The sequence below is a fragment of the Paraburkholderia sp. GAS82 genome, from assembly GCF_050436285.1.
Lineage (GTDB): Bacteria > Pseudomonadota > Gammaproteobacteria > Burkholderiales > Burkholderiaceae > Paraburkholderia > Paraburkholderia phenazinium_B.
Genome location: NZ_JBNDLX010000010.1, coordinates 1 through 115,343 on the forward strand (window position 1 = coordinate 1; position 115,343 = coordinate 115,343).

Sequence of the window (115,343 nt, forward strand, 5' to 3'; positions counted from 1 at the left end):
CTTCTGCACGAACCACGGCAGGGTTATCACCGCGCTCCGCGTGCACGACAGCGCGATGGGTACGGTAATCGGTGGTTGCTGGGTCATGGTCAGGCGTCCGTATCAAGCAGTTCGTCATAGTCGGTGCGGTGTCGCGCGCGATCAACCGCGCCAGCATTCGTACCGCTTTGCCCCTCGTAGAAGTGAAAGCCTCCATTGGCGAGCGCACCGTTATCCGCGTTGCCCCGATATTGATCGGCCACGGGAATCGTGTAGCTCGCGCCATTGGCAAGCTTGAGCGTGTATTGCTGAGTGGTGGGGTGGTGTTCGACCTGAAGCAGACCGGTTTCGTCCATGACGCTCTGCTTGACCAGCGTACCGCCCGCGAACAGGCTGTAGGGCATGTTCGCGGGAATCGCCGCGCGAGAGGCCGGCGACGCCCCCGCGTAGAACGTCAATGGCGTGGTCGGCATGCCGGCGAGCGCCGGGTGGTTCAGGTCCAGCGGCATGTTCAGTGTCGCCTTACCCTGCTTCTGCACCGTGATCGTCTTGATGAACAGGTCGAACGGGCCACCGAGCGTGATGCTGCCGTCCTTCATCTGGATGAACGCGCCACCCGACTCAAGCGTCAGTTCCTTCTTCGCACAGATGCGCACCGTGCCATTGACGCTCGACACCGTCAGATCCTGGTCCGCGATCAGCGACATGGCATCGGTCTGCGCCTGAATTTCGACCGGACCTTTGGCTGCAAAAATCCTGATGCCAAGTTTCTGCGCGAACAGAGACAGCTTTTCGCCCGCCGCCACCGTAAAGCGTTTGAGCACGCTCCAGTCGACGTTCTTCCCGGCAACCGCCGAGATGTCGCCCTGCGCCGCAAACTGCACGTCCTGGGCCGCCACGAGCGCCGCCGAAGCGGGTGTACTCATGAGCAGCCCCGGTTTCTTCAGGCCATCCAGATCCTCTTTCATCTGCTGCTGCACATCAGTATCGGCAGGCTCGGCCTTGGCGCTGCTGGCCGATGCCGCCAACGCCTTCGCCGTCGCCAGTGCGCTCTCAAGCTGGGCGATGGTCTCCTGCATGTCGAGCTGCCTGCCGGTCGCGCCGGGGCGGTCGTAGGTCGTGACCATCACCCCCTTGCCCGCGCGAAGCGCCCCCCAGCCCGCAGTCCTCAGCTCGTAGCCTTCACCCCGGTACTCCAGCCTGCTGTTGACGAGATAGCCGAGATTCAGTTGCGACTTGCCCGAGTGTTCCGTGCTGACCTTGATGCCTTCCTGGCCTGCCCAGTCCTCCATACGCAACTTGTTATTCGATTGCGTGCGAATCATGTTGCGCGAGAGCCATCGACGGTCGTTCGTGACGAGGTCGCGCGCCTGGCTGTGGTGATGGAAGGCGACGATTTCGGGCTTGTCCGGGTCGCCGTCACGACAAACGATCACGGCTTCGGCATCGTCCAGCGCGGGGAAGTGGAATCCAGTCTGCAACTTTCCGGCGAACGGCTTCGCCAGGCGTAGCGGTACGCTCTCGCCGCCATTGGGCCACGTTTCGAAGTCCGCATCGAAGCGAACCGTATAGTGTCCGCTGGCGGTTATGTAGGCATATTTGTACGAATCCGGGCTGGTGACGCGCGCTGAAAGGGTGCCGGTCACTTTGGACCAGGTTTCCGGTTCGAGTCTGAGACGGAAACGGCGGTCGGCAGGAATCGCCTTGTAGCTATTCGCATAGGGCTTGTCGCGTGCGCCGCTGTGCGTCACCTCGACAATCACCTGGCCTTTCGGCGCATCGGGCAAGGTGGTGTCCATTTCAAGCACGCTCGCGCACTGCAAAGCCAGCACGTTGCTCTCGCCCTCATACACGACCTGCCAGGCAATGGCGGCTTCGTGCCGAAGCTGCGCCTCCCACTTCGCGCCCGCCTGGTCGAGGTGGTGCGTGCCGTAGACATACGTCTGGCCGTAGGTGGTTTCGTCTTGCGGCGCGACGTTGGCTTCATCCCTGAATCGCTCCCAGGCCTGGGCCGGGTTGTAATCCGCTACGACGAACGATTGCGGCACCGTCTCGGTATGGGTTTTGATCGCCGTCACTGCCTCGACGCCGCCCGCTTCAAGTCCCGCCGCCTCGCGGTACGGCACAATCCGTTGCGGCTCGTCGTAAATGTAATGGTCTACGTCGTCTCCAAAGACCACCTGATCGCCGTATTCCGTCTCCACAATGAAGTAGTAGATTCCGGCCTTTTCCGCCAGCATGTGGATATAGGCACTGTCGCTCATCTGGTGCTGCATGCGAAACAGATGCTTGCGGTATTGCCCGCGCAACCGGAATGAAAACTGGTGCTCCCTGAGCCCATGGCTGCGCAGGATCGCCGCGACAATGTCGGGCGTGCTGGCATGCTGGAAGACTTTCCTGCGGGTCACGGCCTCCAGCCGCGCCAGATGCGACTTCAGCACGACCTCGTACTTGACATGGTCCTTCGTGGTCTGGATCGTGGAGAAGCGCGCGATGAAGCCCGAGAATTTGCGTGGCGGCCCATCGTCAGGCACGATAGAGAACCTCGCATCGAGGTTCAGGTAATCAGCGCGCGCGAGCTGCAACGGATGGGTCAGCACAATGCGCACCTCGCTCGGTGCGCCCATCTTTTCGGTCGCTTCGAACGAGACGACCGAGAGCGCCGCTGCGCTGTCCGTGCCAGGTACATCCAGGAAATACGCCTGCCGTCCTGTTAGCAGGTTTGCAACCGGATCGAATTCCGCCATACACGAGTCCCTGTTTTCTTGTTGTTGTTCCGCGCTGCGCCGGCCGCTGCACACCCGGCGATCGGACTCATCTGGAAACCGCCCATGCCAGTAAGTGCCAATGCGATCTTTAGCGCGTTCTGAAAATCAAACGCGCTAATATTCGACAAAACGGGGCCTCGGAAAGACACCCTTCCGGATAAATGTGTGGCGAACGACGAGCAACGTCCGGCATGGTAAAACGGTTTGTCATCCTAAAAAAGAGAGGAAAGCCGGGGAATGAAACGAGGGGGACTCAAGCTCGAAAAAATGCTTCGGCTTCGAAGACAAAGCGGGGGGGTCATCAGCATGACCGATACGCGCCGGTGGCCCGGCTTCCTGAGTCTGTTGCCAGAACGGGTCTCTGTGCCTACAACCAGGTCGCCAAACTCAAACAGACCGGATGCCTGCTCGACTGCCATACCTTCAGAAAAACTTGTCCACAGAAACCGTTCATAAGGCTGTGGACAACCCGTCTGAACGCGTCGCAAGTATCTGACGCATAACACTTAACGCTCTGCGTCCTCCGCGCGGGCAGAACGCTCGCTAAGCAGCGGCGGCGGGAAAAAAACCGAGATATTCAAAGGCCTCAGGACGATCGGCGTCAACCCAGGCACTGAGCGCCCCCACCGACTCAAGCGTGTTCACGGTTGCCCGGCGATTCGACACAAATCGCCAACTCGGCAACGCGCCAGACTCCGACTCAGCAGCAACCGCCTCCACGCCCTGTGCAACCTCCAAACCATCCGCCTGCGCCCCAACCCGCTCAAGCGCCGCAAGCAACGCCTCACGCTTCGGCGTATGCACCACAAACCCCTCATTAGCCAACGCAGCCACATCGACACCAAGCAACGCACACAGCCTTTGCTTCGCCACCGCATCCCGAGCATCGGCCGCCCGCGATTTCTGAATCAGTTCAACCGTCGTCGCATCCACCAGTTGCCCCCCGCGCATCAGCGGCGCGAGCCCAGGCGTCCACGCCTCCGGCGGACAGCCCTTGGCCGCCGGCTCCAACTGGATAAACGGATTGATTTCAGCCGGATAGATGCGGCAGACCAACGGCCGCTCCTCATAGATACCGCAGCGCATATCAGCCTGCAGGTTCGGACACGGCCCGGCAAACGCGCCAGTCAGGATCACCACGATCCGTGTGGGCAAGCTGCCGCTCATCGCCGCAAACGAACGACGGCGCTTATGAGCCGCCTGCAGATTGTCCGCGGCGGGCTCTTCGGGCCAGGGCAAAGCCTCGCAGAGAATCTGCACTTCGTTACCGCGCCCAAGCCAGGCGAGTGCTTCTGCGACTGTCAACGGCAAACGCAGATCGTGGCAGCACTTCCCGCACATCGTGCATTCGAAATCGATATCCATGCTCATGCTCAATCAGCGTTCCATCGCGCGTTGCGGGGCCGGCCGGCGGCAGGCTGGCCGCACTCTATCACGCGCCGGCTTCGAGCGAGTAGCGCCGGCAGTGTTCAAGATAGCCCGCCTCGTGACCGCTCATCAGTTCCACAATACTCTTCCAGAGCCACGGCGGCGCGTCGATGGTTTTGCTGCGGCTGCGCCGCAGTTCACCCAGCCACGCCTTGCGCTCCGTGTCGTCCATCTGGCTCGCATGGGCCTTGCCGACAACAAGCGCGAGAAAGCGCGCCGCCTTCATCGCTTCATCGCGCGTCAGTTGTTCAATCGTAAGCTTCATGTCTTGCGGCAACAGTTCACGAATCACCACCGCGCGCTCGGCGAGACGAGCAGCGCGCATCCGGTCGCCAAGAAACGGCGCGAGATGGCGTGCGCCCTCCACCACCCGCTGCGCATTGTCACGTGGCATGCGTGCACCGGCGTAGCGCGGCGCCGCCGCTTGCGTCGCCTCCTTGATGTCGATCAGGCAAAGATCGTCACCGTCGATCGAGGCGCCGTCTACATCGAGCAGCACGGCATAGCGCAGGCGCCCCAATGAACTGCAGCCCTTGACCCAATAGGCCGCATCGAGCACGGTGACTTTCGCCGCTTCGTTCTCCGAACGTAACTCTGTGGCCAGACGCGCAAGCGTGCGCTTTTCGAACAGCGCCGCAATCTCGCTGCGCTCGCTTTTCGACAGCGGCCAGAAACGCTTGCCGAGTGGAATTTCCGGCTCGACATCTTCGATGCGCTCTTCGGCGAGGTGCTGCCACGAGCGACGCAGCGCTTCCCTCATGACCACCCGCACCGCCTCGGGTTTTTCGGCCTGGATGTCCGTGTGATCCGAGGCGTCGTCGAAGGCGCGTTCGTAACCGTCCGCGAGCGCTTCCATCATGCGCACGGTGATGACGCCGGACAGATCCGAGCCGCGTGCTGCCGTTGCGAGCGACAAGCCGAGCCGGATCAGATCGTGCGCCGGATTGCCGATCACCGTCTGATCCAGATCGCGAATCTGGATTTCCACACGGCCCTGCGCATTCGCCACCGGCCCGATATTGCCGGCGTGGCAATCGCCGCAGATCCACACGGCAGGGCCTTGAGGCAACGCGTCACTTTCCATGCCGTCGAGCCACTCGTAAAACTTGCTGGTGCTGCCTCGCACATAGGCGTCGGCTGAACGCGCCATTTTGGCGTTGCGGCGGGCGGCCAGCAGTTCCATTCGGGCATCGGGCTTGGGAAGCGCAGCGCGGGCGGGATTTTTCTTTGGCATTGTGGAGACATCCAGAGGCTGTCGATCGATTTGTCAGTTGTCCACCATGCCACAGCGCGACCGCGCGAACAACCCGACGAGGTGCTCCTGTCAGGGCTGCCGCTTCACGCAGCCTTTCGGGAACATTTCGGGAACGCGGATTGCTACCCGCATTCTGGATGCACTCGTCTGGCAAGTGCCCCGATCCAGTCCGCCGAACCCGCGACGCGGCACCTGCTGGTGTGAACGCGCGCATCTATGTGACAACTGTGGAGCAGAACAATGCCACTCACGGCAGACGACCATGGCTGCCCCGGCTGGAAAGGGGAAATGGCCGAACGGATCCGCGGATTCGACTGGACGGCAACCGAACTGGGTCCCATCGACCAGTGGCAGCAAAGTCTGGTCGCTGCCGTGCAATTTGTACTTGGATCGCCGTTGCCGATCGTGATGCTATGGGGCAAGCAGGGCTACATGGTCTACAACGATGCCTACGCGGTGTTCGCCGGCGGTCGTCATCCCTCTACCTGCTCGGCTGTCCCGTCGAGCTGGGCTGGCCGGAAGTGGCGTCGTTCAACCGCAATGTGATGGACACCTGTCTCGCGGGCGGCACGCTGTCGTACGTGGACAAGGAACTCGTGCTGCTACGCAACGGCCAGCCCGAAGACGTATGGATGGATCTGTACTACAGCCCGGTGGCCGACGACAGCGGTGCGCCGGCGGGCGTGATCGCCGTGGTCGTCGAAACAACGGGGCGCGTGCTCACCGAACGCTCGCGGCAGCACGCCGAAACTGCACTGCGCCTGCTCACCGAGACGCTCGAGCAACGCGTCACCGACGCTGTCGCCGCGCGAGCGCTGGCCGAAGAGCAATTGCGCCAGGCTCAGAAAATGGAGGCAATCGGCAGCCTCACGGGCGGCGTCGCGCACGACTTCAACAACGTGCTGCAAGTGATCAACGGCAACCTGCAGATGCTGGCCGCCGACGCGAGCGACCATCCGGCCAGCCAGCGCCGCATCGCCGCCGCCACGCAAGCCGTCAAACGAGGCGCACAACTGGCCGCTCATCTGCTTGCCTTCGCACGCCGCCAGCCACTCTCCCCCGCAGTACTGAATCCGCGGCGGCTGCTCGACGGCATGAGCGAGATGCTGCACCGCGCGCTCGGCGAAACGATCCGGGTCGACACCGTGCTCGGCCCCGATCTGTGGAACGTGCTGGCCGATCGCAACCAGCTTGAAAACGCCCTGCTCAATCTGTCGATCAACAGCCGCGATGCCATGCATGGCGAAGGCACGCTCACGATCCGCGCCGAGAATCTCGTCGTCGCCGAGCGCGACGATCCAGGCTACGCCGATCTGACTGCTGGGGAGTACCTGGTATTTTCGATCGCCGACACCGGCATCGGCATGCCCGCCGAAGTGCTCGCGCGTGCAGTCGAACCGTTTTTCACAACCAAGCCCAATGGGCACGGCACCGGTCTGGGCCTCAGCATGGTGTTCGGCTTCGTCAAGCAAAGCGGCGGCCACACCGTGATCGACAGCGTGGTCGGCAAAGGCACCACGGTGCAGCTCTTTTTCCCGCGCTGCCGCGAAGCCGAGACCGCCGAGATCGCAGAGCAGAACGAAGCGCCGGTCGGCGGGCGCGAGACGATTCTCGTGGTCGAAGACGACGCCGAGGTGCGCCTGACCGCGGTCGAAATGCTGATGCAACTCGGCTACAAGGTATTGACCGCCGCAGACGGCGACGCGGCGCTCGAATTCGTCGATAGCGACCTGCAGATCGATCTGCTCTTTACCGACGTAGTGATGCCCGGCGCCGTCAAAAGCGTCGAACTGGCGCAGCGCGCCGCGTTGCGCTCGCCTGCCATTCCGGTACTCTTCACCTCCGGCTACACGCGCGACGAAATCTTTCACCACGGCAAGCTCGACGCCGGCGTGACGCTGCTGAGCAAGCCGTATCGGCGCGACGACCTTGCCAGCAAGGTGCGCGGCGTGCTGAATGCGCACCGCGCGAAGCTTGCAAATGCCGTGACAGATACACCGCATGCTGTGGCGTCGCCCTGTGTACTACTGGTCGAAGACGATCTGCCTTCGCGTGAAGCGATGGGTGAGCTGCTCGAATCGTTCGGACTGCAATACACTGCGGTGGCCAATGCCGAAGAAGCCCTCAAGCTTGCATCGACGCAACGATACGATATCCTGTTGAGCGACATCAGCCTGCCGGGACTATCCGGGGACACGCTGGCGCGAGCGCTGCGAAGCGCGCAGCCGGACCTGCGGATTCTGCTAATGTCGGGCTACGGCGAAAGTGCTGAAATCGGTCAGGCGATACCCGGCGCACGAATGCTCGCCAAGCCCGTAGATATCGAACTGTTGCGGCATGAACTGGCTGCGTGCACCGCGCACGCCGAGCCGGCAGCGTAGGAAGACTGCGCTCCTGCGCGGCGCAGCAAATCAAAGCGAAGCAACCGGGGCGGCCCGGGCAAAGCACTCAAAGCGACAGAATGGAGACCATGAACATCCAATGCGGCACCGCCGGCTGGACCGACAAAACACTGATCACCTGCAAGCGTTTCTATCCGCGCGGCTGCAGTACGGCCGAAGCGCGGCTGCGTTTTTACGCAAGCCAGTTTCCCCTCGTCGAAGTCGACTCCGCGTACTACGGGATGCCGTCGGCGTCCAATTCGCAGCTGTGGGCCGAACGCACCCCCGACGGCTTTACCTTCAACTTCAAGGCTTTCCGTATCTTCACGGGACACCAGACCTCGCCCGACGTGCTGCCGAAGGACATCGCGATGGCCTTGAGCACACCCGCCCTAAGCGCGCGCAAGAAAAATCTTTACTACCGCGACTTACCGCCGGAGATTCGCGACGAGCTGTGGCGGCGCTACCTCGAAGCGCTAGAACCGCTACGGCAAACACAACGGCTCGGCGCGGTGCTGTTCCAGTTCGCGCCATGGATCACGAGCGCGCCGCAGGACATCGCCCACGTCGATGAATGCGCCGCTCGCATGGCCGGTTATACGATGGCGGTCGAGTTTCGCAACCAGTCCTGGCTGGACGAAAACCACGCGCCCAACACGCTCGCGTTTCTACGTGAGCGGGCCCTCGTGCACGTGATCGTCGATGCGCCCCCGGATGTGAAAAACCGCGTGCATACCGTGTGGGACGTCACGAATCCGCAACTTGCGATGGTACGTATGCATGGCCGCAACACGGAGAGCTGGAGCCCCGGCGCCGGCGCGTCGGCGTCGGACCGTTTCAACTACGACTACAACGACGCCGAGCTGGGCGAGCTGGCCGCTTCGATTCGGGCGATTTCCACGCGGGCCGCGAAAACCCACGTGATTTTCAATAACTGCTTCGAAGACCAAGGGCAGCGCAACGCGCTGACCATGACCGCAATACTCGTCAACGCATAGAAAGACGTCGAAAGGCGGCACCCGTACAAGCCCCAGCGCTGTTTCGCCCGTCACGTATAAAGTTTTTGCGCCCAGCGGCCGATAACGACAATAGGACCGGACTCCTCGTCCGGACGTCAAATCTGCTGGAGCCCCCTCCTCGTCATGTTTTCCCGACTCTCGATCAAACTCCGTATCTGGGCGACGGTGGGATGCCTTGTCGTACTTTTGCTGCTCCTCGGCCTGGTGGGCCAATTCAGCACCGGATCCGGCCAGACCGCCTTGCGTGAGACCTACTCCGTGCAACTTGCTTCCGCGGTGGCGATGGGCGACAGCAAATACAACCTCGCCATTGCCCGCGTGACCATGGACCGTGCGATCCTGCACCCCGAATCGCCCGATCTGCCGACGCTGATCGGCAAGACGCACGGCTATCTCAACACCTCGAAGCAGGCGCTCGCCCGCTACCTCGCCCAGCCGCACGACGCCGATGAGCAACGCCTCGCCGATGTCGTCTCGGGCAACTTCGACAAGCTGCTCAACGAAGCGATCGAACCGGCATTGCAGGCACTGCAGCACGGCGATGCAAAGAGCGCCGACAAGATCGTGATGACGACGATGCCGGTCCTCTCGCTCGCGCTGACCAAAAGCACCGATCAGTTGAACGCCTACCTGCTCAAACGCGGCGCCGACAACTACGACGGCTTTCAGCAGACGCTCAAAACCATGAGCATAGTGTCGGCCGCGCTGATGCTGCTGGGTATCGCCATCGCCGCACTGTGCGCGATGGGCTTGCAAAAAGCGATTTCGCGGCCGCTTGCGAACGCATTGCGCGCCTGCTCGGCCATCTCGAAGGGGGATCTTACCGACCCGATTGAAGTGGGCGGACACGATGAAATGGGCAAACTGATTGGCGCACTCTCGGCGATGCGCGACGGCCTGTCAGGCACCGTCTCGTCGGTACGTGACGGCAGCGCGACCATGGCGACCGCCACCCAGGAAATTGCCGCCGGCAATGCAGACCTGTCGCGGCGCACCGAATCGCAAGCTGCGGCCCTCCAGCAGACCGCCGCCAGCATGGAGCAACTCACAGCAACCGTGCGGCAGAACAACGCCAACGCGAGCCATGCGAGCCAGCTCGCGAAAGAGGCCTCCGAGATCGCAGCGAACGGCGGCGGTGTGATGGACCGCGTCGTGGGCACGATGGCCGATATCAACGAGCAATCGGAAAAGATGTCGGCGATCATCGGCGCCATCGAAAGCATTGCATTCCAGACCAACATCCTTGCCCTGAACGCCGCAGTCGAAGCCGCGCGGGCCGGCGAAGAAGGCCGGGGCTTTGCCGTGGTCGCGGGCGAAGTGCGCACCCTGGCGCAACGATCGGCCGCGGCAGCGAAGGAGATCAAGGGATTGATCCAGACCGCGGCGAGCCGCGTCGGCGATGGCACGGGTCTGGTCCAGACCGCAGGCAACACGATGGCGCAGATCGTGGAATCGATCCGGCGTGTCAGCGAGATCATGACCGAAGTCGCCGCGGCATCCGGCGAGCAGAGCGATGGCATCGAACAGGTAAACCGGGCCGTGGCGCAAATGGACGAGGTCACGCAGCAAAATGCGGCACTCGTCGAACAGACGACGGCCGCGGCGCTGTCGCTCGACGAACAGGCGAAGGCCTTGCAACTCGCGGTATCGCGGTTCAGGGTTTAACGGAAGTCTTGCCGCGCGAACGGCGCTCCCCCGCCTAGGCGCTCGCCTGCGCCATGTAGAATCGCTGGAAGGACAAGGCGCCTGCCCGCCGGTCGCCTTGTCCACCAGAAGCAAAACTCAAGCTCCAGCGCCGCGTTTCTGCCCGACCTCCCCTTCCGGGGCTACGTCAGCCCTGCCTGGTCGCATCCTCCAAAAACATTCAACGCACTGATCGATGCCGAATCAAACCCTGCTCCAACTTCTCAACGCGCGTGTACAGGATGCCCTCGCGGCCGCAGGCTGCGCGGATGCCAGTGCCAACGTCCAACCTGCCGGCCGTCCCGAGCATGGGGACTATCAGGCGAACGGGATCATGGCGGCAGCGAAATCGCGCAAACTCAATCCGCGCCAGTTGGCCCAGACGGTGGTGGAGCACCTTGATCTCGAAGGCATTGTCAGCCAAGTCGAGATCGCCGGACCCGGCTTTATCAACATGACGATCGCACCGGAGTATCTCGCGCGCTGGGTGACGCAGGCGCTAAACGACAACGGTGGCCTCGCAGCGCCGCGCATGACCGGGGATGCCGTGCAATGTGTCGTGATCGACTACTCGTCGCCGAATCTCGCCAAGGAAATGCACGTGGGCCATCTGCGCTCTACCGTGATCGGCGACGCGTTGGCGCGGGTTTTGCGTTTCGTCGGTCACAAGGTGGTCGCGCAGAATCACGTCGGCGATTGGGGCACGCAATTCGGCATGCTGACCGCATCCATGGACGAAGCCGGCACAGATGACGCTTCGAACGTCGCCCTTGCCGATCTCGAAGTGTTCTATCGGAATGCGAAGAAACGCTTCGACGAGGATCCGGCATTCGCCAATCGGGCGCGCGACTACGTGGTCAAACTGCAAGGCGGCGACCCGCGCGTGCTCGAACTTTGGAAGCGCTTTCTCGATGTTTCGATGAACCATTGCGAGGAGATTTATCGTCAGCTGAACGTGGGCCTGACACGGGCCGATGTGCACGGCGAAAGTGCCTATAACGACGACTTGCCGGTGGTCGTCGCCGACCTTCAGGCAAAGGGCCTCGCCGTCACGAGTGACGGTGCACAGGTGGTCTTTCTCAGCGAATTCAGCGGCAAGGACGGCGAGCCCGCGGCCTATATCGTGCAAAAACAGGACGGCGGCTATCTCTACTCCACCACCGATCTCGCCGCGACCCGCTACCGCGTCGGCACGCTAAAGGCGGACCGTGCGCTCTACGTGGTCGACGCCCGGCAGAAGCTGCATTTCCAGCAGGTGTTTTCCGTGGCGCGCCAGGCCGGTTACGTACCGCCCGAGGTCCAGCTGGAACACGTTGGATTCGGCGTGGTGCTCGGCGACGACGGCAAGCCGTTCAAAACGCGCAGCGGCGACACGGTCAAACTCGCGGAGCTGCTGGCGGAAGCGACGCAACGGGCCTTCAATCTGGTCAGCGAAAAAAGTCCCGAGTTGCCGGAAGCCGACCGGCGTGCGATTGCGCAGGTCGTCGGCATTGGCGCCATCAAGTACTTCGACCTGGCCAGGAACCGCAGCACGGATTACGTTTTCGATTGGGCCAGCATGCTGTCCTTCGAAGGCAACACTGCGCCGTACCTTCAATATGCCTACACGCGTGTCCAGAGCGTGTTGCGCCGCGCAAATGCATCGGACGTGGACGCCACCGTGAGCCTCGTGGAACCGGCCGAGCGGCAACTTGCGCTGCAGCTGGCGCGCTTTTCCGATGCCGTGCTGGCCGTGGCGCAAGACGCGTTGCCGAATTATCTGTGCGCCTACCTGTACGATCTGGCTGCAGTCCTGATGCGCTTTTACGAAGCGTGCCCGGTGCTCAGCGCAACCGGCGAGACACGAACCAACCGTCTGCAGTTATGCCGTTTGACTGCCGACACGCTGCGCACAGGCCTCGGGCTACTCGGGATCGATGTGCTTGAGGCGATGTGAAAAAGCCAACTCGCGGAGCGGCACGCCACCGGCACACTCCGGCAGCGGGCCGCAACGGTCCGCACAATTACAAATCGTAATTTCACAGATCGAGCGCTCGGGGGTCGGCGTGCGCCGCACGCTCGACGGCGCTTCAGAACGATTCAGTCGCGCCTCAGGCGTAAGCACTTCCGACCGGCTAAGGGCACTCGCCTGGCGACGGCGAGCGGGTCGGCCACGATTAGACGAAGCACTCTAGACGCCCCGGCTGGGCGTGCAGACCGGCACAGCAAACAAATCGGCGAGAAAACAACAAGATTTATTTGTATCAAACTAATTTTGACTAGGCGATTGTGTCTTGGTAGTGTTTTGCAACCGTTCGTAAGACATGTGTCAACACAGCCCGTCGACCGGTAAAAATGGCCTTGGCAACACCTTGCGAATGCAAGCAACAGGCCCGCTTTGAGTTCTCGACAAGTGAGATGTGAAACGCATTAACCAGCGATCATGTAAAGCATTTAGTAAGGAATGCATAAGGTTAATGTGTGCTTGATTTAAAGATGAGAGTGTCAGCAGCAGGAAATCAGAGGAGCTGACCGACACCCGCCTGGCAAGACAAAAACGCTGCGCAATCCGGCAATAGAACATTAGTGCTACTAAATACAAAGTAGCCCCCCACCGGTTTGGCCGTGCCTCGTGCATGGCAAGTCGTGGTGCGTGATGACACACGTGGGGCGGCTTGTGACGGAATACGGCGAATCTTTGCCGTGCAGAGGGTGGAGAGGTCCAAAAGGCCTCTCTTCGCACAACAGCGTCTGGCCTTACTGACAAGTGTGAGGGGAATGATGAAACAAAGGGCATTAGCAATCGCCATCAGAAGAATAATCTGGGCTGAGCTGGCATTCTCAGCCGCGATCGCCGTTCCGGCGCTTGCGCAAAGCCAGCCGGCTGCGACGGGGGCAACACCCGCAACACCTATAACAACAGCACAAAACGATGCGACGCCGGGCACGACGCCAGCGCCAGCTCCGGCACCCAGCGGCACATCAGGGACCACCGGCACGGGCAGCGGCCAGGTGAAGCAGTTGCAAACCTTCCAGGTGACCGGTTCGCTGATCCGCAGTTCGGACAAGGTCGGTTTCAACCAGGTTCAGACGGTTACCCAGAAAGACATCCAGGACAGCGGGGCGACGACCGTTTCCGACTTCCTGCGGCAGACGTCGGCGAACTCGGCCGATAGCTGGAGCGAAGGCCAAACCTCGAATTTCGCTGCGGGCGCCGCCGGTATTGCCCTGCGTGGTCTCAGCGAAAAATACACCCTCGTCCTGCTCGACGGCCAGCGTGTCGCGCCGTTTGCGTTCTTTTCGAACAGCGTCGACTCGTTCTTCGACCTGAACTCGCTTCCGCTGAACGACATCGACCGCATCGAAATCGTGAAGACCGGGGCCGTTTCGCAATACGGCTCGGACGCCGTCGCCGGCGTGGTCAACATCATCACGAAGCACGACTTTCAGGGCCTGCAACTCGACGGCAGCCTGGGCACTTCGGTGAGCAACAGCGCGGGCAATGGTACGTACAAGTTTGGCGTGCTGGCTGGCTTTGGCGATCTGAATTCGGACCGCTTCAACGTCACCGTAGCGGCGAGCGCTTACAAGGACAACGGTTCCACGCTGGCCGACCGCGACTCGACGCGTAACCAGGACTTCACCGGTCAGCCGGGCGGTTATTCGTTGCTCGCGCCGTCATACTGGAACATGGCCGATGGCAGCGCGCAGGCTGTGGGCGGATGCCTCGGCGGCGGCACAACCCATCCGGCGTCCACCAACTCGCTGAGCGCGGGCTCGGCAGGAACGGTTTGCAGTTTCAACACGGCGAACGACACGTCCATCGCGCCGATGATGGAGCGTTACAACGCCAAGATTCACGCTGACTTCAAGATCAACGACACCACGACGGCGTACGCGGACTTGCTGGAAAGCTACAACCAGACCACGCAGAATGACGGTGTGCCGGTTGTCGGGAATCCGCAGGCCCCTACGCTGATCTGGAATCCGGCGACGAAGCTGCTCACGCCATTCAACTTCACGGTGCCGGCGAGCAACCCCTATAACCCGTTTGGAGTGGACACGCCGCTTACGTACGCTTTCCCGAGGGCTGTAGCGGAAACAACGGATGCCAACTATTACCGCGCATCGACAGGCATCAAGGGTTCGTTCAGCCTGCCGTACGGTGACTGGGACTGGGCAACGTCGATCAGCCATTCGCAAAGCACGGTGTCGAACACGTATAGCAACCAGTTGAACGCGAGCGCGCTGGCCAACATCTACCAGAACGGCGTGTTCAACTTCGGCAATCCCGCGTCAACGCCGAACGGACTGAACGGTCTGTTCCAGAACGCGAACAATCTGGGTATCTCGAAGCTCGATACGGTTGACGCGACGATTTCGACGCCAAACCTGTTCCATTTGCCTGCGGGCGACGTGGGTGTGGGTTTCGGTGCGCAGTTTACGCACCAGAGCGAAACCCTCACGCCGGGTTACGAGTATGAGCAGGGCATCGTCACCAGTCCAGACCTCCAGACGGTGGATGGCCAGCGTAACGTGGCGGCCGTGTACTACCAGATCGACATTCCGATCGTGAAGAACCTGACGTTCAGCCAGTCGGGACGTTACGACCACTACAGCGATGTCGGCGGCGCGTTCTCGCCACGCTTTGCCTTGCGTTATCAACCGGTGCAGGCACTGACGATGTATACGTCGTACAGCCGCGGCTTCCGTGCACCGACGTTCGTTGAAAACAGCGCATCGCAAACGCTGGGGCTTCAGGTGAATCAGGCGACCGGCCAGAACTACACCTCGATTACAGAGGGCAATCCGAATCTGGCGCCTGAGCATACGAAGAACTTCAACATCGGCTTCGAACTGTCGCCAACGCGGACCACCGACGTCGGCCTCGACTGGTACAAGATTCGCGTCGACAACGTGATCGGCCAGGGTGCGCCTTCGCAGGTTGTTACCGACGCCAACGGCAACCTCCTGTACGAAGTCATCCCCTATCAGAACCTGGGCTACCTCGACACGAACGGCTTTGAAGGCACGCTGCGTCAGGCGCTGCCGACGAAGGTCGGTACCTTCACTCTCGCGGCTGACTGGGCTTACGTGAACAGCTTCAAGCTCGGCACCCCAGGTCAGGCGCCGATCAATGGTGCAGGCAACAACTACACCATCACGCAACCGTTCGGCGGCAGCTTCCCGCGCTGGAAGGGCAACACCTCGATCGACTGGAATTACCAGAAGTGGGACGCTCAGTTGACGTGGGAGTTTACGGGCCCGTACGCGCAGAATCTCTTGCCGGCTCCCGCTCCGGGCAAGGTTGGTTCGTATAGCCAGTTCAACCTGATGGTGCAGTACACGGGTTTCAAACACTGGACGCTCTACGGCGGCGTCGACAACATCTTCAACCGCACGCCTCCGTACGATCCGATCTTTGCGAACGGCACGCTGGACCAGAGCGGTTACGACACGTCGATTTATAACTACCTTGGCGTATTCGCGCAGATCGGCGCAACGTACAAGTTCTAAGGACGTAGCGCGACCAGTAGTAGCTCTTCAGACCGCTCCGGCTCTCCTTGCGAGAACCGGAGCGCCAGTATCGGCAGGACACCTGATCTCTTTTTTGGTTACCCACACTAACGCTCAGATTTCGTCCGCGAATTCGTCGAGAAAGCGCTGCAGGCGTTCATGGTGAAGCTGTGCCAAACGGGCGCCCGTTTCCGTCTGGAAACCCGATGCGAGTTTGAGAAGCTTCGCGCGGAAATGATCGAGCGCGAATCTTCGGTCATCCAGAGGCCGCTCCGATGCATGCGGATCGACCGGGTCATACAGCGCGCTGCCCATGCGGCCGGCGACATAAAAACACCGCGCCACGCCGAGCATGCCGATTGCATCCAAACGATCCGCGTCTTGCAGCGTCTTCGCCTCAACCGTCAGCGGCGCAACGCCAGCTGAAAAACTGTGTGCAGCGACGGCGTGCGCGACGGCTTCAACCTTGGCGGGTGGCCAGTCGAGCGCGAGCAGCACATGTGCGGCCTTGTCGGCGGAAAGACGCGACGCCTGACTGCGCAGCGGCGAGTCTTTCTCGGTCGGGACACAGTCGTGCAGCAGCGTCGCGGCGAACAGCACTTGCGCATCGCCGCCTTCCTTCGCCTGAATCGCCGCCGCATTTTTCCACACACGCTGCAAATGCGAGGTGTCATGCGAGCCGTCGCCGCCCGTGTCGCCCGTGTGCGGCAGCAAGGTGTTGGCCAGATCCTGGAAGGGGAAAAATGCAGGGTGCGTCATGAGGGTGATGGCAATCGCCAGTTGGGTAAGCCGGCGATTATCGCCTGGGACACCCTGACCCGCGGACTATTCAGTTCGCCTCGACCATCGACCGCAGCGCTGCATCGCGGATCTCCAGCACCTCGAAGATCCCTAAAGCCCGCAGTGCCGGCAGTGCGTCGACGATATCGCGCTCTGCATCAGCCCTTCCCTGCGCAGACGAACGTCGGTCGGTCCAGATTCTCGCGTTGGCGAGAAACGCACCCACGGTTCCCTTGCGCACGACGACGCCGTTGACATCAGCCTGATTCAGATGGTCGGGTAACAGATCTTGTGCTTTCATCTTTAGCTTCCTTCATTGGTGATTTGAACCGGCCGCAGGTAGGCCACGCATCCGCCCATCAAGCCACGCCGCCGGAAAGATGCCACTGTAGATGGACGAGTCCAGCACGTCTCCGGTATAAAGGCCATTCAATACGTCGTTCCGGCCATGTCAGATCCTTTGATTTCCGTGCACGAGGCGGACTCCGCCACCGGGCCTTTCCTGATCGCTGTCGAACGCAGCGGCGCTGAAACGCGCATCACGCCCACGCATCAGCATGCCCGCGGCCAGCTGCTCGGCGCGTTGCACGGCCTGCTGTCGGTCGGGGTCGCTAACCAGCAGTGGGTCGTGCCCGCCGTGCATGCGGTCTGGATTCCACCGCATCGGACGCATTCGCTGCGCTCGCACGGTGCGTATTCTGGCTGGAGCGTCTATATCGACGAAGCGGCGTGTGCACAGCTGCCCGCCGAACCCTGCACGATCAGGATGTCGGCGCTGCTGCGGGAAGCCGTCAAGCGTGCTGCGAGCTGGCGCACGGAGGTGCTCGATACGGCGCAGTTGCGCGTGGCAGGCGTGATCGTCGACGAAATCCAGAGCTTGCCGCGCGAGCGTCTGGGCTTGCCGATGCCCCTCGACAACCGCTTGCAGCGCGTCGCCCATGCGCTCACCGAGGACCTCGCGGACAACCGCCGGCTGGAACAGTGGGCCGAGTGGGCGGCGATGTCGCCGCGTACCTTGAGCCGCCGCTTTGTCGACGAGACCGGTTTCAGCTTTGCCGAATGGCGGCAACAAGCGCGCCTCTTGCGCGCACTCGAAATGCTGGCCACGCAGACGCCGGTCACGAGCGTGGCGCTCGAGCTCGGCTACGACAACGTGAGCGCTTTCATTGCGATGTTCAAGCGCGCCATGGGCACCACGCCAAGCCGCTATTTCCATTCATACGACGGAATTTCCGCGCGAGCGCCCTCTTCGGCAGGCAGCGAAGAAGAAGATGCCACGTAGCGCTCGCGATTGCCGTTGGCCTGGCACCGCGAGGCTGGCGCGACTAAGGGCTTCTCACCGGTGGGCACAGTTAAAGTGCAGTGGTACGTGTTGAAAGGTATGATGGTTCCCCGCGCGCCCTGCCACGCCGGCAGCGCGCGACCCGCGGTTGCGGCGAAGCCTGGCCGGCGTCGCAACCGCGCGCACGAAGTACGTGCCCGAAACCGAATCTAACCACGGAGTGAACGATATGGCTTTGCACAAGGCAGTTTTGGTAGCAGTGGCACTCGCAGCATGTATCGACGCGCACGCACAGGTCGCCGGCACGCAGCCTCTGAGCGTCACGGTCGAGCAATCGCAGGCGCTTCTGCAAGGCTGGAGCGTGAAGAAGAGCGTGCTGGGCAAATCGGTCTATAACGACCAGAACGAAAAAATCGGCTCGGTCAAAGACCTGATCGTGGCACCGGACGGTTCCGTTTCGGCGGCTATCCTCGCAGCAGGCGGATTCCTCGGCGTCGCCACGCATGACGTCGCGGTGCCCATCGCCGCGCTCGACATTCGCGGCGGCAATCTGTATCTGCCGGGCGCCACCAAGGACGCCCTGAAGGCAACGCCTGAGTTCCAGTACGCAAAGGTGCAAACACCGCCCAAGCCCAAGAAGGTTCAGGCGCAGTGACCCTGCAGTAGACCGCAGTGATCTGTTATCAGCAGTCCTGAGCTGAGGTTGTTGCGGCTGGCAGGGTCAGCCGCAACTCAACCGCAAGCGCAGCGCACCGGTTCGAGCCTTGCACTCAAATGAAAAGGATTCTCGCGATCGGCAAAGCTGTCGTGGTGGATCCACGCGAAATGCGCGACGTCGATAAAGCCTTCTGTCTGGCGTCCCGCTGGGTCACGATGCCTGCGTGCATCGCTACTTTGCCGCGGCACGCCCCCACGCGAGTTCGACGAACACCCGGCACAACGCCTCCATTCCCCTGGCGTCCTCGTCGTCGAAGCGCGCAATCAGCGGACTGTCGACGTCCCAGACGCCGATCAACGAGCCGTCGGCGGCGATCAGCGGTACGACGATTTCCGACTGCGATGCCGAATCGCAGGCGATATGCCCGGGAAACTCATGAACGTCACGCACGACCTGGGTCGCACGGGTCTGCGCCGCAGTCCCGCACACGCCCTTGCCGAGCGCGATACGCACACAGGCCGGCTTGCCCTGAAACGGCCCGACCACCAGTTCGACGCCGTCGAAGAAATAAAACCCCGCCCAGTTCAAGCCTTCGAGGGAGTTGAACACGAGCGACGAGAAATTCGCCGCGTTGGCGATACGATCGGTCTCGTCGGCGAGCAGCGAGCGCGCCTGGGCGACCAGCTCTTCATACTGGGCAGCCCTGGAAAGTTCGGTTGAAGCGGTAGAAACCTGAAACATGATGCCGTCCGTAGCGGATACCAAAGAAGCGGAGCGGCCACCGGCCTTGCGCGCCGGCCAGGCCGCTCCTGCGTTATGCGAACGCGTATCTTACGCCCGTCACGTCGGCTCGGCATGGGTGCCGGCATCGGTGGCCGGGTTCGTGTCGTCATGACAGCACGACCCAGCCCGGCCGGCGACCGCCGCCGGCGCGTCGTACTCCAGCTTCGGGTACCAGTCCTTGCCACGGCCAGCCGGCGTCATGTCGAGCAAGGTCCAAAGCGGCATGATATCGGGGGCGCCGCGCGGATCCTGACCGGGATCGGCGGTCTGCGGTCCCATCTCCTCGCCCCAGAAATGCCGCAGCACGCCCCCGGTGCGCGTGAAGACGTTGAACGCCGGGGTGTCGTCGCCGTCCGGGTCTTCATTGGCGTAATCGCGATTGAAGCTGTTGCCGCCCGACGAATACAGCCTCAGGTGGCGCCAGCCCCGCTCGTTTTTGAACGCTACCAACCGCTCGATAGGTGATCGCGCAACCACCGCGAACGCCACCCGTTGCAGAATATCGGGCATCTGGCCGTCGAGGGCGCTCAGACACGACGTGCACATCGGACATGAGCGTGCAGTCTTCGGACCGTACATCCAGTTGTAGACGATCAGGGTGTCGTGGGTACCGAACATCTCCGCGAGCGTCACCGGCCCGTGTTCGCCGTCGAAGCGGTACTCCTGCGGCACCTTCCCGCCTGCCGGCAGCGCGCGACGCAGGGCGGCCACCCGCTCGATATGGCGACGCAGTTCGATTTCTTCCGCCAGCAGCGCATTGCGGGCCTCGCGATAGCGCGCGTCTTCGCCCGGAAATCGCCGCGGCGACTGCGCCAGCACCCGGGCGGGCTTCAGGCCTTGGGCAAATCCATCCGTGTAAATCATCCGTTACCTCCTGCCTGGTTTCGAGGAAATAAGGGCGCAAAAAACGGTCTGATGCGCGGCCTGGCTTTGCCGCATGACCGTCGATACCGCCCTACCTGCACGACGAACGGGAGATCGAAGAATCGACAGCATCACCTCACAAACCCCTGGCGCCGCAACGTAATCGCGCATTACGGGTTGCCGGCCGCTACGCGCAGGGATATTGTCCATATAATCTAAAAAATGCACCGCAACGGTCGGCAATGGTGGGGGACAAGGTTTTCGCCATGGCGACCGCAGACTGAAAACTGACTCCGGGGTCAAACCGTGCGCCGTCCGCCGAAGCTGACATACCTCGCGCTGATCGCCGTTTCGCTCGTGTGCCTGCACGTCATATGTCTACTGGCGTTTCGTGCGCAGGCAACGGTCGTCACCTACCCGTTCATGGTGCTGGCGCCCTCGCTTGCCTGCGCCAGTTGCTGCTGGCGGGCCGCGACCGAGCTTCCCGCGTCGCGTTCGCCCTGGATTCTGCTGAGCGCCGGGATGTTTTTGTGGACGTGCGGCATCTTCCTGAGTGCCTGGGAAGATATTTTCCAGCACATTCCACAAAGCGCCGCGTGGTTCTCCGATTTCTCGTTCTTCCTGTATGGCGTGCCGGTTCTGCTCGCCGTTTCGTCGGTATCGGACAAGCAACGCATTCCCTTCTTCATCTGGATGGACGCGGCCCAGGCGCTGCTGACCGGCTTTCTCCTGTACGTGAGCATTTTCTCCGTGGTGCCGTTTTCCGACGCCCCGCTCGAACCCGTCTCGGCTACGACCCTGGTTCTGACCTACAACGCCGAGAACGTCATTCTCGCGATCGCCGCGAGCCTGCGTCTGCTTGCCCAGCCGCGTGGACAGGAGCGCAGATTCTATGCGCTGCTGTTCTGCTTCCTGTGGATCTACGCCGTCGCGGCCTACGTCTATAACAACTGGGCCGCCTCGACCGATGGGCACGCGCCGATGGACATCCTCGTCGATCTGCCGTTCCTGTTCCTCGCCGTGGCAGCGGTGGCGTCGCGGCCGTCGCGCCCGCTGCTCGAGGAGGTGAAGCACAAGCAGGCACTCGCGCTGTTCATCGAGAACGTCAGCCCGATCTTCTATACGGTGGCCCTGCTCGCGCTCAGCATCTCACTGATACACGAGCATTTTTATGCAGGAACGGTGGGGATTTTCACGGCTCTCGTGGTCTATGCCACGCGCTCGACCACGCTGCAGGCCCGGTATATCCGCGTGCAACGCGAGCTGCACGAGGCACGCGACCGGCTCGAACAGATGGCGCTCACCGATGCGCTGACCAATACCGCCAATCGCCGGCGTTTCGACGACGCGCTGACGCTCGAGTGGAATCGCGCCGTGCGCAACCGGCATCCGCTCGCGCTGCTGCTGATCGATATCGACTACTTCAAGATGCTCAACGACCGCTATGGTCATCCTGCGGGAGACAGGTGTCTCGTATCCGTCGCGCTCGCGCTGCAGTCGGCGTTGCCGCGCAGCGGCGATCTGCTCGCGCGCTACGGTGGCGAGGAGTTTGCGGCCATTCTGCCCTCAACCGATGAAGCCGGCGCACGCCTGGTAGCCCTAACGATGCAGGACGCAATCCGCGCACTGAAGATCCGCAACGAAACCTCCACGGGACTCTTTGTCACCGTCAGCGTCGGCATTGCGGTGTTCGAATCGGCACATGCCGGCACCGCTGAAATCATCGAGGCCGCCGATCAGGCACTCTACCGGGCCAAGCAGCTTGGCCGCAATCGCATAGAAGCGACTGCGCAGCACGATTTTCTGCGCAATGGCACGCAGTAGGCTTGCGATCGGCACGCGGCAAGTCGTGGCTCGAAGCGCCCTCGCCGCGCCAGTTCAGCTTCGGCCTCATCAAAGCGATTCAGCCTGAATGTCCACCTCTTCGAACCGCTTCCACCGGTAGATAGCCGCCGAAAGCAGCCAGCTGACGATAAACACGCCGACGATCCCATAGCCAATCAGGCCGAAATTGTCGTTCAGGCTGCCGATGAAACCCCAGAACGCGCCCGACAGATGCAGCTGGTCGGCGAGCAACCCAAGCCCTTCGATCCCACCCACCAGCAGCGCCACGACGACCGAGATCGTGGTGATGGTGATGTTGTAGTAGAGCTTGCGGATCGGCTTGACGAAGGCCCAGCCATAGGCGCCCAGCATCAGGATGCTGTCGGTCGAATCGATCAGCGTCATGCCCGCAGTGAACAGCACCGGAAACACCAGGATCGACCAGATCGGCAGCCCCTGCGCCGCGCTCGCCGCGGAAATGCCCAGCAAACCGACCTCGGTTGCAGTATCGAAGCCAAGCCCGAACAGAAAACCCAGCAGGTACATATGCCAGCTTTTCGTGATCAGACGGAACAGCGGGCGGAAAATGCGTGCAAGAAAACCGCGGTTGTTCAGCAGCAGATCGAAGTCTTCGTCGTTGTAGGGCTCCCCGTTGCGCACGCGGCGAAACGCGCGGATCACCGAGCGCAGGATCACCAGGTTCATCAGCGCAATCGCGAACAGGAACAGTGTCGAGACGATCGTGCCGATCACCGCACCGATTTCCTTGAGCCCATCCATCCGGCTTTGCAGCGCCAGGGCCGTGGCGGCGATGCCGGCCGAGGCCAGCACCACGATCGTGGAATGCCCGAGCGAAAACATCAGCCCGATGCTGACCGGCCGCTTGCCGGCCTGCATCAGCTTGCGCGTCACGTTGTCGATGGCCGCGATGTGATCGGCATCCACCGCATGCCGCAAGCCGAACGAATAGGCCAGCAGGCTCGTACCCATCAGCAGCGGATAGTGGTGAAACGCGATGAACGCCCATAGCCAGGCGGCGATGTTGAACACCACCAGGAAGCCGTATAGCCCGACGATTTTCCGCCTCAATTGACCGCCGCCGCCCAACAACGCTTTCATCAGATCCGTCACTGCCTGCCTCCCTGCATGCCCGGGTCGACAGCCTGCCGCCATGGCTCACTGTCGCGCTCTTGAAGTTGTCCGCCACAATAGTACTTTTTTCAAAAAAGATCATATCGATCCTGTTCCGTTTAGCATGCGGGACGGCCACTAACCGCCCAGCGAGCGCGGCACGCGCGGCGAGTGCGATAATCGAGGGCTACGACCGTGCCTTCAGGAGAGCATTTTGAGCAGCATCGACAATCCTTTACATGACCGCGAAGTCGGTGTGGCCGACCCGACCCAGGACACGACCCGTATCGACGACGTGCGGATCGGCGCGGTACGCCCGCTCATTTCACCGGCACTGCTGCAGGACGAGCTGCCGGTACCGCTGGGCGTGCAAACGCTCGTCGAGCAAAGCCGCGTGGCCATTGCCGACATCCTGCACGGTCGCGACGACCGGCTGGTGGTAGTGGTCGGCCCGTGTTCGATCCACGACCACGACCAGGCGCTCGACTACGCGCGCCGCCTCAAGCACGCCGCGGATGCGCTGAGCGAAGACCTGCTGATCGTGATGCGCGTGTACTTCGAAAAACCGCGCACCACGGTGGGCTGGAAAGGCTATATCAACGACCCGCGTCTCGACGGCAGTTTCCGCATCAACGAGGGGCTGCGCCGGGCGCGTCAGCTGCTGCTGGAAATCAGCGAACTCGGTTTGCCCACCGCCACCGAATTCCTCGACCTGCTGAGCCCGCAATACATCGCCGATCTCGTGGCGTGGGGCGCAATTGGCGCACGCACTACCGAGAGCCCGAGCCACCGTCAGCTTGCTTCGGGCATGAGCTGCCCGATCGGCTTCAAGAACGGCACCGATGGCGGCGTGCAGATCGCCGCAGACGCGATCGTGGCGGCACGAGCCAGCCACGCGTTCATGGGCATGACCAAAATGGGCATGGCGGCGATCTTCGAAACGCGCGGCAACGACGACGCGCACGTGATTCTGCGTGGCGGCAAGAAAGGGCCGAACTACGACAGCGCCTCAGTGGAAGAGAGTTGCGCGGCGCTCAGAAAGGCGGGCTTGCGCGAGCAGGTCATGATCGACTGCTCGCATGCCAATTCGGGCAAGTCGCATCTGCGACAGATCGAAGTGGCGCAAGACCTGGCGCAGCAGCTCAGGCAAGGCGAAAAGCGCATCATCGGCGTGATGATCGAGAGCAATCTGGAGGAAGGCCGCCAGGATCTGAAGCCGGGCGTGCCGCTGCGCTGCGGCGTGTCGATCACCGATGCGTGTCTGAGCTGGGTGCAGACCGAGCCCGTACTGGACACTCTGGCCAAGGCGGCACGCGAGCGCCGCGCACGCTGAAGCCAGCGCGCTGGTGTTTCCAGTGATGGCCATGGTGGCGCTGGTTGCCGTGAAGGCCTTGCCGCGAATCGAAAAGCCATAGCGCACGCTGGCGCGGCCGACAACTCAGGGCCTGACGCTATCGCGCAGGCCTGTTCATCCGAGTCACCTGCCGCCTGTCAACGCCCAGCCGGGGCCGGCTCAGGCGTCACGCCGTGACCGCTCACGACGTTGTTGCGCTCGACGGTCATAACGGGTTCGCGTACCGTTTGCACTTCCTGCTCCGACTGTACGTCGACCCACGGCGCATCGACTGAAAACGCGAACATGTTGACGCCGTTCGCGCTCTCGACCGACACCTTGCCGCGGTGCATCTCGGCGATCGCCTTGACGATCGCAAGACCGAGGCCGTGATTCTCGCGGCTATTCGTGCGCGACTCTTCCGCCCGGTAGAAGCGGTCGAACAGATGATCCAGTCTCGACGGATCGATCGCCTGACCTGGATTCGCCACCGCGATGCGCACCTGACCGTCCTGGCGCGAAATCGTCACCGTGACCGTGTCGCCGGGCGCGCAGTGCTGGATCGCATTCATCAGCAGATTGGTACAGGCGCGGCCGAACAGCGAACGGTTGACCGGCGCAAACGCATCGCCGCGCGACACGGCGCGCACCTGTGCCTCGTCGAACGGAATCTCGAGAAACTCCAGCGTGCGCGCCACTTCCGCGGCGAGCGACACTTCGACGAGCCCCGTGGCGCGCTCGCCCTGATCGGCCCGCGCAAGAAACAGCATGTCGTTGATGATCCCGCGCATGCGTTCGAACTCTTCCAGATTCGACTGCAGCGTGTGACGCAGATCTTCCACGGAACGGTTGCGTGTCAACGCAACCTCGGTTTGACCGATCAGAATCGTCACCGGCGTGCGCAGTTCATGGGCCACGTCGGCATTGAACGACTCGAGCCGCCCGTAAGCGCCGTCGAGCCGCTCCAGTGCGCCGTTAAAGGAGTGAGCCAGATCGTTCAGTTCATGCGGCAGCGCCGCCGTATTCAGGCGCTGCGAACGATTGTTTGGACTGACCTCGGAGGCGTCCTTGGTCAGACGCCTGAGCGGCGCGAGACCGATACGCGTGACCGAATAACTGAGGAGCAGCACCGCAAGACTGCCCAAGGTAGACAGCGCGGTCAGCGCGGCACCGAAGGCCCGCATGGTGCGCACATTCGGCTGACAACTTGCCGCCACCTGCAGTTGCACCGCTGGCCGCACGCCCGCTGGCGGCACCACCAGCGTGCGCGTCAGCATGGCCGGCCCGCCCGCCACGGGCTCGACCCGCGTGTAACCGCCTGCCCAGCTATCGGTGACGCGCCCCTGAACCGGCGCACCGTAGTGGAAATCCGGATCGTCGCTAGAAACCGAGTACATCGTCGCACCGTCGCGCGGCGACATATCGGTCAGCTTCTCGCGCGCCATCCGCCATTTATCCAGCGTAACCGAGTGGTACACGATGATCTTCGCGATCTCCATGCGGTCGTCGAGCGACTCGCGCAAATGGTGATCCAGCTGCGAACGCATCACGAGAAACAGGCCCGAGCCGACCAGCGTGAACACCGACAATGCGACGAGGGCAAACATCATCGCAAGGCGGCGCGCAATCGAGCGGTTAATTGAGCGGGTCATAGCAATTCTGCCTCCTCCCGTACCTCGAGCACATAACCCATGCCGCGCACCGTATGCAGAAGCTTGGTGCGAAATGGACCGTCCAGTTTGGCGCGCAGGCGCTTGATGGCGGTTTCGACAACGTTCGTATGACTATCGAAGTTGACGTCCCAGACCAGTTCGGTAATCGCCGTCTTCGACAGGATATCCCCCTGGCGGCGTGCCAGCACGCTCAGCAGCTGGAATTCCTTGGCGGTGAGGTCGAGGCGCACGCCGTCGCGCGTGGCGCGCCGGCCAATCAGATCGACAAACAGATCGCCGACCGAAATCAGCGTCGATTCCTGCGAACGGGTGCGGCGCGCGAGAGCATGCAGGCGCTCCACGAGTTCGAGAAACGAAAACGGTTTGGTCAGATAGTCGTCCGCTCCTTCGCGCAGACCGCGCACGCGGTCGTTGATATGATCGCGTGCGGTCAGCATGATGACCGGTGTGGACTTGCGCATACGCAGCGCCTTGAGCACGCTGAAGCCGTCGCGCTTGGGCAGCATCACATCGAGGACGATCACGTCGTAGTCGAACTCGGTGGCCAGATGCATGCCCTCTTCGCCATCGAGCGCAATGTCGACCACCCAGCCCTGCTCGGTCAAACCCGAGCGCAGGTAGTCCACCACCTTGTGTTCATCTTCGACGATGAGCAGTTTCATTCACGCCCCCTAATTCCTTACATTATACGAAACGCCCCGTTTTCCCGTGCGCGAGACGGGCACTCCCCCCTTTTTCCTGGTCATGCCCGGTCCATGCCGGGTACGTACCTGGCAATTGTCAGTTCGGATGGTTGTTCATTGCCTGCTTGTCCGTGACTGGCTGGCTGACATCCCAGCCGCCGCCCAATGCCTTTACCAGCGAGACCGACATGGTCATCTGCTGGCCGTGAATCTGCACATCCTGACGCTCGCTCGTCAGCAGCGACTGCTGCGCGGTGATGACGTCCAGATAGGCGACGAGGCCGCCCGAATAGCGGTCGTTGGCGAGCGACAGCAGGCTCTGCGCATCGACCACGGCCTGATGCGACTGTCTGGACGCGCCATCCAGCACCGACAGGCCGGTCACCCCATCCTGCACCTGCTGGAACGCGGTCAACACGGTCTGACGGTAATTCGCCTCGGCCTGCTGATAGCCTTCGCTCGCGAACTTGACGTTCGCCGAGCGGCGCCCGCCGTCGAATACCACCTGCGAAACAGCCGCGCCGAGCGTCCACATCAGACTGGGCGCGCTCAGCAGATCGGCGAAATTAGTACTCTGCCAGCCGATACTCGGCGTGAGCGTCAGCGTCGGGAAAAACGCCGCCTTGGCGACGCCGATCTGCGCATTCGCCGCAGCCATCGCACGCTCCGCCGAGGCCACGTCCGGGCGCCGTTGCAGCACATCGCTTGGCACACCTAGCGGAATTTCGGGCACCTTCGTCTCGATCACCTTGGGCTCGATCGAGAATTGCGGCGCCGGCACGCCGACCAGCGCGGCAATCGCATGCTCGAACTGCGCCCGTTGCACGAGCAGCAGTTGCGCCTGCACCTGGGTTGAATCCAGCTCCGACTTCTGCTGCAGCACGTCGAGCCCGGACACCGAGCCCAGATCGTGTTCCGCAGTCACGTAGTCGAGCGCTTTCTGCTGCAGGACCACGGAGCGGTTCAACACGTCGATCTCGGCGTCGAGTTCGCGCAACGAGTAGTAGTCGCTGGCGAGATCAGTCGTCAGCACGAGTCGCGCATTGGCGAGATCGTCGGCTGACTGCTCGGCGGAGGCCTTGGCCCCTTCCACCTCGCGACGGATCCGGCCGAACAGGTCCGTGTCGTAGTCGATTTGCGGTCCGACAATCAGGCCGTTCTGCACAGTCGACTGGTTCGGCGTCGAATAGGTAGTGACCGGACGGTTCTTCGAGATCTTCAACCGCTCCGCCTGGCCGCCGAGATCGACCTCGGGTATTTCCTGCGCCGCGGTATTCGCGAGCGTCGCCTTGGCTTGCTCGTAATGCGCGACCGCAGCGGCGAGTGTCTGGTTCTGGTCGAGCGCCTGGCCTTCCAGCGTATTGAGCGCGGTGTCGTTAAAGCTCATCCACCAGGTCAGATCCATCGGCGCGTGCGACGGCTCCGCCACGTGCCAGTACGAGTCGGTGCGCCACTCAGGCGGCGCATCGGCATGCGGCTGATGATAATCGGGGCCCACTGTGCAGGCTGCCAGCAGCGCAGCCCCCACAGCCGCAGCCATCATGCGCAGCGGCGGCACGGCGATCGGGCACCCGCGCATCACGCCGCCCCCTTGTTGGTGGCCGACGGCTGCTGGACTTGCACGTGATCGCCATCGGCAATCGAATCGCTCGGGTTGATGATGATCTTGTCGGTCGGCTCGATGCCGCTCTCGATTTCGAGCGTGTTGCCGAGATCCTGCGCAATCACGACCTTGCGCAGATGCACGATACCGTTACTGTCGACGACGGCCATCTGCGTACCTTGTGCGCGGAACAGCAACGCATTGCCCGGCACGAGGATATTGGCATGCGTCGTCGACGGCACAGCGACCTGCACATAGGCGCCCGGGCGCAGCGCGCCGTCCGCATTCGGCAGACGCACTTCGATCTGCAACGAACGGGTCGGCACGTCGATCGCACCGGCGATGTGCGTGATGGTGCCGTGGAACTGCTTACCCGGCAATTCGGCCTGGGTCACCACGACCTCCTGGCCGACTTTCACGTTCTGCGAGTAAGCCTGCGGCATCTGCACATAGACGCGCAGCGGATCGGACTGTGCCAGCGCGAACAATGCGCGGCTCGTGCCGCTGCCGGCATCGATCAGGTCGCCGACATCCACGTTACGCTGCGTCACCACGCCGTCGAACGGCGCCACGATCCGCTTGAACGATTCGAGCTGGTTCAGGCGCCGCACGTTGGCGTCTGCCGCGGCGAGATTCGCCACGTCCTGCGTATAAGTGCTCTGCCGCTCGTCCAGTTCCTGTTGCGAGACCGCATCGCGCGTGCGCAGCTGCTGCCAGCGCTCGTATGAACTCTTGGCGAGGCCAAGGCTCGAGTTGATCTGATCGCGCTGTGCCTTGGCCTGCTGCAGTTCCTGGTCGATTTCCGGCGTGTCGAGATCGGCCAGCAACTGCCCCGCCTTCACGTGCGCGCCGATATCGACGTACCAGTGCAGCAGATAACCGGTGGCGCGCGCGAAGATCGGCGATTCGACATAGCCGCGCAGCGTACCCGGCAGCAGCGTATTACCGCTGCCGTCGGCCTGCTTGGGCGTCACCACGTTCACGTATTGCAACGCGTTCTGCTGGGTCGTTTCGGCCACCGAACGGTTTTGCAGAATGTCCGCCACCACGGTGCGCAAGGCACCGAGCGCAAGCAGCACGAGCACGATCCAGATCGCGATCTTGGCGCGTTTCCATTCCTGGTGGCGGGGCGGCAAAGCGTGCCCATCCTCAGTGTCCCGCGCGGGGATTGCTAGCGAAGCATGAGTTTTTTCGGTCATCTCAGTCAGCCGTCATTTAACGTTACGCGTGCTTGCCATCGCCGGCGCTAGCGCCGTCGTCGGGGCCCTGCTCGCCATGCGCGCCACCGTTACGGCGAGCGAGGCGCGTATGGATCGCCGCAAAAACCAGCGGCACAAAAAAGAGCGTTGAAATCGTTGCAAACAGCAGGCCGCCGATCACCGCACGGCCAAGCGGCGCATTCTGCTCCGCCCCTTCGCCGAGACCCAGCGCCATCGGAATCATGCCGATAATCATGGCGAAGGCCGTCATCAGCACCGGGCGGATCCGGCTCGCCCCTGCCTCGAGCGCCGCGGTCAGCGGCGGCGCGCCGGCGTGCAGGCGCTGCCGCGCGAACGACACCATCAGAATACTGTTCGCAGTCGCCACGCCCATGGTCATGATGGCGCCGGTCAACGCCGGCACGCTCAGGTGCGTGCCGGTGAGGAACAGCATCCACATGATCCCCGCCAAAGCCGCCGGCAACGCGCTAATGATGATCAGCGGATCGACCCACGACTGGAAGTTCACGACGATCAGCAGATACACCAGCACGATGGCCATCGCAACGCCCACGCCCAAACCGAAGAACGACGTGCGCATGGTCTGCACCTGGCCGCGCACCACGATCTGGCTGCCGCGAGGCAGCGTCGCACGGGCCTGCTCCACCAGCTTGTTCACCTGCGCCGCGACGCTGCCAAGGTCGCGTTTTTCGACACTCACATACAGGTCGATCACCGGCCGGATGTTGTAGTGCGACACGAGTGCGAACTGCGTTTGCGGCCCGACCCGCACCAGGTTGCCGAGCAGTTGCGTCGGCCCGTTGGCCGTCGCCGACACCGGCGTGCGCAACAACTGATCGATCGACGAGATGTCGTACTGCGGCGTCTGTATCGCCACGCTGTACTCGACGCCGTTCTTGTTGTTGAACCAGAAGCTCGGCGATGTCTGCGTGCTGCCCGACAATGAGATGAGCACGTTCTGCGCCACATTGTTGGCGTTGAGGTTCAACTGCTGCAAGCGGGTGCGATCCATGTCCAGATTGATCACCGGCTCGTCGACCAGTTGCTGGATGTGCGTGTCCACCGTGCCGGGAATCAGCCTCACCTGCTTGTAGAGCTTACGCGCCACGTCGAAGTTGCCTTGCTGGTCGTTGCCGACAACCTGCACATCGATGGCGGCAGGCAACCCGAAGTTCAGGATCTGCGTCACGATGTCGGCCGGCTGGAAGAAAAATTCCACGCCCGGAAAGCGCTGCGGCAGGATCTGGCGCAGCTTGTCGACATAGGTCTGGGTAGGCTTGTGGTCCTTGTTAAGCGCCACCTGAATCTCGCCGTCCAGCGTGCCGATCGTGCCGGAATTGCTATAGGATAGGTTGATACCGCTATACGGCAACCCCAGGTTGTCGAGAATCGTCACCAGTTCTTTCTGCGGCACCACTTCACGTACAACCTTTTCCACTTCATCGGCAAGACGCGCGGTTTCTTCAATCCGCGTGCCGGTCGGTGCGCGCATGTGCAGACGGATATCGCCGGCATCGACCGCCGGGAAGAAATCTTCGCCGAGCACGAACACCAGGCCCATCGAAACTATGCAGAAACCGAGGAAGATGGTGCCGAACCTGCCGCGACGTACCAGCACGGTACTCAGGATGACGATATAAGCTGCACGCATGCGCTCGAAGCCGGCGTCGAAGCGATGGTAGAGCCGCATGAACAGATTCGGCTTGCTGCCCGCTTTCGGCGCGTGCGCGTGACCCATCAGCAGCATGGCGAGCGTCGGCACGAGCGTACGCGAGAGGATGTACGACGCGATCATCGCGAACACCACGGCTTCGGCAAGCGGCACGAACAGGTATTTCGCCACGCCCGTCAGGAAGAACATCGGCACGAACACGATACAGATACACAGCGTGGAGACGAGCGCAGGCACCGCGATTTCGCCGGCACCTTCGAGAATCGCCTCGTGCAGATCCGTGCCCATATGCAGGTGCCGTTCGATGTTCTCGATTGTCACCGTGGCGTCGTCCACCAGAATCCCGACCGCCAACGCAAGGCCGCCCAGCGTCATGATGTTGATCGTCTGGCCTAACGCATGCAGGACGATTAGCGAGGTGAGAATCGACAGAGGAATTGACACCGCAATAATGCAGGTGCTTCGCCAGTTGCCGAGAAACAGCAGGATCATCGCTGCGGTCAGCGCGGCCGCAACGAGCGCTTCGCGGATCACGCCCTGCACCGCCGCCTTCACGAACACCGACTGGTCGAACAGCGCCTTGACGTCAAGGTCAGGCGGCAAGGCGGCGCGCGCGGTGGGCAGCAGCGCCTTCAACGAATCGACGATCGCCAGTGTCGAGGCACTGCCGGTCTTGAGCACCGACATCAGCACGCCGCGATGGCCATCCTGGCGCACGATATTGGTCTGAGGAGAGTAGCCGTCGCGCACATGCGCGACCTCTCGCAGATAGGTGGTCGCGCCATTGAGCGTGCGCACCGGCATGTCGTTGAGGCCCGCGATCGTGGCGGGCGACCCGTTCATGTTGACGGTGTATTCCTTGGGCCCGATCTTGGCCGTGCCGGTCGGCAAAATCAGGTTCTGCGCGTTAAAGGCATTCACCACATCGGAAGGCGTCATGCCTTTTGCGAGCAAGGCGCGCGTGTCCAGGTCGACTGAAACGAGCCGTGTTTTACCGCCGTAGGGGTAAGGCACGGCTGCCCCTGGGATCGTCACGAGTTGCGGACGCAGGAAGTTGAGCGCGACGTCGTTGAGATCCTGCTCCGACTCTTTCGGACTCGACAGGCCGAGCTGGATCACCGGAATACTCGAGGCCGAATAGCTGATCACCAGCGGCGGCGTGGCGCCCGGCGGCATCTGCTTCAACTGCGCCTGTTCGACCGCAACCGTCTGGGCGATGGCGGTTTGAATGTTGGCGTTCGGCTGCAGGAACAGCTTGATGATCGTGATGCCGGCGAGCGATTGCGACTCGATGTGCTCGATGTCGTTCACCGTCGTCGTCAGACTCCGCTCATTGACGGAGGTGATCCGGTTGGCCATGTCTTCGGCCGACAGACCCGTGTAGCTCCAGATGATGCTGACGACCGGAATATTGATTTCCGGCAACACGTCGACTGGCGTCGTCAACAGCACGAACGGCGTCGCCAGCAGGATCAGAATAGCCATCACGATGAACGTGTATGGCCGCTTTAGCGCAACGTTGACAATCCACATTGAAACGCGCCCGAAAGAATTCTGGAAAGGATGAGAAGTCGCCGTGACCTGAACGTACGCGTCGTACGCGTTACGTTCACGCCGGATCAACGGTGACGTGCACGCATGACATCCGGGCGAATCACAAACGGATGAACGCCGCGTGCCGCAACGCTAGCGGACGCAATGCCAAACCGGTCGCCCCCGCTGACCGGCGAAGCCACACATGTCCCACGGTAAATCTGAGCCTATGCTAGTTGGTTGGCACCAACGTCTGCATGGCGCCAAAATGGCAAATCTGTCAGGAAGGAGAACGTAAGCTGACGGGTGTCGACGGCTGATTCTGCCGGCCTGACGGGCGAGCAAAAACGTGGTCAGCATAGCCTGTCCGTGTGACGACGAGCATCGGGTGTGCTCCCACCCGGGCGGTCTGCGCGGGGTTGCGAACGGTGTGCATCGTGGTGGCTGTGATTTCCTCTATGGCTTCGAAACTTGCCTTGTATTATTGAACGTTCAGTCATAATATTGGGACCAGTGTTGGGCCGATGGGCTTATTGGTGCATGCGGTTCAGAACGTGGCCGCTTGCGGGGTTTTCTAAGTAAAACGCCACGAAATAACAGCGTTCAGATAAGACGTATGGACACGGACAGTTCCACGGCGAAGACGCCACGGCGGCTCGTCTTTATCTATTTTTGACCATTCATTCATGAATAAAGCACTCGAACCGTCCGTCGCCGTGAATCATGAATCCAGCGCTGCAGCCGCGCCAGGCCCACTCGTCGCCGCATATGGCAGCTATGCGAAAGGCCTGTTTTGCTGTCTCGTCGCAACGGTGTCCTTCGGACTGATGTTCCCGGTGATGACGAGTGCGCTCACTCGCATCGATCCGTTCTCCTTCACGTCGCTGCGCTATCTGGTTGCGGGAGCAGCGTTTCTGATGCTGCTGCACCGCAAGGAAGGCAGCGCCGCTTTTCGTCTGCAAGGCGAGCCGGTCGTGCTCGCGTGGCTGCTTGGTTCGATCGGTTTCGCGGGTTTTGGCGCATTCGTCTTTCTCGGCCAGCAACTGGCAGGACGCGATGGCGCGCTCACCGCGTCGATCATGATGGCCACCCAGCCCATGCTCGGGCTGCTCGTCAATTCGGTAGTCCGGCGCGTGTTGCCGCCGGTCTATTCCTTTCTGTTCATTCTGCTGTCGTTTTGCGGTGTCGCACTGGTGGTGACCAAGGGGGATATCGGCGGGCTGCTGCACGAACCACAGCATTACGCGGCCGACGCACTCATCGTGGCCGGCGCGCTCTGCTGGGTGATCTACACGTTCGGTGCGACGTTTTTCAAGCAGTGGTCGCCGCTCAGATACACGACGCTGACGATCTGGCTTGGCCTCACCACGATCATCGCACTCAACCTCGCGCTCTTTGCCGTGCACGCGATCGCGGTGCCGCGGCTCGCGGCGGTGGGCGCGATCACACCGCATCTGCTGTATATGGGACTTGGCGCGGGCTTTATCGGCATCCTCAGCTGGAATCTCGGCAACCGGATCTTGACGCCATTGAACGGGGTGCTTTTCATGGACGTCGTGCCGCTCACGACGTTTATCGTCTCGGCGTTGACCGGCGTGATCGCCACGCCGGTGCAGATTGCCGGTGCCTGCATGACCGGCGCCGCGCTGGTTCTCAACAATCTGTATTTGCGGCGCCGGGCGCGGCGGGTTACGGCTCTGGGATAATCCGGGGCAACTCGACCGCAAATACAAAGTCCCCGGAGGCACGAACGCACTCCGGGGACGAATCTCGTATCGCTCTCGTCAGACGATAGACACTTCCAGTCGCTTGCCCAGCTTGTTAAACGCCGCTTCAATGGCGTCGAGTTTGGACGAGTGACGCGGATCGAGTAACCGATCGACCTGCGGCATGTGTACGTCCAGACGACGTGCAAGTTCCGATTTCCTGATCCCTTGGCGCATCATCTCGTTGGCAAGCAAAACCTTGGAGACGACGAGTGCCGGCAACGTCACAACTGCTTGTCCTTTCTTCGGCTTTGAGGGAGCAGGAATTTCCCGCTTCTCATCGAAGTAAATCTCGATGGCGCTTTCCAGTGCGTCCAGCGCGTTAAGCAGCGCCTCGTCTTTATCGTCTCCGACCGATACAGCTTCGGGGATATCCGGGAAGGTCACCAGGTACGTGTCGTTCGTATCCAGCTCCAGTTTCACAGGATAAGACAGCATGGCGATTTGATTCTCCTGGTTATCACATCCATTGATAGAAGTGTGAGTCACACATCTATGCATACAACAACCTTTTGGCCCACCTCACGGAACAGTTGTGAAAAAAACCTTCGCCGGGGCCGTCACCTCACTTGATACCAAGTTGCTTCTTGATCTGCTCAACTAACCCAGTTCCTATTTCCTTCTTGCCATGGTCCGGAAAAATCGTGGTCTTGCCATTGAGCGTTACCCGGAAGTGGCTACCTTTGGCGGGTTCGAATTCGGCACCTAGTTTTTTAGCCACCGCCTGAACTCGCTATAACTCATAAACCTCCTCTCGTTTACAAGTTACGGCAATAATACAACATTTGTGTTGTGTTAAACAAGAACGGCACAACAGATCTGTTGTGCCGTTCTTTTCGTCTCTCCGGAAAGGCAGCTAGACAGGCCGCGGGGGCCGACGCGATTGCCAGCGCAGTTCAGCCCGCACCGGGCGCCTACTTCACCACACTCCACTTCCCATACTTCGCCACCGCCTTTTCATCGAAGTCGAAGCCTAGCCCAGGCGTCTGATGCAAGATGATCCTGCCGTTCTTGTGCTCGAGTTGCCGGTCGATCAAACGACGGAAGTTAAGCACCTGATCGTCCCAGAAGTACTCCACGTACCGGGCATTCGGCGTGGCCGCCACAAGCGGCGCATGCGCATCGTGGAACCAGTGAGGGCACATCACAACCCCATAGCTCGCCGCAGTCGCCGCGATGCGACGCCACTCGGTAATGCCGCCGCACACCAGCGCATCCGACTGCAGGATCGCCGCACCGCCCTTGTCGAGCAGTTCCTTGTGGTACCAGCGGCCGTAACCGATCTCGCCAGTGGCAACCGGCACGCGCGTGAGCCTGGCGAGACGCGCATGATTGTCGATGTCGTCCGGTGAAAACGGCTCTTCAATAAAGTACGGATCGAACTGCTCGATGCGACGCACGTGCTGCAGCGCTTGCGTGACATCCGCCCAGCCATTGTTGATGTCGATCATCAGTTCGACGTCCGGACCAACCGCCTCGCGTGCCGCCCTCACCCGCGCCTCCTCTTCGCGCGGCGAGAGACGTCCGCCCTTCATCTTGACGGCCTTGAAGCCCAGTTCGACGTAGCCCGCCATCTCCTCACCGAGCATTTCCGGCGTCTTGCCCTCCAGATAATAGCCACCGCTCGCGTAGGCCGGCACAGTTTCGAGTTCGTTGGCGCCGAGGTATTTGTGCAGCGGCACGCCGTGCGTGCGCGCATTCAGATCCCACAGCGCCGTATCGAGAATACTGATGGCACGCATTACCGTCCCGGCGCGCCCCTGCAGCAGCGCCTCCTGGTACATCGCCTGCCACAGGCCCTCCACTGCATAAGAGTCCTTACCGATCAGTACCGGTGCCAGCAACTGCTCCACCGCGATACGCAGCAGCTCACCGCCCGCACTGCCCACGTAGCAAAAGCCAATGCCCTCGACGCCGTCGCTCGAACGCACCTTCACGAGGCCATAGTGGCGGGTGGACACAGTACGGGTGGCAAACGATGTGACGCGATCGAGCGGGACGCCGGCTGCGCAGACCGACACTGATTCAATTCTGGGCATTTCAACACTCCTCCATTTTTTGGGTACCGGTCCACGTGTTGCGCGGATCTGGCATGAACGCAGTGTGATAGCCGTGAGGCATCAAAAACAGTATGCTTTGGCTTCTTCAAAAGATAAAAGTTTTATTCGATGGACTCGCGCTATCTGCAAAGCTTTGTCTACGTGGTCGAGTTGGGCTCGATTGCGGAAGCCGCCCGCAGGCTCGATCTGACGCCTGCCGCGGTGGCGCAACGCGTCAAGATGCTCGAAGAAGAGCTGGGGGCCAAACTCGTGCGCCGTTCGGGCCGCACGGTCGGAACGACCGAAGCCGGCGAGCGCATTCTCGAGCGGGCGCGCGCCGTCCTGCACGACATCCGCGATCTGAAGTCGGATCTGAACGACGCTTCGGAGCTGGCCGGCGAACTCCGCCTGGGCGGCACGCCCACCATGATGACGAGCCTGATCCCTGATGTGCTCGGCAAACTGCTCGCGCGGCATCCGCAGATGGATATCTATCTGGAGCCGGGCACCTCGGTCGATCTGTACCGCAAGGTCGTCAATGGCGATCTGGATGCCGCAGTGCTGGTTCAGCCGCTCTTCGATCTGCCCAAAAGCTGCGACTGGCATACGTTTCGTGAAGAACCGCTGGTGTTGCTCACGCCAGCTTCGATGCAGGTGAGCGATGTGCACGAAGCACTGCGCAGCCAGCCATTCCTGCGCTACGACCGCAACGTGGTAGGCGGTCAGCTCGCCGACGGCTACTTGCATCAGCATGGCATCAAGCCGCATCAACGCTGCGAACTGGACGGGCTCGATGCGATTGCGGTGATGGTCGACCGGGGCCTTGGCGTGTCGCTGGTGCCGGACTGGCTGATGACCCGTTTTGGCGGCCTGGCGCTCGCCAAGTGGCCGCTGCCGCATGCGTTCCCGAAACGCGTGGTGGGTCTGCTGTGGGGACGTTCGTCGGCGCGCATGCGGCTGGTGCAGGCGTTCCTGCAGACGGCGATGGATCTGGGGCTCGAAGCACCGGGGGCGCCGGCCGCGAGCCAACCCAAGGCTTAGGCCACGCCGGGGGCCGTATCCGGCCGTTTACGGCGAACACATAAGCCAGAACACGAAAAAACGAAGGCAAACACAAAAATAATTAACGTTTGAAGCAACCGCGCCACTCTTCTTCGTCGTTTGCGGGCACGCAATACTGCATTGGCACCTGAATGCCCGGCATGGGTGCCACAGCCAGCCTGTCGCAGCCCGGCCCATCACGGGCCTATCGCGCCGAGACAAACGAGGTCCGGCCAGGCAGGCCGGCCAAACGGAAACCGAAGGAGACACGTCCCATGAGCATCCCCACTGATGTCCTGCCAGCCACGCAAACGCCGCCGGCCACCCAGGGCCAGGCTTCGCATGGCGCAGGCCTGCGTGGCGTCCTGGCGCCGGTCCTGACACCGTTCAACGCGGACGGCTCAGCCTCGGTGGGACGCTTCGTCAAACACTGCCGCGCGCTGCTCAGTCAGGGCCTGGGGCTGGCCGCATTCGGCACGAACTCGGAAGCCAACTCGCTCAGCGTGCCGGAAAAGCGCCAGTTGCTCGACGCCCTGCTCGACGCCGGCTTGCCGGCAGCGCGCATGATGCCGGGCACCGGCGCCTGCGCGCTGCCCGACACCATCGAACTGACGCGCCATGCAGTGGAAAGCGGCTGCGCCGGGGTGCTGATGCTGCCGCCCTTCTACTACAAAGGCGTGAGCGACGAAGGCCTGTTTCGCAGCTTCGCTCAGGTGATCGATACGGTGGCCGATGCGCGCTTGCGGGTCTACCTGTATCACATCCCACAGGTCTCTCAGGTGGGGCTCAGCTTCGGCCTGATCGAGCGCCTGCTCAAGCGTTATCCGGGCGTAGTGGCGGGCATAAAGGACAGTTCGGGCGACTGGAACAACACCGCCGGCATGCTGAGCGAATTCCAGCCGGAAGGCTTCGACGTGTTCGCCGGCAGCGAGACCTTCCTGCTCGCCACGCTGAAAGGCGGCGGCGCGGGCTGCATCACGGCGACCGGCAACGTCAATTCCACGGCAATCGCACACCTCGCCTCCCACTGGCGCGACGCCGACGCTCCGCAGCAACAGCAACGACTCGACACCACACGCGCCGTGTTTCAGCGCTTTCCGATGATCGCCGCCATGAAGGCCGCGATTGCGTGGCAATCGGGCGACGAAGGATGGGCCGCGATGCGGCCGCCGCTCGTCGAACTCGACGCCGGGCAGCGCCACGACCTGCAGACGGGGCTGTCGCAGATAGGCTTTGAGATCCCCGGCGCGGCCTCGCTCGCCGAGCGTTAAAAGCCGGGAGACCGCTGCGCCGGACAGCGAACGGTGCTGCGCAGATTGGCGCTGCGCCACACAATAATTCGCCCGCACGCTCACTAAAACAACCCGCGTGACGGGTCAGGAGACACGCTTTGTTCACCCGTACCTCGCTTTCCCCCGCGCTCGAGGCCGACCCGGCCGATCTGCTGTTCCGGCGCGTCGCCTTCCGCTTCATGCCGCTGCTGTTTATCGGCTACGTGGTTGCTTATCTGGACCGCGTCAACGTCGGCTTTGCGAAGCTGCAGATGCTCAACGGCCTGCATCTGAGCGAGGCAGCGTACGGACTCGGCGCCGGCCTCTTCTTCATTGGCTATTTTCTGTTCGAAGTGCCAAGCAATTTGTTGCTGCACAAGCTCGGCGCGAGACGCTGGATTGCCCGCATCATGGTCACGTGGGCGCTGCTGTCGATGGCCAACGCATGGGTCAGCACACCGCTTGAATTCTACGTGGTGCGCTTCTTTCTGGGCGTGGCCGAAGCAGGCTTCTTCCCCGGCATGGTGCTCTATCTGACCTACTGGTTCCCGTCGCACCGCCGCGGCAAGATGGTTGCGCTGCTGATGGCCGGCAATCCGGTATCGGGGCTGCTAGGCGGTCCGTTGTCTGGCTATCTGATGCACGCGTTGCAAGGCACGTGGGGACTGGATGGCTGGCAATGGCTCTTCGTTGTCGAAGCGCTGCCTTCGATTGTCCTTGGCATCGTCATCCTTCGCTACCTTGACGATCGCGTCGCGGATGCGACATGGCTCAGCGCCGCCGAGAAGAGCCAGATCCAGAGCGAAATCGACGCCGATGCGGCCGTCCGCACGCATGGCTCGGTGCGCGCGGTGTTCACCTCGGCGCGCGTCTGGCTGCTCTGCCTGATCCTGTTCGGCGTCGTGATGGGCTCGTACGCACTGGGCTTCTGGCAACCCACTATCATTCGCGCCACAGGCGTCAGCGACCCGCTCACGATCGGCCTTCTGACGACGATTCCCTATTCCGTTGCCCTGATCTCGATGATCGCGGTTGGCCGCAACGCCGACCGCACCCGCGAGCGGCGCTGGCATATCGTGCTGCCTGCGCTGATCGCTGCCACCGGCTTCTGCATCTGCGCGACGAACGGCGATAGCTCCGCGCTCTCCATGCTCGGACTCACGCTCGCCGCAGCGGGCGTGGTGACCGCGCTGCCGATGTTCTGGGCGCTGCCCACCGCATTTCTGGGCGGAACCGGCGCCGCCGCGGGGATCGCCTTGATCAACTGCACCGGCAATCTCGCTGGGTTCATCAGCCCGGCCGTGATCGGCTGGCTGAAGACGCTCACCCACACGTTGTCTTCGGGACTGTTCGTCGTGGCCGGTACGCTGACACTGTCCGCAGTATTGATTCTGGCGTTTATCCCCGCGCGGCTCGTCAACCGGTAGACAGGGGACAGGCGCGGCCGGCTTGCCAGTGATGGCCCCAGACTGATTGTGCTGCTCGCGCCGGCCCCAACTGTATCTGTGAGAACAGCGGCGGCGTCGTGCAGAATAGCCAGGCATACTGACCGGCCACGTGGAGGACTAATCCGTCCAGGCTAGCCACACCGCGTCGCCGCCGCGAACCTATCCCTGAATAACCGTCCCATGACTGCCAACGCCTTCCTGTCGGCCAATGTCCTGCTCGCCTACGCCGCCTACTTTGTCGGCACCGCGAGCCCCGGCCCGAGCAACCTCGCCATCATGTCGCTCGCCATGGGTTCAGGCCGCAAGTCGGCTTTCGCCTTCGCGCTTGGCGTCATGTCGGGTTCGTTCTCGTGGGCGCTGCTGGCGTCGCTGGGCCTGTCTGCGGTCCTTGCCACCTACTCGCAACTGCTGGTAGCAATCCGCGTCGTGGGCGGCGTGTACCTGCTCTGGCTCGCGTGGAAATCGGCCCGCTCGGCCCTCACGCCGCAGGTGCCGATCACCCGCACTACGCGTGCGCCCGAATCTTCACGACGGCTCTACGTGCGCGGCCTGTTGCTGCATCTCACCAACCCCAAGGCGATTCTGGTCTGGCTGTCGATTGTCTCGCTCGCCGTTCCTGCAGCAGGCGGCGCTGGCCGCACGGCTCCCGTCGTACTCGGTTGCATGGCGATTGGCGTGTTTGTATTCAGCAGTTACGCCGTGCTGTTTTCAACTGAAACCGCACGCCGCGTGTATGGTTCGATCCGGCGCTGGCTAGACGGCTCACTCGCCGTCGTGTTTAGCGTGGCTGGTCTCAAACTTCTGACTTCGCGCAGCTAGACGAACGAAGCGCGGCCTGCGCGTGCAACGCGTGTTAGCCTTGCGCTACTGTGGCGGATGCCACATGAGCGCAGCGCTACGGACATGAGATGAGCAGTCGGCAAACACAGGACGGGCAGAACACAGCGCAACAGCACACGCCGTTGCAGATTCGTCTTTATGTGGCAAGTGCGGTCATTCTTGTGGTGGGCCTGATCGGTGCCGCCATCATTTATGTCGCGGCCCCAGCCAGGGACAGCGCAGAACTGATCTACGGCGTCGCCAACAACCAGCAATATCTGCTCGAACTGCAGCGCATCGGGGGCACGGCCGAGGTGGCGGTGGCTGAGTTTCATCAATGGTTCGACAGCCTGTGGCATGGCAAGCCGCTTGCGTATACGGTGGCGTTTTTATGTGTTGTGCTTGCTGGCGCCTGTATTCTGGCGGCCCGTAGCCGGTTCTTCGAACCGGCATATGAAGAGACTGACGATCAGGACTAGTCCAGCCGGATCGCGAGAACATGGCTGGTCATGCAGGCTGGGAGCGCAACGCATGGACGGCACGTCCCTCGTGCGCACCGTCACCTGAGTCGATCGCTAGATCACGCGGTGGTTGCCGATCCGCTCCACCTCGCCCAGTCCGTTGATCACACACGCCTGACCGATCAGTTCCTCCCAGCTCAGTCCGGCATCTCCAAGTTGTTGCGCCGTCAAACTACCGCTGGCCACACCGATAAACACCCAGTACTGCAGCGGCCGGCTGCCAACGCCGAGCCCACCGGCATCCACGACCACGCCGAAATGCTTCTGCGCCCGATAGTGTTCGGGCCTGGCGTTCTTGTCGTCATCCGACTTCCATTCCTCGATAAAGCTGTCGTAGCGATTCGCGCGCAACGCCACGAAATCATAGGTCCACGCGTCGTTGAACACCGATTCGAGGAATGCCCGCCGCGCGCCCTCTGCACCCATCGCTTTGCACATCACGCCTAGCAACCCGCTATTGAGGTTCGATGTCGCATCGTTGAAGTGGGGCGGCAGGCCTACGACGGTCCAGCTTGCGACTGCGTCTGCATACCCGGTGACCGGTTGATCGAACTCCATGCGAATGCCGCGTGCGTCCCAATCCAGGAACTCCCGCATCAGGCATTCGACGTCATCCGCAAACACCCATTCATCGAGCTCGGCCCGGGCCCCGCCTGGATCGTCGCCTCCGCAACTGATGGCAAAGCGCGGTCGGCCGATCGCGTTGACGTATTCTTCGAATTGGGCACCACTTGTAATGACGGATCTAAAGACCGTGGTAGCGTGCGATGCGACTTTCATTGAAGATCTCCCGGGGGAACGTTCCTGGTGACAGACAGCACCGGAAAGAAAGTCCACGATACTCAATTTTTTATGCGCAGGGAAGCGATTAAATATAAATAAGTTTTACTAACCATTTTTTCCGGTTTCGACAACCGAATTAATTTAATCAATATTTTCATTCGACGAAACGCCACGCCACGCAAGCCTCTCCGCCAAATGAATATGAAAGAAAGTCGTAAACTTAAACAAGACTTTTAAAATCTTCGTCCGAATAAATTTATCTTTTATCGAGTCTTTTTCCAGCCAGCCGTGAAAATTTGAACTAGACTTGTCACACAGTCCGTTAGCATTCCTTGATGGTTCCCCGCACGTTACGACCATCTCTCGGTCGTGGCCGATGAAACGCCCGCACGTTGCGGGCGTCTTTTTTAAAGGAATGCGACTTAACTCAAGAACATGTCGACGATCACCCCTTTCGTCTGGGTCGAAGGCAGCATCGGCCAGCCGCGTCTGGGTGCAGCGGGTCATCTGCCGCTGCCCTTCGGCGGCGAATGGACTTTGCTTGTTCCGGAAGGCGGCTTGCGTGCCGGTCTGAGGGCATTGCTGCGAACCTTCTGTCTACGCGAAGAGACCATCTGGTCAATGTGTCACTGGGCATCGACGCGGCCTGGGCAGCCGTCTGCCGCCCCGGCCGCGTCAGGGCAACTCTGCGTGACGGCGCTTGATGAGCGTGTGCCAGCGGCCTCGTCTGCGGTACGCGTGGCGGCGGATCTTCCCGCGGTACATCAGTCGTTTGCAAACCGTTCCGCCACGCGCGCAGCCAGCTTGTGCGCGATCGGGGGTGCAGCGATTCTGGCGTGCATCGGCATCGCCTATCTGTCGCATCAACATGCGAAACGGGACACTGCAGCGATGCCGCAACCCGGGCTCGCCAAAGGCGGTCGCATATCCGCACCCCTGCAAGTACCACGACATGGCGACACCAGCCAGGCCACCGCACAAAAACTCGTGCCAACGGCTTCGCAACCGCGCCTGGAAGAAACAGACCACACACGTCACGGCTTGCGCGAAACGAAACACGCACGACGGCATATCGCTCATACATCCGCTACGCGGGCTGTGAAAAACAGGCAGCATGCCGGTCACGCAGTATCGTCGGGCACGTCACATCGACTCACCCATGCAAGCCACACGCACCGGTCGTTGGCGCGGGCATCGGCAGCCGGCAACTACTCGCCATTCGCGCCCGCCAGACTGGGCCACGATGAATATGCCACCATCACGATGCCAACGGATGCGCGTGCGAGCCATGAAACACTCGCACCGCCGCCAGCGCGTCGCGACAACGTGAGCGACACGGAATGGATGAACCACATTTCGCAGCGGCGCGTCACCGAAGTACCCGACGAATTCTCGAAGTAGCGCTCGCACATCGAGAACCGACGTCAAACACACGCTGCGGCCAAACCCGAACCAGCGCTATATCACTCCCGGCGTCGACACCTGTGGCGTCACGCCCACCGCAGCCAGTGCCTCATGCATCGTGCTGAAGACGCACGATGCCTTGACCGCTTCCGTAATGCCATGCCGGTCCATGTCCGAGCGCAGATAGCGGTTCACGCGCGCGAACACCACCTCGACATTCTGCTGCTTCAGGAGGTCGAGCAGATCGTTCAACGAGCGTGCTGCCGAATAATCGAGGTCCGTGATCGCACTCGCGTCCACGACGAACCAGCGCACCTTGCTCGGTGCCTGGCCGATCAGCGCGCGCACATCTTCGACGAAGAAATGGTCGTTGGCATAGAACAGGTCCGCACCGAAGCGATAGACGATCAACCCCGGCGCGGTCTGCGTGCCCGGCCTCGCCGGCACCGGTTGCCAGCGTCCACCAGCGCCGGGTGCCAGCATCATCGTATGCGGCCTGTAGCTGTGCCGCACGTGTCGCAGCAACGAAAGCACGACCGCCAACAGAATCCCATGCTCGACACCGAGCACCACCACAGCAAGCGCCGTGATCACGGCCAGCGTGAACTCCCCTGGCGTTTCGCGGCGGATCGCCCTCAGGCTTTGCACATTGATGAGCCCGATCGCAATCGTGAACACGATGCTGGCGAGGATGCAGTGCGGCAGATATTGCAGATACCGGCTGAAAAACAGCAGCACCACGACGACCACGCCCGCAAACGCCAGTTGTCCGAACTGACTGCGCGTGCCGGCACGCTCGGCCATGGCGGTCTGGGTCGGGCTGCCGTTCACCACGAATGCGCCGGAAAAAGCAGCCACGGTATTGGCCGCCGCCAGCCCGAGAATGTCGGCATTCAGATCGACTTCCTCATGATAGCGCTGCGCAAACACGCGCCCGGCGGCCGCGCTCTGGGCGACGATCATCACGAAGCAGGAGGCCGCCACCGGCAGCAGCTCGACCATCTGGTGCCAGCTCGCAACCGGCAGCCGGAACGGCGGAAGACCACCAGCGACTGGGCCGAGAATCGAAATCCCGTGTCCGGCGAAGTCGTAGAGGTCGCTGGCGGCGATGCCACCCACCACCGCCAGCAAAGGCACCGGCAAACGCGGCGAGAAGCGCTTCGCTAACAGAATGCAGACGACCACGCCTGCTGAAACCGCGAGGGTCGGAAAGCTGACCTGCCCCAGATGACTCGCGATCTGCGCTAACTGGGCCGTACTGTGCGACGACGTGAAGGCGATGCCGAGCATATCGCCCAGCATCGCGATGCCCACCTGCACGCCTACGCCCGCGAGAAAGCCGACCAGTACGGTACGCGACAGAAAGTCGGCGAGAAAGCCGAGTTTAAAGATCCGGGCCACCAGCAACAGCACGGCAGTCAGCAACGCAACCATGCCGGCCAATGCAACGTATTGGGCGCTCGCGAGCGGCGCCATGGTGGAGAGCTGGCTGGAGAAAATGGTCGCAGTCGCCGAGTCTGCAGCAACCACCAGGTGCCGTGACGCGCCGAAGAACGCGAATGCCACCAGCGGCAGGAACACGGTATAGAGGCCAGTCACAGCCGGCATGCCGGCGATGCGCGCGTACCCGAGTACCTGGGGAATATCCATCGACGCCAGCGTGATGCCGGCAAAAGCGTCGCGCAACGCAGACGCACGATCAAGAGGGAGGATGCCTTTTAGCAGGCCAAAGCGCCTGGCCAGTTTTTCTGGGGTCTCTTGCATGCAGGAATGGGGTCTTAATCAGGTGGCAATCCCGCATCGTGCCGCGAGTGGGCACTTCAACGCAAGACTCGATTGCCAATCCATCACGACAGCGGCCAGTCCCGGCTAGCGCCTGAGCTGCCCGGTACGCGGGTCGACGATCCTGGCAAAGCCGAACAGTGCCGCGATCAGGAGCGGACATGCAATGAGGAAAGTGACCAGCATCTTTCACCCCGTAACAAATAATTTTCCGCGAGTGTAAAGGATCGACCGTGCTTTTAAATCAGGTAAACCCCGCAAAACAAGGGGTCCAGGCAACATTCGGCCCACATTTGGCACACGCCCTCTACCTGACGCGACCGAAAGTTCTCTTTACCGCCATCAACAGGACGCCTACGAATCTTACGGTGCCGAAAGCCATGACTTGGCACTCGAATAGCAGCCAGACAGACCCACCAGGCAATGCGCAAGATGTCTCGGACGAACAGCCACGCAACCCCAGTCAAACGTCGTTATGCCCCATGAATTCTGCCGATTGCCCGGTACACCTTATAATCGGGCATGACTTTATCTCCGCTCCAAGCCCCCTTTTCACAGGCGGCCATGCTTACCCGCCCCGCCGTCCTCCGTCGCGCCGCCGTTGCCGTCCCGTGCACAGTGCAGGCGGTGGCCGCATGAAAACACCCAAACGCCTGCTCCCGCTCGTTGAAGAAGGCCTGATCGACGAAGTCATCAGCCAGTTGATGAGCGGCAAGGAAGCCACCGTCTACGTCGTACGCAGTGGCGATTCGACCCGTTGCGCGAAGGTCTACAAGGACGCAAAACAGCGCAGTTTCCGCCAGGCCGCCTCGTATCGCGAGGGCCGCAAGGTCAAGAACAGCCGTGAAGCGCGCGCCATTGAAAAAGGCAGCCGTTACGGCCGCGAAGTGCAGGAACAGCACTGGCAGAACGCCGAGGTCGACGCGCTGTTCCGTTTAGCCAACGCCGGCGTGCGCGTGCCGCAGCCGTATATCTGCACAGACGGCGTCCTGTTGATGGAACTGGTGACCGACGAAGACGGCAACGTCGCGCCGCGTCTGAACGATGTGGAAATGAGCGAAACGCGTGCGGTCGAACTGCACACGCGGCTGCTCAACGAAGTGGTGCGCATGTTATGCGCCGGTCTGATTCACGGCGACCTGTCCGAGTACAACATCCTGCTCGCCGCGGACGGCCCGGTGATCATCGACCTGCCGCAGGCCGTCGACGCCGCCGGCAATCTCGAAGCGCCCGCCATGCTCGAGCGCGACGTGGACAACCTCGCGACGTACTTTGGCCGCTTCGCGCCGCATCTGCTAACTGCGAAGTACGGCAAGGAGATCTGGGCGCTATTCGAAGGCGGCGGCCTGCACCCTGAGGTGCAATTGACCGGGCGTGTCGAACTCGACACCACGCCGGTCGACCTCGATGCGGTGCTGCAGGAACTCGAAGACACGCGTCTCGAGGAAGAAGCTCGCGTGCGGCACGAGCAATCGCTGCGCGAGGGCAGCTAAGCGCACCTACCGGGCCACCACGCGCTGCCGTGGCGCGCCCACCGAGGCGCGCATCGTCACCGTCACGGGAAACTCGCGGAAGATTTCCCACGAGGTTCCATAGCATTGATTCACCAGCCAGCGTACCGCGTTCTGCGTCAGGTCCGCAGTCGGAATATGCACTGAGGTCAGCGCGGGCGCTGCATACGCTGCCGAGTAGTCGTCGTCGTAGCCGATCACGGAGACGTCGTTCGGCACCGAAACACCTGCCTGCTGAAAGCGCGCCAATACGCTGATCGCCATGGTGTCGTTGGCGACGAACACCGCGGTAAAGGACCGCTTCGAGTCGAGCAGCGTTTGCGCGGCTGCATAGCCGCCCTCCGGCGAGAAGTCCGATTCGATCAAGGTCACGTCCGCCCGTTCGATGCCGTGGCGCGCCAGTTCCGCAAAGAAACCGTCGACACGCGCCTGATTGTCCGAAGCACTAAAGGGCCCCGAGATCACCGCAAGCTCGCGATGCCCATGCTCGAGCAAGGTGCGTGCGGCCAGTTCGCCGCCGCGCCTATGATCCGCGCAGAACGACGCCTCCGGCAGCTGACCGAAAGAGCGATTGAGAAACACCATCTTTGGGTGCATGCGATGCAGACGGTTGAGGTCGTCGTCATGCAGGTCATGGCTGATCACGATCACGCCATCGCAGTCGCGGCCAATCAGAAACTCCACTGCTTCGAGCGCCTGCTCGCGCGGCGACGACTCGCCGCAACCGGTCGCGACAACGACGTGCCGGTGCACCGCGCGCAACTCGGTATCGGTCTGCTTGAGGATCGTGCCGTAGTACGAACCAAAGAAAGTCGGCACGAACAGGCCGATCATGCCGAGCGACTGCGTCGCCATGGCGCGGCCGATCGAGGATGGCCGGAAATTCAGCGCCTCGATGGCGGCCCTGACGCGGCGCTCGGCGTCGGCCGAGACCGGTCCTTTGCCGGAAATCACCCGCGATGCCGTCGACATGCCGACTCCGGCTAACTCCGCCACGTCTTTCAGGGTTGCCACACGCGCTCCATCAAACCGTGCCGTTCACAGACGGGCGCCACCAGCCTCGTCGAACAGCGAAATATGTGCGCTGTCGAGCGAAAAGGCGCGCGCCTCCCCTACCTCGATGGGCGCTTTGTCCTGATCGATCGACGCGATCTGGGCGCCATGATAATCGAGCCAAATAACCCGGTGGTTGCCCATCGGTTCGATCAGCGAAACGGTGCCGCGCTCTGTAAAGTCGCCGCCGACTCGCACATCCTCGGGGCGCACGCCCAGCATGCAGGGCCGCGTCGTATCGGGGAGCGCCTTGAACGGATAGCGCGACACGTCGAGATCAAGATGGTCTGTGCGAAAGCGCATGCCCTCCTCGCGCCGCTCCAGCCGTCCTTGCAGCATATTCATCGCGGGCGCGCCGAGAAAGCCCGCCACGAACAGATTATCCGGCCGCGCATAGACTTCGGCTGGCGTGCCGATCTGCTGGATCACGCCACCCCGCATCACAGCCATGCGGGTAGCGAGCGTCATCGCCTCCACCTGGTCGTGCGTGACGTAGATCATCGTCGCGCCGAGCCGTTGATGCAGCTGTTTCAATTCGCGGCGCAACTCGGTGCGCAGCTTGGCGTCGAGATTCGAGAGCGGCTCGTCGAACAGGAACACATCCGCTTCGCGTACGATTGCGCGGCCAATCGCCACGCGTTGACGCTGGCCGCCGGACAGTTGTGCCGGCTTGCGTTTGAGCAGCGGCCCGAGTTGCAGCATCTCCGACGCACGCATCACGCGCCGTTCGATCTCCGCCTTCGGCGTGCCGTTGATACGCAGTGCAAATGACAGATTGCGTTCGACGCTCATGGTCGGATACAGCGCATACGACTGGAACACCAGCGAGATGCGGCGATCTTTCGGATCGGCCCAGGTCATATCCTCGCCGCCTATTTCGATGCTGCCGTCGGTGACATCGATCAGGCCTGCAATGCTATGCAGCAAGGTGGACTTGCCGCAGCCCGACGGCCCGAGCAGCACGACGAATTCGCCGGCATTCACATCGAGATCGAGCGACTCGATGACCGTGTTCGCGCCCAGCTCGATGCGCAGATTGCGGACCGATACATTCGATACGTTGGTCATGCCCCTATCCCTTGGCCTACCCTTTGACTGCGCCCGAAGCGATGCCGCGCACAAACCAGCGGCCTGAAATGAAGTAGATCGCGAGCGGCACCATCGAAGTGAGGATGGTCGCCGCCATGTTGACGTTGTAGAGACGCTCGCCCGTAGTGGTATTGATGATGTTGTTTAGCTGCACTGTCATCGGCAGGTTCCTGGTTCCCGCGAACACCAGCCCGAGAATGAAGTCGTTCCAGATGCCGGTGACCTGCATGATCACCGCAACCACGATGATCGGCGTGGACATCGGCAACATCAACTGCAGGAAGATGCGCCAGAAACCGCCGCCGTCGACACGGGCCGCCTTGAACAGTTCAAGCGGGATCGATGCGTAGTAGTTGCGAAACAGCAGCGTCATGATCGGCATACCGAAGATTGTATGGATCACCACGATGCCTGGCAGCGAACTGAACAGGTGCACGCTCGCCAGCACGCGCACAAGCGGATAGACCATCACCTGCACGGGGATAAAGGCACCCATCAGCAGAACGGCGAACAGGATCCCTGCGCCGCGTGGCCGCCAGAACGACAGCGCATAGCCATTCACCGCGCCGATCGCGATAGAGAGAATGGTGCTGGGCACCACAATGCGCACGGAGTTCCAGAAACCGACCTGAATCCCGTTACAGTCGAGGCCCGTGCAGGCCGATGCCCACGCATCACGCCACGGCGCGAGCGTGAAATGCAGCGGCAGCGCCAGAATGTTGCCTACGCGGATCTCGCTCATCGGCTTGACCGAGGTGACGAGCATCACATATAGCGGCAACAGGAAGAACAAGGCCGCGGTAATCAGGAATGCGTAAATGCCGAAACGCGCGGGCGTGAAGCGCGGGCGGCGTTTCGGCCGAGGTTTGGGCGTAGTTGCGATTGCGGGCTTGCCAACTGAAGTTACACCGGAAGGGAGCGTATTCATCAAACGTCCTTTCGGAAAGCGGCGCGACTGCGCACATAGAAGAACGGCGCGAGAATTGCCAGCACGGTGGTCAACAATACGACCGACGCCGCAGAGGCAAGTCCGATATTGGCGCGGCCAAACAGGTAATCCATGATGAACTTGGCCGGCACTTCGCTCGCCGTGCCAGGGCCACCCAGGGTCATCGCCACCACTGCGTCGTATAGCTTCACCACCATCACGAACAGCAGCACGAATGCGGTGGACATCGAGGTCTTGAGCATCGGCACCACGATACTCGCATAGACCCGCCAGCGTGGAATGCCGTCGATGCGTGCCGCCTTCCAGATCTCGTCGTCGATGCCGCGCAGGCCAGCCAGCAACAACGCCATCACGAGCCCGGAAGCCTGCCAGACCGTGGCGATCACGAGCGTATAGATCACCCAGTCCTGATCGACGATCCAGTCGAAGCGTGCGTGCGCAAAGCCGATGCGATGCAATACCTCCTGTATGCCCAGTTGGGGATTGAGAATCCACTGCCAGACGAGACCGGTGGCGACAAACGACATCGCATACGGATACAGAAATACCGTACGCAATGCGCCCTCTGCCACCACTCTCTGATCGATAAAGATCGCCAGCAGCAAACCGATCACCATGCACGCGATGATAAACAACACGCCATAGATCACGATGTGCTGTAGCGACACCATCCAGCGATCGTTCTGAAACAGCCGCACGTATTGCGACACCCCGGCGAAGCGATCGGACGGAAACGTGCGCGACAAGGTAAACGATACCTTAGCCGTCCATAGCATCGTGCCAAGGTAGGCAAAAACGACCGTCACCACCATCGGCAACAGCGCAATCCAGGCGGCGAGCGGCCAGCGCCGCCCAAGCGGCTTCGACCGCCTCGCCGGTCGTCGAGATGCCGAGGCCAGGCCGAGTGCGCGCATCGCGGTGCTCAGCTCTTCAGCGCGCTGGCAAACGCCTTTTGCGCATCTTCAGCCGACTCGTTCTTGTTCCAGAAGTTGGTGATGACGTCGGTCAGCGCACCCTGCACGTCCGGCGAAATCAGCATTTCCGGATTCGGCAACTGGCGCGACTTGTCCTTCATGATCGCAATGCCCTCTTTCGCGCAGATATCGAGGCTCGAGGTATCCACGTCCGGACGGATCGGGATCGAGCCTTTCTTCGCGCTAAAGGCCACCTGCGCCTCAGGAGAAGTCATGACAGTCGCGAGCAGGTTCTGCGCCTTGATCGCGTTGGCGTTGTCTGTCTTCGGGAATACGAAGACGTCGCCCGCCACCATATACGGCGAATGCGGACCAAAACCCGGGAAGCAGCCGAAGTCCTTGCCCGCCACCTGGTTGGCCGCCGAGAACTCGCCCTTTGCCCAGTCGCCCATGATCTGCATGCCCGCCTTGCCCGAAATCACCAGCGCCGTCGCATCATTCCAGTTGCGGCCGGGCGAACCCGGATCCACGTAGTTGTGCAGGCGCTTGAAGGTGGTCAGCACATTCTTGAAAGCGGCCGAATTCACCGCATTCTGGTCGCGGTCGCGATACACCTTCATATAGAGGTCCGTGCCGCCGACATCGGCAAACACCGCATCGAAGGTGATTTTTTCCTGCCATGCCTGGCCGCCCAGCGCGAGCGGAATGTAGCCCGCGGCTTTCAGCTTGTCGAGATCGGTGAACAGTTCATCGAAGGTCTGCGGCTCCGCTGCAATGCCCGCCTTCTTGAACGCAGGCTTCGAATAGAAGAACCAGTCCTGCATATGAATGTCGACGGGCGCGGCATAGAAGTGCCCGTTGACCTTGATAGACTCGAGAATCGACTGCGGGAAAATGGCGTTCCAGTTTTCCTTGGCGGCTACCGTGTCGACATTGTTGAGCATGCCCTGATCGATCAGGTCATGAAACTGCTTGGACGTATTGAACTGCGCTGCTGTGGGTGGATCCCCGCCTACGATCCGGTTGATGGCCGTGGAGCGTGCCTGATCGGCGCCGGCCACCGCGTTATCGACCCACAGGCCACCGGCCTTATTGTACGCATCCGCGAACTGCTTGATCGCGGCAGATTCGCCGCCCGAGGTCCACCAGTGGATCACGTTGGCCTTCAACGGATCGGCATGGGCAACCACGCCGTTGAGAGCGAGGGCCAAGGCAATGCCGCTCAAGAGTTTCCTTCTGCAGTTCATTCCGTCTCCTTGAGGCTTTGCGCCTTTTTGTTTCCGGTCGACATACAAACCAGCTCAGCTTGTTCAGTTACGTGCCTCAGTTGAGTGACTCAGTTGAGTGACTCAGTTGCGTGACTCAGTTGCGTGCCTTACGTTCTGCCAGGAACTTTGCGATCAGCTCGGCACTGTGTTTGACGGTGCGCTTTTGCGTATCGTAGTCGACGTGCACCACGCCAAAGCGCCGTTCATAACCGAAGGCCCATTCGAAGTTGTCCATCAGCGACCAGACGAAATAACCCCGAATATCGACGCCAGCCTTGACCGCGCTGTCCACCGCTGCAAGGTGGCGCTTGAGGAACGAGATCCGTTGCGGATCGTCGACGCGGCCCTCGATCACCTGATCATCTGAAGCCATACCGTTCTCAGTGATATAGATCGGTGGCAGGTTCGCGTAGTTCTTGTTAAAACCGATCAGGAGATCGCGCAGCCCATCAGGGTGCACCTCCCAGCCCATCTGCGTGCGCTCGACACCTTCCAGCGGGACCTCGGTAAAGCCATGCGCTCCGTCGCTCTTCACGTTGGTGCGGAAGTAGTAGTTGATACCCAGGAAGTCGAGCGGTGCGGAAATAGTCTTCAGATCGCCGTCGAGCACCAGCGGCTCGGTACCCGGCCAGAGTTCGAACAGATCGTCCGGATACGCGCCCTTCAATAGCGGGTCGAGAATCCACGCATTGTGCTGAACTTCGAACAGATGCGCGGCGCGGCGATCAACAGCACTTTCCGAATTTGCGGTGCCTCTGCCCACGTTGGCGACGATCCCTTTCAGCGACGCCGGATCATTGGCGCGCAACACCGGAATCGCCAAGCCGTGTGCAAGCAGCAGATGATGCATGGCCTGGGTGGCAAAGCGCGCATTAGACAGACCCGGCGCATGATGACCGTTACCGTAGCCGAGATATGCCGAGCACCACGGCTCGTTGAGGGTCATCCATGCATCGACCTGGCCCGCGAGTTCGCGGCTCATCAGGTCTGCGTAGTCGGCGAAGCGGTACGCGGTGTCGCGGTTGAGCCAGCCACCGCGATCTTCCAGATGCTGCGGCAAGTCCCAGTGGTACAGCGTGACAAAGGTCTTGAGGCCCTTCTCCTTGAGACGGCCGAGCAGGCGCTTGTAGAAGTCGAGGCCCTTCTGGTTCGGTTTGCCGTGTTCGTCCATGACGCGCGGCCATGCAATCGAGAGACGATAGGCCTCGAAATTGAGCGAGCTCAGAAGGTCGAAATCGGCTTCCCAGCGATGATAGTGATCGCAGGCCACCTCGCCTGTATCGCCGGCCAGCACTTTGCCTGGAGTGGCTGAGAAGGTGTCCCAGATCGACGGCAGACGCCCGTCTTCATGAACGGCTCCCTCGATCTGATACGACGCGGTAGCCGCGCCGAGCAGGAACTGCTTGCGCCAGAGCACCGAATCGGCCGATGGCGAGAACGGATCGCCGTTCAGGTCCTGGGACAGCGCGGATACGTCGTTTGCCACAGATTCTCCTTTGTCGACCAGAGCCGGCGCTCGAGCGCGCTACTCTGGTCCCATGCAATTCGTTACGCAGAACCGCTGAAACCGGTTGGGTGGAAGCTGGGTGGAAGCGCTTCCACAAGACCTGCGAACGATAGCAGCGGCCAATTCCATGCAGCAATCAGGGTTTGTCTGGATGGGGGTGTTCTGCAATGATGTGGCTAATGGCTGCCATGGCGGAATTGCGCTCGCGGAACTCAACGCTTCGCAGAAACTCAGCACTGAAAGCACGATCGCAACGCGCCCGCCACCACCGCATTTTTCCACCAAGCGATCGGATTTTTGCGCGATGTTTACACCGCGGGGTCTACTCTAGTCACTGTGTTGAACAACCACAGCAGCGAATCCGATCTCATGGCACTTCCGCAAACACTCCAGGTCTACGACGCCGGAACTCACCGCGCGCAACCCGCCTCACACCACAACGTCATCCCCTTTCCCTCGCCACGCGTACTGTTGCCGGTGACGCTGCTCGGCGACTCCGAGCGCGACGCCCGTGCACAACTCAAGTCGCTATTGCACTCGCCGCTAGGCGTGTATGTGGTCAGCACCGAGGTCGTGCACGACCATGTTCACCTCGACCTCGATATTGCTCCAGACGACCTCGACTTCACGATGCACGCATTGATTACCTCGCTGCCCTACGCGATGATCGGACCGCTCAGGCGCCGCAACGCCAGCAAGGAGGCGCGCTAATCATGTATTCAGGCATCTGGTTGCCGCTCGTTACGCCGATGCGCAACGGCGAGGTCGACATCGACGCGCTACAGCATCTGGCGGAGTACTACTCGCGCACCGAGATCAGCGGCATGGTGGCGCTGGGCACAACCGGCGAAGCCGCGCTGCTGTCCGAGACCGAACGTGTCACGGTGCTGCAGGCTATCACCGACGCAGTTGGCAGCCGCCTGCCGGTACTGGTCGGCGTCGGCGGGTCGGACACACGCGAAGTGATCCGCGAGCTACGCCGCTATGAACATTGGGACTGCAGCGGCTATCTGGTCTCACCCCCTTCGTATATCTGTCCCGATCAGGCCGGCGTGCAATGGCACTTCGAACAGATTGCGCTCGCAACCGACCGCTCGATCGTGCTGTACGACGTACCGCATCGAAGCGGCGTCGCCATCGCGCCTGAGACGGTCGCGCGCCTGACCGAACTGGACAACGTCGTGGCGATCAAGGAGTGCGTAAAAGATCACTTCGACAAACTGCGTAGCGCGCCCGTCAGTCTGCTCTGCGGCACGGACGACGCGTTCCTCGACTGCCTGCGTTCCGGCGGCGCGGGTGGGATTCTCGCCAGTGCGCATGTCTGCGCCGATCTGCTGATCGAAGTGCAGGCGCTCGTCGAATCGGACCACGTAGCAGAAGCGCAAACGCTCTTCACGAGCCTGCTGCCGGTCATCAAGCTGCTGTTCTCCGCGCCTAACCCGTCTGCGATCAAGGCCATGCTGGCATTCGATCACCCCATGACGGACGAGACGCGGATGCCTATCACACGAGCCTCCGCGCAACTGGTGGCGAGCCTGGGTACTGCTCGCGAAGCTTTGCAGGATTTGCGCGCGGAGTTTGCTGGAGCGGCTCACTAAGCCGACTCAGTGAGTTGACTCGATGAGTCGACGCACTAAACGGGCTCGCCAGGCTGATTAGTGTTACTAACCGGCTCAATAGACAAGGGCCGCGCTTTCTAAAAGCGCGGCCCTTATCGCTTCCCGTCAACCAGGCTCTATCAAGCCGCCTCGTACTCGACAAACAGCTGGCAGACGGCATGTTCATCTTCGCAGGCGTGAAGCTGTTCACGGAACTGCTGGTCGCAAAATCGCTCCGCCACTTCCGCCAGCAGACGCAAATGCGCGGTATTGGCCCATTTCGGCACGAGCAGCACCACGATATCGCCAACCGGTTTTCCGTCCGGCGCATCGAAGGCGATCGGCGTGGCCGGCCTGACATACAGCACCATCGCCTCGCGCAGACCCTTGATCTGGCCATGCGGAACCGCCACGCCCTGACCCAGTCCCGTCGAGCCCATCGCTTCTCGCGCGGCAAGGCCGGCGGTCACAGCGTCCGCCGGCAACCCATAGCGTTGCTGGAAAAAGCGGCCGAGTTCGTCGAACAGAGCTTGCCGGTCCGCGACGTCCAGACCGAGCAGCACGTGATCCCGCGACATCAGTTGTGCGATTGCGCTACCTGCAACGGCATTCTCATCCTCCTGCGACACCTCCACTTCAGACTCGCTGGACACGTTGATACGTGGCGGCGTCTCGGCGTGCATCAAGCCACGCCAGCTATCGGTAACCGTATCGGGGACTTCGAACAGTTGACCCAATTCCGCCGTGGGCGCCAGAACGGCCACGCGCTGGATCGCTCCATCGACTGCGGTCTTGGGCAGATAGAGAGAGAGCCGCACGCGGCCCGTTCCGGGCAGTGGCGCAACCCGGATGGTCCAAGGCTGGTCGCCGCAGTCGCGGGTCAGCGCCTGGCGTAAAGGTGTGGCGTGTTGTGCGTCGAGCGTGACGTGCATCATCACGTTGCGGCCCGCGGGGGCGTGGGAGCGGGGTTGTACCCGGCTCTTGCCAGTTCCGAGAAGAGCCCGCAGGCTTGTCATTGGGTGCGCCATGTCGCGCCTCGTTTCAATTGCCTGATCTCAGGCTACACGAATTGGCGTTAAGCTCGCGTAAAAATTTCTCGGCATGGCCCAACCGCTTTTCCCGTCGCGCTCAGCGCGTGCGAACGCGACCGGAAAAAAGGTCGGAATATCATGCCGCCTGTCTCAGAGGCCGAGAATGCGCCGGGCTTCGAGTTCCGCCAGCTCGAGCGCAGCATCGGAGCTGCGCATCGGCCGGCCACAGCCACGTCCAGTGATCTGTTGCAGCGTCTTTTCGTTACGCGTAGTGGTCACGCGAAGCGCGCCTTTGAACATCTGTCCCGGAGCGGGAAACACGCAGGCCTCTACGGTCATGTTTCCCCTGGATTGTTTGAACGCCATACGATTCCCCATACTGTCGGGCGCATCGCCAGCGGGCGGCACGCCTTGCTGCTTCGCCTCAGTGCGCCGCGCCGTTGATGGCGAGACCTGCCGGGCGTGCTTCGAAGCGGTACTGAAGATGCGTCGGATAATGCGGATCCACTTCGCGCACCAGCCGGTCGATTTCCCGGCCGAGTTCGCTGCAGCCTTCCACCCCGAGCAGCTGGGTGGCTTTCGCGATTCCCTCGCCGAATTTCTCGACCATCAGTGCCGCCAGCGCCGGCGTTTCTACGCCTCGGGCGACGTCGCTGAGACGATGCGCCGCATAGCGCCGGATCTCCACGATCAACACCTTGATCTCGTCATTTGTCATTTTCTAGCCTCGACTGTCGGCAGCCGCGCCGAAGTGCGGCCCGTACGACGTCACCGCCCTGTTCACCGGCAATAACGCTCCCTACACTTAGAACTCCGAATGCTCTAACGAGTCCATCATGATGCTTGTATTTCAGCACATGCCGCGTCAAGAACCCGCAAAACCGGACGGGGTAGCTGCAAAGATTGTGTAATGGGGCGCGGCGTTGTAGCGGCAGCGGGAAGATGAAAGGCTTATGTACGCTGTTTCGGTACATCTGAAAGACATATGTACGGGACTTCAACCTATCTTTGCTCTGCCTGGCGAATCATGTTGACTTCCGTTTGTGCGCGCGCCTAAAATCCGGGCGTCTTTACAAAAGGGGCTAATGCCTTGGACTCCAGTCGTTGTCGATCTTCGAATAGTTTCGCTGCCTGACCGGCAGGACGTCCGCGCTCTCTTCTATTAGCCGCCGTCTTGCCAGCAGGCAGACGTGCGCGCCGTAGCAATACTCCCCGTGCACCTTAAGCGTCATATGAACGCAGTGGTTTCGTGCGTCCGTATGGCACCGTGTCGCGAGCATCGCCTCGCGGCACGGTGGCAACGCGTCAAGGCGTTCTTTGCTTGGGAAACGCATGCCGCTTTCGCCTCGCGCGGAGGCGGCACGCCGCTCAGGACATCCAACCCGAGACTGCGCCAACAATAGCGGCGACGCTGACCAGTGCCGCCACGCCTGACACCAGCCAAAGGTAAAGACCACGCGGACGGTGTTGTCCGGAAAGCGAGGTCACGCTAAGGGCAATAAGCAGGCCGACCACCAGAGGCAACATCAGGGCATTGACCACCTGAGCGGCGACGTTCAACGACACGAGGTTCGGCGCAAGCCAGACAAGATACGCACTGCCGGCGACGGACACGATGTACACGCCGTAAAACCATGGCGCACCGGTGGGACGGTCTTCGAGCGAGCGCTTGTAGCCCGCCACTTCACCGAGCCCCCAGGCGAGCGACAGCGAACAGACGATGGCCGCCACCATCGACGCACCGAGCACACCCGCGCTAAACAGGAAGCGTCCGGCGTGCGGGCCGACGACCGTGGCGAGCGCGTCGCTGATCTCGCCGACGCTCTCGAGCGCATGCGGTTTGCCGTCACCCGACAGCGTGGCGGCAGCGGCGACCAGCACCGCTGCTGTCAGCAACTGGGTAAGGACGGCGCCCAACGCTGTTTCTGCGCGAGCCGCGCCGTAGTCTTGTGCCGTGAGTTTTTTATCGGCGACCGCAGCCTGTTGATAGAACACCATCCACGGATTGAAGGTCGCTCCGATCAGCGCAGCTGCCATATAACCAAACTGGCGATTGCCGAACGGGAAGCTTTTTATTTGCCGGAAAGCGTTACGGATATCGGGGTGGGCTTTCCAGGCCACCACGAAGAACGTCAGCTCGAAGGCGCCGATCAGGATGGCCGCCTTGTCGACGCGCTTGTGCGAGCCGGTCAGCACCACGGCAATCAAGGCAAACACGGCAAGGGGTAAAGTCAGGGAGCGCGACACACCATACATTTCACCGATGCCCGCTACGCCTGTGAACTCCGTGACCAGCGAGCCGAGTACCGCAATCACGAGGCCAGCGGCAGAGATCCATGCCCACACGGGACCGAAGTTCGAGCGGATCAGTTCGCCATGGCCGCGGCCCGCGAAGATGCCGAGCCTCACCGTGAGTTCCTGGACCATGTAAAGCAACGGGATCAGGACAAGCAGCACAACCAGTAACTGCAGTCCCCATTGAGCGCCCGCTTGCGCAGCGGTGACGACATTGCCCGCATCGCAATCGGCCAGCATGACGAGCAGGCCGGGGCCCCAGAGGGCAAGCCAACGCAGATTGCGGGAGGTCTTCGGTTTGGGCAGAGATGCGCCGGACATGCGTTATGAAAAGAAGCAAAGGTTGAGTTGAACGAGCCTGGCCGCGCATCACCATGCGGCCTGATTTCCACGCATGGGGACATGCGTGACACCGTACGATAGCAGGAGTGTGGCGAGAGTACCGGGAACGCCCCCGGTCATAGCCGCTCGGGCAGGTGCTGCGCGCACCCACACACAAGATGAACAGGGAACCATGACACTCGATTTTGTTATCCGCCTGCTTGCCGCATTTGCGTGCGGCATTGCCATCGGCCTCGAGCGCCAGATGCGGCAACGCACAGCCGGGCTGCGCACCATTACGCTCGTCGCGAGCGGTGCGTGTCTGTTCGTCACACTTGGCGTGTTGACCGGAAACGGCACCGGGGTCACGCAAATTGCCTCGTATGTGGTGTCCGGCGTCGGCTTTCTCGGTGGCGGGGTCATCATGCGCGACAAGGGTTCGATTCAGGGCATCAATACGGCAGCGACGCTTTGGTGCGCGGCGGCCGTCGGCGTGCTATGCGGCGCGGGACACTACGGTCCCGCCCTCGCCGGGACCACCATCGTGCTTATCACCAACACCGTGCTGCGCGAAGTGAGCCGTGCCATCAACACCGCGCCAGTGTCGGCGGCTGACCTCGTGCGCGATTACACGCTGACTGTAGTGTGCCGCGAGGAGGACGAAATCCATATCCGCGCAGCACTGTCCAATTCGATGTCGTCGACACCGTTATCGTTTCAAAGTCTCACGAGCCGCGACTACGAGAACGATCCGCGACGTATCGAAGTCACCGCGACCCTTAAGCTGCATCCGAAGGATCAACCCAAGCTCGAGCACATCGCCAGCCGGCTAAGCATGGAAAAAGGCGTATCGAGCGTGAGCTGGCTGGGGCTTGAAGCTCAGCCGACGCCGGAATAAACGCGGAGACACGCAAAGCACAGATGCGCCGTATCACGCCATCTGCACTTTTCCAGCGCTGACGTGCCCTCTATACTCGGGACACAGAGCGGCACCTCTGCCGTACCGGAGTTCCGATGCACAACCCAAAACTCGCCTGTTCCAATGGAGGCATGGTTACCAGTCCACATGCGCTGGCCAGCGCCGCGGGGCTCGATGTGCTGCGCGCAGGCGGCAATGCAATCGAGGCGGCGATCGCCATCGGCGCAGCGGTAAGCGTGACCTACCCGCATTTCACCGGCCTCGGTGGTGACGCATTCTGGGTGATCGGCGATCGCAACGGCCTGTTGCGCACCGTGTCGGGCATCGGCCAGGCGGCGGCCGCACTGCCTGCGTTCTCCGGCGCCATCCCTGTACGCGGCGCAGCAGCCGCGCTAACCACAGCGGCAACCGTCGACACATGGGATCAGGTGTATGCGATCAGCCAGTCTGCATGGCAAGGCCAAACGCCCTGGTCGACGCTGTTCGCAAAGGCGATCGATTACGCTTCCAACGGCTTTCCCATCACGCCCTCGCAGCACTTCTGGCAAAGTCTGCGTGCGGGTGAACTGCAGGCACTGCCGGGCTTCTCGAAGACGTTTGCACCAGACGGCCGGATTCCTGCCATCGGCGATCGCTTCGTTCAACCCGCGCTGGCACGTAGCCTCGAGCGCATCGCGCGCTTCGGTGCGCGCGAGTTTTATGAGGGCGAACTGGCCGGGCGAATCGCGCGCGGCTTGCAGGAAGCCGGCTCGCCACTGACACAAGCCGACCTCGCGAAAACCCGCGCACGCGACGAGCCTCCCGTGCGCGTCGCCTATCGTGGCGGCGAGCTGGTGAGCATGCGTCCGCCCACGCAAGGTGTCACGACCTTGCAGATCATGGGCATCCTCGAACGCTTCGATCTCGGATCCATCGCAGAAGGCAGCGCCGACTATTACCATCTGCTTGTGGAAGCGGTGAAGTGCGCGTTCATCGACCGGGACCGCTTCGTCTGCGATCCGGATTTCCGGACTGTACCGGTCGACACGATGCTCACGGATGCCACGCTCGACGCTCATGCCCGCTCCATCAGCATGCAGACCGCGCGTCCCTGGCCGCATGTGTTTCGCCCCGGCGACACGGTGTTCATCGGCGCCACGGATCGCGACGGCCGCAGCGTCAGCGTCCTGCAGACGGTCTACTTCGACTGGGGCAGTGGCGTCGTCGCAGGCGACACCGGGATTCTGTGGCACAACCGCGGCGCATCGTTCAGCACCGATCCCACGCATCACAATGCATTGCAGCCTGGCAAGCGGCCATTTCACACGCTTAACCCCGGCATGTATCTGAAGGATGGACGTCCGCACCTGCTGTTCGGCACGCAAGGAGCAGATGGTCAACCGCAAACGCTCGCGGCCGTGCTCACGCGCGTGATCGACTACGGCATGGACCCGCTCAGCGCCCTCGCCCGTCCGCGCTTTCTACTCGGCAAGACCTTCTCGGACACACGCGATGCGCTCAAACTCGAAGAGGATGCCGGCCCCGACGTATTCGCGGCGCTGGCCGCACGCGGTCATGATGTGAGCGCGATCCCGGCACAAAGTCCGCTTGCGGGCCATCCCGGCGCGATACGAATCGATGCGGACGGCACCGCCTACGGTGCGCACGACCCGCGCAGCGATGGCCGGGCCATGAGCGTTGAAGACGTAGACGCTGCGCCCTGAACGCGATCTGGCGACGGGCCACCGCGAGTAGTCAGGCCTCGGTCATCCCCAGCAATTGCGCGAGGCTCTTCTCACCCGGCATGCGCGATGTTTCGATACGCTCTTCCAGCTCGCGCAGATGCGAGGTCATGCGGGCGACCGCACCCGCTGCATCGCGCGCCTCGATGCAATCGACGATCGCCGCATGTTCGTCGTGCTCGCACGGCGCATTGCCCGGTGCTTCGTATACCCCAACAATCAGCGAAGTACGCGAAATCAGCTCCGTCAAATAGTTTTGCAGGATCGAGTTGCCGGCCAGCGCACCGATGCGCAAATGAAAGCAGCTCGTCAGGCGGGCCCACGCCGGTTGGTCGAAGCGGTGCATTGCCTTGTGCTCCTCGGCAAGCTGCTGCCGCAGTGCTTCGATATCGCGGGCACTGGCCTTCTCCACAGCCAGTTCCACGAGCGTGCGCTCCAGCGCGCGGCGTGCCTCGAAAATCTCGCGGGTTTCCTCGGGAGTGGGCGCTGCGATCACCGCACCCTTGTTAGGCCGCAGGACGACGATACCGTCATAGGCCAGCTTCTCGAGCACCCGCCGCACGACCGCGCGCCCTACTCCGAACAGCTGGCATAGCTGCGGCTCCGGCAGCTTCGTGCCCGGCGTCAGACGATGGTCGAGCACACCGTCGAAGATCGACTGATAGATGCGGGCTTCCACCGCAGTGTCGTCTTCGGCATCATGGTCTTTGGTCTTCTGCCCGGTGGCGGCCGCCTTGGATTTCACGGTCATAGTGTTCTCTGATGTGTGCCCGCGTTGCGCTCCACTTCATCCATGTGTGCCACGATGCCCCCTGGCGTGGTCACCCACACGTCACCGCTCGAACGTGCCGCGGCAATATGCTGGAGCGCACGGCGCAGATGACGGAGCCGGTAAGGCTGCCCCACCAGATAGGGGTGCAGGGCAATCCCCATCACCAGCGCCTGGGGCGTGCTGCCGCGGTTGGCCTGCTCGAGCATTTCGTCGAACTGATCGACGATCATGTCGGCAAACGCGCACGCGTCCATCTGCCGGCCCACCAGCATCGGCAAGTCGTTCAGTTCCTGCGGATAAGGAATCGACCATAGCGGTGCACCACGGGTCGCCATGCGCACAGGCCGGTCGTCGTGGCACCAGTTCAGTGTGTAGCGATAGCCGGTCTGCGCGAGCAGATCAGGCGTCAGGTGCGATTCGGAGATCCACGGCGAGAGCCAGCCCGAAGGCGCCGTGCCGCTTTGCGCCGCAATCCGTTCGCGGCAATGCACGAGCAGCTCGCGCTCGGCGTCTTCGTCGAGATCGCTCTGCCGGTGCGCGTTGGTGTGTCCATGGCCGATCAGTTCGTCGCCACGTGCAACGCAGGCGGCAATCAACTCCGGGCAGTGATCGTAGAGCGCTGTATTGATGAGCGTACCCGCCGGCATCTCGAGCTGGTCGAACAGTTCGAGGCAACGCCATGCGCCCACCCGGTTGCCGTATTCGCGCCAGCTGTAATTGAGCACATCCGGCTGCGGCGAAATGGGTCCGAGCGCCGCGCCGAGCCCCTCGCCAAAAGCAAAGTGTTCGATATTGAAGCCCAGATACACCGCAAGTCCGGTGTCTCCCGGCCAGCGAAAGCCGTCGGTATCCGTAATAGGCCGATAAGGAAAGCGCCCATGCGTTGCGATCGGGTCGCGGGCGCGATCGCGCGCTTCAGGCATGTTCCGTGAGTCTGTCATTTCAAATGAGCCATGAGTAACGGTTTGCGCTCCACATGAACCGGTTTGGCGTTGCCATGCCCCGCAACGGACCGAAGACGCACCGCTATTGCGCAAGAACGGGGCTTCAGATCGTTAGCGATTCGAGCTTCCGATCGTTTGCAATATGTGAGCCAACTTGCAGACATTAGACAGCGCAACGCGTTGGCGATTGTCAGGGCCGAGTCGAAGCGCATGGCATATGTCTTGCATTTGAGAGGTTCGCACGCGATCCGCCTGTACCGTTCACGAGGACCTCTTCTTCATGATCCAGCCTGCTTCAACCGTGCTCCACACGGAGGCCGCCGATATCGAGCTGGTGCACGTCTCGAAGCAATACGGCGATGCACTCGCCGTCGACGCGATCGACCTGCGCATACCGGGCGGCCAGTACTGTTGTCTGCTCGGCCCGTCCGGATGCGGCAAGACATCGACGCTCAGGATGATCGCGGGACATGAATCGGTCACCGAGGGCGACATACTGCTTGGCGGGCGCAACGTCACCCGCGAAGAACCCGCGGCGCGCGGCACGGCGATGGTATTTCAGAGCTATGCCCTGTTTCCCCACCTGAGCGCGCTCGACAACGTCGCGTTCAGCCTGAAGATGCGCGGCGTCGCGAAAGAAGCACGCCGCAAGCGTGCCGGCGAACTGCTGGAACTGGTCGCCATGTCCGCGTACGCCGAACGCAAGCCCGCGCAATTGTCCGGTGGCCAGCAACAACGCGTCGCGCTCGCGCGGGCACTGCTGAACCAGCCGCGCTGCCTGTTGCTCGACGAACCGCTCTCGGCGCTCGACCCGTTCCTGCGCGTACAGATGCGCGCCGAGCTCAAGCGCTGGCAGAAGGAGCTCGGCATCACCTTCGTGCATGTCACGCACTCCCAGGAAGAGGCGATGGCGCTGGCCGATCTGGTCGTCGTGATGAGCCATGGTCATATTGAACAAAGCGGCACCCCGCACGAAGTCTTCAACCGTCCGCGTACCGAGTTCGTGGCGCGTTTTCTCGGCGGCCACAACGTATTCAGTACCAATGGGCGCCTGTTTACCGTGCGTGCGGACCATTTGCGCGTGGTGCCGCATGGCGTCACACCTGTTCAGGCGGCCGCAGGCGACGGCGGTCTCGCGCGGATCGGCGGCGTGCCCTGCACCGTACGCGAAGCCGAATACCAGGGGACCCATCTGCGCATGACACTCGTGCCACTCGACGGCTCACCGGAACTCGTCTCACTCGTGAGCGACGCCGACTACGACCCCGCGCGGCTCGGACCCGAGGCACGGGTGGTCGTGTGGTGGAACGAGCAGGATGCTCATCCGCTGGCCGCCTAAGCCGTCTCTTTTGGGTTACCCAGACCAGCCTTTACCGTTTTTTGTCACACCCCACCAGAACGTCATATGAGCAGAACGTCACCTGAGGAGAATGCAATGAGTGAGCAGAACGAGCGCCCGGCCGCGGCCGAATCCGAGCTGACGGACAAAGGCCAGAAGCGCCGCACGCTCATCAAGGGCGCGGTTGCAGCGGCCGGCATTGCCGGCTTCCCGTACGTGCATGCGCAAGAGAAAATCGTATTGCGCTATCTGGGCACGGCCGTCAACCAGAGCTCCGACATCGCGAAGAAGTTCAAGGAAGATACCGGCATCGAGATTCAATATATTCCGGTCACGACCGACGACGTCGCCAAACGCATCATCACGCAGCCCAATTCGTTCGATATCGTCGATACCGAATATTTCTCGCTGAAGAAGCTGATTCCCGCGGGCACGCTCGCAGGCATGGACGCGAAGAAGATCAAGCTCGCCGACAAGATCACGCCGGTGCTTACCAAGGGCGAAGTGAACGGCAAGAAGATCGGCGACCAGGGCACTGCGCCGAAGAAGGTGATGTTCCTGACGGGTCCGCGCTCCACCGAGTTCTCGGCCACACCAACCGAGTGGATGACGCTGATTCCGACCACCTATAACGCGGACACGCTCGGTATTCGGCCTGACCTGATCAAACGCCCTATCAACAGCTGGGCCGAATTGCTGAACCCCGAGTTCAAGGGCAAGGCAGCGCTGCTCAACATTCCCGCGATCGGCATCATGGATTCGGCGATGGCCATCGAAGCAATGGGCCACGTCAAGTACGGCGACAAGGGCAACATGACCAAGGCCGAGATCGATCAGACCATCAAGATCCTGATCGACGCCAAGCGTTCCGGCCAGTTTCGCGCTTTCTGGAAGGACTTCAACGAGAGCGTCAACCTGATGGCCTCCGGCGAAGTGGTGATCCAGTCGATGTGGTCGCCGGCCGTGACGAAGGTGCGCACGATGGGCGTTGCCTGCAAGTTCCAGCCGCTCAAGGAAGGCTATCGCTCGTGGGCCTCGGGCTTCGCCTTCCCGCGCTCGCTGACAGGCCGCAAGCTCGATGCCGGCTACGAGTTCGTCAACTGGTTCCAGGACGGCTGGGCGGGTGCCTATCTGATGCGCCAGGGCTATTACTCAGGTGTGCTCGAGACCGCGAAGACGCACATGCAACCGTACGAGTGGGACTACTGGATCGAAGGCAAGCCGGCCGCGCAGGACATCCATGCGCCGGACGGGCAGTTGCTGGAGAAAGCCGGCACCGTGCGCGACGGCGGCTCGTACGACGAGCGCATGGGTGCGATTGCGTGCTGGAACGCCGTGATGGACGAGAACATCTATATGGTCCAGAAGTGGAACGAGTTCATCGCCGCATAGTTCTTCGCACACCTGTATAAGACAGGCCGCGGTTGCTGCTGCATAACGCGGTAGCAACCGCAGTTTTCCCGACGACGGATATCCCGCCATGGCATCGATCGAGCTTTCCACCCACGCGCAGGATCAACCGGTGCGGCACCGCCGCACGCCGGCCTGGCTGCAGGCGACGCCGCTGACGCTGACCTTCCTGCTGTTCTTCATCGTGCCGCTCGTCATTACGTTGATCGTCAGCTTCTGGGACTACAACGAATATCAGATCATCCCCGCCTTCACGCTGAAAAACTACCGGGCGATTTTCGACGGCTGTTCGTCGATGACGGATATGTGCGTCACCTTCAAGACGTACCTGTCCACCATCAAATTCTGCGTGATCGTCTGGGCGGTGACGCTCATGCTAGGTTTCTCGATTGCCTACTTTCTGGCCTTCCACGTGCGCACGACGGCGATGCAGACCATCCTGTTCCTGATCTGCACGATTCCGTTCTGGACGTCGAACGTGATCCGCATGATCTCGTGGATCCCGCTGCTCGGCCGCAATGGCCTCGTCAACCAGGCGCTGCTTGGCGCGCATCTGATCGACGCGCCACTCGAATGGCTGCTGTACTCGAATTTCTCGGTGGTGCTCGCCTTCGTCCACCTTTTCACATTCTTCATGATCGTGCCGATCTTCAACGCGATGATGCGGATCGACCGTTCGCTCCTCGAAGCGGCGCGCGACGCTGGCGCGAGCGGCTGGCAGGTGATCCGCGACGTGGTGCTGCCGTTATCCAAAACCGGCATTGTGATCGGCTCGATCTTCGTGATCACCATCGTGATGGGCGACTTCCTGACCGTCGGCGTGATGGGCGGCCAGCAGATCGCTTCGGTCGGCAAGATCATTCAGGTGCAAACCGGTTATCTGCAGTTTCCGGCGGCGGCGGCCAACGCGATCATCCTGCTCGCCGTGGTGTTGATGATCGTGTGGGGTTTGACGCGGGTGGTCGACATCCGCAAGGAGCTTTGACATGCAGATCGCCCGCCGCAAGCATCGCGAGCGCCGCCCGGCCAGTTTCTACTGGCTGGCGCTGCTGTTCGGGCTATTCGTGCTGTTTCTGTATGGCCCCGTCATCACCATCTTCATTCTCTCGTTCCAGGGACCGGAAGGCGGCCTCACGTTCCCGATGCGCGGCGTCTCGCTGCACTGGTTCTCGGTGCTGCGCGACGGCGTCGGCGATATCGATATCTGGGCAGCGTTTTTGCGCTCGGTGCGCCTCGCGCTGGCCGTGACGGTGTTGACCGTGCTGTTCTCAGTGGCGGCGGGACTCGCGTTCCGCAAGCGGTTTCGCGGCGATACGGCGGTGTTTTATGTGTCGGTGGCGAGCCTGATCATGCCTTCGATCATCGTGTCGCTTGGCATCGGCCTGACGTTTCGTCTGCTCGATAGCGGTATCAAGTATCTGGCCACTGCTTTGGGCAACCAGGCATTCGTCGACAACTATTCCACCACGATGGGGCTGTTCACCTCGGCACTCGGTGCGCATCTGACGTGGACCTTGCCGTTCGGTCTGCTCGTGATGTTCGCCGTATTCAACCGCTTCAATCCGGCCTACGAAGAAGCGGGACGCGATCTTGGCGCGACGCCATGGCAAAACTTCAGGCATATCGTGCTGCCGATCATCGGGCCTTCCGTGATCGGTGTGGCCATGTTTGGCTTCACGCTTTCGTGGGACGAGATTGCCCGGACCTCGCAGGCTATCGGCGATCAGAACACGTTGCCGTTGGAATTGCAGGGACTTACTACGTCGGTGACGACACCGGTGATCTACGCGCTCGGCACGATGACCACCGTGTTGTCGCTCACGGTAATGGTGAGCTGTCTTCTCGCTGTGCGCTGGCTTACGCGCAAGCGGCTGGCTGCGGCACTGCGATAGCAGGCACGGGACACCGCCGCTCACGCGTCCCGGGCGCCGTTGGCGTCACCCCAGTTTCGCCTGCAACTCGGCCGCGCCGCCGCGGCGATACAGCACCAGCGTCGCCACGAAGCCGCACAGAGCCGCAAAGATCAGCCAATAGGCGGGCGCGGCCTTGTCGCCGGTCATCTCGATCAGGAAAGTCGAAACGGCCGGGGTGAATCCGCCAAAAATTGCGGTTGCCAGACTGAACGCGAGCGAGAAGCCGGCCACCCGCACCTCGACTGGCATCACCTCGGTCAAGGCCGGCACCATCGCACCGTTGTAGGCACCGAAGAAGAACGAGAAATACAGCAGCACGGTCAGCATGCGCAGGAAGCTCGGCGCATGCGCGAGCCATTCCAATGCCGGATACGCCGTCACGATGGCCAGCGCGGAAATGAACAGCAGCAGAGGACGCCGGCCGATACGATCCGAGATCGCCCCGCCGATAGGCAGCCAGATAAAGTTCGATACGCCCACCAGCAGCGTGACGACGAGCGCGTCCGATGTGCTCAGATGCAGCACGGCGCGACCGAAGGTCGGCGTATAGACGGTGATCAGGTAGAACGTGGTCGTGGTCATCGCGACCATCATCATCCCGGCAATGACGGTCTTCCAGTTGGTCAGCATCGAGCGGAACACTTCAGCCGTCGCCGGATGATGGCGGCGCGCCTGGAACTCAGCGGTTTCCTGCAGCGAGCGACGCAGCACGTACAGGAACGGCACGATCATGCAACCGATCAGGAACGGCAGGCGCCAGCCCCAGGCACCGATCTGCGCAGACGTCAGCAGCAGGTTCAGCGCATAGCCGAGCGCCGCCGCCACGACGATCGCTACCTGCTGGCTGGCCGACTGCCATGACGTGTAAAAGCCTTTCTTGCCGGGTGTCGCCATTTCGGCCAGATAGACCGAGACGCCGCCCAGCTCCGCTCCCGCGGAAAAGCCCTGCAGCAGACGGCCCAGAAGGACCAATGCCGGCGCCAGCAGACCGATCGTGGCGAAGCCCGGCACAATCGCGATCAGGATCGTGCCGCTCGCCATGATCGCCAGTGTGACGATCAGGCCGCGGCGGCGCCCCACCTTGTCGATATATGCGCCGAGAACGATCGCCCCTAACGGCCGCATCAGGAAGCCGGCCCCGAAGACGGCGAAGGTCTGCATCAGCGAGGCGAACTCGCTGGCGGCCGGGAAAAACGTCTTCGCGATGTACGTGGCGTAGAAGCCGAACAGGAAGAAGTCGAATTGTTCGAGGAAATTGCCGCTCGTCACGCGCAGTACCGCGCCGAACTTCGAAAGACGCGGAGCGGTACCGCCAGGCGCCTCGGTGGGTTGAACGGATTCCATGTCGTCTCCTGAATCGTTAAATGCGCAATTAATCATTATTCTGCTAGCGCAAGTGTACGACGTCAGGTGTCCTGCCGCCAGCCGGGGGCAGCCCCTGGTGTCCTGCGTGACGCCCTACTGCCTTGTTGGCGGGGCGATCCGGTCAACCGTCGGCCAGACCATCTCCAGCTCCAGCGCAATCGAGCGCGCAAGCCCCTCCATATCCGGAAACAACGACGCGTTGGTAATGTTCATCCGGTAGAGCGCACGCATCGCATCGTCCCGGACCGCGCGCGGCAGGACGATCTTGCGCAGCAGTTCGTCATCGCTTGAGTAATTGTTAAGGATTTCATCAAGCGGCTTTTGCAGCAAACCGGGCAAGACGAAGGTGCCGGCCTGGGCAATCAGCCGCTGATCCATCTCCGACGGCTCGCCAAACCAGATCACCGGATTCTTGTCGGTCAGAAAGAATTTTTCGAAGTTGCCTTTGCGGCGCGGATCGATCATGTCGCGCGTGAGATGCGGCGTGCTCGCCGGAATGGCGCGGTTAGTCCATAGGGCTGGCGTATTCACCGCGAAAATCGCGGCGTCCGAAACCGCGCGCTCCAGCGCAAAGAAAGCCGCAACGAAGGGCGACTTCGTGAAATCGAGCATCCGGGTTGGTGCGCCATGGTGCTGCATCAGGCCGAGGCAGCGCAGATCGTCCGAGAGCGCGCGCACATCGGAGAGATAGTTGTGGGCCTTGCGGCGAAAGATACGAATGGCGCGCTGTTCCTGAATGCGCCATGTCGAGCGGTCGGGCACAAAGGCCGCAAGGTAACGTGACAGCGAACTCTGCAACAACCAGTTGGCATCCTGCTGACCACGAAATGCCCAGCCATCGAGCTCAGCAGTCAAACTCATGAACTGCTGCCAACTCGAAACCACCGTCGTCTTCACCTTGCTCCCCCTCATCTGGTTGCGTCATTCAGTTCGAACCCACCCGATTGGGTCACTCGATCCTGCAGGCCGAATCGCGCGCCGCCATACGCATTGCGCGCTCGAGCGCGCCCGCCTCGTTGCCGTGAACCCGATACAGCGGCTCGCCTGCCGCCACCGTCTGGCCGATCCTGCACAGCAGATCGATGCCAGCGCCGGCGTCTGCGGGCGCGCCCGCTTCGCGCGCGATCTCCGCGATCAGCCAGCCATCGATCGACGTGACGACGCCTGCATGCGTGGCCATGACATCACGGACCTCTCGTGCAGGTAACGCCGGCGATGCATGCCGCCCCTGCGAATCGACGATCCGTTCGAACGCCGCGCGCGCTGCACCGCTTGCCAGCAGCTCTGCGGCAATCCGCTTGCCGTCGGCTACGTCCTGCACATCCGGTGCCCATGCCAGAATATGCGCGGCAAATGTCAATGCCTTGTCACGCAGGTCGACGGGTGCATCGGGATGGTTATCGAGCACCAGACCCACGTCGCGGACCTCGAGCGCAGGGCCGATACCGCGGCCGATCGGCGCCGTGCCATCGGTCACCAGCGCCTTGACCGTCAACCCCAGCCCATTGCCGACGTATTCGAACAGATCGCCAAGCGAGCGCGCTTCCTCACTGGTTTTCAGCTTGGCGCGCGGCCCGCACGGAAGATCGACCATCACATGCGTCGATCCAGCAGAGCACTTTTTCGACAGGATCGACGCCACCGACCACCGGTTGGACGCCAGCCCAAGCGGCCGCGTGAATGTATTGATCCGCTCGTCGACCAGCGAATGATTCAGACGACCATTCCACGCAATGCAGGCCCGCGCTTCATGGACGCAGCGCCGCACGTCGTCCGCCGTCAGGTCGACGCGCGCGAGCGTCTCCATCGCATCGGCGGTGCCGGCGGCGGAGGTAATGGCGCGCGAGGAAGTCTTCGGCATCGCCAGGCCGTAGGCCGCGACAATCGGCACCACGATCAGCGTGATCCGGCTGCCGGGAATGCCGCCCATCGAATGCTTGTCGACGACAATCGGTTCATTCCACTCTATGCGCGGCATCAGCCTGGTGCGGGTTTTGGCAAGCGCCAATACCTCCGCGTCGCTCAGATGCTCGCACGCATGCAGCAGAAAGCGGTTGATGTCGCTCTCGGCGTAGCGCAACGCCAGCATGTCGTCGAACAACGCATCGTATTGAGCCTCGTTGAGCGCGTCGCCCGCCAGCTTGGCACGCAGAAACGGGGCACTCGCAGGTGGTGGAAGAATGGCGCGTTCGAGCGCTGCGATGAAACGCTCGATGCCTTGCTGCAACGTGCCGTCATTGAAAACCTGCACGGTGGGCACATCCGCCGTATGCGCTTCAACCTGGCGTTGCACTCTCAGGCGCACCTGCTCGGGTGTTTCCCGGCCACGCGCCAGAATTCGCGCGGCCAGCATTTCATGCGGCGCACTCACTTCGATCACCACCATGCCCGGCACCCGCGCCGCCAACGCCGCAATCATGCCGCGCGAGCCGTTTGCAATCACATGCCGGCCTTCGGCCAATACGTCGAGCAATTCACGCCGCAGGCCATAGCGCAGACCGTGTGCCGACCAGGAGATCAGGAAAGCACCGGTACGCTCGAGTTCGGCGAATGCCGCTTCATCGAGCGCTTCGTGATTCTCGCCAGGCGACCCCGCGGGCCGGGTAATCACGCGACGGGCAAAGCAGAACCGGTCTGCGAGATGACGCGCGCCCTCGATCAGCGCATCCTTGCCGGCGCCGCTCGGACCCACCACGAAGAAGAGAATGCCGGAGGCCATGAGCCGCTTATCCGACCTGCCCGATCCATTGGCTCATCACTCGGCCTCGTCGAGACCAATGTCGACGCACGCCGCCGCCTGATTGATCTTGCTGGTGGAGATGTAATCGACGCCGGTCTTCGCCACCGCACCGATGGTCGCGAGGCTGATGCCCCCGGACGCTTCCAGCAACACGCGTCCGCCGACCAGTTCCACCGCCCGGGTCATGTCCTCGACGGACATGTTATCGAGCATGATCACATCGACACCGGCATCCAGCGCCTCCTTGACCTGCTCAAGGCGGTCGCATTCGACTTCCAGCTTGGTCAGCACCGGCAATTGCCGGCGCGCGCGCTGCACGGCCTTGGCGATGCCGCCGCACACGGCAATGTGGTTGTCCTTGATCATCACACCGTTATCGAGCCCGAGACGGTGATTCAGGCCGCCACCGCAGGTCACCGCGTGCTTTTCCAGCATGCGCAGACCCGGCGTGGTTTTGCGTGTATCGATCAGACGCGCCCGCGTGCCGGCCACCGCCGCAACATATTGCTCGGTGAGATTGGCAATCCCCGACAGCCGTTGCACGATATTGAGCGCAGTGCGCTCAGCCGTCAGTACGCTGCGCGCCGTGCCGCTCACATTGAGCATCACCGTGCCCCGCTCCACCTTTTGCCCGTCTTTCACACGCACCGACACTTCGAGCGTCGGGTCATAGCGTTTGAAGATGCGCGCCGCCACGTCGATGCCGGCCACGATCAGTGTCTCGCGCGCGTTCATGAAGAAAGCGCCGGTCTCGTCCGCTTCGATCATCAGTTGCGCAGTGAGGTCGCAATAGCCGATATCTTCGGTCAGCCAAAGATCGATCAGGCGATCCGTCTGGAATACGTCGTACATTTTGTCTTCCTTTCCAGGTGAAATGGAATTTGGTTGTTCATAACCGGTGAAGCGCCGTTCATCGGTGCTTCATGCGCCGGTCGGCCATCATCAGGAGGCCGTTACATGCGAGGGCAAACACGGTAAGAAACAGGGCAACTGCCATGATCGTGCGGATATCCCCAAGGTTCATCGCACTGGTCAGCATATAACCTAGCCCGCGCTGCGAGGCGAACATCTCGCCGATCAGCACGCCCAGTAAAGTCAACGAGAAGCCGAGCCGCAGGCCGGCAACCACCTCCGGAAAGATCGCCGGCAGCACGACATGCGCAATCGTACGGAAAAACGACAGACGCATGGTCTTCGACGCACGCAGATAGACCGGCCGCATCTGGCGGATCGCATTCATCGTGAACATCAGGATCGGGATCAGGCCGTGCATCACGCCAAAGGCCACTTTCGCCGACAGGCCGAGGCCAAATACGAGCAACACCAGGGGATACAACGTCACCTTCGGCAGCGAATACAGGTTCAACAGAATCGGCTCCGCGACGCGGCCCGACATGCGGTTGATGCCGAACAGCACGCCGAGCGCCACCCCGCCGATGAGCGCTATCACGAGTGCATAGACAAGGGCACGGGCGGTCTCCGCGACGTTGCCCCAGAACGCTTCAGTGCCGAGCATCTGGGCCAGCGCCTCAAGCGTGCTCCATGGCGAACTCAACGAATGCTCGCCGATCGCCCAATGCAGGCATTGCCAGCACACGACAATGACCAGCGCAACCAGCAGCGGATCGAGGAATTTTTTCATGGTGGCGTCTCCGCTAATACGCAGCGCTAGCGTTGCCGGCGCGACTGAAACCGTTGATCGATCCGGTTCAGCACAGCGTTGACGAGCGTCACCAGCACGAGCACGAACAGCATCAGCGAATACATGTCGTCGTTCTGGAAGTTGTTGTACGCGTAACCGATTGCATAGCCGATGCCCGAACCGGACAGGATGAATTCCGATGCGATGACGCCGATGAACGCATAGGCCACCGCAAGCTTCACGCCGGTGAACAGATACGGCAGCGTGGCAGGCAGCTTGATGTGAAGCGCGCAACGCCACGGCGAAAGACGCATCACCTGAGCGCTTTTATGCAAGGCGCGGGGAATGCGGTCGAGCCCGTTTAGCGTCGCGGTAATCATCGTCACCACCGAAAGCATCACGGCAATGGCAATGATCGGCAGCGAGCCGACGCCGAGCACGACGATAAAGATGGGATAGAAAATGAAGGTGGGGATGGCGTAGTAGCTCGACAGCAGCGGTTCGATCGAGCGGCGCAGCGACGGTAGCGCGTGAATGCCGAGACCCAGGACGAAACCGAGCAGCACGGAGACAATCGACGCGGCGACGATCTCGATCAGACTCGTAACAATGTCGTGGTCGAATTTGCCGCCGCGCAGCAGCTCGATGCCATGCGTGAACATCGCGGACGGCGCAATCAGCACGCTCGGCGCAATGATGCCGCTGCGGCACAGCAGCTCGATCAGTACGATGAAGCCAACCACTACAGCGATACGGATCAGACTTTCCGTCTTCACTTCGAACTCCCAGGTTCGCATAGAAATACTGCGAAAAACACGGCGCACCTAGTGCGCGCCCATCACCTTCAATGATTCGACACGCAGTTTCTCCCACAGGCGGGCATTGATCTCGCCGAAGCGCGGTGTCGATACGACGCGGCTATCGCGCGAACGCTCCCAGCCGGTCTCGACGATATCGATGAAGAGCCCGGGCCGCGCCGACATCACGCCGACCCGGTCGGACAGCATCGCCGCTTCGTCGAGTGCGTGGGTGATCAGCAGCACAGTGGCAGACGTTTCGCGCCACAGGCGCAGCAACTCGTCGCCCATCAGCAGGCGTGTTTGCTGATCGAGCGCGCCGAACGGCTCATCGAGCAAAATCAGGCGAGGCTGCAACACCAGCGTTCGGGCGATGCACACGCGTTGCCGCATGCCGCCCGACAACTGCGAAGGATACGCCTTGGCGAAATCCTTCAGGCCCATGAAACCCATCGCATAGTCAACCCGCCGCTGAATCTCGGCGCCATCCACGCCCGCCATGCGCAGTCCGAACGAAATGTTGTCGCGCAGATTCAGCCATGGAAAAGACGCGTCTTCCTGGAACACGACGCCGACTCCATCGGGCACACCCGTCACAGGTTGCCCTTCGAACATTACCTTGCCGGAGCTGGGCCTGGAGAGTCCCGCAAGCGCATCGAGCAGAGTGGACTTGCCACATCCGGACGGACCGACCACCGAGAAGAACTCGCCCTTGGTCAGCGTGAGATCGATCGGGCCGAGCGCATGAAACAGTTCCTTCGAATCGCTGCGTGTGAAATAGCGGGTAACGCCGGTTAGCTCGACATGCGCCTCGGGCGAGGCCGGCGCCTGTTGCGCAGGCGACTCGACAACCTGCAGTGTCGGATGACCGTTGCGTGCCTTCATAGCGTACTCTTCGCTTTCAGATCGGGGGGCAGAAAGCTCGTGTCGACTAGCTTCGACCAGTCGACATCGCCGTTCAGCTCGCCTACAAGCTTCAGGCCGTCCGTCATGCGGTCAAGTTCACCGCGGTTGAATTCACCGTCGCTCCACATGCGTGACTTGACCATATTGTCCACGGCTTCGCGTGCGACGTCTGGCGTGAGTTTGAAGCTTGTCTCCAGTAGTTTCGCGGCGCCGGCCGGATCCGCGTACAACGCATCCACACCCGCACGCCGCCCGGCAATGATCGCGCGCAACTCATCCGGATGGGACTTGGCAAACTCGCGGGTGGTAATGCCGACCGAGGTGGTCATGGGCTGCAGAATGTCGCCCGCCCGGTACACGGTGCGGTAATTGGCTTTGCGCACAATTGAAAGCGGTTCAATCAGCACTGCACCGGAGACGGCCCCCTGCTCGAGCATCGTCAGACCGTTAACGTAGCCACCCGAGGCGACGCGGGTCACCTTGCCTGCGTCGACGCCCTTTTGCTTGAGCACCATCAGCAACAGCATTTCGGACACGCCTCGGGGCGACGTAATCGCGACTTTCTTGCCGGCCAGATCAGCAACGGTTTGCACGTTGGCGTTGGGCATAGCGACCATCGACGCCTCCGCGACGCTGCGCGTGCCGACATTCACGATGACGAGATCCATCCCCTGGCGCTGCGCGGCGAGCGCGGCCGCGACTGCGACTTCGCCGTACGGCGTCTTGCTGGCGAGGATATTGCGCACGGTCGTGCCGCCGCCGCTCGAGGTGAGAATGCCGGTGATGTCGACGCCGGCCTTCTTGAACAGGCCTCTGTCCATCGCGACGGCATACGGAAGGCCGTAGAGGCTGCTGCCCCACTGCGTGACGGAGATTTCATCCGCCTGCGTGACGCTGACGGACCCGCAAAACACACCGGCCACCGATAGCAGGAACGACGCGCCGAGCGCTGCACCGATCTGCCTGACGAACCACTTCATATAGAGCACTCCCGATCACGAAATCAGACGGCTATAGAAGCTGGGTACCGCCAAAGCGCCCGATCTAAAAGTGTCAAATGAGCGTACACGCGGTAATTCCAAGCTTAGTTGCAACCTCTATGCCACTGTTAGCGGTGTTTACCCGATCCGGTTCAATGGCCGGGAAAAATGCGTCAACCCCTTTAAATTCAACGTTCTGCATTTCGAACGATCGTGCTTGAGGCGCTCAAAGCAAGCGCCGCCGCAGAAACAGGCCGCACCATCAAACAACATGTACACACTATAAATGCGCACTTTTCAGATTCAGCCCACGCTTGGTGCACTGCCAGGCGCAGGCACACCGGCGCTTGCAAACGTCTGCTCTATTCCAGCTCAGGACCGCAAAGCTTGCGCAGCAGATACAACACCGCCACCCGCTCGACAGCGTTGAGATCGCTCATCGTGAGTTCGCTGATACGCGCAGCGGTCGGCGTGGTCAGTTCGAGCAACTGGCGCCCGCGCTCCGTGAGTTCTACCACGCTCTTGCGCCGATCGTCCTGATTGGCTTGCAACTCCACAAGCCCACGTGCCTGCAGACGTTCGATGATGCCGCGCACGGTCGCCCCATCGATGGCCGTCGCCTTGCCGAGATCGCTCATTGACGAAGGTCCGAGCCGCCGGTTCGCACTGAGCACCGCGAACTGCACCGCCGTCAACTGCGGATCGTCGATGGTCTGAGCGAAGATCGCGAGGTGGCGCTGGTAGGCCCGGCGCAGCAGATGACCGATCTGCTCCGAGAACTCATACGTGGATATATCGACCTGCGTGGGTGGCGTCGGCTCGGAAGGGGACTTGGGCGGCGCCATGATCGATGGATCTCTTGAAAGTGTTGTCGTGAATCGAAGCGGGGTCGGACAACGCCATTCTACAAAGATTTCGCGTAAGCACGTTGCGGAGCCGTCCAGCAAAAGCCTCAGCCACAGTGGCCTCGAGCAGCATTCCGCATGTCAAACAGCACTTTTGACCAAGACCGACCCCGCGCCCTGGCGTCTATACTGTCCCCATCGAAATCAGTCTCCCGTCACCCGGTTTGCTGCGATGCCTCATTATCTTTGCCACGAGCAGCCCGATCTGCTCGAGTTCGACGCCAGCGTGGTCGACGCCCGTCCTGGTGCCGTGCTGCTGTCACGCTCGGCACTTCATCCCGGTGGCGGCGGCCAGGTCTGCGACACCGCAACACTCCAACATGCCCATGGCATGGCATGGCGCGCATTGTTGGTGTTTCCGTGGAAGACGGCCAGTACTGGCATCAGCTCGATACGTCGATTGAACTGGCGGGCGAGCTGCACGTCTCGATCGACGCGCCGCGGCGCGCCACGCTTGCACAACTCCATACCGCGACCCACATCCTGAACGCGCTCGTGTACCAGCAGTTCGCCGGCGCACTGGTGACCGGTGCGCAGATCAACGCAGACGGCAGCGCGCGCATGGACTTCGATCTGCCTGAAGCGGATAACGACGCCTTGCGATCGCTCGAAGGGCCGCTCAACGACGTGATTCGCCAGGCTCTGGAGGTTCGCGCCAGCTATGTCGGCCTGCGCGACGCCCAGGCAACGCCTGGACTGATCCGCAGCCTCTCGGTCGCGCCTCCGCCCACGCCGGACGGAACGATCCGGATCGTCGAGATTGATGGGCTCGACCGGCAGGCGTGTGGAGGGACGCATCTGACGAACACCGGGCAGTCGCGTCCGATACGGATGACGAAGATCGAGAACAAAGGCCGCCGCAATCGCCGTGTCCGGATCGAACTTACAGAGGATAACCTGGTATTTTAAGGAAGCAGTCATGCCAGACGGTAGCTTGGGCAAGGAAGTCGTTTACTGGCGAGACGGTGCGCTCGAGGGCGCGGCACTCGCTACCGCGCGTTACGGCGCACACGAGTTCGAGCGCCATATGCACGACGAGCTCGTGATCGTGATGACCGAGTTCGGCGCAGGCCAATGCCGCACGCGCACCGGCAGCGACGTATCCGGGGCCGGCACCGTGTGGGTGTTCGGCCCCGGCGAATACCATTGTGGTGTGGTCTGGGAGAACAAGGCGTGGCACTACCGCGCGATTTACCTCGATATGCAGGGGCTCGCGGCACTAAGCGCCGTCTTTAGCGACGACTCACGCAGCGACCGGCCCTTGACCATCCCGCCGGGACTTTACTGCGATCCGCAACTGTGCCGGCTGCTGTTGAAAGCGCATGCAAGTCTCGACGAGAACTGCCCTGCGCCGCTAATGGAACGTCAAGCGAACTGGTGGGCGGCAATGGGCATGCTGTTTGGCCGCTATGGTCAGCCGAAACCCGTCGTCACCGAACTGGGCCGCGACACGCAGAAAATGGCACGCGTGCGCGATTACATCAGCGCTGAATATGCGCGCGATATCCCGATCGACGAACTGGCGGAAGTGGCCAACCTTAGCCGCTATCACCTGATACGCGCGTTCTGTAAGGAATACGGGCTGCCACCTCACGCGTACGCGAACCAGGTGCGGCTGATGGCCGCCAAGCAATTGCTCGTGGCCGGAAGCAGCGCGGCGGAGGCAGCTGTGAGCGCGGGCTTTTACGATCAAAGTCACCTTAACCGCGTCTTTAAGCGCGCTTACGGCATCACGCCTGGCGCCTATGCGGCGCTAAAGCCTGCGCTTTAGCCACGCATTTGGCGCAATTGCGGAAAAAGCCAGTACAACAGTGTGGACATGGTCAGCTATTGAAGGTAACCGGCTCTACAACGCAAGCTTATAGCCCACGTGGCTCGCCACGAAACCGAGTCTCTCGTAGAAACGATGCGCATCCGCACGGCTCTTGTCGGTCGTGAGCTGAACAAGGTTGCAACCGCGCGCACGGCACGCGGCGATTGCCCATTCGAACACTTTCTGCCCTAGCCCGGCGTCGCGACGATGGGCCGCTATGCGAACCGCCTCGATCTGGCCGCGCCATGCGCCCAAGCGCGCAATCCCCGGAATGAACGACAGTTGCAGCGTGCCGATGACCTCGTCGCCATCCACGACGACCACCAGTTGCTGATTGGCATCGGCCTCTAGCGCACGAAAGGCCGCGACGTATCGCTCGTCAAGCGGCAACGTGATGTTTTCCCTCTGACTTCCGAGCTTGTCGTCGGCCAGCAATGCAACGATGGCAGGCACGTCGGAGAGAAGAGCCGAGCGAAAAACGATCTGTTCCATGTGAGAGCCCTGGGTGATCTGGAGTTTAAGGCTACCTCCACCGCAGGTCAGCCCGAGTGGCGCTGGACCTTCCATTTCGCCACGCCGCCGCTGCCTGCCCAAGGCCGCATTCTAGCAAGGCTCTCCTGGTAGACCACCTCGGTTCGGTCAGCGAAATCCTGCAGCGAGAATTGCGCCACGCTTCTCGCACGCGCCGCCATGCCCGCAAGCGTGACCTCAAGCCGGTTGTCGAGCAGGCGCATCAACAGTTGCGCAATCCGTTCATGCTCGTGAGGTCCGACGATCCACCCGCTTACGCCCGCTTCGACGTTTTCCGGCAGGCCACCCGAGTCCGACACGATCACGGGCTTGCCCATCGCCATCATCTCCCGGCACGCGAACGATAAGGTTTCGCGCCGTGACAGCACAAAACCCACATCGAATGCTGCCACCAGGGGCCGCACGTCGCGCAGTAAGCCCGTGCAGATCAACTGGCCCGCCATGCCTAATGCACGGACCCTGGCACGTTGTTGTGCATTGGGCGTCCGCCCTCCCAAGACCACGCGAATCCGTTCGCGTTGCGCTGGAGGCAGCAATGCGACTGCCTCGACCATATGCAGCCAGCCCTTGTTATCGTCCGTGCCCGCGATACTGCCGACCACCAGCGCTCCGTCTGGGATCGCCGTACCCCATCGTCTGCGAAGCCGCTCGCTTACGCCGCTTGCGACCGGCGCAAAGCGGCGCAAATCGATACCGTGATGCACGACCGACACCGCCTTCGTGTCATACACGGTTTTCGCGAGGTGCCGGCGCGTGTAGTCGGATACGCAGATCACCGAATCGGTCGCCAGCTTCCCCTTAAACCAGGTGCTCAGGCCGCTCACAGGCAAATCGTTGTGCTTGGTGAAGACGATGCAAGGCCGGGTGCGTTTCAATCCCAGCGTCGCCAGCATCGCGATCCGGTGATCCGCTGAGCCGTTGACGTGAATGATGTCGAAGCCGCTCTTTTCGATCAGTTGCCGCAAGCGCCAGCCCGTTCCGACCATGGCGCCCAGTCGGTTACGAAACTCGAGCGCAATCGCTTCGACGCCGGGGATCTCTTTCGCACTTGAATAGAGGCGGCTCGAACCCGGCGCCGCAACCGTCACGTGATGGCGCTCCGCAAGCGCCGCCGCCAAGGTGAGGATGTAGGTGGTGTGTCCGCCACCGTCTCCTGCGTGAAAATTGGTGTAGAGGATTTTCATGACCACGCTTCGCACCGGCATTGTCTGGCGCGTTTGAACCAGTAATACGCCCCGCCCCACAATGGATCCTGGTAACGCCGCAGTTTCTTTGCGAGCCAATCCGCGCCCTTGCCGTTATCGGCCAGGCGGTGAATCCGCAAGGTGTCGCTACCCGCTACGTTGCGTCGCAGATTCCGTGTCGTGTAGAGGTATTCGAATCCCGCTGCTTTAGCGGCGTCGATATAGTCGGCGTCGAAATAGCCTTCGGGCCAGCACAGGTGTTGCGAACCTGCGCCGAGACGCTTTGTCAGGATCGCTTTCGATTGTTCGATGTCCGCCCTGATTTGCTGATACTTTCCGATAGCGTCATCGCACAGCACGTCCCAGCGAAGATGGCTATGCGTATGATTATGAAATTCGAACGTGCCTGCTGCGCGCATTATCTCCACCTCGCTCCAGCGTACGGTCACCTCGTCCGCGCGGCCGTTGCGAACCAGGTGCTCGCACGCCTGATGCGTGTGCGCCGGTTCCGCACGCAGCGCGTCGATGCTGCGAAACACGCCGTCATGCACGCGGCCCGTCACCAGAAACATGACCGCGTTGAATCCGTAACGCAAAAGGATGGGATGGGCGTGAATGTAGTTGTCCAGATAGCCGTCATCGAACGTCAGCAAGATCGATCTCCGAGGCATCGGCGCCCCACGCAGGAAGCGCGCAAATTCATCAGCGGTCAGCGTGATATAGCCATGGTTCGCCAGCCACTTTATCTGCGACTCGAAGTTCTCCGGCGATAGGGTGAGCGGTCCGCCAGACGGTGAAACGTGGTGATACATCACTACCGGTACCGAATTCGCAAACGATTCAGCGGTTTGTATCATTTGCTCTGCATGCCGAAAGGTTTCTACATGGAAATTTGAATTAATATTAGATTGAACAAACTCCGCGATCTATCGGTCGTTTGTGGAGATTTGTGTCGCATTGTCGAAAGCTTCCATCATTCTCGACAAAGGATTGATCCACGCGATGCTGAAGATCGCGTAGCGGCGCTGATGCGCCTGAGAGGCTTACGGATGGAATGGGTCGACACCAGCGTGTCAGACGCTAGTGTCGTTCCGTGGCAAGAGCGCAAGGCCCCTGCCTTATCAACGCCGGATGGCGAGCCGGCGCAACTGCGAGACCACCTCGGCCGCGCTTCCAATCACTACCTTGTTGCGGAAGGCCCGCGTCACGACGATGCTTTCCATCGCGTCGTAATACCAGACGCCGACTTTGCGCCCGCCGAGCTCGACAATACCGCCAACGCTATCTAGCGGCCCTTCCTCTATTGAAACGATCAGCCTTACCGATGGCCCTTGGCGCATACGTAGTTATCCTCAGTTCGCCTCGCGCCGTGTTTCGAAGAAACTCACTTCGTCGCCGGGTTCGCGCCCTGGGCGGTCGCCACGATCGACTCATTTTTCAACTGCCTGACGGCGTCCGCCGCGGAGGGGACCAGCTTCTGGTCGACCAGCGCCGCTTCAAAGGCATCGTGCTGAGCCTGTTTGCCTTGCTCGTAGTCCGCATCCAGTTCGGCGATACGACGTTGATACCAGTTCAGCACGCATGCCTTGTCGGTACAGTTGTGCTGACGCCAGAGCCATTGCTGGATCCGCGCAGTCTCCACGGAACGCGGGTCGGGACTCGCATCCCGTGCGCGTTGATAGCTCACCGCGAGGCGATCATCGAGGCTGGATAGCTCCGGGTCGGCGCAGACGATCTTCTCGGAAGCCGAAGACCTGGTGCTGCAATGAAAGCTCGCAGCCGACGCGTTGCCAGCCAGCGTCGCGCAGACCGCCAGCACGCAGAGCGACAGCGTCGGCGAGGAATCTGCAAGGAGTCGGGTAACAAATGGAAAAGCAGTTTTCGATGTAGACATGACTAACCCTGTACGAGGAAAGTGTCGGATTGGGGCGCGCGGCATGCGTTCCCTGGCGCAAGCTGGCATAAACAGAACGATGCAGGTCGCGTGAGGGCAGAATAGTCGGCTTGGGCGCTATCTAGGCGCGAAGAAAAGGCCGTAGGGCGCGAGTGCTTACGAAAGGTTTCCGCAGGAAATAAGCCGTTACTCGACCCCTACGTGCGGTGGGCTGAGGCACGGCGCCGTGTGCTGCGTCACAAACGAAAACGCGCCCGCGCCAGTCCCATTGCAAGGGACCGGCGCGGGCGCCTGAACAACTGTGCTACTCAGGCATCAGAACTTGTACGTCGCGCCAACCTGGCCATATAGGCCAACATACGTGTAAAGCGACGTGTCATAGTAGCCCCGGGCTTCGTACTGCCACACCGGGTCGTACGGCGGCTTGTGGTTGAAAATGTTGTCGATGCCCGCGTACAGCGTCCAGTGCTTGAAGCCACTGTAGCTCGTGTAGATATTGAACTGGCTATACGATCCCACAGCAGGCGATCCGGCAACAATCGCTTGTGCGTACGGACCGGTGAACTGCCAGCTCAGCGTGGTCGTCCACTTGTGGAAAGCCCAGCTCAACTGCGTGTTTCCTCTCCACCGCGGGAACGACGCACCGAACACCGTGTCGATTGCGCCATTGTTGCCGGCATAGTCGTCCGCGACGCCGTCGTTAGGCATAACGAAGTGCCACACGTACGCCCAGTCGCCGGACAGCGTGAACGTACCGATACTTGTCGGCAACGCCTGCTTGAACGTCCCTTCGAAACCATCCGTATGCAGATAGGCAAGGTTTTCGTAGGTTACGTTGTAGACCGTCGCGTTCGGATCAGCAGCAACCAGCGCCGCGATGCTCTCCTGACCGATCACATTGGTCACGTCGATCTTGTACCAGTCGAAGCCAATGTCGGTATTGCGGGCCGGCGACAACTCAAAGCCGATGTTGTAGTTCTTCGTGCGTTCAGGTTGCAGGTTCGGATTACCGACTGAATTTTCGTAGACATCCTTGCCGTCGACGGTCTGGTAGCCGAGGCTCGCCTTTTCAGACGTTTCGACCAGCGTCGGTGCACGGAAGCCGCGATTGTAAGACGTATACATCGTCAGGGCCGAAACCGGCTGGTAACGCAGTGCAAAGCGTGGCGAGAAGGCGCCGCCGAAATCGTTGTAATGATCGTAGCGTCCCGACTGGCTGAAGGTCAGGCCACGCAGCAACGGAATGTCGATCTGGTAGTAGACCGCCGCAACATTGCGTTCGCCATCCACCGCCTGCGTGAGCGGGTTCAGATATTCCGTAGAGCCCGCGCCGATATATTCGCTCTGATGCTGGAACTGCGCACCAAAGCCAAGACCCACATCGCCTGCCGGCAGCGAGAACAGGTTCGCGGTGGAGATCGTCGCATCGAGCACATCGAGCTTCGAAATAGCCTGATCGTAAGACGTGCCAAACAGGCCCGGCAACGAATTGAGGGTCGACGAACTAAACGTGCTCTGCGTTACGCTGCTGAGATAGCTTGACAGCACGGAGGCGTTGATCTGATTGCCGTACGCGTTGGACACTTCGCTTTGCGAGTGGCCGTATGACGTATTCCAATCCCAGTCGCCGAACTTGTCTGTGCTGATGGTGCCCTTCACCCCGGTCGAGAGACGGTAGAAGTTCGAGACCGTCGTCACCGATTGCTCGGTCGGGAAGACATAGGTTAACCCCGTTCCGCCCACTGTAGCGGGAAACGGCGAGACAACTCCATTTACCTCGTAGAGTGAAGTACCCAGGTTATCTCCATCACTGAACCCGGCGAGACCCAGATCCGTTTTGGTGGTGTTGTAGCTCTCCCACACGTCGGCATACGCCTGCGTGGTGTCGTTGATCTTGAAGTCGGCATGTACCTTGACACTGCTGCGCTGGGTTTCGGGCTCGATGGACTCAGCACTTGCACCATTGCGCGAACACACCGTGCCGGACCCTTGGGTCGCGAGGTTGTTTGCCGCCGACGTCACGGTACCGCCCGATGCCGCGCAATCGCTCAGCGCCTGGGTGCCGGTTGCCGTATTCCAGAAGGAGGCGGGCTGCGAGAAGAAGCCGCCGTTCTTGCTGGAGTAATCCTGGTCGCTGGTGATGTCCCGCTCGGCCATGGTGATGCCGCTCGAGCGGTAGTAGCTCGCCGCGGCTGTCACGTTGAAGCCGTCCGACGTCAGATTGCCGAAACCACCGAGCACGCTAAAGTTCGTGGTGCCTGCACCGCCGTGCTGCGCACCGCCAATGCTGCCGTCGAGCTGCAGCCCCTGGAAATCCTTCTTCGTGATGATGTTGACCACGCCGGCGATTGCGTCCGAGCCGTATTGCGAAACTGCGCCGGTCTTGACGATCTCGATGCGGTCGATCATGTTCGTCGGCAACGTGTTCAGATCGAAGAAGGTATCAGTGCCGTTGACTGCAAACGCGAAGGGCGCAACACGCTGGCCGTCGATCAGCACGAGCGTGTATTTTTCGCTCATGCCGCGCAGCGCGATCCCTGCGCCACCAGGGGCAAAGCTCGCGGACGTGCCCTCGCTCCAGCTGCTTGCCGAGTTGGCGGTCGTCGTACGCAGGTAGTCGGCGACCGTCGTGGAGCCGCTGTCCTCGATGTCTTTCTGCGAAATCGTCTGGACCTGATTGAAGCCCGTCTTGTCCGAACTGCGGATCAGCGAACCGGTAACCTCGAACTTTTGCAGCTGCTTCACATTGCCGGACGTGGCCGCCGGCGAAGATGCCGAAGTCGCAGTTGCCGGTTTCGCCGCCGTTGCGGATGCCGCATCTGCGGTAGCGGCCGCCGGTTGGCTCTGCGCGTATGCCGGTACACCACATGCAGCTGTTAGCGCCACTTCAGCCCAAACGATTCGTTGGATGGCGAGCGTCAAACCCCGTAGTTTCATTGCCCTTCTCTCTTGTCAGTAGGGACCCAATTCATAGTGAGAAGTCTTTTGGACCCATCACCCCGATCTGCAAACACGAAGGCCTCACTCGACCTTCGTCCGTTCTGAAGCGAACCCGTCAAATCCATTCCATACGAATCGCAGTACTAATCGTATGAATTTTCAGATCGTCTTACCCTGCGACCGGCTAGCACGGCACGGCATATCAAGTGCAACAGACATCAATGGGCACACGCGTGCAGCGTCCTTCGCCTGAACGAATAGCGAATTACATTGCATTGATGAGTGGTATCGATCCAGATGCCGCCAAAGCGGTCCCGGACCAGCCGAACTCAGGCAAGACAAACCAGGAGCAAGTCACCCAGACCGGTTACAAGCCGCAACCAGCCTGTCTTTTGAAAATGATTCGGTATACGAACCAAACTCAATCACGTTCTGTCCAAGCTGGCTTCGTCACGCGGCAAACGAAAGTTAGCAAGACATTAACGCTGCATCAAACTTTTTTTGACAAACGTGGCATCTCAATCACAGTATTTACCTTTCGTCACCTTACCCGGTAAGCCCAACAGTTCCCGCCCCGGGCGACGAAGCGAACGATGCATCTGGCAGCAGCCAAATTCGCTTACTCAACGTTACTTGTCTACACCACGGCATATTCGTCAGCATACGATGCGCTCACACTGCTTCTTACTCGTCGCAGTGGTCGTAAATACCTGTTTAGGTCCGCCTTATTGACCGTGGGGCGGACCCTTTTTCGTCTGGTGTTTTTTTCGCCATTTCCACCTGCTCTCTTTCTCGCCGCTATCGTCTACGGATCGGCGCGAGGCCCTCTTCCCTGCGTGAACAATCTCCCGCTCGACACCTCGGCGCGTGTCATGGTGCTGTCACGCACATCGGTTCCAATGAAAGCCTTACCGTGCATTTCAGCGCGCGAGCAGCGATGCAGGGTGAAGGCACGCCTTCTCGGGGCGATCGAGTGTCGTCCAAAACGTCTAGACGATTAGATGTATCGGTCCTCCTCGATTCCCCGGGAGGCGGCGGCGCCCGCAGAACGTCATTGCGCGATATCCGGCACCAAACGGAGCATGTCCATGCTGATCAGGAACGCTCGCGTCGTCACGCGAGACGAAGAATTTCTCGGAACCGTGCGCATCGAAGACGGTTTCATCCGCGATGTGGAGCGCGGCAGCACGTCCGCGCCGAATGCCGAGGACTGGGACGGCGACTATCTGCTGCCCGGTCTGATCGAACTGCACACCGACAACCTCGAGAAGCATCTCGCGCCCCGCCCAGGCGTGCGCTGGAATATCGACGCCGCATTCGTGATCCACGATGCCCAGGTAGCCGCAGCCGGAATCACGACGGTTTTCGATTCGCTCAGAATCGGCGCGCGTTCGGACGTCGACATGCACAACCGCGACTTGCAGACGCGTTGCACGCAAGCACTCGCGCGCCTGTCCGAGTGTCAGTTGTTGCGTGCCGACCATTTCCTGCATTTGCGCTGTGAAATCGCCGCCCCCGATGTCGTAGAGGTGTTCGACTCGCTCTACACCCACCCCCTTCTGCGGCTCGCTTCAGTGATGGATCACACCCCCGGCCAGCGGCAATGGCAGGACCGCGACCAGTGGCGCCGCTTTCAGGAGCGCCACGGCAAGCTGACTGACGAACATTTTGCCGCCGTGGTGGCCGAGCTTTCAGAAGGTCAGGAGCGTTACGCAGATCAACACCGCCGCCAGATCGTCGCCCGTTGCGCAGCGCTCGGCGTGCCGGTGGCGAGCCACGACGACACAGTGGTCGAGCACGTCGAGCAGGCCGCCGCCGAAGGCATCGTTCTGGCGGAATTTCCCACTACCCACGATGCCGCCCAGGCCGCACACCAATACGGTATCTCGACGATCATGGGCGCTCCGAACATCGTGCGCGGCGGTTCGCATTCCGGCAACGTGTCCGCGCTTGAACTCGCGAAATCCGGTCTGCTGGATATCCTTTCGTCAGACTACGTACCCTCGAGCCTGCTGAGCGCAGCGTTCGAACTGGTCGACAAGGCGGGCTGGACGCTGCCGCGCGCCATGAGGACCGTCTCAAGCGAACCCGCGCGCGTGGTGGGGCTGCACGACCGCGGCTCGATTACAGCAGGCCTGCGTGCGGATTTCGTGCGGGTGCGGATGCACGACCAGCTCCCCATTCCCCGCGCCACGTGGCGCGCGGGTGAACGGATCGTCTAGGCGCGCGGGCCGCCACCATGCTGGTGCCGTCAAATTCATCTAGACGTCTCTATCCGTACACCGATGTGTCATATGAGATTTCTAGAATGGTCCAGATTGAATTTTCGGACCGCGTTTGCAGCGCTCCTGCCCTAAAAGGCGGGAGACTGATGCGGGGTTCACAAGTCGTCGAATGTTCGCTGCGGTTCAAAACTAACTTGAGGAATTTATGAAGTTGTCCAAAGTTTTTGCCGCTTCGGCACTGGCAGTCAGTTTCATTTCCGGCGCTGCCCATGCGGCCGGCACCTGTCCGAACGACGGCGTGGTCCGTTTCGGCGTCGAACCGTACGAATCGGCGCAGCGCATGCTGCCCGTGTACAACGATCTCGCCAAGCTGATCGGCGACAAGCTCGGCTGCAAGGTTGATATCTACGTTGCGACCAGCTACAACGCCGAGATCGAGGCAATGCGCAACAACAAGCTCGAGTTTGGTCAGTTCGGCCCGCTGGGCTATGTGCTCGCCCATCAGGTCGCGCACGCCGAGGCGGTTGCGACGTTTGCCGGCGAAGGCGACAAGCCGGCCACCTACTACGCTTCTATCGTCACGTGGCCGGGCTCGGGCGTGAAGACGCTTGCCGATACCAACGGTCATTCATTCGCTTATGCCGATCCGGCCTCCACCTCCGGGCATCTGTTCCCTGCGTATGGTCTCAGCAAGAACGGCGTCGATCCGGACAAGGGCGTCAAGGCAATCTACGCGGGTAGTCACACCGCATCGTTCGAAGCGCTGCGCAACCACAAGGTGGATGCGGGCGAGCTGAACAGCGAAGAGATCGCGAGCGCCAAACTGCATAACGAGTACGATCCCGCTGGCTACGTCACGCTCTGGAAATCCGAGCCCATTCCGCTCGATCCTCTGGCAGTGCGTGCCGACCTGCCCGCCGATTTCAAGGCGCGACTGGCAGCCGTGCTGAGTTCACTCGATTTCCGCGAGTTGCCGGAAGCCGACCAGAAATTCCTCGCAGCAAACGAGAATCCCCAGTTGAAGACGGTCCCGCAAACGGATGCCGCCTACAACCAGATTCGTGACCTGGTTTCCACGCTTCATATCGACCTGGCAAAACTGTGAATACCCTCTCCAGCACCTCCGGCGCATTGCCGCTGGACCCGGCCGGCGACCGTGCGGCCGCTGCCTCCAGCGTGCCGGCAACGGCACCGCGCGCCAAGCTCGCTCCCGGCGTGAAGCTCGCCGTGCGCGACCTGTCGATGCGCTATGCAAATGGTCACGCCGCGTTGCGCAATTTCAATCTCGCGGTGAAGGCCGGTGAAATGGTCGTGGTGCTGGGCAGCAACGGCAGCGGCAAGTCGACGTTCATGAAGTGCGTGGTCGGCTTGAACCGGCCGACGGGCGGCGCGGTCGAACTGGCCGGCCGCGATCTGGCCGCGCTTTCGGGCAAGGCGCTCCGGCAGGCCCGTCTGCCGCTCGCACTGATCTCGCAGAACGCCAATCTCGTGAAGCGCCGCAGTGTGCTGGCGAATGTCTGCTGCGGCACGCTGGGTCGCCACAAGACGCTCAGCACCGCGCTGGGACGCGTGCCGCGCGAGGAAATCGAACCGGCCCGCGCTTACCTCGACGAAGTCGGCCTGCTGCATCTGGCCGGGCAACGCGCCGGTACGCTTTCCGGTGGACAGGCGCAGCGTGTGGCTGTGGCCCGTGCGCTTGCGCAGCATCCACACGTCCTGCTAGCTGACGAACCGGTCGCCAGTCTCGACCCCGAGGCGGCAGACGAAGTCATGCGCCTGCTGCGCCGCCTCGCTACGGAAGACGGTCTCGCAGTGGTTTGCGTGCTGCATCAGCCCGAACTGGCCACCCGCTATGCCGACCGACTGGTCGGACTGCGCAGCGGACAACTGGAGTTCGACCGCCCCGCTTCGGCAGTTTCCAGCCAGCAGATTGCAAGTCTCTATCTGGCCGAGGCGGCATGAACAAGGTGCTCGACATGCGCACGCCGGTTGCGTCATCCGGAGTGCGAACTTTCTGGTCTGCCACTGTCATCGTCGTCATCCTCGCGCTGTTCGTCCAGGCGTGGATCGTCGTACAGGCTCGTCCGCAGGATCTGGTGACCGGCGCTCACGGTATGGCCGATATCATTTCGCGCGCCATGCCGCCGGCCTTCGATCAGTTCGTGCCGAATCTGTGGCCAGTGCTCGAAACGATTGACCTCGCCATTTTCGGCACTGTGTTCGGCGTGCTGCTCGCGTTCCCGCTGGCAATCCTCGCCGCCGCCAATGTCACGCCCGCGAAGCCTCTCTACTATGCTGCGCGTGCGGTGATCGGCGTCACGCGGGCCGTGCCCGATCTGGTGTGGGCGCTGCTGTTCGTGACCGCGGTCGGATTGGGGCCGTTTCCGGGTGCGCTGGCGCTGGCGGTGCATTCGATCGGCATGCTGGGACGGCTCTTCGCCGAGGTGATCGAAGACATGGACATGGGTCCGGTCGAAGCGCTCACGCTGACTGGCGCCGGCCGCTTGCAGATCCTGAGCCATGCTGTGGTGCCGGGCGTGTTGCCCTCGCTACTCGGCATCGGCCTGTTCCGCTTCGACGAAAACCTGCGCTCGTCGCTGGTGCTCGGCTTCGTGGGCGCAGGTGGCATCGGCTTCCAGTTGTTGACCGCCATGAACCTGTTCCAGTACCAGACGGTGTCGTTCCTGCTGATCGCTACGTTTGTGCTGGTCGCATGCGCCGAACGCGCATCAGCCTATCTGCGCGGTCTGGTCGCCTAGCCTGAGACGGCTTCCCCTCCTTATCGAATCACGAGAATTCGCATGCTGATCAATCATGGCGTCGGAACCGACCCGTGGACGCTCGGCCGTCCCTTGAAGGAAGAGCCGGACATCCACCCTACGGCGCTGGTGCGCGCCAGCGACTTCGGCCGCTACACCTATCTCGGACCGCGTAGCCATGTGGCGCAATCGGTGCTGGGCGACTACGGTTATGCGATGGGCGACAACCAGATCGCCCACGCCCATATCGGCAAGTTCGCAAATATCGCTACGGGCGTGCGTATCAACCCGCCGAACCACCCGGCATGGCGCGCGACGCTCCATCACTTCACGTATCGCTCACGCTCCTACGGCTTGTCGCTTGACGACGACGCCAGCATTTTTGAATGGCGCGCACAGGACTGCGTGGAAATCGGTCATGACGTGTGGATCGGCCACGATGCCATCGTCATGCCGGGCGTGAAGATCGGCACCGGTGCGGCAATCGGCTCGGGCGCCGTCGTCACCAAAGACGTGCCGCCGTTCGCGATCGTCGTAGGCGTACCGGCGCGCGTACTGCGCTTTCGCGTGGACGAGCAGACTGCGGAGCGCTTGCAGCAGATCGCCTGGTGGGACTGGAGTGCGGCGCAGATCGACGGCGCACTGGCCGATTTCCGCGAACTCAGCGCGGTCGAATTCGCGGAAAAATACTATAAGTAGGGGATGCCGGGCACGACGTCAGCGGAAAGCGTACTCGGGATTGTGCCGGTCGAAAGTGGCATCGCTCCAGTGGCGAGGCACGACGTTTTCGAAACGGATCATCTCCAGCAGGTTGCCGTGCGCGTCCCACGCGGCTTCGCCGCTGGGCCACGGGTGCTGAAGATCGAACAGCAGCCGCACACGTGGCGCATAGTGAGCCGGCGGCCCTGAGCGGGCAACCCATGTCCACGCAAGCAGGCGCGTCCCCTGCGCGTTCATGAGCTCGATGCGGGTCGGCTTTTCGCTAAGGCCCTCGTCGCGAAAGCTGCGCGCGTCATGTTCGACAGTACGGGCAATGAACTGCAGACTCAGATCGCGCACGCTATGGCGCGACTGGGCATGTGCGAACGACCCATCCACCGCCACCTTGCCTGACACGAGACGCAGCAGGCCGCCAGCGTGACCGTAGAGGCTGTCCGGATCCGTCGTTTCGTCGTACAGGATCTCCTGTCCCGCATGGGCGCCGTCAGGCAGCCACTTTGCGTAGACCTTTCGCGGCGTGTCCTGGTAACGGATGATCATGTGATCGGGCCGCTCGGACCATCGGCCGGAAATACGCTCCTGTCGGAACATGCTGTACTCGTAGCCGTTGTCGAGCGCCATGTCGAACTTCGCGTACTCGACGAAGGCCTCCGGCTTCATTGCGTTCATCAGGGAAAGGATCTGATCGTCGGAGAGCGACAGCAGCGAATGATTTTCGATTCGTGTGCGCAAGGACTTCGCCTGTTCTTCGGCTGTGAGACAGCGGAACCGTTCGATGTCCGCGCTCACGGCATCCTGTGTCGCGGCATGGGTGCATGCCATCGACGCGCCGGACATGGCCGCCGATACCGCACCGGTCGATTGGGCGAAAGCGCCCGCTGAAACCATCAGGCAAGTCAATGCGAACGCGAGCACGCGCCGCCAGGTCCGCGCGCTTGCCTGCGGGCCCACAGCAGACAGCCTTCTCCAGCGTCGTGAACCATTGGAACTCATGAACGGCATCCCGGCACCGGGTGGGCTCGACACATCAAGCGTCAACGCACGGTAAACGCCGGCTGATGCCCATGTATTCCAGACGGCCGGCATAAAAATTTGCAAGACCATGGAATAAACCCCTCGGCCCTCTCGTTTGCACATGGTTAATGCGAATCACTTTGATTTGCGTTAGCAAATTTAGCCCACGGAATTGTGACACCGAGCGCGTACCCGCGTCGTCTCCGTGGAAAACGAAAGCAACATGTAATAAAAACGAGAAGGGAATTTACGATGAGTGCAAAGGGGAGCCGAGAGACGATCTGCACGGCCCAGGTATGCAGGCATATCGGCAACACCGTGTTTTCTCTGGCGGCATTGGCCTTGTCGGAAGCGGCGCTGGCGCAGCAGAGCGCGCAACCGGCGCCGCCCTCGCCAACCGAGGCGGCGGTTACTACGCTGCCAGCGGTCAAGGTCGAAGGCAAAACGCCCGCTGACTATAGTCCATACGGCGGCAACGACAATATCGACAACCCGACACAGGCCGCCAGCGCCAGCAAGACAGGCACGAAGCTTCAGGACCTCCCTTCGAACGTCCAGGTCATCCCGCGCGCCCTGCTGTCCGAACAGGGTGCGACGATGTTGCGGGAGAGCGTCAGCAACGCGAGCGGGATCAACGTAGGCGGTCAGGACAGCAAAGGCTACTACGACCACTTTCTGATTCGCGGCCTGAATGCGCAGATCTACGAAGACGGCTTCTCCGATGGCGATCTGCTCGGCGGCATCTCGCATTCGCTCAACGGCGTCGAGAGGATCGAGATTCTCGAGGGGCCAGGCTCGGCGCTATTCGGCAGCGGCCCTCCGGGCGGCACCATCAACATCGTCCACTACACGCCGTCGCCGGAACTTCACTACGGGGGAAGCCTGGAAGCCGGCTCGTTCGGCACGGTCTCGAACAGCGACTACATCACCGGCCCAACCGGCATTGCCGGTCTGAACTACCGGGTGGACGCCACCTTCTCGCGCGCCGACGGCTTTCGCGATCTGTACAGCCGCGACGACGAAATCAGGCCGCAGCTGCAATGGCAACTGGGCAGCCATACGATCAACTTCACGCTCGATCTCCGGCAGACCCACGAAACACCGGATTCGTATGGGCTGATCTATTTCCACGGGACGCCCATCAGCGGTGTTTCGATCAATTCGAAATACTCGACACCGTTTGCCTTCGCGAATGAGAACTTCGTCCGCCCGACGATCACGGACGCCTGGCGAGTCAATGACTTTCTGACGATCAACAACCGCTTCTCCTATCTGCACCGTACGCTCGACGTGCTGGGCAACGGCGACAGCACGAACACGAAGGTCGTGGGCGATGAAGTCGTGGGGCGGCAACTTCGTCAGCAGGACGACAACGACAGCAGCTTCGACTATCAACTCGAGCCGGTCTGGCGATTCGGCACCGGAAGCGTCGCGCACACCCTGGTCACGGGCTTCGAATTCCAGCACCAGACTATCGATACGAACCGTAGCACCGCCGATCTCCCGAACATCCCCGATGCTTTCGCGCCGGTGCCGCCGGAGACGTCTCTCGCGGGCCTGACGTTCCTGTGCGATGCCAAGCATTCCTGCGACAACGATGATCTGGCCGCGAACTACTACAGCCTGTACGCCACCGATCAGATCGATGTAACGGACAAGCTGAAGATTCGCGCGGGCGTCCGGCAGGACTGGTGGGATACCTCGCTCACACCGCTGATTTCGGTGCCCGGCGCTTTCAATTCCAACGGCCAGCCGATACTCGCAGGCGTCAAGGAGACGCAAGACAATGCACCTGTCAGCTGGAACATCGGCGCGCTGTACAAGGTGCTGCCGTGGATGTCGCCATATGTCGGCGTGTCGAAGAGCTACCTTGCCAACTTCAATTCGGAAAACGCTCAAGCCGGCATCGGTGCGCCGGAGTCGGCGCTGCAATACGAAGCGGGTATCAAGTTTTCGTTTCTCGATGACCGGATTGTGCTGAACACGGCTTTGTTCGATGTATCGCGGAACAACGTCGCAGCGGCTGTCACGCTCAACGAGGTGGAGTCGGTCGTGTTCGACAGTCAGAGGACCAAAGGCGCGGAAGCATCGTTCGATGCCGCCGTGACGGATCATCTGCATGTCCTCGCGAACGTGACCGCGCAGCACGCGGTGATCACCGACAATCCGCAAGGCATCACGTCAGTGGGCAACCATCCGCAAGGCGCGCCCGCCTACATGGCCAACTTCTGGACAACTTACGATTTTTCGATTGGGGGAATTCCGGGCTTTCACGTTGGAGCAGGCGTGAATTACGTGGGCAAGAGCTATAGCGACATTACCAACGTCAATTCGATTCCGTCTTATGTGATTGCAAACGCGGCGTTTGGCTATGAAGCGCGTACGTGGGGTGTCGACGTCAACGTCCACAACATCACGGACCGGCGCTATTTCGTGGCGGCTAACGCGGCGGGTGTCTATGTTGGCCAACCGCTGAGCGCGTTTGTGAACCTGCACGGAAACTTCTGACCGGGGAGGCGGCGCGCGTCTGGCGCCGTATTGTTCAAGGGGAGACGCTCGCCATTCCGGCCAGCGCCTCCCCCTCCGATACTTCGATGCGTCGACCGTGGCGGCAAGACCGCCGCGACCACGCAACGCATCGCCTTCTTTCAGACTTACTTCGCCGTCGGCATGGCGAACTCGGCACCCTTCTCGGTGCTCTCGGGCCAACGCTGCATGATCGACTTCTGCTTCGTGTAGAAACGCACGCCCTCTTCACCATATGCATGCATGTCGCCAAACAGGCTGCGCTTCCAGCCGCCAAAGCCGTGCCATGCCATCGGCACGGGAATCGGCACATTGATGCCGACCATGCCGACTTCGATCCGGCGTCCGAATTCGCGTGCCACGTGGCCATCACGCGTATAACACGCGACGCCGTTGCCGAATTCGTGGGCATTGATCAGGTCCACCGCCTCGGTGAAGTCCTTGACGCGAACGCACGCAAGCACCGGCCCGAAAATCTCTTCCTTGTAGATGCGCATTTCCGGCGTCACGTTGTCGAACAGCGTGCCCCCGGTGAAGAAACCATCTTCGTGGCCGGCAACCTTCAAACCGCGGCCGTCGACGACGAGTTTTGCGCCCTCTTCGACCCCAAGCTTGATATAGCCTTCGATGCGCTCCAGCGCCTGGCGCGTCACGATCGGGCCCATTTCCGCATCGGGCTCCATGCCGTTCTTCACCACCAGATTGCGGGCACGTTCGGCGAGGCGCGGAATGATCTTGTCGGCTACATCGCCCACCAGCACCGCCACGGAAATCGCCATGCAACGCTCGCCAGCAGAGCCGTAACCGGCACCGACGAGCGCGTCGATAGCCTGGTCGAGATCGGCATCGGGCATCACCACCATGTGGTTCTTCGCGCCGCCCAGCGCCTGCACGCGCTTGCCGTTTTTCGCGCCAGTCTCGTAGATGTAGTTGGCGATCGGCGTCGAACCGACAAAGCTCACCGCCTTCACGTCCGGATGTGCCAGCAGCGCGTCGACCACGACCTTGTCGCCCTGCACGACATTGAACACGCCATCCGGCAGCCCGGCCTGCTGCAAAAGCTCGGCCATGAACAGCGACGCCGACGGATCGCGTTCGCTAGGTTTGAGAATGAACGTGTTGCCGGCCGCGATGGCAACCGGGAACATCCAGCACGGCACCATGCACGGGAAGTTGAACGGCGTGATGCCTGCCACCACACCCAGTGCCTGACGCGTGGTCCAGTTGTCGATGCCCGTCGAAACCTGTTCGGTGTAGTCGCCCTTGAGCAGTTGCGGAATACCGCAGGCAAATTCGATCACGTCGATGCCGCGCGAGACTTCGCCCTGCGCATCGGAGAACACCTTGCCGTGCTCGGCCGTGATGATGGCCGCGAGCTCGTCTTTATGCTTGTTCATCAATTCGAGGAAACGCAGCATGACCCGCGCGCGGCGGATCGGCGGCGTGTCGCTCCACGCCGGAAATGCGGCTTTCGCGCTCGCAACCGCTGCTTCGACGTCCGCAGCCTCGCCCAGCAACAGCGTGCGCGGCCGCGCACCGGTGGCCGGATTGAACACAGGCTGGCTACGGGTGCCCGCACTTTTGACACGCTTGCCCTGAATGAAATGTCCTACGTCTGCACTATCGTTGAAGGCTTGCATGTCGACTCCTAGTCGTGGATTGGCGATCTATATAGTCTAGGGGTGCACGCCCCCCACTGCAAAGGCGCTATCATTGAACTCATTGTTTTCTATAGTGAACAATGAATGTATGGAAAGCGGAAAAATTGAAGGCCTCTGGACCCATCTGCACTGGCTGACGGTACTCGCGGAACAGGGAAGCTATACGGCCGCCGCCTCGCGCCTGGGGGTCAGCAAGGCCGCGATGAGTCAACGTATCTCGGAACTGGAGCGCTCGGCAGGTATTTCTCTGGTGCGGCGCACCACGCGCAGCGTGCGCCTGACCGAAGCCGGCCAGCGGCTCGTCGAGAATACGCGCAGCCAGTATGAACAGATCGCCACCAGCTTCGCCAGCGTGCGGGAGCTGGCCGGCGTGGCGCGCGGAGTCATCAGGATCACCGCGCCGGTGGCCTTCGCCCGGCAGCAGCTGGTGCCCAGATTACCCGCGTTTTTGCAGGCCCACGCCGAGGTCAGGGTGCAGCTCGAAGTTTCCGACCGGCTTGCCTCGCTTGCCACGGAAGGCTTCGATCTGGCAATTCGCCACAGTGCGGAGGCCCCGGATACACACGTGGCCTGGAAGCTCTGCGGCACGCAGTCCGTGATCGTAGCGTCGCGTGGTTATCTGCGACGGCGCGGCACACCCGGCATACCCGAAGAGTTGTCCGCCCACGATTGCCTGTTCTATCCGCGCGCAACCGGTCCTGCGATGTGGTCCTTCGAGCGCAAGACGGCGCGCAAAACCGCTACCGCGCCCGTCACGCTGCCGGTGAGCGGACCGTTTTCCGCCAACAACAGCGAGGACCTGCGCGATGCGGCGCTCGAAGATCTGGGCATCGCGCTGCTACCCGATTTCACTGCCCAGGCGGCCGTACGCGCCGGCAAGCTCGTTGTGCTGTTGCCCGAGTGGCGCGTCACCGGCGCATTTGCAGACCAGCTTTACGTGCTGCGGCCCTACGCGTCCCATGTGCCGCGCGCCGTGAGCCTGTTCGTCAGCTATCTGCGCGAGAGCTTTGCCGGCGGATTCCCGCTTTAGGAGGGTTTGGCGCGGAACCCACCGCGCCGCATTTATTCCTCGGAGTCACAAGTGTTTGACCATGGCGGGTATTCGAACTTTGCGCCAATGCGCCTAGATTTAGCACCTATCGGAGCCACCGGCCCGACCGGCGCAAGAGCCGGGTCAAACACACACTGAGGATTATCATGAGCACATCACAAAAGGTCGTTGTCGTTACAGGTGCGTCGCAAGGCATTGGCGCAGAAGTGGTTAAAGCATTCCGTCAACTCGGCTATCGCGTGGCCGCCACGGCGCGCAGCATCAAGCCGTCGGACGATCCGGATCTTCTGACCGTCGCAGGCGACATCGCCGATCCCGAAACCGGCCGCCGCCTGATCAGCGAAGCCGTGGCGCGCTTTGGTCGCATCGATACGCTGGTCAACAACGCCGGTATCTTTATCGCCAAGCCCTTCACCAGCTACACCCCGGAAGACTATGCAGCGATCACCGGCGTGAATCTGGGCGGCTTCTTCTACATCACGCAACTGGCCATCGCCGAGATGGAGAAAAACTCGAGCGGCCATATCGTCAACCTCAGCACTACGCTGGCCGACCAGGCGATTGAAGGTGTGCCTTCGGTGCTCGCTTCGCTGACCAAGGGCGGTCTGAACGCGGCGACCCGCTCGCTTGCGATCGAATATGCAAAACGCGGCATTCGCGCCAATGCGGTCGCGCCCGGCATCATCAAGTCGCCGATGCACGCGCCCGAAACGCATGCTGCGCTCGGCGCCCTCCATCCGGTCGGGCATATGGGCGAAATGAGCGATATCGTGAACGCCATCCTGTATCTGGATTCCGCTCCGTTCGTCACGGGCGAAATCCTGCACGTCGACGGTGGCCAGAGCGCCGGCCACTAAGCGCAAACGGGCGCCTGCCGCCAGGTACATCCCGGCCGCAGGCGCCCAGCCGTCCGATACTTCAAGGAGAACAGCATGCCAATCGTCACGATCCAGGTCACCCGCGAAGGCAGCAAGCCGGGCAACGACTCCGTCACCGCAGAAGAGAAGGCGCAACTGATCAAGGGCGCGAGTCAGCTCCTGCTCGACGTGCTGAACAAACCGCTCGAAGCGACCTTCGTGGTCATCGAAGAGGTGCCAACCGAGAACTGGGGCTGGGGGGGACTGCCGGTCGAGGCATATCGAAGGCAGCTCAGCCAGAAGTAGCAGGAGCGTCCGCGTCGCACGGTACACTTGGGGAGGCAATTTCGCCGCCGCCCCTCTGATGCAACATGGACCGTATCGACGCGATGAAAGTGTTTATCGCCACGCTCGACGAAGGCAGTCTGGCGGGCGCGGCGCGCCGCCTTGGCCGCTCTCCGGCCGCCGTGAGCCGGGCGATTGCCTTTCTCGAGGAACACACCGGCGCGGCCCTGCTGCACCGGACCACCCGAACGATCAAGTTGAGCGAAGCGGGCGAACGCTATGCGTCCGCCTGCCGGCGCGTCCTCACCGAACTCGAGGAAGCCGATCTGCTGGTTGCAGATGAGCGCTCGGCGCCGCGCGGCCTGCTGACGATAACCGCGCCGGTTGCGGCGGGTCAGGACGTGCTGCGCGGCATCGTCGACGATTTCACCGACCGCTACCCGGACGTCTCGGTCCGCCTGCAACTGCTCGACCGTCCGGTGAGCCTGATCGACGAGGGTGTCGACGTGGCGCTGCGCATCGCGCATCTGGCGGACTCGACGCTGATCGCGATCCCGATTGGCGAAGTCCGGCGAGTGGTGGCGGCCTCTCCGCGGTATCTCGCCAAACATCCGCGCATTAATGAGCCGGCCGACCTCGCGCACCATCAGATCATTTCGATGACCCATTTCGGACTGGATTCGTGGAGTTTCCCGCCGGCGGGCCGCTCCACCGTTCCGCTCGTGGTGGACTTCACGCCGCGTTTTATCGTCAACACCATCCAGGCGGCGGTCGACTCGGCGGTAGCCGGTCGCGGCGTCACGCGCATGTTCTCCTACCACGTAGCGCAGGAAGTCAAGGAGGGCACGCTCAAGCTCGTCCTGCGCGACGCCGAACACGCCCCTCTCCCCATTCATCTTCTGACGCCGCAGGGTCGCCTCTCGGTCCCCAAAGTGCGAGCGTTTGTCGACTTCGCGACGCCGCGGCTACGCCGTCATTTCAAGCAGATGCAGCTGGTTACAGACGCTGATTGAACCGTGCGGCGGAAGAATGTCTTCCGTGTCGAATGAATTCTCTCCTTATTCGGTTCAATCTAGACTGCTTCCATGAGTGACAGAAGGGTGCCGCATCACTGGCGCTCACATCCTGGTTGCCGCCTTGAGGACGAGATGAATCAACCTGCCCAATCACTGTTGCATCCGGTTCAACAACCGGCGTCGCGCGGTTATGCCGAGCGCAACGAGAATCACTGGAAACGCAATCTTGCGGTCTGCGTATTTGGTTCATTCACCACGCTCGTCAGCCTGAGCATGCTGCTGCCGTTTCTGCCGCTCTATGTGCGACAGCTCGGCGTCGAATCGACGTCGGCCGTGATCCAATGGTCGGGCATTGCTTTCGGCGCAACGTTTCTCGGCACCGCCGTAACCGCGCCGCTGTGGGGACGCCTTGCAGATCGCTACGGCCGCAAGCCGATGCTGGTGCGCGCGGCGATCGGCATGGCCATCGTGATGTCGCTGATAGGGGTGGTCCATTCGGTCCACCAGTTAGTGGCGCTGCGTCTGATCGCCGGTCTGGTGGGCGGTTACTCTTCGGCCTCCACCGTGATGGTGGGCTCGCAGGCGCCCAAGGCACGCGCCGGCTGGGCGTTGGGAATACTGTCGACAGGAGCGCTGGCGGGCAATCTGGTTGGGCCGCTGGTCGGCGGCCTGTTGCCCGAATGGATCGGGATTCGCGGCACCTTCTTCGCCGGCGGAGCGATGATCGCAGTGGCGGCGCTGCTGACGATCTTTCTGGTGAAAGAGGACTTCAATGCGGCCGACCACCTGGGCAACCGTGCTGCCAGCAAGACCGTGACGCCGGGCCGCCGGACCAACCATGTCGTGGTGGCCGCGCTCCTCGTCACGGCGATGATGGTGCTGCTTGCGAACATGTCCATCGAGCCGATCATCACCGTGTATATCGGCGGTCTGGGTGTGCAGGCGGATCATCTGGCCCGTATCGCGGGCCTGGTCATGGCGTGTTCCGCGTTGGGCAGCATGTTGACGGCGGCCCGCCTTGGCGCACTGGCTGACCGCATCGGCGGCTGGAATGTGATCGTGGGGTGTCTCGTGCTCACCGGTCTCGTGATGATCCCGCAGGCCTTCGTCACCGAATGGTGGCAGCTGGCCGGATTGCGCATGCTGATGGGCATGACGCTCGCGGGTCTGCTGCCGTCTATCGCCAAGCTGGCCAGACACTCGGTCGACGAGAGCAAGACGGGGCAAATGCTCGGTTATCTGCAATCCGCGCAGTTTAGCGGGCAAGTGATCGGCCCGGTGATTGGCGGCCAGATCGGTGTGGCGCTTGGCCTGCACTCGGTGTTTTTCGTTACCGGCTCCTTGCTGGTGGCATGTGCCGGGCTCGCGCTTTGGGCGCGTAAATCATAGGAAGTGGCGGTTGGCCAGAATACAGGCTTACAGCTGTATTTTGCATTAACAGTCTTTAGCTTGTATTTGCAAAATACAGAGGATAGACTGTTAGTTCGATTTACAGTCTTTAGCCTGTATGAACGTTCAGATATGGAACGGAGCCACCCGTGAATTATCCCGTCAAAACCGTTGCCCAGTTGCGGCCCCTCCTGCAGGGATTCCGCAAGGCCGCCGGGCTCACCCAGGCCATGCTTGCCAGCCGCCTCGGCGTGACGCAGCAAACCTACGCGCAACTCGAGGCTGATCCGTCGGCCGTCAGCGTTGAACGGCTGTTCAAGGTGCTGCGCGTGCTCGAAGTCGAAGTGGTGCTGGCCCAAACGGCCGCCAGCGCAGCGGAGCCCGCCGTCAGCGAAAAAAGTACGGTTCCATCCCGGCCCACGAAGGCTAAAACACCGGGAACGCCCGCGCGTGGCATGAGTCTCGCCCGGCAGCGCGGTGCAGCCGGGCCTGCTAAAGCGGTCCCGAAGGCCTCGCCACGCCCCCAGCAAGACACCGGGCCGAAGCGCCAGGTCAGTAAAACCAGCAAGGCAAAGGAAAACTGGTAACCATGCCGCGCGGCACGCAACCGAACCGGTTAAACCTGTGGATGAACGGGTTGCCAGTTGGCTATTGGGAGACAACCCGCAGCGGCGAGCGTCTCGCGTATCGGGACGACTGGATCGACCATCCGCAGGGTCGCCCGCTTTCGCTGTCGCTTCCGTTTACGCCGGGAAATCAGGCCTATCGGGGCGAAGTCGTCGCGGACTATTTCGACAATCTGCTCCCCGATAGCGAGCCCATTCGCCGCCGCATCGCCCGGCGTTATCAGACCGGCGGCACCGCACCGTTCCAGCTTCTCGCCACGCTCGGCCGTGACTGCGTTGGAGCCATCCAGATGCTGCCGCCGGACGAAGAGCCCGTCGGGCTCCAGAGCATCAGGGGGCGCCCACTCAACGACGCCGAGATCGCCCGCTTTCTACGCGACACGACCTCCGCACCTCAACTGGGTCAGCACGAACCCGTGGACGATCTGCGCCTGTCGATTGCCGGCGCGCAGGAAAAAACCGCACTTCTCTGGCACAACGGCCAATGGCTGCTACCCGAGGACAGCACGCCGACAACGCATATTTTCAAGTTGCCGTTGGGGCTCGTCGGCAACATGCGCGCCGACATGCGGACCTCCGTGGAAAACGAGTGGCTCTGCGCGAAAATCGTCGCGGCCTATGGGTTGCCGGTCGCCCAATGTGAAATCGCCACGTTCGAAGAACAGAAGGTCCTCATCGTCGAACGCTTCGACCGCAGACCATCAACGGACGCACGCTGGATCTTGCGCTTACCCCAGGAGGATATGTGTCAGGCAACCGGCACGCCCGCGCTTCGCAAGTACCAGGCGGATGGCGGGCCGGGTATAGAGGAAATCATGGAAGTGCTCGCCGGTTCCGAGCGCTCGATGCAAGACCGGCGCAACTTCTTCACGACGCAGGTCCTGTTCTGGCTGCTCGCCGCCACCGACGGCCACGCCAAGAACTTCAGCATCGCGCACCTGCCGGGCAACCGTTACGAGTCCACGCCTCTCTACGACGTCCTCTCGGCCCACCCGATCATCGGCCGCGGCGCGAATCACATTGCCGCACAGCGGGTGAGACTGGCGATGGCCGTGCGCAGCAAGAACGTCCACTATCTGATCAACCAGATCCAGCGCCGCCAGTGGATCGCTCAGGGGCAACGCGTCGGATTTTCGCCGGCAGAGGTCGAGGAGATGCTCGGCGAGCTCGCAGCGCGAACGCCTGGCGTGATCGACGAGGTAGCCGCCCTGCTACCCCGGGATTTCCCGCTGGACCTTGCCGAGGCGGTTTTCAATGGCATGCGGCGGCTGGGCAAAAAGCTGGGCTAGCGCTAACCTGGCGACAGCTTGCGCAACCGGCTACGATCCAACGTCACCGAAGCGAACCAGAGAGCGAGGCCGCATAGGGCGAGCAGACTGCCCACCCATCCCGGCGAAGTCCATCCGTACCCTGCCGCGATAGCGAGGCCGCCAAGAAACGGTCCGAGCGCGTTAGCCGTGTTGAATGCCGAGTGATTCAACGCGGCTGCGAGACCTTGAGCGTCTTCCGCGACGTCCATCAGGCGGGTCTGCAGCACCGTGCCGAGCGCGCCGCCCAGCCCGATCAGAAACACATCCAGCGTGAGCAGCCAGACATTGCCGGCAACCAGCGGGAATATCGCGAGCGCGAGCGCGCTCCACACCAGGATCCCACCGGCCGTGCGCATCAGGGCGCGATCGGCAAGAATCGGCACCAGCAGATTGCCTATCGTCAGCCCCACGCCGAAGATACTCAGCACGATCGGCACGACATGCGCCGAGACGCCAGTGACCTCACCCAGCACATCGGCCAGGTACGTGTACACCGCGAACATACCGCCAAAGCCGATCGCGCTGATGCCCAGCGTCAACCACACCTGCGTGTGCCTGAGCGCGCCGAGTTCACGCAGCGGGCTCGATTCCGGATGCGCCGGCTCGTACGGCGCCAGCCGCCATACAAAGGTCATCGTCACGACGCCCATCAAGGCAACGAGGCCAAAACTCCAGCGCCAGCCAATCGCCTGGCCCAGCCAGTTCGCCATCGGCACACCAACGATGGTTGCGAGCGTCAAGCCCAGGAACATGCGCCCAAGCGCGGTCGTGCGGCGGTTTTCCGGCACCAGCGAGGTTGCGACAAGCGCCGCGACGCCGAAATAGGCGCCATGGGGCAGCCCGCTCAGGAAGCGGAACACGAGCATCCAGTGGTAGTTGGGGGCCACCGCGCTCAGGCCGTTGCCGAGCGCAAAGATACCCATCAGCGAAATCAGCAGCGTGCGGCGCGGCAGCCGCGCTCCCAGCACGGCAAACACCGGCGCGCCAATGACCACGCCCAGTGCGTAGGCGCTGATCACGTGCCCTGCCGTGGGTGCATCGATCCCCAGACCGCGAGAGAAGAACGGCAACAGGCTCATCGTCGCGAACTCGGTTGTGCCGATCGCAAATCCCCCCATGGCAAGCGCGAAGATCACCCACCCTGGATGGAGTTTTTTGTTGCCGGTATTGCTCATTACCTGTCCTTAAATCGACCGCGTCGCTTCGAGGCTCACATATAGGGAAAGAGCATCGAAAGCGGACCGCGCCGCATGCTGCTGCGCACAATTCGGCCTGCACTTTAGCGCATTCCGGGAAATAGCGCTGAACGCTCAAAAAGCGTTGCAAGGCGCGGCATCAAACGCCCAGCCGATACTCGCTTTTGACGAGCCCGCTCGCGTACTGATGTGTCGCGATATGCGTGAGAGCAATGTCACGCAGCAGCTCGCCAAACAGGGGGATTCCTGTTCCGATAAGAACGGGCACGCGCGTGACAGTCAGATGCTGTACGAGACCCGCGCGCAGAAACGCCTGAATGGTGATCCCGCCATCCACGTAAATATGCTGGACACCACGACGCTCGAGCAGAGACACCACATCCGCCGGCGATCCTTCGATATGCTCGACGAGCGCGCCGGCGGGCGCTTTCGCCAGCGGGCGAGTACTCAGGACGAATACCGGCTTGCGGGCATAGGGCCACGTATCGAAACCCAGTACCGTTTCGTATGTGTTGCGGCCAATGACGAGCGCATCCACCGTCGCCATGAATTCATCGTAGCCGTGGGGCTCGCCGCCGCCCTCGGGAAGAAAATCAAGCGAGCCATCGACCCTGGCGATGAAGCCATCAAGACTGGTTCCGACAAAGACGGAAGCTTTCATGGCAGAGCCCTCGATGTGCAGTGCGTCATCGCAAAGTCTGCGCTGCCAGTTTTACGCGAAGCTTACGCAACCAGCGAGCCACCGTGTCATCGACAGTTATGCAAATTATTATTGGTCAGACAATTCTCGCGATAAAATCGCGAGCGAAATACAGGCGGGGGACGCTGCTATATGCCTGCAACTCATTCAAACAATATCGACCCACATCCGCAGATGAGTGGAAGCCCGACACGTGCTCCAATCCCATCGAACCGCGTGACCAGCAAGAGGCGCAAACGTTTGGCGAGCCCCTGCTGGACACCCCCACGCGATCGCATAGATCAACTGAATAATCGCGCTCAAGTTTTCTTCACGTGTGCCGTAAGTTTGCCTATGCGGAATGCGGCGATTGTGCAGGGTAGAACCGCATCGAGCCGCGTCCGCCTGCCTGGGGACTTTCGCCTGCTTTCCTCAGCCCTTGAGGTTCAACCTTGCGCCGCCCGTCGCCGTTACTGAAAGTTCTCTTGCCGCTCGCGTGTGCATTCGTCTGTCTGCACGCGCTGGTGCTGCTCGTCTTTCGCTCCCAGGCGGCGGTTCTGACCTACCCCTTTTTGCTGCTCTGCCCAACGCTCGTGATCGCGGCCTGCGGCTGGCGCGTGGCCACGGTCGAGCGCCAATCCCGTTCGGCGTGGATTCTGCTCGCCGCCGGCATGTTCCTCTGGTTGTGCGGCATGCTGCTCAGCGCCTGGGAAGACATCTTCCAGCACATTCCGGTCAGCGTCGCCTACTTTTCGGATGTCTGCTTCTTCCTCTTCGACGTGCCGATCCTGCTGGCGATTTCATCCGTCTCGACAGAACAGTCGATTCCCTTCTTCGTCTGGCTGGACGGATTCCAGGCACTGCTGACCGGTTACCTGACCTACGTCACCATCTTTTCCGTGACGCCGCTGTCCGGCGCCCAGTTGCAGCCTGTTTCGATCTCGGTGCTGCTTTTGACCTACAAGGCCGAGAATGTCATTCTCATCGTGGCATCCACGTTGCGCCTGGTCGCTCAGCCGCGCGGACACGAACGGCGCTTCTACGAAGTCCTCTGCGCCTTTCTCTGGATCTATGGCGTCATGGCGTGGATCTATAACGACCTGGCCGTGTCGACCGACACGCACAATCTGATCGACCTGATGGCCGATCTGCCGTTTCTGTTTCTGGCTGTGGTGGCCGTGATACCCACCTCGCCGCGGTTTCAGCGGGTGCAGCCCGCGCAGAGAAAGCGGCTTGCGCTGTTCATCGAAAACGTCAGCCCCATTTTCTATACCGTCGCGCTGCTGGCGCTCAGCATGTCCGTGATACGCCGGCATTTCTACGAAGGCATGGTCGGGGTGTTCACTGCGCTGGTTGTCTACGGCATCCGCATGACGACCTTGCAAGGCCGTCATTTACGGGTGCAACACGAGTTGCACGAAGCCCGCGACCGGCTCGAAGCGATGGCGTTGACCGATGGCCTCACCAATGCGGCCAATCGCCGCCATTTCGATCAGACGCTCATCGTCGAATGGAACCGCGCGGTCCGCAATCAGGAGCCGCTTGCGTTGCTCCTCGTGGATATCGACTACTTCAAGAGACTCAACGACCGCTACGGTCATCCGGCCGGCGACCGATGCCTCATTTCGATCGCGGCCGCCCTGCAATCGATGTTGCCGCGCGGCGGCGACCTGCTCGCACGCTATGGCGGCGAAGAGTTCGCTGCTATCCTTCCGTCGACCGATGAAGATGGCGCACGCCTCGTGGCGAAAAGGATGCAGGAAGCGGTCCGCTCGCTTAATATTCACAACGAGACGCCGACGGGTGAACTCGTCACGGTCAGCATAGGCATTACCGTATTCGAATCGTCGTACGCCGAAGCCGCCGAGATCGTCGAGGCGGCCGACCAGGCGCTGTATCGCGCGAAAGAAAGTGGCCGCAACCGGGTCGAGGCAATGCCACAACGCGAGTACTTACGAGAAAGGATTGGTTAGATTGGACATAGTGTGCTTGTCATGCTGGCGCGGTACAGGCGGCTGATGCCACCGCAAATCGAATTCACCATGGGTACCGCTATACGATGAGCGAAGCGTATTCTTATCTTCTACCCAGCGTAAACAGCGCGTTTCAGCCCATTGTGTCTCTTGCCCATCTGACGCCCCTGGGATATGAGGCGTTGCTGCGTTCATCGATTAACGGCAGGCCCTGTTCACCGATCGAAGCGTTTCGCCGCGCAGCGCTCGTCGATCGCACCGGCGAATTCGAACGCGAATGCGTGCGTTGTCACACGGGTCAGTTCGCACGCCGTGCCGACCACGAAAGCGTTCTGTTCATCAATGTACAACCTGAAGTACTGATTCATCCGGTTCACGGACCGGGCCTCATTGCGGACATCCTCGGCTGCGGCATCCCTTCCTCACGCCTCGCGATCGAAGTGCTCGAAACCCCGCTGCCAAGAAGTCAAACGCTCGTCGATGTGGCCAACCAGTTACGGCAACATGGCCTGCTCATCGCACTCGACGATTTTGGCGCCGGCGAAACCAACCTGAGCCGGGTCTGGGATCTGCGTCCTGATGTGGTCAAGCTCGATCGCGAACTGATCAGACAGGCGGCGATGAGCCATCGCAATGCACGCAGTCTGCGGCGGCTGGTTGGCCTCTTGCATGAAATTGGCACCCTCGTTGCCATCGAAGGCGTGGAAACGGAAACGGAAGCGCTGTTGTGCCTCGATTGCGATGCCGACTTCGCACAAGGCTACTACTTCGGCAGGCCCGCGCCGTTACCCGAGAACGGCGAATTGGTCGTGACCGGCACCGAACACCTGCTAGAAGACTTTCACAGTACCGAGCGGATCAAGCCGATTGCCGACCTGGTGGCGTTGCAGCCCTACCGGGAGGCGTTCCGGGATGTCACGCACGCCTTCTGCATGGGCGAAAGTTTCGCCGATATCGCGCCGCGCTTCCTCGCCCTTCCGCTGTCGATTCGCATGTTCCTGCTGGATCAACACGGCGCACAGATCGACAGACAGGTGGAATCGACCGACCACCCGATGCGCAAGCAATCTCGCTTCCCCATGCTCGGAAGAAGCAAGGGTGCCAACTGGTCGAAACGGCCATATTTCAGAGACGCGGTGAGTCATCCAGGCGAGGCCGTCGTCAGCGAGCCTTATGTCACCTCGGGATCGATGAATCTTTGCGTGACGCTCGCTGCATGTGTCGAAAGCGGCGGGGTCAGGTACGTCGTTTGCGGCGACGTCCTCTTCGAGGAACTGGGAAGCTATTGAGGCGCTGCCGGACCTCGCATTCCGCGCTTCGTCAACGCAACGGTTCGACATTGCGCTCCAGATCGCCGACAATCGCACATAATCTGGGTCCACCTCTGCTCGCGTCAATCCAATGCTTTCAACTTCAAGTGCCGCATTGCTGGCTTTAGGCAGCGCTATCGTGCTGGTCGTGCCTGGCCCAACCAACACCTTGCTCGCCACTGCGGGGCTGCGACGGGGTATGAGGCGCTCGGCACATCTGACGGGCGGCGAATTCGCCGGCTACCTTGTGTCGATTTCGGCGTGGGGACTTTTTCTTTCACATGCGGCAACGTCGCTCACCTGGCTGCCTACGCTGTTGCGGCTCGCGAGCAGCCTGTATCTTGCGTACCTCTCGGTTCGCATGTGGCAGACGGCGAACTCCTTTTCTTCGTCGACACACGCGACAATCGGCCTGCGTACCCTGTTCGTCGCCACGTTGCTCAATCCGAAAGCCATCCTGTTTGCCGGCACCATCTTTCCGGCGGCGGTGTTCCAGAGCCTCGGCGCCTATCTTGAAGCCATGGTGATCTTCACTGCCCTGCTCGTCCCCATCGGCCTGCTATGGATCACTTTCGGCGCGGGACTCGGCAGCGGCCGCCTGAAGCGGGTTAATCCTGTGCACGTCCAACGTTGCGCGTCGATCATTCTGGCTGCATTCTCTTTGTCACTCGCGTGGGCAGCGTTGCATCAGGTGGTGCGGTTTTCAGGTTCAGCGTAAGCATGAAGCCGGTCACCTGAACTCGCGCAGGCGACCGGCTTTTCGCATCCCCCAGTATGGATGCCCGACTGACCCGTTAGAACTTGTGACGGATGCCGATACTGATCAAGTCCTGCGAACTGGTTCCTGCCACACCATACGAACCGATCGAAGCCTCGGCGCTGCTCACAGTGCCGTCGCTGTTCAACTGCTCGCCGCTGGCGTGTTGCCATGCGCCGACCAGATACACGTCCGTGCGCTTCGAGATGTTGTAGTCCGCGCCCAGCGAAATCTGGTTATACGTCGCGCCCGTATCGCCGCTCGCCCTCGTGTAGCTGTAACCGAGGCCTAGCAGCAGCGCCGGCGTTGCCTGGTAGTTCAGGAAGGCTTGCCCCGTGTTGAACTTTTCCGTCACGAGGAACGCCGACTGTGCATCCGCCTTATACATCGAGTTGCTGTAGCTCAGACCGAACGTGTAGGGACCTGCAACATACTGCGCGGCGACGCGTGCGATGTTGATCGACTTCGCCGTGTCATAACCGGTGTTGACGGGACCATCGAACGTGCCATCCGATGTCGAGGACCAGCCCGTTCGCGTGGCGGCGGTCGTGTCTGCATTGTCCGCTACGAAGTAACCGGCCGAGAGCGCAAGCGGGCCGTTGTTGTACGCCGCAGCTACCGACCACGTCTGCCCCGACCCGGTCGCGCCTGCCGTGCCGCCCAATGCGTAAAGCCCTTCCACCTGCAGACCGCCGAACACCGGCGACACATACTTCAGCGAATTGTTGGTGCGCGAACTGTTGTCGTAATTGTCTACGTCGCCTGCGGTCGCAAACGCGCTGCCGAAGTAGTTATCGGCCGTTATACCCTGCACCAGGTCCACAAGAGGATCGTACTGACGCCCAGCGGTAAACGTGCCGTAACTGTCGCTCTGCAGGCCGACATAGGCCTGGCGGCCGAACTCCGACGTGGTCCCGTTATAGGTGCCCATCTTGCCGTTGTTCAGGTTAAAGCCGTCTTCCAGCTGGAAGATCGCCTTCAGTCCGCCACCCAGATCTTCCGAGCCCTTAAGACCCCAGCGATCGCCCGACAGGTTGCCGGAATAGAGCCCGACCGCATTGCCGCCGGTCGACGTAGCGTTATGTGTGTACTGGACCGATTCGTCGAGGATCCCGTACAGCGTGATGCTGCTTTGAGCGTAAGCGACCTTGGCGGCGCTCATCAGCAACGCCATTGTCACAACGGACTTTTTCATCTGTGGTTCTCCGAGGATAAACTTGAATAACGCTGTGCACGCTGCGATCGGATCGGTGGGGACCTACCGATTTTTTCAGCACACACGAGCCTGTGCGTTTCGATATCCCGCCTGCTGGCTATGCAGCGTCTGCCGGACGTCGCTATTAGCTCACAGCCCTTTGCGCGAATCGTTGGCAACGAACCACAGCGGGCTTTCGCTTTCTTTCGTGATCCGAAGTTTGTAATCCGGGACGTATCAGAAGGCATAAAGTCGACCGGTTTCAGGTTCGCTTCGCATCATCGGACAACGAACCTGTAAGCGAGTAATGACGTGGAACATACCCGTAACCAGAGCGGAATCTGCGATTGCTAGCATGAAGACCTTGGCTTCCGGGAAGCGACGTTGCATCGCTTTCCGCAAGCCAGCTAATGCTTTGCCGGCACCAGCAACATGCTTTACGTATCTGGAGGTGTTCTATGTACCAACGTATGTCTTTCGAACCCGTGCAAGTATCCGGAACCGCTGCACTCCGCTTTGTCATCGGAGACAACGCAGCACTGCTGAATGCTCACGAAATTGACGACCTCATTGCGCAACTCGGCGAGATCCGCAGGCAGATGCCCCCGGCCCCTCCACCTCAACCTCTGCGTACCGTGATGTATTCGCTTGAAGTCGACCCGTGCTGGTACGTCGACAAAGGCCCTCTTGTTGACGGCGCAGTCCTTCTGCTAAGGCATACGGGTTTCGGTTGGCTTTGCTTTTCCCTGCCACCGCCGAGCCTCTCCAGACTGGAGAAGGCATTAAGCGTCCAGCTTCCCATGACGGTTGCAATGAGCGCGACCGCCAATTGAGCTTCCGTTCGAGGTGAAGCGCCCGGGCTCCCCTCCACACCACCCCTACTGGTAATCGCTGAAGCGCGAATCCGCAGGCACCGTGGATGGCAGCGCCGTATAGCCCGGGACGCTCGACTGAAACTGCTGAAGCAGGCCGTTGTCGATCCTCGAAAATCCCTTGAGCTGCAGTTGCAGCAACACCCGTGTGCCACTGGTGGGCTCCCCCGTGGTGTCGTCCTCTTCGCTGTACTTCTGTACCGCCAGACTTAGCGACCAGCACTGCGCGTCATACTGAACGCCAAGCAATCCGGCAATCAGGTGATGCGACAGCATGTCGTAATTGAAGCGGCCCACGGTAGAGAGGTTGCGAGTCAACGGCCATTGAGCCGACAGGATCACCTGATTTTCCGGTTCATCGTCGATGGTCGTGTTATCGCGAATGTAGCGATACCCGAAATTCACCACTTCGCGGTCCGCAGGCTTCCATGTAAAACCCACGGTCGCGGCGTCGATGCGGTTATACCGTTCGTCGTATTCCATCGACTGCTCTGCCGAGACATCACGCCCCACCTTGAACGAGGTCCCCATCGCCAAGGAAGCGCCGCGCAGATCGGTTTCCGGTTCATCCTCCACCAAGGTCACCTCGGGATTGGTGAAATAGTATTCCTGCGCAATGGTGAAGCGCGCCCGCTCGTCACCCGTCGAAGGGTCGATAAAGCGTGTCGTCAAACCGCTCGTCAGGCGATTCAGGTCGGCCACGCGATCGCCGCCCACAAAAGTGTTGCTGGTGAAAATCTCCGCAAGACCAAAGTCCGCCTGGGCGGTATCGAAGATCGGCGCGAATGTCTGATTACGATACGGTGTGTAGACGTAATAGAGCCGCGGCTCCAGGGTCTGGATGTAGCTCGTGCCGAACAGATTGACGCTGCGCTCGAAGACCATTCCGGAATCGAGCGTGAGGGTGGGTACGTTGTAACTAAAGGTCTTGGGTTGACCGGTCGGCGCGGAACTGCTGATCGACGTCAGATCGTACGCCGCAAAATGCCATTGCAGCTTCGGTGTAAAAAACCAGCCCGGATGCACGATCGGGTAGCTGACGTACGGGTTGAACACAAGGCGGCTGCCTTCCGTGGCGCCCGCAGTGTCGATGGTGAAGCGCGTCGCGTCGGCCTCGGCGCCGAAATCGAAGCCGGCGACATTGTATTTCGCGTACTTGACGTCGACTTCCGGTTCGCGGTTGTACGAAGGACTGGTCGTAAACGATTGCCAGTGCTGATCGCGGAACAGCATGGACCACGGTCCGTCGTTATAGGTCAAACCCGCTTCCTGCTGGAACTCCGTGGTGGCCGCAAGCGGAACTGCACTGCCTTCAGCGAGGTCGGTGGTCACGTTCGAATCCGACACACGGTTGTAATTCACGTACGCGCCAAAACCGTTTCCAAGATTCTGGTTGTGGATGAAGGTGATCGCGTAACGGTTGGTTTTGGTGATCTCATCGTCCGGCAGAAACGAAGCGCTCAGGCTTCCCGAGTAGTCAGGCGAAAGATAGCGAAAGTCCTCGGACAGCATGGCGCCACGCTTCGAGAGAAAGCGCGGCGTCAGGGTCAAATCGTAGTTCGGTGCCAGGTTGAAATAATATGGAAGCTCGATATCCTCACCGTTCGTCGAACTCACGGAGAAGGTAGGCGGAAGCACGCCGCTGCGGCGATCGCCGTTGAGCGGAAACGACAACCACGGGCTGGCGAAGATGGGCACGCCCTCGAAAAAAATCACACCGTTTCGTGCTACGCCTACGTTCGTCCCGTTGTCGATATCGAAGCGCGAGGCTTTGACGTACCACGCGGGATCGTCCACGCACTGGCAGCCCGTATAAGTACCCTGGTGAATCACGGAGCGGTCGTTGTCGACAATGTCGATACGCGCGGCGCTGCCGGAACCGTTCGTCAGGTTGAAGTGATATTTCGGTGCAGTCATGTAACCCTCCGACGCATCGATCCTCAGATGCGCCTCGGGGCCGACGAACACGTCGCCATTCCTTACGACATGTACGTTGCCGTATGCATCGGCCACGTCCGTGTCCTCGTCGTAATAGATGGCATCGCCCTTCACGACGGTGGCGTTCACGCGTATTTCGCCATGGCCCTTTAGCGCGATGCCGGTGGCCGACACGCCGTAGACCATATCGCCAAGACCGAATTCGACCGCTGCCTGGCCGAGCCGCAGCAGATGCTCTTCGAGTTGAGGCGCAAAGCGCAGGCCCCATGGGCCGTCGAGCGATTGAGGTTGCGCGGCTGCACCGCTCAGCTGGGCGTGCGCTTGAGGCCAGGTAAGACTGGCTACCGCCGCGGCGATGGCCGCAAGGCGCGGCGCACGCACCACCCAGACGATCGACGCGCGTCGCAGACACTTTCGCAGCAACCGCGCCGCCCTGCCGGGCCGGATACGCGGCCGGTAGATCAACTTCCTGCTATCAGACAATGATTCTGGCTTCGCTCAAGGGTTTATCCGTCGCATACGCGCGGGCCCCCTCGTGGGCCTAAAAATCCGTGGGGGCGCGACGCTCTGCGTAGACAATCACGGTAGCGCGCACCGCCCTTTCGCAGGTTACCGGTTCGATACAGATCCTTATCTGCGCTACAGCGCGCGCTTGAGCCGACCGTTCATCCTGCCTGTCATCTCAGGCGCGCCGGGTAGCCAGTTCAGCGCCCTGACGCAATGCTTCGAGCATGCTGCGTTCGTCTGCGATGCCTTTACCGGCAATATCGAACGCGGTGCCGTGATCGACCGAAGTACGGATCACATCGAGGCCAACCGTCACGTTGACGCCCGCCTCGAGGCCCAGCACCTTCACCGGGCCGTGACCCTGGTCGTGGTACATCGCGACCACCAGATCGAAGTCGCCGCGGCCGGCGCGGTAAAACAGCGTGTCCGCGGGCAACGGTCCTTCGATGTCCCAGCCGCGCTCGCGCAGAAGCTGCACTGCGGGGACGATCTTTTCTTCTTCCTCGCCATAGCCGAACAGGCCGTTCTCACCCGCGTGCGGATTGATGCCGCACACGGCAATGCGCGGATTGGCGATACCCGCCTTGACGAGCGTGGCATGACCCCGCTCGATCGTGCGCTGTACGAGGCCCGGTTCGATCTTGCGAATTGCGTCGATGATGCCAATATGCGTCGTCACGTGAATCACACGCAATTGCGGCGCGACGAGCATCATCGACACTTCGTCGATGCCGGTGAGGTGCGCAAGCATCTCCGTGTGCCCGGGATACTTGTGGCCACCCGCATGCAAGGCTTCCTTGTTCAGCGGCGCCGTGCAGATCGCGTCGATCTCACCGCTTTTGGCCAGCTCGACGGCGCGCGCAATGTAGCGATAGGCAGCGTCGCCGGCAACGGCAGACAACGTGCCAAATGGCAGGCCCGCGGGGATCAGGCCGAGATCGATGCAGTTGATGATGCCAGGCTCATAGCGCGCCTCCGAGGCCTTCTCGATGCGTCGTACGCTTGCCGTGCCGCCGACAATCCGGTTGGCCTCTTCGAGACGCCCAGCGTCGCCGATCACGAGCGGGCGGCACTGCCGGTAGAGCGATTCGTGCGTCAAGCTCTTGACCACGACTTCGGGGCCCACGCCGGCTGCATCGCCCATCGTGATGCCGATGACTGGAAGGTAGTTGCTCATCATGTTCTGCCTGAGTTTCAGTGAGTTCGTTGGTGGACCATGAGGTCCATGATTCATGAGTCCGTGCGCGTGACTTCCGCGAGGCCTCGAAGATGAAGGTAAGCGCCATACAGCGCATGCTCGGTGC

96 protein-coding genes and 2 pseudogenes (1 of these 98 running past the window's edge) are annotated in these 115,343 nt (G+C 61.5%); 45 read left to right on the plus strand and 53 right to left on the minus strand.

The features are described from left to right. Positions 1–89: 89 nt before the first annotated feature. The 3 genes from P3T17_RS27875 to P3T17_RS27885 form a co-directional block, all read right to left on the minus strand. On the minus strand, positions 90–2,726 hold the full coding sequence (locus P3T17_RS27875; protein ID WP_429409675.1) for a type VI secretion system Vgr family protein: 2,637 nt from the start codon (positions 2,724–2,726) through the stop codon (positions 90–92). Positions 2,727–3,290: 564 nt separating this feature from the next. Further along, on the minus strand, positions 3,291–4,112 hold the full coding sequence (locus tag P3T17_RS27880) for a YkgJ family cysteine cluster protein (protein WP_429409676.1): 822 nt from the start codon (positions 4,110–4,112) through the stop codon (positions 3,291–3,293). Between the two features lie 67 nt (positions 4,113–4,179). After that, on the minus strand, positions 4,180–5,409 hold the full coding sequence (locus tag P3T17_RS27885) for a DUF2252 domain-containing protein (protein ID WP_429409677.1): 1,230 nt from the start codon (positions 5,407–5,409) through the stop codon (positions 4,180–4,182). 261 nt (positions 5,410–5,670) lie between these two features. Between P3T17_RS27885 and P3T17_RS27890 the strand changes: the two are divergent. From P3T17_RS27890 to P3T17_RS27910, 5 genes and pseudogenes are all read left to right on the plus strand, one after another. Further along, positions 5,671–7,811: pseudogene (locus P3T17_RS27890) on the plus strand (response regulator). An 89-nt stretch (positions 7,812–7,900) separates the two neighbouring features. Continuing rightward, positions 7,901–8,809, plus strand: a complete 909-nt coding sequence (locus P3T17_RS27895) for a DUF72 domain-containing protein (protein WP_429409678.1) — start codon at positions 7,901–7,903, stop codon at positions 8,807–8,809. Positions 8,810–8,953: 144 nt separating this feature from the next. Beyond that, the gene (locus P3T17_RS27900; protein ID WP_429409679.1) at positions 8,954–10,495 is read left to right on the plus strand and encodes a methyl-accepting chemotaxis protein; all 1,542 of its coding nucleotides are present in this window, start codon (positions 8,954–8,956) and stop codon (positions 10,493–10,495) included. Between the two features lie 214 nt (positions 10,496–10,709). Then, entirely contained in the window at positions 10,710–12,449 is a 1,740-nt protein-coding gene (argS, locus tag P3T17_RS27905) for an arginine--tRNA ligase (RefSeq protein ID WP_429409680.1), read from the plus strand. An 824-nt stretch (positions 12,450–13,273) separates the two neighbouring features. Continuing rightward, positions 13,274–16,009, plus strand: coding sequence for a TonB-dependent receptor (locus P3T17_RS27910; RefSeq protein ID WP_429409956.1), 2,736 nt, complete (start codon positions 13,274–13,276; stop codon positions 16,007–16,009). 114 nt (positions 16,010–16,123) lie between these two features. On the opposite strand, the gene P3T17_RS27915 is transcribed toward P3T17_RS27910, so the two are convergent. Beyond that, a complete protein-coding gene (locus P3T17_RS27915) occupies positions 16,124–16,768 on the minus strand; it encodes an HD domain-containing protein (protein WP_429409681.1) in 645 nt (214 codons plus the stop codon). A 70-nt stretch (positions 16,769–16,838) separates the two neighbouring features. Next, positions 16,839–17,090: a hypothetical protein gene (locus P3T17_RS27920; RefSeq protein ID WP_429409683.1), complete on the minus strand. Its 252-nt coding sequence runs from the start codon at positions 17,088–17,090 to the stop codon at positions 16,839–16,841. Positions 17,091–17,237: 147 nt separating this feature from the next. Here P3T17_RS27920 and P3T17_RS27925 point away from each other — a divergent pair, with 147 nt between their 5' ends. Then, a complete protein-coding gene (locus P3T17_RS27925; RefSeq protein ID WP_429409684.1) occupies positions 17,238–18,071 on the plus strand; it encodes an AraC family transcriptional regulator in 834 nt (277 codons plus the stop codon). A 229-nt stretch (positions 18,072–18,300) separates the two neighbouring features. Then, positions 18,301–18,726 (plus strand): PRC-barrel domain-containing protein, encoded by a 426-nt coding sequence (locus P3T17_RS27930; protein ID WP_074268151.1) that lies wholly within the window; start codon positions 18,301–18,303, stop codon positions 18,724–18,726. Positions 18,727–18,960: 234 nt separating this feature from the next. Here P3T17_RS27930 and P3T17_RS27935 read toward each other — a convergent pair whose 3' ends face one another. Continuing rightward, entirely contained in the window at positions 18,961–19,470 is a 510-nt protein-coding gene (locus P3T17_RS27935) for a GAF domain-containing protein (protein ID WP_429409685.1), read from the minus strand. Between the two features lie 99 nt (positions 19,471–19,569). After that, complete coding sequence (locus P3T17_RS27940; RefSeq protein WP_429409686.1) at positions 19,570–20,376, minus strand: DUF899 family protein; 807 nt, start codon at positions 20,374–20,376, stop codon at positions 19,570–19,572. A gap of 306 nt (positions 20,377–20,682) precedes the next feature. On the opposite strand from P3T17_RS27940, the gene P3T17_RS27945 reads away from it, so the two are divergent. Then, complete coding sequence (locus P3T17_RS27945) at positions 20,683–22,200, plus strand: GGDEF domain-containing protein (RefSeq protein WP_074268149.1); 1,518 nt, start codon at positions 20,683–20,685, stop codon at positions 22,198–22,200. Between the two features lie 69 nt (positions 22,201–22,269). On the opposite strand, the gene P3T17_RS27950 is transcribed toward P3T17_RS27945, so the two are convergent. Next, positions 22,270–23,319: a HoxN/HupN/NixA family nickel/cobalt transporter gene (locus P3T17_RS27950; RefSeq protein ID WP_429409958.1), complete on the minus strand. Its 1,050-nt coding sequence runs from the start codon at positions 23,317–23,319 to the stop codon at positions 22,270–22,272. 226 nt (positions 23,320–23,545) lie between these two features. Between P3T17_RS27950 and P3T17_RS27955 the strand changes: the two genes are divergently transcribed. After that, complete coding sequence (locus P3T17_RS27955; RefSeq protein WP_429409687.1) at positions 23,546–24,664, plus strand: 3-deoxy-7-phosphoheptulonate synthase; 1,119 nt, start codon at positions 23,546–23,548, stop codon at positions 24,662–24,664. A 158-nt stretch (positions 24,665–24,822) separates the two neighbouring features. On the opposite strand, the gene P3T17_RS27960 is transcribed toward P3T17_RS27955, so the two are convergent. The 5 genes from P3T17_RS27960 to P3T17_RS27980 form a co-directional block, all read right to left on the minus strand. Then, positions 24,823–26,304 (minus strand): heavy metal sensor histidine kinase, encoded by a 1,482-nt coding sequence (locus tag P3T17_RS27960; RefSeq protein WP_174567564.1) that lies wholly within the window; start codon positions 26,302–26,304, stop codon positions 24,823–24,825. 8 nt (positions 26,305–26,312) lie between these two features. Next, complete coding sequence (locus tag P3T17_RS27965; protein ID WP_074268147.1) at positions 26,313–26,999, minus strand: heavy metal response regulator transcription factor; 687 nt, start codon at positions 26,997–26,999, stop codon at positions 26,313–26,315. A gap of 118 nt (positions 27,000–27,117) precedes the next feature. After that, positions 27,118–28,599, minus strand: a complete 1,482-nt coding sequence (locus P3T17_RS27970; protein ID WP_429409688.1) for an efflux transporter outer membrane subunit — start codon at positions 28,597–28,599, stop codon at positions 27,118–27,120. Next, positions 28,599–29,822, minus strand: coding sequence for an efflux RND transporter periplasmic adaptor subunit (locus P3T17_RS27975; protein ID WP_429409690.1), 1,224 nt, complete (start codon positions 29,820–29,822; stop codon positions 28,599–28,601). The genes P3T17_RS27970 and P3T17_RS27975 overlap by 1 nt, the downstream gene beginning before the upstream one ends. 22 nt (positions 29,823–29,844) lie before the next feature. After that, a complete protein-coding gene (locus tag P3T17_RS27980) occupies positions 29,845–33,048 on the minus strand; it encodes an efflux RND transporter permease subunit (RefSeq protein ID WP_429409691.1) in 3,204 nt (1,067 codons plus the stop codon). A gap of 686 nt (positions 33,049–33,734) precedes the next feature. Here P3T17_RS27980 and P3T17_RS27985 point away from each other — a divergent pair. Beyond that, a complete protein-coding gene (locus tag P3T17_RS27985) occupies positions 33,735–34,754 on the plus strand; it encodes a DMT family transporter (RefSeq protein WP_429409692.1) in 1,020 nt (339 codons plus the stop codon). A 78-nt stretch (positions 34,755–34,832) separates the two neighbouring features. Here P3T17_RS27985 and P3T17_RS27990 read toward each other — a convergent pair whose 3' ends face one another. From P3T17_RS27990 to P3T17_RS28000, 3 genes are all read right to left on the minus strand, one after another. Further along, the gene (locus P3T17_RS27990; RefSeq protein ID WP_429409693.1) at positions 34,833–35,252 is read right to left on the minus strand and encodes a type II toxin-antitoxin system HicB family antitoxin; all 420 of its coding nucleotides are present in this window, start codon (positions 35,250–35,252) and stop codon (positions 34,833–34,835) included. 127 nt (positions 35,253–35,379) lie between these two features. Beyond that, positions 35,380–35,535 carry a type II toxin-antitoxin system HicA family toxin gene (locus P3T17_RS27995; RefSeq protein WP_429409694.1) on the minus strand — a complete coding sequence of 52 codons (156 nt, stop codon included), beginning with the start codon at positions 35,533–35,535 and terminating at the stop codon, positions 35,380–35,382. Between the two features lie 193 nt (positions 35,536–35,728). Further along, positions 35,729–36,853 carry a mandelate racemase/muconate lactonizing enzyme family protein gene (locus tag P3T17_RS28000; RefSeq protein WP_429409695.1) on the minus strand — a complete coding sequence of 375 codons (1,125 nt, stop codon included), beginning with the start codon at positions 36,851–36,853 and terminating at the stop codon, positions 35,729–35,731. Positions 36,854–36,982: 129 nt separating this feature from the next. Here P3T17_RS28000 and P3T17_RS28005 point away from each other — a divergent pair, with 129 nt between their 5' ends. The 5 genes from P3T17_RS28005 to P3T17_RS28025 all read left to right on the plus strand — a co-directional run bounded on the left by P3T17_RS28005 (position 36,983) and on the right by P3T17_RS28025 (position 41,911). After that, complete coding sequence (locus P3T17_RS28005; RefSeq protein ID WP_074268140.1) at positions 36,983–37,894, plus strand: LysR family transcriptional regulator; 912 nt, start codon at positions 36,983–36,985, stop codon at positions 37,892–37,894. Between the two features lie 275 nt (positions 37,895–38,169). Then, positions 38,170–39,165 carry a dihydrodipicolinate synthase family protein gene (locus P3T17_RS28010; protein ID WP_429409696.1) on the plus strand — a complete coding sequence of 332 codons (996 nt, stop codon included), beginning with the start codon at positions 38,170–38,172 and terminating at the stop codon, positions 39,163–39,165. Positions 39,166–39,284: 119 nt separating this feature from the next. Next, positions 39,285–40,592 (plus strand): MFS transporter, encoded by a 1,308-nt coding sequence (locus P3T17_RS28015; RefSeq protein ID WP_429409697.1) that lies wholly within the window; start codon positions 39,285–39,287, stop codon positions 40,590–40,592. 201 nt (positions 40,593–40,793) lie between these two features. Continuing rightward, positions 40,794–41,432: a LysE family translocator gene (locus P3T17_RS28020; protein WP_429409698.1), complete on the plus strand. Its 639-nt coding sequence runs from the start codon at positions 40,794–40,796 to the stop codon at positions 41,430–41,432. A gap of 89 nt (positions 41,433–41,521) precedes the next feature. After that, positions 41,522–41,911 carry a hypothetical protein gene (locus P3T17_RS28025; protein WP_429409699.1) on the plus strand — a complete coding sequence of 130 codons (390 nt, stop codon included), beginning with the start codon at positions 41,522–41,524 and terminating at the stop codon, positions 41,909–41,911. A 96-nt stretch (positions 41,912–42,007) separates the two neighbouring features. On the opposite strand, the gene P3T17_RS28030 is transcribed toward P3T17_RS28025, so the two are convergent. Beyond that, entirely contained in the window at positions 42,008–42,733 is a 726-nt protein-coding gene (locus P3T17_RS28030; RefSeq protein ID WP_074268136.1) for a hypothetical protein, read from the minus strand. A gap of 438 nt (positions 42,734–43,171) precedes the next feature. Here P3T17_RS28030 and P3T17_RS28035 point away from each other — a divergent pair, with 438 nt between their 5' ends. Beyond that, a complete protein-coding gene (locus P3T17_RS28035; protein ID WP_429409700.1) occupies positions 43,172–44,137 on the plus strand; it encodes a hypothetical protein in 966 nt (321 codons plus the stop codon). 57 nt (positions 44,138–44,194) lie between these two features. Here the strand turns inward: P3T17_RS28035 and P3T17_RS28040 are convergent, their stop codons facing one another. Further along, positions 44,195–45,904, minus strand: coding sequence for a SulP family inorganic anion transporter (locus P3T17_RS28040; RefSeq protein ID WP_429288619.1), 1,710 nt, complete (start codon positions 45,902–45,904; stop codon positions 44,195–44,197). Positions 45,905–46,557: 653 nt separating this feature from the next. On the opposite strand from P3T17_RS28040, the gene P3T17_RS28045 reads away from it, so the two are divergent. Then, positions 46,558–47,415 (plus strand): PA4780 family RIO1-like protein kinase, encoded by an 858-nt coding sequence (locus tag P3T17_RS28045; RefSeq protein WP_429409701.1) that lies wholly within the window; start codon positions 46,558–46,560, stop codon positions 47,413–47,415. 6 nt (positions 47,416–47,421) lie between these two features. Here P3T17_RS28045 and P3T17_RS28050 read toward each other — a convergent pair whose 3' ends face one another. The 6 genes from P3T17_RS28050 to P3T17_RS28075 all read right to left on the minus strand — a co-directional run bounded on the left by P3T17_RS28050 (position 47,422) and on the right by P3T17_RS28075 (position 54,192). Further along, positions 47,422–48,447: a LacI family DNA-binding transcriptional regulator gene (locus tag P3T17_RS28050; RefSeq protein ID WP_429409702.1), complete on the minus strand. Its 1,026-nt coding sequence runs from the start codon at positions 48,445–48,447 to the stop codon at positions 47,422–47,424. A 24-nt stretch (positions 48,448–48,471) separates the two neighbouring features. Continuing rightward, entirely contained in the window at positions 48,472–49,554 is a 1,083-nt protein-coding gene (locus P3T17_RS28055; RefSeq protein WP_429409703.1) for an ABC transporter ATP-binding protein, read from the minus strand. Between the two features lie 16 nt (positions 49,555–49,570). Next, positions 49,571–50,503, minus strand: coding sequence for a carbohydrate ABC transporter permease (locus P3T17_RS28060; RefSeq protein WP_429409704.1), 933 nt, complete (start codon positions 50,501–50,503; stop codon positions 49,571–49,573). Next, positions 50,503–51,438: a carbohydrate ABC transporter permease gene (locus tag P3T17_RS28065; RefSeq protein ID WP_074268129.1), complete on the minus strand. Its 936-nt coding sequence runs from the start codon at positions 51,436–51,438 to the stop codon at positions 50,503–50,505. Before P3T17_RS28065 ends, P3T17_RS28060 begins: the two co-directional genes overlap by 1 nt. 8 nt (positions 51,439–51,446) lie before the next feature. Beyond that, positions 51,447–52,685, minus strand: a complete 1,239-nt coding sequence (locus tag P3T17_RS28070) for an ABC transporter substrate-binding protein (protein WP_074268128.1) — start codon at positions 52,683–52,685, stop codon at positions 51,447–51,449. A 115-nt stretch (positions 52,686–52,800) separates the two neighbouring features. Further along, complete coding sequence (locus P3T17_RS28075) at positions 52,801–54,192, minus strand: GH1 family beta-glucosidase (protein WP_429409705.1); 1,392 nt, start codon at positions 54,190–54,192, stop codon at positions 52,801–52,803. A gap of 390 nt (positions 54,193–54,582) precedes the next feature. Between P3T17_RS28075 and P3T17_RS28080 the strand changes: the two genes are divergently transcribed. Together P3T17_RS28080 and P3T17_RS28085 are read left to right on the plus strand one after the other, a co-directional pair. Further along, positions 54,583–54,924: a hypothetical protein gene (locus tag P3T17_RS28080; RefSeq protein WP_074268126.1), complete on the plus strand. Its 342-nt coding sequence runs from the start codon at positions 54,583–54,585 to the stop codon at positions 54,922–54,924. 2 nt (positions 54,925–54,926) lie between these two features. Next, positions 54,927–55,811, plus strand: a complete 885-nt coding sequence (locus tag P3T17_RS28085; protein ID WP_429409706.1) for a 4-hydroxy-tetrahydrodipicolinate synthase family protein — start codon at positions 54,927–54,929, stop codon at positions 55,809–55,811. 140 nt (positions 55,812–55,951) lie between these two features. Here P3T17_RS28085 and P3T17_RS28090 read toward each other — a convergent pair whose 3' ends face one another. From P3T17_RS28090 to P3T17_RS28105, 4 genes are all read right to left on the minus strand, one after another. Then, positions 55,952–56,839: a PTS sugar transporter subunit IIA gene (locus P3T17_RS28090; protein ID WP_083611689.1), complete on the minus strand. Its 888-nt coding sequence runs from the start codon at positions 56,837–56,839 to the stop codon at positions 55,952–55,954. 153 nt (positions 56,840–56,992) lie between these two features. Continuing rightward, the gene (locus tag P3T17_RS28095) at positions 56,993–57,181 is read right to left on the minus strand and encodes a hypothetical protein (RefSeq protein ID WP_074268124.1); all 189 of its coding nucleotides are present in this window, start codon (positions 57,179–57,181) and stop codon (positions 56,993–56,995) included. 85 nt (positions 57,182–57,266) lie between these two features. Next, positions 57,267–57,560: a hypothetical protein gene (locus tag P3T17_RS28100; protein ID WP_429409707.1), complete on the minus strand. Its 294-nt coding sequence runs from the start codon at positions 57,558–57,560 to the stop codon at positions 57,267–57,269. Between the two features lie 650 nt (positions 57,561–58,210). Then, positions 58,211–59,458, minus strand: coding sequence for an NRAMP family divalent metal transporter (locus tag P3T17_RS28105; RefSeq protein WP_429409708.1), 1,248 nt, complete (start codon positions 59,456–59,458; stop codon positions 58,211–58,213). Between the two features lie 193 nt (positions 59,459–59,651). Here P3T17_RS28105 and P3T17_RS28110 point away from each other — a divergent pair, with 193 nt between their 5' ends. Continuing rightward, entirely contained in the window at positions 59,652–60,356 is a 705-nt protein-coding gene (locus P3T17_RS28110) for an MgtC/SapB family protein (protein ID WP_429288610.1), read from the plus strand. A gap of 116 nt (positions 60,357–60,472) precedes the next feature. Beyond that, positions 60,473–62,080, plus strand: a complete 1,608-nt coding sequence (ggt, locus tag P3T17_RS28115; protein ID WP_429409709.1) for a gamma-glutamyltransferase — start codon at positions 60,473–60,475, stop codon at positions 62,078–62,080. Between the two features lie 31 nt (positions 62,081–62,111). On the opposite strand, the gene P3T17_RS28120 is transcribed toward ggt, so the two are convergent. Both P3T17_RS28120 and P3T17_RS28125 read right to left on the minus strand, forming a co-directional pair. Then, positions 62,112–62,849, minus strand: coding sequence for a GntR family transcriptional regulator (locus P3T17_RS28120; RefSeq protein ID WP_083611687.1), 738 nt, complete (start codon positions 62,847–62,849; stop codon positions 62,112–62,114). Beyond that, the gene (locus tag P3T17_RS28125) at positions 62,846–63,811 is read right to left on the minus strand and encodes a polysaccharide deacetylase family protein (protein WP_429409710.1); all 966 of its coding nucleotides are present in this window, start codon (positions 63,809–63,811) and stop codon (positions 62,846–62,848) included. The genes P3T17_RS28120 and P3T17_RS28125 overlap by 4 nt, the downstream gene beginning before the upstream one ends. A gap of 283 nt (positions 63,812–64,094) precedes the next feature. On the opposite strand from P3T17_RS28125, the gene P3T17_RS28130 reads away from it, so the two are divergent. From P3T17_RS28130 to P3T17_RS28145, 4 genes are all read left to right on the plus strand, one after another. Further along, positions 64,095–65,153 (plus strand): ABC transporter ATP-binding protein, encoded by a 1,059-nt coding sequence (locus tag P3T17_RS28130; RefSeq protein WP_429409711.1) that lies wholly within the window; start codon positions 64,095–64,097, stop codon positions 65,151–65,153. Between the two features lie 96 nt (positions 65,154–65,249). Beyond that, complete coding sequence (locus P3T17_RS28135; RefSeq protein ID WP_074268118.1) at positions 65,250–66,545, plus strand: ABC transporter substrate-binding protein; 1,296 nt, start codon at positions 65,250–65,252, stop codon at positions 66,543–66,545. An 88-nt stretch (positions 66,546–66,633) separates the two neighbouring features. Continuing rightward, positions 66,634–67,548 carry an ABC transporter permease gene (locus P3T17_RS28140; protein WP_429288606.1) on the plus strand — a complete coding sequence of 305 codons (915 nt, stop codon included), beginning with the start codon at positions 66,634–66,636 and terminating at the stop codon, positions 67,546–67,548. Between the two features lies 1 nt (position 67,549). Further along, positions 67,550–68,455, plus strand: a complete 906-nt coding sequence (locus tag P3T17_RS28145) for an ABC transporter permease (RefSeq protein WP_074268116.1) — start codon at positions 67,550–67,552, stop codon at positions 68,453–68,455. A gap of 45 nt (positions 68,456–68,500) precedes the next feature. Here P3T17_RS28145 and P3T17_RS28150 read toward each other — a convergent pair whose 3' ends face one another. From P3T17_RS28150 to P3T17_RS28190, 9 genes are all read right to left on the minus strand, one after another. Further along, a complete protein-coding gene (locus tag P3T17_RS28150; RefSeq protein ID WP_429409712.1) occupies positions 68,501–69,820 on the minus strand; it encodes an MFS transporter in 1,320 nt (439 codons plus the stop codon). Positions 69,821–69,934: 114 nt separating this feature from the next. After that, the gene (locus P3T17_RS28155; protein WP_254369008.1) at positions 69,935–70,702 is read right to left on the minus strand and encodes an FRG domain-containing protein; all 768 of its coding nucleotides are present in this window, start codon (positions 70,700–70,702) and stop codon (positions 69,935–69,937) included. An 88-nt stretch (positions 70,703–70,790) separates the two neighbouring features. Then, entirely contained in the window at positions 70,791–72,560 is a 1,770-nt protein-coding gene (gene phnN, locus P3T17_RS28160; RefSeq protein WP_429409713.1) for a phosphonate metabolism protein/1,5-bisphosphokinase (PRPP-forming) PhnN, read from the minus strand. A gap of 36 nt (positions 72,561–72,596) precedes the next feature. Next, positions 72,597–73,433 carry a carboxylating nicotinate-nucleotide diphosphorylase gene (nadC, locus tag P3T17_RS28165; protein WP_429288602.1) on the minus strand — a complete coding sequence of 279 codons (837 nt, stop codon included), beginning with the start codon at positions 73,431–73,433 and terminating at the stop codon, positions 72,597–72,599. Between the two features lie 58 nt (positions 73,434–73,491). After that, positions 73,492–74,223: an ABC transporter permease gene (locus tag P3T17_RS28170; RefSeq protein WP_429409714.1), complete on the minus strand. Its 732-nt coding sequence runs from the start codon at positions 74,221–74,223 to the stop codon at positions 73,492–73,494. A 26-nt stretch (positions 74,224–74,249) separates the two neighbouring features. After that, a complete protein-coding gene (locus tag P3T17_RS28175) occupies positions 74,250–75,020 on the minus strand; it encodes an ABC transporter permease (protein ID WP_429288600.1) in 771 nt (256 codons plus the stop codon). A 27-nt stretch (positions 75,021–75,047) separates the two neighbouring features. Beyond that, positions 75,048–75,905 (minus strand): ABC transporter ATP-binding protein, encoded by an 858-nt coding sequence (locus P3T17_RS28180; protein ID WP_429409715.1) that lies wholly within the window; start codon positions 75,903–75,905, stop codon positions 75,048–75,050. Beyond that, positions 75,902–76,906 carry an ABC transporter substrate-binding protein gene (locus P3T17_RS28185; protein ID WP_429409716.1) on the minus strand — a complete coding sequence of 335 codons (1,005 nt, stop codon included), beginning with the start codon at positions 76,904–76,906 and terminating at the stop codon, positions 75,902–75,904. Before P3T17_RS28185 ends, P3T17_RS28180 begins: the two co-directional genes overlap by 4 nt. A 362-nt stretch (positions 76,907–77,268) precedes the next feature. After that, on the minus strand, positions 77,269–77,751 hold the full coding sequence (locus tag P3T17_RS28190) for a MarR family winged helix-turn-helix transcriptional regulator (protein WP_074268108.1): 483 nt from the start codon (positions 77,749–77,751) through the stop codon (positions 77,269–77,271). Between the two features lie 232 nt (positions 77,752–77,983). On the opposite strand from P3T17_RS28190, the pseudogene P3T17_RS28195 reads away from it, so the two are divergent. Together P3T17_RS28195 and P3T17_RS28200 are read left to right on the plus strand one after the other, a co-directional pair. Continuing rightward, positions 77,984–78,720, plus strand: a pseudogene (locus P3T17_RS28195) (alanyl-tRNA editing protein). A 10-nt stretch (positions 78,721–78,730) separates the two neighbouring features. Further along, on the plus strand, positions 78,731–79,582 hold the full coding sequence (locus P3T17_RS28200; protein ID WP_074268106.1) for an AraC family transcriptional regulator: 852 nt from the start codon (positions 78,731–78,733) through the stop codon (positions 79,580–79,582). Between the two features lie 75 nt (positions 79,583–79,657). On the opposite strand, the gene P3T17_RS28205 is transcribed toward P3T17_RS28200, so the two are convergent. From P3T17_RS28205 to P3T17_RS28230, 6 genes are all read right to left on the minus strand, one after another. After that, entirely contained in the window at positions 79,658–80,116 is a 459-nt protein-coding gene (locus tag P3T17_RS28205) for an N-acetyltransferase family protein (RefSeq protein WP_429409717.1), read from the minus strand. A gap of 47 nt (positions 80,117–80,163) precedes the next feature. Further along, a complete protein-coding gene (locus tag P3T17_RS28210; protein ID WP_429409718.1) occupies positions 80,164–81,339 on the minus strand; it encodes a glycosyltransferase in 1,176 nt (391 codons plus the stop codon). Continuing rightward, entirely contained in the window at positions 81,336–82,196 is an 861-nt protein-coding gene (locus P3T17_RS28215; protein WP_429409719.1) for a polysaccharide deacetylase family protein, read from the minus strand. The genes P3T17_RS28210 and P3T17_RS28215 overlap by 4 nt, the downstream gene beginning before the upstream one ends. A gap of 264 nt (positions 82,197–82,460) precedes the next feature. Further along, the gene (locus P3T17_RS28220) at positions 82,461–82,679 is read right to left on the minus strand and encodes a hypothetical protein (protein ID WP_074268102.1); all 219 of its coding nucleotides are present in this window, start codon (positions 82,677–82,679) and stop codon (positions 82,461–82,463) included. A 44-nt stretch (positions 82,680–82,723) separates the two neighbouring features. Further along, positions 82,724–83,233: a lysozyme inhibitor LprI family protein gene (locus P3T17_RS28225; RefSeq protein WP_429409720.1), complete on the minus strand. Its 510-nt coding sequence runs from the start codon at positions 83,231–83,233 to the stop codon at positions 82,724–82,726. 315 nt (positions 83,234–83,548) lie between these two features. Further along, positions 83,549–86,170 (minus strand): TonB-dependent receptor, encoded by a 2,622-nt coding sequence (locus P3T17_RS28230; protein WP_429409721.1) that lies wholly within the window; start codon positions 86,168–86,170, stop codon positions 83,549–83,551. Positions 86,171–86,379: 209 nt separating this feature from the next. On the opposite strand from P3T17_RS28230, the gene P3T17_RS28235 reads away from it, so the two are divergent. The 6 genes from P3T17_RS28235 to P3T17_RS28260 all read left to right on the plus strand — a co-directional run bounded on the left by P3T17_RS28235 (position 86,380) and on the right by P3T17_RS28260 (position 91,856). Next, positions 86,380–86,730 (plus strand): hypothetical protein, encoded by a 351-nt coding sequence (locus P3T17_RS28235; protein WP_143787686.1) that lies wholly within the window; start codon positions 86,380–86,382, stop codon positions 86,728–86,730. A 531-nt stretch (positions 86,731–87,261) separates the two neighbouring features. Beyond that, positions 87,262–88,395: an alpha-D-ribose 1-methylphosphonate 5-triphosphate diphosphatase gene (locus P3T17_RS28240; protein ID WP_429409722.1), complete on the plus strand. Its 1,134-nt coding sequence runs from the start codon at positions 87,262–87,264 to the stop codon at positions 88,393–88,395. Positions 88,396–88,603: 208 nt separating this feature from the next. Continuing rightward, a complete protein-coding gene (locus P3T17_RS28245; protein WP_429409723.1) occupies positions 88,604–89,503 on the plus strand; it encodes a phosphate/phosphite/phosphonate ABC transporter substrate-binding protein in 900 nt (299 codons plus the stop codon). Then, complete coding sequence (gene phnC / locus P3T17_RS28250; RefSeq protein ID WP_143787685.1) at positions 89,500–90,360, plus strand: phosphonate ABC transporter ATP-binding protein; 861 nt, start codon at positions 89,500–89,502, stop codon at positions 90,358–90,360. Before P3T17_RS28245 ends, phnC begins: the two co-directional genes overlap by 4 nt. Beyond that, entirely contained in the window at positions 90,357–91,157 is an 801-nt protein-coding gene (gene phnE, locus P3T17_RS28255; RefSeq protein WP_074268097.1) for a phosphonate ABC transporter, permease protein PhnE, read from the plus strand. Before phnC ends, phnE begins: the two co-directional genes overlap by 4 nt. Before the next feature lie 42 nt (positions 91,158–91,199). Then, entirely contained in the window at positions 91,200–91,856 is a 657-nt protein-coding gene (locus tag P3T17_RS28260) for an acetyltransferase (RefSeq protein ID WP_429409724.1), read from the plus strand. Between the two features lie 18 nt (positions 91,857–91,874). Here the strand turns inward: P3T17_RS28260 and P3T17_RS28265 are convergent, their stop codons facing one another. After that, positions 91,875–92,870 carry a DUF1571 domain-containing protein gene (locus P3T17_RS28265; RefSeq protein WP_429409725.1) on the minus strand — a complete coding sequence of 332 codons (996 nt, stop codon included), beginning with the start codon at positions 92,868–92,870 and terminating at the stop codon, positions 91,875–91,877. A 273-nt stretch (positions 92,871–93,143) separates the two neighbouring features. On the opposite strand from P3T17_RS28265, the gene P3T17_RS28270 reads away from it, so the two are divergent. Beyond that, positions 93,144–95,399, plus strand: a complete 2,256-nt coding sequence (locus P3T17_RS28270; protein ID WP_429409726.1) for a TonB-dependent receptor — start codon at positions 93,144–93,146, stop codon at positions 95,397–95,399. 146 nt (positions 95,400–95,545) lie between these two features. Here the strand turns inward: P3T17_RS28270 and P3T17_RS28275 are convergent, their stop codons facing one another. Beyond that, on the minus strand, positions 95,546–97,057 hold the full coding sequence (locus tag P3T17_RS28275; RefSeq protein WP_074268095.1) for a CoA-acylating methylmalonate-semialdehyde dehydrogenase: 1,512 nt from the start codon (positions 97,055–97,057) through the stop codon (positions 95,546–95,548). A 109-nt stretch (positions 97,058–97,166) separates the two neighbouring features. Between P3T17_RS28275 and P3T17_RS28280 the strand changes: the two genes are divergently transcribed. The 7 genes from P3T17_RS28280 to P3T17_RS28310 all read left to right on the plus strand — a co-directional run bounded on the left by P3T17_RS28280 (position 97,167) and on the right by P3T17_RS28310 (position 103,591). Next, on the plus strand, positions 97,167–98,108 hold the full coding sequence (locus tag P3T17_RS28280) for a LysR family transcriptional regulator (RefSeq protein WP_429409727.1): 942 nt from the start codon (positions 97,167–97,169) through the stop codon (positions 98,106–98,108). Between the two features lie 167 nt (positions 98,109–98,275). Then, entirely contained in the window at positions 98,276–98,986 is a 711-nt protein-coding gene (locus P3T17_RS28285; RefSeq protein WP_074268093.1) for an SDR family NAD(P)-dependent oxidoreductase, read from the plus strand. Positions 98,987–99,061: 75 nt separating this feature from the next. After that, positions 99,062–99,292, plus strand: a complete 231-nt coding sequence (locus P3T17_RS28290; RefSeq protein ID WP_429409728.1) for a tautomerase family protein — start codon at positions 99,062–99,064, stop codon at positions 99,290–99,292. Positions 99,293–99,357: 65 nt separating this feature from the next. Continuing rightward, on the plus strand, positions 99,358–100,284 hold the full coding sequence (locus P3T17_RS28295; protein WP_429409729.1) for a LysR family transcriptional regulator: 927 nt from the start codon (positions 99,358–99,360) through the stop codon (positions 100,282–100,284). A 135-nt stretch (positions 100,285–100,419) separates the two neighbouring features. Continuing rightward, positions 100,420–101,676 (plus strand): MFS transporter, encoded by a 1,257-nt coding sequence (locus P3T17_RS28300; RefSeq protein ID WP_429409730.1) that lies wholly within the window; start codon positions 100,420–100,422, stop codon positions 101,674–101,676. Positions 101,677–101,825: 149 nt separating this feature from the next. Continuing rightward, positions 101,826–102,263 (plus strand): helix-turn-helix domain-containing protein, encoded by a 438-nt coding sequence (locus tag P3T17_RS28305; RefSeq protein ID WP_429409731.1) that lies wholly within the window; start codon positions 101,826–101,828, stop codon positions 102,261–102,263. A 2-nt stretch (positions 102,264–102,265) separates the two neighbouring features. Continuing rightward, complete coding sequence (locus P3T17_RS28310; RefSeq protein WP_074268088.1) at positions 102,266–103,591, plus strand: type II toxin-antitoxin system HipA family toxin; 1,326 nt, start codon at positions 102,266–102,268, stop codon at positions 103,589–103,591. A 2-nt stretch (positions 103,592–103,593) separates the two neighbouring features. On the opposite strand, the gene P3T17_RS28315 is transcribed toward P3T17_RS28310, so the two are convergent. Together P3T17_RS28315 and P3T17_RS28320 are read right to left on the minus strand one after the other, a co-directional pair. After that, positions 103,594–104,787, minus strand: coding sequence for an MFS transporter (locus P3T17_RS28315; RefSeq protein ID WP_074268087.1), 1,194 nt, complete (start codon positions 104,785–104,787; stop codon positions 103,594–103,596). A 160-nt stretch (positions 104,788–104,947) separates the two neighbouring features. After that, positions 104,948–105,469, minus strand: a complete 522-nt coding sequence (locus P3T17_RS28320) for a dihydrofolate reductase family protein (RefSeq protein ID WP_429409732.1) — start codon at positions 105,467–105,469, stop codon at positions 104,948–104,950. Between the two features lie 503 nt (positions 105,470–105,972). Between P3T17_RS28320 and P3T17_RS28325 the strand changes: the two genes are divergently transcribed. The 3 genes from P3T17_RS28325 (at position 105,973) to P3T17_RS28335 (ending at position 109,488) form a co-directional block, all read left to right on the plus strand. Beyond that, positions 105,973–107,460, plus strand: coding sequence for a diguanylate cyclase (locus P3T17_RS28325; protein WP_429409733.1), 1,488 nt, complete (start codon positions 105,973–105,975; stop codon positions 107,458–107,460). Positions 107,461–107,546: 86 nt separating this feature from the next. Beyond that, the gene (locus tag P3T17_RS28330; protein WP_074268084.1) at positions 107,547–108,749 is read left to right on the plus strand and encodes a sensor domain-containing phosphodiesterase; all 1,203 of its coding nucleotides are present in this window, start codon (positions 107,547–107,549) and stop codon (positions 108,747–108,749) included. Between the two features lie 112 nt (positions 108,750–108,861). Further along, entirely contained in the window at positions 108,862–109,488 is a 627-nt protein-coding gene (locus P3T17_RS28335) for a LysE family translocator (protein WP_429409734.1), read from the plus strand. Between the two features lie 76 nt (positions 109,489–109,564). On the opposite strand, the gene P3T17_RS28340 is transcribed toward P3T17_RS28335, so the two are convergent. Next, entirely contained in the window at positions 109,565–110,722 is a 1,158-nt protein-coding gene (locus tag P3T17_RS28340) for a porin (RefSeq protein WP_429409735.1), read from the minus strand. A 458-nt stretch (positions 110,723–111,180) separates the two neighbouring features. Here P3T17_RS28340 and P3T17_RS28345 point away from each other — a divergent pair, with 458 nt between their 5' ends. Next, positions 111,181–111,555: a hypothetical protein gene (locus P3T17_RS28345; RefSeq protein WP_074268081.1), complete on the plus strand. Its 375-nt coding sequence runs from the start codon at positions 111,181–111,183 to the stop codon at positions 111,553–111,555. A gap of 45 nt (positions 111,556–111,600) precedes the next feature. Here P3T17_RS28345 and P3T17_RS28350 read toward each other — a convergent pair whose 3' ends face one another. The 3 genes from P3T17_RS28350 to P3T17_RS28360 all read right to left on the minus strand — a co-directional run. Then, a complete protein-coding gene (locus P3T17_RS28350; protein ID WP_429409736.1) occupies positions 111,601–113,955 on the minus strand; it encodes an LPS-assembly protein LptD in 2,355 nt (784 codons plus the stop codon). 259 nt (positions 113,956–114,214) lie between these two features. After that, the gene (gene pdxA, locus P3T17_RS28355) at positions 114,215–115,216 is read right to left on the minus strand and encodes a 4-hydroxythreonine-4-phosphate dehydrogenase PdxA (RefSeq protein ID WP_074269388.1); all 1,002 of its coding nucleotides are present in this window, start codon (positions 115,214–115,216) and stop codon (positions 114,215–114,217) included. 53 nt (positions 115,217–115,269) lie between these two features. Then, positions 115,270–115,343: the final stretch of a four-carbon acid sugar kinase family protein gene (locus tag P3T17_RS28360; RefSeq protein ID WP_429409737.1), read on the minus strand. Its footprint extends 1,192 nt past the window's final position; 74 of the gene's 1,266 nt are visible here — the last part of the coding sequence; its start codon lies off the right edge, out of view; the stop codon is at positions 115,270–115,272.

Bases quoted from the DNA above. Each gene is read 5' to 3' on its own strand.
- P3T17_RS28095 (WP_074268124.1), bottom strand. From the start codon at position 57,181: ATGACCGTAGAGGCCTGCGTGTTTCCCGCTCCGGGACAGATGTTCAAA.
- P3T17_RS27990 (WP_429409693.1), bottom strand. From the start codon at position 35,252: ATGCTGTCTTATCCTGTGAAACTGGAGCTGGATACGAACGACACGTAC.
- P3T17_RS27940 (WP_429409686.1), bottom strand. From the start codon at position 20,376: ATGATTTACACGGATGGATTTGCCCAAGGCCTGAAGCCCGCCCGGGTG.
- P3T17_RS28245 (WP_429409723.1), top strand. From the start codon at position 88,604: ATGAAGTTGTCCAAAGTTTTTGCCGCTTCGGCACTGGCAGTCAGTTTC.
- P3T17_RS27980 (WP_429409691.1), bottom strand. From the start codon at position 33,048: ATGTGGATTGTCAACGTTGCGCTAAAGCGGCCATACACGTTCATCGTG.
- P3T17_RS28300 (WP_429409730.1), top strand. From the start codon at position 100,420: ATGAATCAACCTGCCCAATCACTGTTGCATCCGGTTCAACAACCGGCG.
- phnN (WP_429409713.1), bottom strand. From the start codon at position 72,560: ATGGCCTCCGGCATTCTCTTCTTCGTGGTGGGTCCGAGCGGCGCCGGC.
- P3T17_RS28290 (WP_429409728.1), top strand. From the start codon at position 99,062: ATGCCAATCGTCACGATCCAGGTCACCCGCGAAGGCAGCAAGCCGGGC.
- P3T17_RS28055 (WP_429409703.1), bottom strand. From the start codon at position 49,554: ATGACCAACGTATCGAATGTATCGGTCCGCAATCTGCGCATCGAGCTG.
- P3T17_RS28220 (WP_074268102.1), bottom strand. From the start codon at position 82,679: ATGCGCCAAGGGCCATCGGTAAGGCTGATCGTTTCAATAGAGGAAGGG.
- P3T17_RS28200 (WP_074268106.1), top strand. From the start codon at position 78,731: ATGCCAGACGGTAGCTTGGGCAAGGAAGTCGTTTACTGGCGAGACGGT.
- P3T17_RS28080 (WP_074268126.1), top strand. From the start codon at position 54,583: ATGGCACTTCCGCAAACACTCCAGGTCTACGACGCCGGAACTCACCGC.
- P3T17_RS28120 (WP_083611687.1), bottom strand. From the start codon at position 62,849: ATGACCGTGAAATCCAAGGCGGCCGCCACCGGGCAGAAGACCAAAGAC.
- P3T17_RS28185 (WP_429409716.1), bottom strand. From the start codon at position 76,906: ATGAAGTGGTTCGTCAGGCAGATCGGTGCAGCGCTCGGCGCGTCGTTC.
- P3T17_RS28175 (WP_429288600.1), bottom strand. From the start codon at position 75,020: ATGCGAACCTGGGAGTTCGAAGTGAAGACGGAAAGTCTGATCCGTATC.
- P3T17_RS27965 (WP_074268147.1), bottom strand. From the start codon at position 26,999: ATGAAACTGCTCATCGTCGAAGATGAACACAAGGTGGTGGACTACCTG.
- P3T17_RS28335 (WP_429409734.1), top strand. From the start codon at position 108,862: ATGCTTTCAACTTCAAGTGCCGCATTGCTGGCTTTAGGCAGCGCTATC.
- P3T17_RS28000 (WP_429409695.1), bottom strand. From the start codon at position 36,853: ATGCCCAGAATTGAATCAGTGTCGGTCTGCGCAGCCGGCGTCCCGCTC.
- P3T17_RS28100 (WP_429409707.1), bottom strand. From the start codon at position 57,560: ATGACAAATGACGAGATCAAGGTGTTGATCGTGGAGATCCGGCGCTAT.
- pdxA (WP_074269388.1), bottom strand. From the start codon at position 115,216: ATGAGCAACTACCTTCCAGTCATCGGCATCACGATGGGCGATGCAGCC.
- P3T17_RS27925 (WP_429409684.1), top strand. From the start codon at position 17,238: ATGTCAGATCCTTTGATTTCCGTGCACGAGGCGGACTCCGCCACCGGG.
- P3T17_RS28065 (WP_074268129.1), bottom strand. From the start codon at position 51,438: ATGCGCGCACTCGGCCTGGCCTCGGCATCTCGACGACCGGCGAGGCGG.
- P3T17_RS27895 (WP_429409678.1), top strand. From the start codon at position 7,901: ATGAACATCCAATGCGGCACCGCCGGCTGGACCGACAAAACACTGATC.
- P3T17_RS27920 (WP_429409683.1), bottom strand. From the start codon at position 17,090: ATGAAAGCACAAGATCTGTTACCCGACCATCTGAATCAGGCTGATGTC.
- P3T17_RS27970 (WP_429409688.1), bottom strand. From the start codon at position 28,599: ATGCGCGGGTGCCCGATCGCCGTGCCGCCGCTGCGCATGATGGCTGCG.
- P3T17_RS28105 (WP_429409708.1), bottom strand. From the start codon at position 59,458: ATGTCCGGCGCATCTCTGCCCAAACCGAAGACCTCCCGCAATCTGCGT.
- P3T17_RS28345 (WP_074268081.1), top strand. From the start codon at position 111,181: ATGTACCAACGTATGTCTTTCGAACCCGTGCAAGTATCCGGAACCGCT.
- P3T17_RS28110 (WP_429288610.1), top strand. From the start codon at position 59,652: ATGACACTCGATTTTGTTATCCGCCTGCTTGCCGCATTTGCGTGCGGC.
- P3T17_RS28240 (WP_429409722.1), top strand. From the start codon at position 87,262: ATGCTGATCAGGAACGCTCGCGTCGTCACGCGAGACGAAGAATTTCTC.
- P3T17_RS27885 (WP_429409677.1), bottom strand. From the start codon at position 5,409: ATGCCAAAGAAAAATCCCGCCCGCGCTGCGCTTCCCAAGCCCGATGCC.
- P3T17_RS28180 (WP_429409715.1), bottom strand. From the start codon at position 75,905: ATGAAGGCACGCAACGGTCATCCGACACTGCAGGTTGTCGAGTCGCCT.
- nadC (WP_429288602.1), bottom strand. From the start codon at position 73,433: ATGTACGACGTATTCCAGACGGATCGCCTGATCGATCTTTGGCTGACC.
- P3T17_RS28190 (WP_074268108.1), bottom strand. From the start codon at position 77,751: ATGGCGCCGCCCAAGTCCCCTTCCGAGCCGACGCCACCCACGCAGGTC.
- P3T17_RS28135 (WP_074268118.1), top strand. From the start codon at position 65,250: ATGAGTGAGCAGAACGAGCGCCCGGCCGCGGCCGAATCCGAGCTGACG.
- P3T17_RS28085 (WP_429409706.1), top strand. From the start codon at position 54,927: ATGTATTCAGGCATCTGGTTGCCGCTCGTTACGCCGATGCGCAACGGC.
- P3T17_RS28140 (WP_429288606.1), top strand. From the start codon at position 66,634: ATGGCATCGATCGAGCTTTCCACCCACGCGCAGGATCAACCGGTGCGG.
- P3T17_RS28145 (WP_074268116.1), top strand. From the start codon at position 67,550: ATGCAGATCGCCCGCCGCAAGCATCGCGAGCGCCGCCCGGCCAGTTTC.
- P3T17_RS28310 (WP_074268088.1), top strand. From the start codon at position 102,266: ATGCCGCGCGGCACGCAACCGAACCGGTTAAACCTGTGGATGAACGGG.
- P3T17_RS28210 (WP_429409718.1), bottom strand. From the start codon at position 81,339: ATGAAAATCCTCTACACCAATTTTCACGCAGGAGACGGTGGCGGACAC.
- P3T17_RS27910 (WP_429409956.1), top strand. From the start codon at position 13,274: ATGAAACAAAGGGCATTAGCAATCGCCATCAGAAGAATAATCTGGGCT.
- P3T17_RS27950 (WP_429409958.1), bottom strand. From the start codon at position 23,319: ATGAAAGCGTTGTTGGGCGGCGGCGGTCAATTGAGGCGGAAAATCGTC.
- argS (WP_429409680.1), top strand. From the start codon at position 10,710: ATGCCGAATCAAACCCTGCTCCAACTTCTCAACGCGCGTGTACAGGAT.
- P3T17_RS28090 (WP_083611689.1), bottom strand. From the start codon at position 56,839: ATGGCGCACCCAATGACAAGCCTGCGGGCTCTTCTCGGAACTGGCAAG.
- P3T17_RS28030 (WP_074268136.1), bottom strand. From the start codon at position 42,733: ATGAAAGTCGCATCGCACGCTACCACGGTCTTTAGATCCGTCATTACA.
- P3T17_RS28060 (WP_429409704.1), bottom strand. From the start codon at position 50,503: ATGAATACGCTCCCTTCCGGTGTAACTTCAGTTGGCAAGCCCGCAATC.
- P3T17_RS28215 (WP_429409719.1), bottom strand. From the start codon at position 82,196: ATGATACAAACCGCTGAATCGTTTGCGAATTCGGTACCGGTAGTGATG.
- P3T17_RS28260 (WP_429409724.1), top strand. From the start codon at position 91,200: ATGCTGATCAATCATGGCGTCGGAACCGACCCGTGGACGCTCGGCCGT.
- P3T17_RS27985 (WP_429409692.1), top strand. From the start codon at position 33,735: ATGAATAAAGCACTCGAACCGTCCGTCGCCGTGAATCATGAATCCAGC.
- P3T17_RS28330 (WP_074268084.1), top strand. From the start codon at position 107,547: ATGAGCGAAGCGTATTCTTATCTTCTACCCAGCGTAAACAGCGCGTTT.
- P3T17_RS28025 (WP_429409699.1), top strand. From the start codon at position 41,522: ATGAGCAGTCGGCAAACACAGGACGGGCAGAACACAGCGCAACAGCAC.
- P3T17_RS28070 (WP_074268128.1), bottom strand. From the start codon at position 52,685: ATGAACTGCAGAAGGAAACTCTTGAGCGGCATTGCCTTGGCCCTCGCT.
- ggt (WP_429409709.1), top strand. From the start codon at position 60,473: ATGCACAACCCAAAACTCGCCTGTTCCAATGGAGGCATGGTTACCAGT.
- P3T17_RS28295 (WP_429409729.1), top strand. From the start codon at position 99,358: ATGGACCGTATCGACGCGATGAAAGTGTTTATCGCCACGCTCGACGAA.
- P3T17_RS28205 (WP_429409717.1), bottom strand. From the start codon at position 80,116: ATGGAACAGATCGTTTTTCGCTCGGCTCTTCTCTCCGACGTGCCTGCC.
- P3T17_RS28155 (WP_254369008.1), bottom strand. From the start codon at position 70,702: ATGAGTTTGACTGCTGAGCTCGATGGCTGGGCATTTCGTGGTCAGCAG.
- P3T17_RS28170 (WP_429409714.1), bottom strand. From the start codon at position 74,223: ATGAAAAAATTCCTCGATCCGCTGCTGGTTGCGCTGGTCATTGTCGTG.
- P3T17_RS28230 (WP_429409721.1), bottom strand. From the start codon at position 86,170: ATGAAACTACGGGGTTTGACGCTCGCCATCCAACGAATCGTTTGGGCT.
- P3T17_RS28010 (WP_429409696.1), top strand. From the start codon at position 38,170: ATGAGCATCCCCACTGATGTCCTGCCAGCCACGCAAACGCCGCCGGCC.
- P3T17_RS28285 (WP_074268093.1), top strand. From the start codon at position 98,276: ATGAGCACATCACAAAAGGTCGTTGTCGTTACAGGTGCGTCGCAAGGC.
- P3T17_RS28265 (WP_429409725.1), bottom strand. From the start codon at position 92,870: ATGAGTTCCAATGGTTCACGACGCTGGAGAAGGCTGTCTGCTGTGGGC.
- P3T17_RS27875 (WP_429409675.1), bottom strand. From the start codon at position 2,726: ATGGCGGAATTCGATCCGGTTGCAAACCTGCTAACAGGACGGCAGGCG.
- P3T17_RS28125 (WP_429409710.1), bottom strand. From the start codon at position 63,811: ATGACAGACTCACGGAACATGCCTGAAGCGCGCGATCGCGCCCGCGAC.
- phnE (WP_074268097.1), top strand. From the start codon at position 90,357: ATGAACAAGGTGCTCGACATGCGCACGCCGGTTGCGTCATCCGGAGTG.
- P3T17_RS28320 (WP_429409732.1), bottom strand. From the start codon at position 105,469: ATGAAAGCTTCCGTCTTTGTCGGAACCAGTCTTGATGGCTTCATCGCC.
- P3T17_RS28315 (WP_074268087.1), bottom strand. From the start codon at position 104,787: ATGAGCAATACCGGCAACAAAAAACTCCATCCAGGGTGGGTGATCTTC.
- P3T17_RS28020 (WP_429409698.1), top strand. From the start codon at position 40,794: ATGACTGCCAACGCCTTCCTGTCGGCCAATGTCCTGCTCGCCTACGCC.
- P3T17_RS28340 (WP_429409735.1), bottom strand. From the start codon at position 110,722: ATGAAAAAGTCCGTTGTGACAATGGCGTTGCTGATGAGCGCCGCCAAG.
- P3T17_RS27975 (WP_429409690.1), bottom strand. From the start codon at position 29,822: ATGACCGAAAAAACTCATGCTTCGCTAGCAATCCCCGCGCGGGACACT.
- P3T17_RS28150 (WP_429409712.1), bottom strand. From the start codon at position 69,820: ATGGAATCCGTTCAACCCACCGAGGCGCCTGGCGGTACCGCTCCGCGT.
- P3T17_RS27900 (WP_429409679.1), top strand. From the start codon at position 8,954: ATGTTTTCCCGACTCTCGATCAAACTCCGTATCTGGGCGACGGTGGGA.
- P3T17_RS27880 (WP_429409676.1), bottom strand. From the start codon at position 4,112: ATGGATATCGATTTCGAATGCACGATGTGCGGGAAGTGCTGCCACGAT.
- P3T17_RS28275 (WP_074268095.1), bottom strand. From the start codon at position 97,057: ATGCAAGCCTTCAACGATAGTGCAGACGTAGGACATTTCATTCAGGGC.
- P3T17_RS27930 (WP_074268151.1), top strand. From the start codon at position 18,301: ATGGCTTTGCACAAGGCAGTTTTGGTAGCAGTGGCACTCGCAGCATGT.
- P3T17_RS28040 (WP_429288619.1), bottom strand. From the start codon at position 45,904: ATGCAAGAGACCCCAGAAAAACTGGCCAGGCGCTTTGGCCTGCTAAAA.
- P3T17_RS28005 (WP_074268140.1), top strand. From the start codon at position 36,983: ATGGACTCGCGCTATCTGCAAAGCTTTGTCTACGTGGTCGAGTTGGGC.
- P3T17_RS27915 (WP_429409681.1), bottom strand. From the start codon at position 16,768: ATGACGCACCCTGCATTTTTCCCCTTCCAGGATCTGGCCAACACCTTG.
- P3T17_RS28035 (WP_429409700.1), top strand. From the start codon at position 43,172: ATGTCGACGATCACCCCTTTCGTCTGGGTCGAAGGCAGCATCGGCCAG.
- P3T17_RS28045 (WP_429409701.1), top strand. From the start codon at position 46,558: ATGAAAACACCCAAACGCCTGCTCCCGCTCGTTGAAGAAGGCCTGATC.
- P3T17_RS28280 (WP_429409727.1), top strand. From the start codon at position 97,167: ATGGAAAGCGGAAAAATTGAAGGCCTCTGGACCCATCTGCACTGGCTG.
- P3T17_RS28270 (WP_429409726.1), top strand. From the start codon at position 93,144: ATGAGTGCAAAGGGGAGCCGAGAGACGATCTGCACGGCCCAGGTATGC.
- P3T17_RS28225 (WP_429409720.1), bottom strand. From the start codon at position 83,233: ATGTCTACATCGAAAACTGCTTTTCCATTTGTTACCCGACTCCTTGCA.
- P3T17_RS27935 (WP_429409685.1), bottom strand. From the start codon at position 19,470: ATGTTTCAGGTTTCTACCGCTTCAACCGAACTTTCCAGGGCTGCCCAG.
- P3T17_RS28130 (WP_429409711.1), top strand. From the start codon at position 64,095: ATGATCCAGCCTGCTTCAACCGTGCTCCACACGGAGGCCGCCGATATC.